Below are 114607 nucleotides of genomic sequence, written 5' to 3'. Positions count from 1 at the left end.
ACGAGACCGACCCGGACCGGCTGCACCAGCTCTACGCGCTGGACAACCTCGCCACCCGGATGGGCCGGATCAACGCCAGCCTGCTGGTGCTGGGCGGGGTCGGCGTCGGGCGGGTCCGCCACCACGACGTGCCGCTGCCCCAGGTGCTGCAGGCCGCGCAGAGCCAGATCGAGCACTACCCCCGCATCCGCATCGGCCTGGTGGACGGCGACGTGGCGGTGGCCGCCGAGTCGGTCGACGAGGTGGTGCACCTGCTCGCCGAGCTGATGGAGAACGCCACCGGCTACTCGCCGCCGGCCACCGAGGCCTGGGTGACCGGCCGCGGCCTCGGCGACCGGGTGATCGTGCAGATCAGCGACGAGGGCGTCGGGCTGCCCCCGCACCGGCGGCAGCAGCTCAACGACCTGCTCGCCCAGCCGCCCGCCATCGACGTCGCCACCGTCCGGGCGATGGGCCTGGTCGTGGTGGGGCAACTCGCCACCCGGCTCGGCGCCGCCGTCCAGCTCCGCTCCGGGCCGCGTCGGGGCACCATCGCCGAGGTGGCGCTCCCGGCCGCGCTGATCAGGCCGCTGCCGCCCGAGGAGTTCCTGCTCACCCCCGACCGGCCGTCCCGGCGGGCGGGCCGCACCACCGTCGCCTCCCCGACCGGGCGGGCCACCGTCGTGCCGGCCGGGGCGCGCCCCGCCCCGCAGCCGTGGGCCGGCGGGCCGGCCGCCGACCGGGCGCTCCCGGTCGCCCCGGTGTTCCAGCCGGCGGCGTCCCGGACGGGCGACGCACCCACCGAGGAGCTGGTCATCTTCCACCAGGTCAACCACTGGTTCCAGGCGGACCGGCCGGACGGCGACGGCGGGTCGTGGGCCGGCCCCGCCGACGACGCCTGGCGCACCGCGGCGCGCTCCGACGAGCCCCGGGTCGCCGGCACCACCACCTCCGGGCTGCCCCGCCGGCAGCCGCAGGAGCAACTGGTGCCCGGCGGCGTACCGGCGCCCCGGCAGGCCACCGAGCACCGTGACCCGGCCCGGGTGGCCAACGCGATGGCCGCCTACGCCCGCGGTGTCGCCGGCCGCCGGACCACCCTCATCACCCACTGACCCGACAAGGGAGCGCACGTGACCGACCACCAGGATCTCGGCTGGCTGTTGGACGCCTTCGCCGAGCGCGCCACCGAGGTCACCCACGCCATCGCCATCTCCAGCGACGGTCTGATGGTGGCCGCCACCCGCGGTCTCCCGCCGGACCGGGCCGACCAGTTGGCGGCCACCGGCAGCGGGCTGGTCAGTCTGCTGCGCGGCGCGGCGGCGTTCTTCGACGCCGGCGCGGTGATCTCCAACGTCACCCAGCTCGAGGGCGGCTTCATGTTCTCCATGGCCTTCAACGACGGCGCCTCACTGCTCGTGCTCGCCGATCCGCGGTGCGACGTCGGCAAGGTCTCCTACGAGATGACCGAGCTGGCGAACCGCATCGGCGACGCGCTCACCCCCGCGGCCCGGGCGGCCCTGAGCCGCAGCCGCTGACCGCCGGCAGCACGCCGGATCCTCACCCCTGAACCAGGAGAGACACCATGTCCCTGACCTCGTCCCGGCACCGCCGTGCCGGCACCGCGGGGCTGCTCGCCCTCGTCCTGCTCGCGGCGTCCGCCTGCGCCGACGACGGCCCGACCGCCGGCTCCGGCGGCACCGTCAAGATCGGTCTGCTCGCCTCGCTCTCCGGCACCTACCAGTCGGTGGGCAAGGACATCCGCGACGGCTTCCAGCTCTACCTGTCCGGCCACGACGGCAAGCTCGGCGGACGCAAGGTCGAGCTGGTCGTCGCGGACGAGGGCAACGGCGCGGCGACCGCCGTGCCCGCCGCCACCAAGCTGCTCAAGCAGGACCGGGTGGTGGCGCTCACCGGCATCGTCGGCGGCGGCTCGGTGGCCGCGGTCTATCCGCTGCTCAACGAGACGAAGGTGCCGTTCGTCGGGTCCAACGGGCGGCCGGAGCTGAAGGACGTGTCCCGGGTCTGGCACACCTCCTACCTCTCCGACGAGCCCGGCGAGGCGATCGCGGCGCACGTGCGCGACGACGTCAAGGGCAAGGTCTACGCGATCGGCCCGGACTACCAGGGCGGCTGGGACGAGCTGCGGGGCTTCACCGAGGCGTTCGCCGCGGCCGGCGGCAAGCTCGCCAACCCGGACGGCAAGACCACGTTCACGCCGTTCCCGGCGACCACCAACTTCACCCCGTACTTCGCCCGGATCAAGGCCTCCGGGGCGAACGCGGTCTACACGTTCTACGCCGGTGGCGCGGCCGTCGACTTCGTCAAGCAGTACGCCCAGTCCGAGATCAAGGACGTGCCGCTGTACGCCGCCGGCTTCCTGACCGAGGGCGGGGTGCTCGACGCGCAGGGCGACGCCGCCCGCGACATCTACTCGGTGCTCAACTACTCGCCCGACCTCGACAACGCCGAGAACCGCGAGTTCGTGGCGGCGTGGAAGGCCGAGCACGACGGCTCGCCGACGACGTACGCGATGGCCTCCTACGACGCGGCGGCGGTGCTGGACCGGGCGATCGCGGCGGCCGGTGACGACGCCACCCCGGAGAAGATCAACGCGGCGATCGGCCAGCTCGGTCAGATCGCCAGCCCGCGCGGCACCTGGCAGTTCTCGCCGACCACGCACGCCCCGGTGCAGAAGTGGTACCTGCGCCAGGTCCGCCAGGACGGGCGGGCGCTGTCCAACACCGTGGTGGGCGACCTCGCCACCGTGGGGGGATGACCGGCGTGCCGGTCGACCCCTACGTCGTGCCGGCCCTGGACGGGGTCGCCTACGGGCTGCTGGTGTTCGTCGCCGCGGCCGGGCTGGTGCTCTGCTTCGGCGTGGCCGGCATCCTCAACCTCGCGCACGGGCTGCTGTTCGCCATCGGCGGCTACACCGCCGCGGCGGTGCTGGACGGCGGCTGGGCCAGCCTGGCGGTGGCGCTGGCGGTCGGCGTGGCCGCCGCCACCGCCGCCGGCGCGCTGGTCGCGGTGCTGCTCGCCCGGGTCGCGACGGCCGGGCACCTCACCCAGGCGCTGCTCACCTTCGGGGTCGCGCTGGCCGGCGGGAGCCTGCTCGTCGCCGCGTTCGGCCCGGACGACCCACCGGTACGGGTGCCGGCCGCGCTGGACGGGTCGGTGGCGGTCGCCGGGCACCGCTACGCGGCGTACCGGCTGGTCTTCATCGTGGTGGCCGCGGCGCTCGCCGTCCTGCTGCACCTGGTGGTGCGGCGGACCCGGGCGGGCATGCTGGTGCGGGCGGCGGTCGACGACGCGGAGATGGTCGCCACGCTCGGCGTGAGCCCGGCCGTGGTCCGGGTCGGCGTGCTGGCCGCGGCCGGGGCGCTGGCCGGCGCCGCGGGCGTACTCGGCGCGCCGATCATCGGCCCCGGGCCGGACACCGCCGACGCGGTGCTGCTGCTCTCCCTGGTCGTGGTGGTCCTCGGCGGTCTCGGCTCGATGACCGGCACGCTGCTCGCCGCGCTGGCCGTGGGCCAGATCCAGACGCTCGGCGTCGCGCTGGCCCCGTCGGCCGCCCCGTTCCTGCTCTTCGCCGCCATGGCGGTCGTGCTCGCGGTCCGGGCCCGCGGCCTGGCCACGGCGCGGACGGCGACATGAGGGGCCGGGCGGTGCGGGTGCTGCGGCCGGCGGTCGGCGCGGCGGTGCTGGCCGGTCTGGTCGCCGCGCCCTGGTCGGTGGACGACTACACCGTGGCGCTGCTGGCCCGCACGCTGGCGTTGGGCCTGGTCGCGGTCGGCGTCGCGCTGCTGACCGGGGTGGCCGGGCTGCCCACGCTCGGCCAGACCGCGCCCTACGCGGCCGGCGCGTACGCCGGGGCGGTGGCCGGTGGCCGGCTCTCCGACGTCGGGCCGGTGCAACTGCTCGTCGCGGCCGTGGCGGGCGCGGCGCTGGCGGTGGTGGCACTGCCGCTGGTGCTGCGCGCCCGCGGGGTGGTGCTCCTGATGATCACGCTGGCGGTGGGTGAGCTGGCGGTGGTGCTGGCCGGCCGGTGGACGTCGGTGACCGGCGGCACCGACGGGCTGGCCGGCATCGCGCCGATCCGCCCGCTGTGGGGGCTGCCGGTGCTGGCCACCGACCGGTCCCGCTACCTCTACACGCTGTTGGTGGTCGCGGTGCTCACCGGCCTGGTGCTGCTGGTCCTGCGGACCCGGGCCGGCCTGCTGCTGCGGGCCGGCCGCGACGACGAGGCGCGGCTGCGGGCCAGCGGGCACCGCGTGCCGGCGCAGGTGGCGGGCGTCCACGTGGCCGCCGGCGCGATCGCCGGCGCGGCCGGCTCCCTGCTGGTCACCGCCCAGCAGTACGTCTCGCCGGCCGACTTCGGCTTCGACACCTCCGCGCTGCTGCTGCTCGGCGTGGTCGTCGGCGGCACCGCCTCGGTCGGCGGCGCGCTGGTCGGCGCCGTGCTCGTCGTGGCCGCCCGGGACTGGCTGTTCGGCGCGCTGCCCGGGCAGGCGCCGCTGGTGCTCGGGGTGGCCTTCGTCGTCGCCGCGTACCTGCTGCCCACCGCCCGGTCCGCCCGGCCGGCGCCCCGGCGGTCCACCCCGACCGCCCGACCCGCCGACGCGCCCCGCCCGGCCGCGATGACCGGAGTACGCCCGTGACGCCGCTGCTCGCCGCCGAGGCGGTCACCGTGCGCTACGGGTCGTTGACCGCGCTCGACGCGGTGGACCTCCACGTCCCGCTCGGCCAGCGGCACGCGCTGATCGGGCCGAACGGCGCGGGCAAGACCACCCTGCTGGACGTGGTGGCCGGCGCCACCCGGCCGGCCGGTGGCCGGATCCGGCTGGCCGGGCGGGACGTCACCCGGCTCGGGCCGGCCGCCCGCGCCCGCCGCGGCGTGGCCCGGATCCACCAGCGGCCCGCCGTCTGGGACTCGCTGACCGTACGGGAGAACGTGCTGGTCGCCGCGCTGCCCCGGGCCGAGCGGGCGGGTCGGTGGCATCCCACCGCCCGACGGCGGGCGGCCGGGCGTACCGCCGAGGCGCTGCTGGACCGGGTGGGCCTCGCCGCCCTCACCGCGACCACGGCCGGGCAGCTCGCCCACGGGCAGCGGCGGCAACTGGAGATCGCCGTGGCGCTGGCCGGCCGGCCGCGGCTGCTGCTGCTGGACGAGCCGGCCGCCGGGCTCTCCGCGGTGGAGGTCGGCTGGCTGGCGGACTTCCTGCGCGGGCTGCCGCGCGCGGTCGCGGTGCTGCTGGTCGAGCACCGGCTGGACCTGGTCTACGCGCTCTGCGACACGGTGACCGTGCTGCGGGACGGCCGGACGCTCGCCACCGGGTCGCCCGCCGAGATCCGCGCGTCCGGCCCGGTCCGGGAGGCGTACGCGGAGGGGGTGGCGTGATGCTGCGCATCGAACGGCTGTGCGCCGGTTACGGCGGCGGCACCGTCCTGCACGAGGTGAGCCTCGACGTGCCGCCCGGCGCGGTGCAGGCGGTGGTGGGCCGCAACGGCGCCGGCAAGAGCACGCTCGTGCACTGCGTGGCCGGCCTGGTCCGGCCGCACACCGGCCGGATCGAGATCAGCGGCGTACCGGTCGCCGGCCGGCAGCCGCACCGCGTCGCCCGCGCCGGGGTGGGACTGGTGCCGCAGGGCCGCCGGGTCTTCTCCCGACTGACCGTGGCCGAGCACCTGGTCCTGGCCGCGGCGCCGTGGCGGGCGGCGACCCCCGGCGGGGAGGGCTGGACCGTCGCCCGGGTGCTGGAACTGCTGCCCCGGCTCGGGGCCCGACTGCGTCATCGCGGCGACCAGCTCTCCGGCGGCGAGCAGCAGATGCTCGCCATCGCCCGGGCGTTGCTCGGCCAGCCCCGCGTGCTGCTGCTCGACGAGCCGTGCGAGGGGCTAGCGCCCGACCTGGCCGCGCGGATCCGCGAGCTGGTCGGCTCCCTGGCCCGCTCCGGGACGACCGTGCTCCTGGTCGAGCAGCAGATCCGGCACGCGGTCGAGATCGCCGACCGGATCGCGGTGCTGGAGTACGGCCGGGTGGTCTACGACCGGCCGGCGGACGAGGCCCGGGCCGACCCGGGCGCGGTGGCGGCGCTGCTCAGCGTCGCCGCGGTCGCGGAGCCGCCGGCTTCCCGGCCCCGACCCGGAGTGCCGACGGCGCCGGGCCCACGAACCGACCGACCGCGACAGGAATGAGGAGCGATGCCGACCGACGCCTCCGAGACCGACTACGCCTTCGACACCGGCGCCGCCGACGCGGTGCCCCAACTGCACGCGCTCGAAGCCTTCCTCGACCCGATCACCACCGGCCGGATCGCCGCGCCGCTGCTCAGCCCGGACGCCCCCCGGTGCTGGGAGGTCGGCGCCGGCGGCGGCTCGGTCGCCCGGGCCATGGCCGCCGCGGTCGGCCCGGCCGGCCGGGTGGTCGCCACCGACCTCGACCTGACGCACCTGCGCCCGGCGGTCAACCTCGACGTCCGCCGGCACGACGTGCGTCGGGAGCCGCCGCCGGGGGACGCGTTCGACCTGATCCACGCCCGGCTGGTGCTGCTGCACCTGCCGGAGCGGCGCCGGGTCCTGCGCACCCTGGCCGGCGCGTTGGCCCCGGGCGGGTGGCTGGTGGTCGAGGAGTTCGACTGCACCGCGCCGCTGCGGGTGCTGACCGCGCCGAGCGACGACGCGGCGAAGCTCTTCGCCCAGGTGACGGACGCGATGCTGGGCATCCTGCAGAGCCACGGCGCGGACCTGGCCTGGGCGCAGGACGTGCACGCCGAGCTGATCGGGGCGGGCCTGGTCGACGTGGACACCGTCAGCCACGCGCAGAGCTGGCCGGGCGGCTCGCTCGGCATCTCACTGTACGGCACCAACTCCCGCCAGTTGGAACCGGAGCTGCTCGACGCCGGGCTGTCGACCGGCCAGTTGGAGGCGTTCCGCCGGCTGCTGCGCGACCCGGGGTTCGCGGCCATGTCCTACCAGTTCGTGTCGACCCGGGGCCGGCGGCGGCGGTGAGGTCGGGGAGTCAGCGCAGCGGTCCGTCCCCGGGGCCGGACGGATCGTCGACGAGGTGCACCGCGGCCTCCTCGGCGCTGGCCGCCCCGCCGTCGATGCCGACGTCCCAGGCGACGGAGTCGGCCTGCTGGTCCTCGCCGAATCCCTGGTCGTCGGCGACCAGCCGGCCGGTGCGGGCCTCCCGTTCGTAACCCCGGCGGATCAGCTCGTCCTCGTCCTCGGCCGGCTCGGCGTACGGGTCGACGTCCGGCTCCTCCTGGGCGAGCAGGTGCGCCAGCGAGTCCCCGGCGCGCTCCTCGGCGGCCGTGGTGCCGAACCGGTTCGCCGCCGTCCAGTGGTCGGCGGCGGCGATCCCGGTGTCGAGCGGGTCACCGACGGAGTCGTCGAGCGTGTCGGAGGCGTCCAGCACGCCGTCGTCCTCGGCCACGTTCCACTCGTCGGTGGTCTGCCCGGTGTCGCTCATCGCGGTTCCCTCCCTGGTGGGTCTTCTGCTCCGCCATCCCAGCCCAGAAACCCCGCCGAGGGAAGAGCCGGGTGACCTGGGTAATGCCGGCGGGCGGTCGGGAGTGCTTGGATGGACGTCATGCCCAACCCCGCGATCCTCACCGTCGACGACGACCCGGCCGTCTCCCGGGCGGTGGCCCGCGACATCCGGCGCCGCTACGGCGACCGTTACCGGGTGGTGCGCGCCGACTCCGCCGAGGCGGCCCTGGAGGCGCTGCGCGAGTTGAAGCTCCGCGGCGAGCAGGTGGCGGTGCTGCTCGCCGACTACCGGATGCCGCAGATGAACGGCATCGAGTTCCTCGAGGCGGCGATGGACCTGTTCCCCGCCGCGCGCCGGGTCCTGCTCACCGCGTACGCCGACACCGACGCGGCGATCAACGCGATCAACGTGGTCGACCTCGACCACTACCTGCTCAAGCCGTGGCACCCGCCGGAGGAGAAGCTCTACCCGGTGCTCGACCAACTGCTGGAGGCGTGGACGGCCGGCGGGGCCACCGCCACGCCCGAGCTGCGGGTGGTCGGCCATCGCTGGTCGGCGCCGTCGTTCAAGGCGCGCGACTTCCTGGCCCGCAACCTGGTGCCGTTCCGCTGGGTGCTCGCCGACGAGGCGGAGGGCGCCGAGCTGTTGCGCGCCGCGGGCGTGACCGCGAACGACGTACCCCTGGTGGTGACCGCGGACGGCAAGTCGCTGGTGCAGCCGTCGCCGGCCGACCTGGCCGCGCAGGTCGGCCTGGCCACCACCCCGGCGGCCGACTTCTACGACCTGGTGGTGGTGGGCGCCGGCCCGGCCGGGCTCGGCGCGGCCGTCTACGGCGCCTCGGAAGGGCTGCGGACGGTGCTGATCGAACGGCGGGCCACCGGCGGGCAGGCCGGGCAGAGCAGCCGGATCGAGAACTACCTCGGTTTCCCGGACGGGGTCTCCGGCGCGCAGTTGACCGACCGGGCCCGGCGGCAGGCGCTGCGGTTCGGCGCGGAGCTGCTCAGCGCCCGCGAGGTGGTGTCGTTGGAGAACGCCGGCGGGGCGCGGGTGCTGCGGTTCAGCGACGGCAGCAGCGTCGCCGCGCACACCGTGGTGCTCGCCACCGGCGTCTCCTACCGGATGCTGCCCGCGCCGGGGCTGGCCGAGCTGACCGGTCGCGGCTGCTTCTACGGCTCGGTGGCGAGCGAGGCGCCGAGCTGCTCCGGGGAGGACGTCTACATCGTCGGCGGGGCCAACTCGGCCGGCCAGGCCGCGGTGCACTTCTCCCGGTACGCCCGCCGCGTGCACCTGCTGATCCGCGGCGACGACCTGGCCCGGTCGATGTCCAGCTACCTGATCGACCAGATCGCCCGGATCGACGCCATCGAGGTCCACCCGTGCACCGAGGTGGTCGGCGGCGCCGGGCAGGACCACCTGGAACGGGTGACGCTGCGCGACATGCGCACCGGGGAGACGCGCGAGGTCGACACCTCGTGGCTGTTCGTGTTCATCGGCGCGGAGCCGCACACCGACTGGCTCGACGGCGCGGTCGCCCGGGACCGCCGGGGCTTCGTGCTGACCGGGCCGGACCTGACCCGGGGCGGTCACCGGCCGGCCGGCTGGGCCCTGCCCCGCGACCCCTACCACCTGGAGTCCAGCATGCCGGGCGTGTTCGCCGCCGGTGACGTGCGGGCCGACTCGGTGAAGCGGGTCGCCTCGGCGGTGGGCGAGGGCGCGATGGCGGTTTCCCTGGTGCACCGATACCTGGAGGCGCAATGACGTCGGATCGGTTGACCCCGGACGAGCTGCGGCAGCTCTTCCTCTTCGAGTCGCTCACCCCGGAGCAGCTCGCCCACCTGGCCGAGCACGGCCGGGTGGAGCACCGTGGCGCCGGCGAGGCGGTCTACGTCGAGGGCGAGCCGGCGAGCTGCTTCTTCGTGCTGCTGGACGGCACCGTGGCGATGCACCAGCGGGTGCAGGGCGACGAGGTGGAGGTCAGCCGCACCGACAAGCGCGGCGTCTACGGCGGCGCCATGCAGGCGTACATCGGTGACCCGGCCGAGCAGCGCTACCGCAACAGCCTGCGCGCGGTCACCGACTGCGCGGTGTTCGCCGTGCCGGCGGCGATCATCGCGGACGCGATGCGTGCCTGGTTCCCGATGGCCACCCACCTGCTGGAGGGGCTGTTCGTCGGGATGCGCAACACCCAGACCATCGTCGGCGAGCGGGAGCGGCTGCTGGCGTTGGGCGCGCTCTCGGCGGGGCTCACCCACGAGCTGAACAACCCGGCGGCGGCGGCCGTGCGGGCGACCGCCGCGCTGCGCGGGCGGGTGGCGAAGATGCGGCACAAGCTCGCCATGATCGCCGACGGCCGGCTCGACGGGCGGCGCCTGCACGACCTCGTCGCGTTGCAGGAGGAGGCGGTGAAGCGGGCCGCCGCCGCGTCGCCGCTGTCGCCGCTGGCGGCCAGCGACGCCGAGGACGAGCTGGGCGACTGGCTGGACGAGCACGGCGTACGGGGGGCCTGGGAGCTGGCGCCGACGCTCGTCGCCGGCGGCATCGACAGCGGCTGGCTCGCCCAGGTCGACGCGGCGGTCGGCGGCGACGACCTGGAGTCGGCGGTGCACTGGATCACCTACACCATCGACACCGAGCTGCTGATGGGGGAGATCGACGACGCGGTCACCCGGGTCTCCGGGCTGGTCGGCGCCGCGAAGCAGTATTCCCAGCTCGACCGGGCGCCCTACCAGACGGTGGACGTGCACGACCTGCTCGACGCCACGCTGGTCATGCTCCACGCGAAGGTCCCGTCCGGCGTGCGCGTGGTCAAGGAGTACGACCGGAGCCTGCCGACCGTCCCGGCGTACGCGGCCGAACTCAACCAGGTGTGGACCAACCTGATCGACAACGCGCTCGGCGCGATGGCCGGTGAGGGCACGCTGACGGTCCGCACCGGGCGCACCGACGACAGCCTGACCGTGGAGATCCGTGACACCGGTGCGGGTATCCCGCCGGAGGTCCGGCCGCGCATCTTCGAGCCGTTCTTCACCACCAAGGCGGTGGGCGAGGGCACCGGTCTCGGCCTGGACATCTCGTACCGGATCGTGGTCAACAAGCACCACGGCGACATCCGGGTACGGTCGGAGCCCGGCGACACCCGGTTCACGGTGCTGCTGCCGCTCACGCCGGCCTGACCGGCGCGCCGGCCCGGCGTCCGGGTCGCGGCGGCCCGGTCAGAACAGGGTGGCCGGGCCGACCGGGGTCGGCTCGGGCAGCGGCGCGAGTTCCGGCAGGCGGGCACGGACCTGGTCGTGGAACCGGCGGGCCAGGTCGGGCGCGTCCGCGTTGTCCGGCGTGTGCACGAACACCGTCGGCGAGCGGCCCTCGCGCAGCCACCCGGTGACCACGTCCAGCCACGGCTGCCAGCCCTCGACCGTCGCGGCCGGATCGTCGCGGCCGAGGTAGCGCACCACCGGCCGGTCGGTCAGCGCCTCGGTGCGCAGCGGCAGGCGTGGCTTGCGCGTCCACGCCTCCCGCTCCCCGTCGCTCGTCGGCGGGGTGCGGAAGAACGCGGTGGTGTCGAACGGGACCCACTCCGCGCGGGCCCGGCCGAGCGTCGCCGCCAACGCGCGGGCCGCGCCGGCGTCGGTGAAGAAGGCGGGGTGGCGGACCTCGACCGCGTACCGGTGGGTGGCGGGCAGGGCGCGCAGGAACCGGTCCAGGTCGGGCACGTCGCCCGGGCCGAACGAGCCGGGCAGTTGCACCCAGAGCGTGTCCGCCCGGGGGCCGAGCGGCTCCATCGCGTGCAGGAACGCCCTCAGCTCCGCCTCGCCGCCGGTGAGCCGCCGCTCGTGCGTGACCGCCTTCGGCAGCTTCGCCAGGAGCCGGAAGTCGGGCTCGGTCTGCTCGGCCCAGGACGCCACCGTCGCCGGGCTCGGCGTCGCGTAGAACGTGGTGTTCCCCTCGACCGCGTCGCACCAGCCGGCGTACGCCCGCAGCCGCTCGTGCGCCGGCAGCGAATGCCCCGGCCAGGCCCGGTGCGTCCACATGGCACACCCGACGCGCAGTCGCATCCGACCCCCTCCCGGCCGCGCCCACCGTATCCGACCCCTCCCTCCCTCCCCACCCGGGCTCCCAGAACCGGCGAGTGATCAAGGAGTTCGTGTCGAAGTCGATCTCCGCGGCGACACGAACTCCTTGATCACGCCCGAGGGGGTGGGGGTGGCGCGACCCGACCGTCGATCTTGGAGTTGTGGCACCGGCCATACCTGGGTGAATCAGACATTCGCTGGCACCACAAGTCCAAGATCGGTGGGAGGTGGGAGGTGGGAGGTGGGAGGGAGGGGAGGTGGGCTCAGAGCGGGGTCAGGGCCTTGGTGATGTTTCGCTCGGCCAGGTCGAGCATCCATCGCCGGTCGGGGAAGTCGCCCTCGGCGATCCGCAGCGGTCCCTCGATCAGCGACAGCACCTGCGCGTACCGGTAGAACTCCAGTCGGTCCGCGTCGAGCGCGAGCGGATGCAGCCTCGGGTAGGCCGCCCCGAAGCGCAGCCGCAGCCAGGCGTGCTCCCACTCGACGTCGAACCGGGTCAGACCCTCGATGTCGATCATCACCGGTTGGCCGTCCGGTGTGACGAGCACGTGGTCCGGGCCGAGTTCGCCGTGCACCAGCGCGTACTCCCGCCGTGGGGTCACCCGGTCGTGCAGGCCGCGCAGGTGGGCGGCGATCCGATCACGAGCGGCGGCCGTTCGGGGGTCGCGGGCGGCCGCCCCGGCGAGGTGGCCTGACGCGCGGGCCAGCACCACGTCCTCGCAGGGTCGGGTCGGTGAGATGTTGCGGGCGATGTCGGTGAGCCGGCCCCAGCGAGGGCCGAACGTGGTGTGCATCCGCCGAAGCGCGTCCCCGAGCCGGGCCAGCGGTTCGGCCGCGCGTTCGGGGTCGCGGGTCAGCAACGCCTCCAGAGTCACCCCGCCGACGTCCTCCACCAGCGCGACGTCGGCGTCGAGGTGGCGGCCGGCGGGGGCACGGGCGATCAGGTGCGGCACGCGGACGTCGGCGGCGGTGAGCGCGGCCTGATTGACGGCGAACAGTTCCGGCCCGGACGCCTCGGTGAACGGGTCGTCCGGGACGGCCTCCGTCTCGGGCCAGTAGTTCTCCCGTGGCGACCAGACATAGAGGATCGCGGTCGACCCGTCGTCGAGCCCGATCCGGTAGACGCCCTTGCGGGTGCCCCCGGTGAGCCGGTCGAGTGTGGCGACCCGGCGGTCCGCGCCGAGCCGGTCGCGTACCAGGTCACGGATGTCGTCCGGCCGCAGGAACGTGCGCGTCACGGCCGTTCCAGCCGGACCGGGTCGCCGCGGATCAGGTCGTCGTGGATCCGGCGGCGGGCGGCCGTGCCGGCGCGGCGGGCCGCCTCGTCGTCCTCGGCGACCCGCCGGCGCAGCAGGTCGACGGCGATCCGGCGGTTGAGGTGCAGGTGCCGTTCGGTGTCCACCACCACCACGTGACCGGACGGGCGGTGGGTCGCCCGTACGGCGGTGCTGGCCTTGTTCCGGTGCTGGCCGCCGGGTCCACCGGTGCGGCACGGCGTGAACGCGACGTCCGCCTCCCGGAACGGCGTGTCCACCACCTCGGCCCGGTGCGGCCGGGCGGTGACGTACCAGTTCTTCCGCCCGTGGCCGGGCCGGTAGGGGCTGGCCGCCTGCCAGCAGAGCGTGCCGGTCCAGCCGGCGGCGAACGTCTCCGCCCCGGCGCCGGTGATCCGCAGCAGCACCGAGCGCCAGGTGCCCGGCCGCTCGCCGGGGACGGTCTCGACCCGGGTGGCGACCAGCCGGTGGCGGGCGGCGTCGGCCTCCAGGCGGGACAGCAGCCGACCCAGTGCCCAGGCGCATTCCTGCGGGCCACGCCCGGCGGAGAGGAACAGGTCGGTCACCGCCGCCCCCGGCGGCGCGCCGGCGCGACGTCAGGCGTCTTGTAGGTGACCAGCGGCACCGTGGTGGTGACCGGGGTGGCGAGGTCGTGTGCCACCAGGTCGCCGATCACCTGCTCGATGCGCTTGTAGGCGGTGGGCGCCTCCTCGAACAGCAGTTGGCGGTCGCCGCACACCACGAGCGACCCGACCGGGGTGCGACGCAGCTCCTCGACGGTGTGCTTGGCCCTGCCACGGCGCAGCGCGTCGGCACGGGACATCTTCCGGCCGGCGCCGTGCGCCACCGAGTGGTTGGCGTCCGCGCCGGCGTGCGCGGCCACCAGGTACGACGGGGTGCCCCGGGTGCCGGCGACCAGCACGTCCCGGCCGTCGCCCGGGGCGGCGCCCTTGCGGTGCAGGTAGTGCCCGTCGCGGACCTCGACCAGGTTGTGGCACTGGTCGACGACCGGTTCGGTGGGCTCGGCGCCCAGCGCGTGGGCGACCCGGGCGGCCAGCAGTCGCCGGTTGAGCGAGCCCCACCGGACGGCGTCGTCGTGGCGGGACAGGTAGGCCGCCGGGTCGGGCGCGGGGCCGGCGCCGTACGCCTCGGTGTGCTCGCGCAGGATCTTCTCGCCCAGCCCGCGCGAGCCGGAGTGCACCACCAGCACCAGGTCGCCGGCGGCCAGCCCGAGCCGGTCGGCGTGCGCCGGCGCGTCGACCGCGCCGACGCGGGCCAGCTCCACGAAGTGGTTGCCGCGCCCGACCGTGCCGAGGCCGTCGAGGTGCCCGGCCGGCACGTCGCCGGTCAGCACCGACCAGGCCGGGTCGTCGGCGTCCCGGTCCGGGTGCAGGGCGCGGTCCAGGTCGGGGAAGCGGGCGGCGAGCCGTTCCGGTACGGCCCGACGTAGCGCGATCGGGAACACCGCGATGCCGCAGCCGATGTCGGAGCCGACGAGGAACGGGTAGAGCACGCTCGACGCCATGGCGGCGCCGATCGGCGCGCCCTTGCCGGGGTGCAGGTCGGGCATCGCGGCGACGTGCGTCATGCCGTCGAGGGCGGCGACCTGGTGGCACTGGTCGAGCGCGGCGGACTCGATCCAACTGCCGGGGGAGGAGAAGACGGAGACGGAGGCAGGCACGAACGCTCGTTTCGTTCGGAAGGGGTGTGGGGAGCGGCGGGGTGCGGTCCGTCAGAACGTCATGACCGACACCCTCCCGGACCCCGCCACGCCCGGCAACCGACTTTCCGTCGACATCGGGTCACCGGCTCCATAGACTCCGGTCGTTCTGGTACCACGAGTCCAGGGAGGACCCACGTGTCGAGCGAAACCCGACCGCACGTCGCCTTACCGCTGCTGGCCCGCCTCGCCGGGGTGACGGTGGCCGCCGCCGCGCTGGTCGCCGGCTCCGCCGTCGCCGCGACCGCGGCACCGGCCGCCGACCCCGCGCCGACCAAGGGGCCGTGCGCGTACACGCCGACGCCGGACGAGCCGGCGGCCCGGCCGGTGCCGCTGCCGCCGGACCCGCGCCGCACGCCGGACCGGGGCACGGTACGGGTCACGCTGCGCACCAACCAGGGGCCGATCGGGCTGACCCTGGATCGGGAGCAGGCGCCGTGCACGGTGCAGAGCTTCCTGCACCTGACCCGGCACCGGTTCTACGACCGGACGCCCTGCCACCGGCTCACCGCGTACCCGACGTTGACGGTGCTGCAGTGCGGTGACCCGTCCGGCACCGGCGAGGGCGGCCCGGGCTACCGCTACCGCGACGAGCTGCCCACCGACCTGCCGCCCGCGCCGACCGACCCGACCGGTGTCCGCCGCCTGTACGCCCGCGGCACGCTGGCCATGGCGAACGCCGGGCCGGACACCAACGGCAGCCAGTTCTTCCTGGTCCAGCGCGACTCGGCGCTGCGTCCCAACTACACCGTCTTCGGGCAGGTGGACGCGGCCGGGCTGGCCACGCTGGACCGGATCGCGGCCGGCGGGATCGCCGCCACGCCGGAGGACCCGGCGCCGGTCGACGGCGCGCCGGCCCAGCCGGTGGAGATCTGCCGGGCCAAGCGGGGTCGCTGATCCGAGCACCCCGGCGGGTCGGCCTGGTCGGCCGTCCCGCCGGGGTGTCGCGGCACGGTCAGGCCGGCAGCCGCCAGACCTGGTTGGCGCCGCCGAAGCAGTCCCAGATCTGGAGCCGGGTGCCGTCGGCGGAGCTGTTGTCGGTGGCGTCCAGGCACCGGTTGGACACCGGGTTGCGCAGCGTGCCGTTGCCCTGGGCCTGCCAGACCTGGGCGCCGGTGCCGTTGCAGTCCCAGAGCTGGATCTTCGTGCCGTTGGCGGTGCCGGCGCTGGTCACGTCGAGGCACTTGCCCAGCGCCCGCAGCGTGCCGTCGCCGGCCACGGTCCAGCTCTGCGCGGCGGTGCCGTTGCAGCCGTAGAGCTGCACCGCGGTGCCGTTGGCGGTGCCGGCGGCGGCCACGTCGACGCACTTGCCGGCGATGCCGGTGATCGGCCCGGTGCGTCCGGACGGCGGCGGGGTGGTGCCACCGGTCGCGGTGTCGTAGATCGCGGTGACCAGCGAGGTCGCGCCGGTGGTGTCCTGGGACAGTTCCCAGTTCATCATCCCGCCCGCGTTCGCCATCGCCCACTGGGTCTTGCGCTTGACCGTCGGGATGCCGTTGTAGCACTGCTGGGCGCCGCCGGCCGTGGTGCAGTCCCGGTTGGCGTTGGCCGGGTCCATGCCGACCAGCGCGGCGTACGTGTAGTAGCCGGGCCGGCTGTAGAACGGCACGCCGAGCACCGCCTTGGCGGCGGGCAGGCCGCGCGCCTTCCACCCGTTGACGGCGGCGATCGACCAGTCGTAGTTGGCGTGCGGGCTGCCGCCGTCGTACGCCATGATGTTCAGCCAGTCGACCGCGCCGAAGACGGCCGTGGGCACCCCGTTGACGTAGTAGCCCTCGGCGACGACGGCGGCGGTGAGCAGCTTGCCCCGGCTGTGCAGGGCGCTGCCGAGCTGCTGCATCAGCAGCGTGTAGTTGCTGGCCGACGCGCCCGGGTCGGGATACTCCCAGTCGATGTCGACGCCGTCCAGGTTGTACTGGTTGACGAAGGCGACCACGTTGTTGACGAACGCGCCGCGGGCGCCGGAGTTGGCGGCGAGCGCCTCGAACGCGGAGTCGTCGCCGTCGTTCCAGCCGCCGATGGCGATGGAGACCTTGACGTTGGCGGCGTGCCCGAGGGACACCAGCGAGGAGAGCTTGCTGGGGTTCTCCACGGCGCGCAGGCTGCCGTCGCCGTTGGGCAGCACGAAGGCGTAGTTGACGTGGGTGAGCTTGCCGTACTGGATGCTGTTGACGCTGCCGCTCCAGGACGGCATGTAGCCGACGCTCCGGAAGCCGTTGGGCAGCACCACCGCCTCGGCGGCGGAGGGGGTGAGGGCGAGCGTGGCGGTGGCGGTGACCAGCGCGAGCGCACCGGCGGCGAGGCGTCGCCGGAGGTGGGGTCTGTGCATCGAGGGCCTTCCCGGGGGACGGGGGCGGACAGGGGGTCTTCCTCGAGGTGGACCAAATATTAAAGACTATTAACTAAGTCGTCAACGATGGACTTCGATGAGTTACGAGGCGTACGCGGACAGCGTCGCGAGCTGTCCGGCGGGCCAGCCGGTGTTGGCGGTGAACCGCACCCGCAGGTACCGGACCCCGGTGGCCGCGAACGTGAGCGTGGCCTGGTTGCCGGTGGCCGGGTCGAACCGGACGTCGACCGGGCCGGTGAGCGTGCCGAACGTCGCGCCGTCGGTGCTGCCCTGCGCCGAGAGCGTCTGCATCCGCGCCTCCCAGCCGGCCGGCAGCGCGAGCACCAGGCGCGCCACCGGCCGGGTGGCCCCCAGGTCGACCTGCCACCACTGCGGGAACGCGCCGTTGGCCGACTCCCAGTAGCTGCCCCGATCGCCGTCGACCGCGTTGCCCGGACCGTACGGCCCGCCCTGCTGGCTGCTCGCCGACGCCGGCCGCCCGGCCGCCAGGTCGCCGGTCGGCGGTTGGCCGCCCCCGACCACCGGCGGGGTGGGCCGCACCGGCGTGAGCGCCAGTTGCCCCTTGAGCATCCGGCCGCCGTCGGCGGTGAGCCGCAGGTAGTAGTCCGACGAGCAGGCCGTGCCGTCCTCGTCCAGCGCCCGGATCCCGGTCCCGGCCGGGGTGGCCGCCCCGGTCTCGCTGGTCTTCGCGATCTGGTTGCCCTCGTTGAACTCGTCGAACATCGACACGTAGAGCCCCTGTGCGCCGAGCCGGACCATGTTGTAGAGGTGCCGCCAGTAGAAGTCACCGTGCCGGCGGTGGCCGGCGGAGAGGTCACCGGGCATCACGCAGGGCTGGTAGTCGATGCCGTGGGCCGCGCAGTCGGCCAGGTCGGGGACATTGACGTTGGTGTGGAACCAGTCCAGCCCGTCGAGCGTCCCGGTGCGCCCCACCATCCACGGCGAGAGCATGTCGAACGCCCGGTAGACCTCGCCGAACCCGGGCCGGGAGTCGTTGATCCCCTGCCGCCAGTAGGTCGGCACCCCGCCGATCACGTAGCAGCCCTGGGCCTTGAGCCACCGCACCACGTCCAGGCAGGCGTCGGGGGCGAACGGGCGGCCGTCGTCGGCGAAGCCGAACCCCCAGACGCAGACCACCGGCCGCCCGTTCTGCCGGGCGTACGCCGGTGAGGCGGTGTGCGCCGACATCCTCGTCGTCCAGTCCTCCTTGAGCTGCGTCCGCATCGACGTCCAGCCGGTCACGTCGTACATGACGTAGAACTTGCGGTCGAAGCGCTCGGCCGCCGAGCGGACCTTGACCGCCATCGCGTCGCGGGTCGGTCCCTCGTCGCCGAACGGGTTGAACCGTTGCAGCGCCGCGGTGTCGCAGCCGTACTCCCGCATCCAGCGGAAGTGGGTGTCCACGGTCTGCTGGTCGTAGGAGGAGAAGAGCGTGGCCGGCCGGCCGTCGCCGAGGTTCGGGTAGGCGGTGGGGTAGCCGCGGGTGTACTCCCGCATGTCCGGCCAGGACACGATCGTGGTGTTGGCCGGGGAGGGCGACTGGAACCGGTCCCGGCTCCAGTGCCACCAGCCGCCGATCGGCGCGCCGTCACCCGGGCAGCTGAACCAGCCCTGGTAGCCGACGGTGACCTTGCCGACCACGTCGCCGGGGGGACTGGCCGCGGCCGCGGGGGTGGGGGAGAGCGCGAGGTCGGGAAGCGCGGCGAGCGCGGACCCGGCCACCAGGGACCGGATCAGGGTACGGCGGGTGGGCGCCATGGAGACCGCTCCTTCGGGGGAGGAGGAAGAAATTGACGGTCATCATGGCAGCACGCGACGTGACATTGCAATACTTAGACAGGTCGATGAAAGAAGCGGCGGGGCGATCCCGACCGGGACCGCCCCGCCGCTCCGAACTCAGGCGACCGAGGCCGGGAACCGCTCCCAGACCCGGTGCGCCGCCATCAGCCGCTGCACCGACTCCAGCGCCTCGGTGCCGGAGCCACCGGCGACCACACCCGGCGAACCGGCCACCCCGGCCTCCCGCAGCACCTCGGCCCCGGCGCCCCACGCGCCGATCGCCTTGGCGTGCCGCCACGCCTCCTCGACCAGCAGCGTCACCCGCGGGTCGACGGTGCGGGACCCGGGCGCGCCGGCCTTGGCGTCCCGCGCCGGCAGCGCGTCCGGCGCGGGCGCCGGCGCACCGGCCAGCAGGACCACGTCGAACTCGACCGACCGGGCGGTGGCGAACGTCCGCTGCACCGGCAGGCCGCCCACCGTGCCGCCGTGCGCGGCGATCAGCAGCGGCACCATGCCGGCGGCGAACACCGCCCGCTGGACCGGCCCCACGTCGTCCAGGTCGCCGTCCGCGTCGACCACGATGCCGACCGTCCGGCCGTCCGCCGGCCACTCCCCGCCGACCTGGGACAGCGCGGGGCTCGGCTGCACCTCGGCCGGCGGCACGGTGGGCTGCGGCACGGGCAGGCCGAGACCGGTGGCGACCTGCTCGCAGAGCACCGGGTCGACGTTGGCCAGGCACTGGAGCTGCCGCTCCTTGATCGCCTGGTGGTAGCACTTGCCCAGCTCGAACGTGTACGCCCGGACGATGTGCTCCTTCTCCACCGGCGACATGCTCGCCCAGAACAGCCGCACCTGGCTGTAGTGGTCGTCGAAGCTGGCCGGCGACGCCCGCACCTTCGGCGCCTCGGCCACCGTCACCGGAACGTCGACGAACGCGTGCTCCCGGTCACCGGCCGGGAACGGGTTGCCGCCGTCGAGCGAGTTCGGCCGGTACGGCGCCACGCCGGCGTGCACCGCGTGCTGGTGGAAGCCGTCGCGCAGCATGTCGTTGACGTCGGCGTGCGGCCGGTTGATCGGGATCTGGGTGAAGTTCGGCCCGCCCAGCCGGGTGAGCTGCGTGTCCACGTAGGAGAAGAGCCGGCCCTGCATCAGCGGGTCGTTGGTGACGTCGATGCCCGGTGGCAGGTGCCCGACGTGGAACGCCACCTGCTCGACCTCGGCGAAGTAGTTGGTCGGCGTCCGGTTGAGGGTGAGCGTGCCGATCGGCTGCACCGGCGCCATCTCCTCCGGCACGATCTTCGTCGGGTCGAGCAGGTCGACCCCGGCGAACGTCTCCTCCGGGGTGTCCGGGAAGACCTGGATGCCCAGCTCCCACTGCGGGAACGCGCCGGCCTCGATGGCGTCGTAGAGGTCGCGCCGGTGGAAGTCCGGATCCATGCCGCTGAGCAACTGGGCCTCCTCCCAGTCCAGCGAGTGCACCCCGAGCTTCGGCTTCCAGTGGAACTTCACCAGCACCGTCGCCCCGGCGTCGTCGACCATCCGGAAGGTGTGCACGCCGAAGCCCTCCATGGTCCGGTAGGACCGCGGGATGCCCCGGTCGGACATGTTCCAGATGGTGTGGTGCTGCGCCTCGGTGTGCAGGGAGACGAAGTCCCAGAACGTGTCGTGCGCGCTCTGCGCCTGCGGGATCTCCCGGTCCGGGTGCGGCTTGCCGGCGTGGATCACGTCCGGGAACTTGATCGCGTCCTGGATGAAGAAGACCGGGATGTTGTTGCCGACCAGGTCGAACGTGCCCTCGTCGGTGTAGAACTTGGTGGCGAAGCCCCGGGTGTCGCGGACCGTGTCCGCCGAGCCGCGCGAACCCAGCACGGTGGAGAAGCGGACGAAGACCGGGGTCTCGCGCCCCTTCTTCAGGAAACCGGCCCGGGTGACCTGCTCCGCCGCGCCGTTCGCGACGAAGACGCCGTGCGCGCCGGCGCCCCGGGCGTGCACCACCCGCTCCGGGATGCGCTCGTGGTCGAAGTGGGTGATCTTCTCGCGGAGGTGGTGGTCCTGAAGCAGCACCGGGCCGCGCGGGCCGGCCTTGAGCGAGTGGTCGGTGTCGCGCAGCCGGGCGCCGTTGGCGGTGGTGAGGTACGCCCCCTGCTGCCCCTTGGCGATCTTCGGGACGCCGGTCTCCGCGCCGGTGGGCGTACGCGTGTCCGGCGCGCCCTGCTCGTCCTTGGGCGGCAGCGGACCGTGCGGTGCGGTGGGCTCGTCGAGCGACGGCGGCGCGCTGCCCGGCGCGCCTGGCACGTCGGGGGTCAGCGCCTCGCCGACCTTCTCCACGGCGGCCTCGACGACGTCCTTGACGACCCGGGCGGGCTTGCTGGATTCCATCAGGACCTGTCCTCCGTTGCGGTGAAATGACCAGGCCCTCAGCCCCTACCCTGGGTCGGGGCGGGCAAACAAGGACGAATCGCTGGGCACCGCGACGGCGGTCGCCACCAGACCGTCGGCCACCAGCCAGCGGCCGTGGAACGCGCGCAACGGCGGCCGGCCGTCGATCCGGGCGCCGTCGACCAGCAGCCGGGCGGTGAACCGGCCGGCCGGGTCGAGCGTCACCTCCGCCTCCTCGAAGCCGAGCCACCGGCCGGTCAACGGGTACCACGCCTTGTAGACGGACTCCTTGGCGCTGAACAGCAGCCGGTCCCAGTGCACGCCCGCGTGGTCGCCGCGCAGCGCGGCCAGCCGCCGCGGTTCGCCGGCCGTGGTGACGACGCCGAGCACCTCCTCGGGCAGCGGCTCGTGCGGCTCGGCGTCGACACCCAGCGACGCCAGCGCGGTGGCCGGGGCCACCGCCGCCGCCCGGTAGCCGTCGCAGTGGGTGATGCTGCCGACCACGCCGGCCGGCCAGAGCGGCTCCCGCCGGGGGCCGGGACGGATCGGCGCCGGCGCGTACCCGAGCCGGGCCAGCGCCTCGCGGGCGCAGCGCCGCGCGGTGACGAACTCGCGGCGGCGGCCCGGCGCCGCGCGCGCGACCAGGTCCTCCTCCCCGGGGTACGGCGACTCGCCGGGCCGGTCGGCGAACGCCTCCACGACCACCGCCGCCGCCGGCAGCAGCGCCTCGATCACCCGGCGTCGCCGAGGATCCGGCGCATCGGCCGGGGCTCGCCGCCCCGGCGGCCCCACTCGCGCGGGTAGCCCAGCGACACCTCCTCGAACCGCACCCCGTCGTAGTGGGTGGTGCGCGGGATGTGCAGGTGGCCGTAGACCGCGACGGCCGCCCGGTGCCGCACGTGCCAGTCGGCGGTGCGGTCGGTGCCGCACCACTGGGCGAACTCCGGATACCAGAGCACCTCGGTGGGCTGGCGGACCAGCGGCCAGTGGTTGACCAGCACGGTCGGGAGCGCCGGGTCGGTGGCGTCCAGCCGCCGCGCGGTCGCGGCCAGCCGCGCCCGGCACCACGACTCCCGATCCGGGTACGGGTCGGGATGCAGCAGCATCTCGTCGGTGCACACCACCCCGGACGCGTACGCCGCGCGCAGCGACTCCTCCTTCGTGGTGGTGCCGGGCGCGCGGAAGGAGTAGTCGTAGAGCAGGAACAGCGGCGCCACGGTGACCGGGCCGCCCGCCCCGTGCCACACCGGGTAGTCGTCCTCCGGGGTGTCCACGCCCAGCTCGCGGCACATCGCGACCAGCGCCTCGTAGCGTGCCACCCCGCGCAGCGTCACCGGGTCGGTGGGGTGTGTCCACAACTCGTGGTTGCCGGGCACCCAGACCACCCGGGCGAAGCGGTCGCGCAGCAGCCGCAGCGTGCGTTCGATGTCGGCGAACAGTTCGCCGACGTCACCGGCCACGATCAGCCAGTCGTCCGCGCTCTCCGGCCGCAGGCCGTCCACCACCGCACGGTTCTGCGCGTACGACACGTGGAGGTCACTGACCGCGTACAACGCACCCGTCACCCGGCCGATCTTGCCAGCGGCGACCCCGGAAGGCCAGGCGCGGGGTTGAGCGGTGTCCGGGGTCCGACGCAGAATGGGCGGCATCGGTGTCGCGACCCCGGCGGCGGTGCAGGGCCGCACGGGCTGAAACGTCGACTCTTTTCCCGGAAGGGACGACGGCATGCACCCGATGTTGCGTCGGCTCGACGACCTCGCCACCCACCTCGCCGTCCGCCCGGACACCGTGGCGCTGCTCGGGCTCGGCTCGGCCGGCGTCGACCACGACCGGCTCGACGAGCACTCCGACCTGGATTTCTTCCTCGTCGTCGCGGACGGCGCGGTGGCCCGCTACGTCGCGGAGACCGACTGGCTCGCCGCGCCCTGCCCGGTCGCCTACAGCTTCGCCAACGAGCGCAACGGGCGGAAGGCGCGCTACGCCGACGGGATCTTCGTCGAGTACGCCGTCTTCACCGTGGCCGAGTTGTCCCGGCTGCCGTTCACCGGCGCCCGGGTGGTCTGGCAGCGCCCGGACGCCCCGCCCGGTCTGGCGGACGCCGGCGCGCCGGCCCCGCCTCCCACCCCGTACGACACGGTCGAGTTCCACCTCAACGAGGCGCTCACCAACCTCTACGTCGGCCTGCACCGCGAGCTGCGCGGCGAGCGGCTCACCGCGGCCCGGTTCATCCAGACGTACGCGGTGGACCGGGCGCTCGCCCTGGTCCGGCTCACCGAGCCGGGCGGGCACCGGCGGGACCCGTTCGACCCGAGCCGCCGGGTCGAGCAGGCGTACCCGCCGGAGGTGCTGCCCCTGGCCGAGATGGTCCCCGGCTACCTGCACAACCGGGCCGCCGCCCGGGCGATGCTCGACTGGCTCCAGGCCCGCTTCCCGGTCGACCCGGTCATCGGCGGCGCGGTGCGGGAGCTGCTGGCCCGGTGACGTGCGGGGTCAGCCGATCCGGTCGGCGACCCGGTCGACGGCGCGCAGCAGCTCCCGGGCGATGCCCGGCTCGGTCGCCGAGTGGCCGGCGTCCGGCACGATCCGCAGCTCCGCCTCCGGCCACCGGCGGGCCAGGTCGTACGCGGACGCCGGCGGGCAGCACAGGTCGTAGCGGCCGTTGACGATCACGGCGGGCAGGTGGCGGATCCGGTCCACCCCGTCGAGCAACTGGCCCTCGGTGAGGAAGCCGCCGTGCACCGCGTAGTGCGACAGGATCCGGGCGATCGGCAGCGCCCGCCCGTCGTCGGTGAAGTGGTCGAGCGTTTCGGGGTCGGGGCGCAGCGACGAGTTCACCGCCTCCCACCGGCCCCAGGCCCGCGCGCAGGCCCGGGCCTCGTCGTCGTCCGGGCCGTGCAGCCGGCGGTGGTAGGCGGCCAGCACGTCGTCACGCTCGGCCGGCGGGATCGGGGCGACGAACCGGTCCCACTCCTCGGGTTGCAGGTGGCGCAGGCCGCCCTGGTAGAACCAGTCCCGCTCGGCGCGGCGCAGCAGCAGCACGCCGCGCAGCACCAGCCCGGTGACCCGGTCCGGGTGGGCCTGGGCGTACGCCAGGCCGAGGGTGACGCCCCACGACCCGCCGAACACCAGCCACGACTCGACGCCCAGGCGCCGTCGGATCGTCTCCAGGTCGGCGACCAGGTGCCCGGTGGTGTTGGCGCGCACCTCGCCGAACGGGGTGCTGCGGCCGGCGCCGCGCTGGTCGAACAGCACCGCGCGGAATCGGCCGGGGTCGAAGAACCGCCGCGCCGCCGGCACCAGGCCGCCGCCCGGCCCGCCGTGCAGGAAGACCAGGGGTACGCCGTCCGGCCGCCCCACCTCCTCCACGTGCAGGACGTGGCCGTCACCGACCGGGATCCGGTGGGTGGCGTACGGCTCGACGGGCGGGTGGAGGGGGACGTCGGTCATGCCCGCCGATTGTGCCCGCCGAACGGGCGTCGCGTGGCCCGCTCAGCAGGCGACGTTGCCGCCGAGGTTGTCGAGCAGGGCGTCGGCGACCCAGCCGGAGACCCCGGTCGTGGTGTCCCGCAGGTAGGTCCAGGTGTAGGTGGTGTGCCCGTTCGCGCTGACCCGGTCGCCGCTGGCGAAGCAGTGGAAGTCGACGTTGTGGGAGAGCTGGCCGTAGCCCAGCGAGCCGCAGGTGGTGTGCGGGCCGCTGCGGATGTTGACGTTGGTGGCGTTGAAGAGCTGGCCGAACTTGTTGTCGATGTTGGAGTGGGAGTGGGAGCAGCTCGCGCTGGCCGGAGCGGCCCCGCCCACCACCGCGACACCCGCCGCGGCCACGGCCAGCAGGAACGCCGCGCCGATCGAGGAAGCTCTGCGCATGCCCATCAACCCCCGGGAGCCGTGCCTGCAAATTGATCCACATATTTGCATATGGCAAAGGCGACTGACAAGGGTGGCCGGGTCAGTGGTCGGTCCGCAGCCGCAGGTGCCGCCGGACCGCGTCGCGACTCAGGCTCATGCACGCGATCCGGCTGTCGAGGCGGGCGAGTTCGGCGGTGAAGAGCGCGACCAGCTCACCGTCGTCGACATCCGCCCCGTTCCCGGCCGCCGGGGTCGACTGCTCGTCGCGGATCCGGTCGCTCCACCGGGAGCCTGCGCCGGCTGCCCGACGTGCCACGTCCACCTGTCAGGATTCGCCATCCATCCCTCCGGCCCAGAGGGATCTTGGTATAGGAGTGCCCCTCCGGGGGCCATCCCGTACCAAGATCTCCGGCGCTGCTCAGGCCGGGGTGCGGACGGTGGTGTCCGGGCCGGTGTTCTCCGCCTCGGGCACCGGGCGAGGCGCCGGCGTGCGCACCGCGAACGCGTCGAAGCTCGGCCCGTCCAGCCGCTCGATGAACGGCTCCGCGCTGGGCCGCTCCGCCTCGGACCGTTCGGCCCCGGCCTGCTCCGTGTCGGACCGTTCGGTCTCGGACGGCTCGTGCTCGGGCCGGCCGTTCTCGGACCGCCCGCCGACCAGCGGCTCGGCTGCCGCCGGCCCGAGCAGACGCGCCGCCACCTGCGGGTACTCGGCGGTCTCGCCGCCACCCGCGGCGGCCGCCATCACCGCCGCCGCGGCCAGGTCGGCCACCCGCTTCGCCTCCCGCTGCACCCGGGCCCGGGTCTCCTTGGCGTGCTGCTCGGCCAGCTCCGCCGCGCGCCGGGCCTCGTCCAGCCGCTTGGTCTCCGCGGTCAGGTCCCGGCGTACGACGACCAGCCGCTCCTCCAGCTCGGCACCGTCCCGCTCGATCGTGGCGATCTCCCCGCGGGTCTGCTCCAACTGCTGATCGACGGTCTCCAGCTCGGCCTTGAGCTGGGTCAACGTCTCCTGACGCTGCTGGATGTCGCGCTGCACGGTGGCGAGCTGCTCCTGGTGCGTCGCGTTCTCCAGGTCGGCCCGCTCGCGCACCTCGGTGGCGTACTGCTGGGCCTCGGCGACCAGCGCGGCGATGTCCCGCTCGGCGGCCACCGCCCGGTCGGCCAGCTCCTGCTCGGCCGCGGCCCGCCGCTCGTCCAGCTCCCGGGCCATGGTGGCCTGCCACTGGGCCAGCTCCTGCTGGGCCTTGCTGCGGTTGGCCTGCACCTCCTGCTGGATCTGGGTGCGTGCGGCCTTCACCAGCGCCTCGGACGCGGACCGGGCCTGCTCGACCTGCTGCGTGCTCTGCTCGGTGATCCGCTTCGCCTCCTGCTGGGCCCGGTCGTGCACGGCCTGGCCCTCGGCGCGCAGCTTCTCCGCCAGCTCCCGCACGGCGGTCAGCTCCGCCTGCGCGGTGGCCCGCCGCTCCTCGTCCGCCCGCTCCTGCTCGGCCCGGCGGGTGGACAGCTCCTCCTCCAGCTCGCGCCGGTCCCGCGCGGCCTGCTCCTGCGCCGCGACCAGCACCTTCTCCGCCTGGGCCGAGAAGTCGTCGGCGCGCTTGGCGGCCATCTCGGTGATCTGGCCGGCCTGCTTCTCGGCCAGGTCGAGGATCTGGTCGACCATCGGGCCGAGGTCGCGGAAGGACGCCCGGTCCACCGCCGTCGGACGGTCGCGCAGCTCGACCGCCTCGGCCTGCGCCCGCTGCATCTGCGCGGTCAATTCGCGGACCTGCGCGTACGCCCGGTCGCGCGCGACGCTCAGCGAGCCGACCTCGCCGTCCATCTGCTCGACGTAGCGGTCCACCTGACGTTTGTCGTAGCCGCGCAGCGCCTGGTCGAACCGCGGGCGCGCGGACACGTCGTCGTGGGGTGCGAACGGTTCCTCAGCGTTGGACATGCGCCATCCTCCGTCGGTTCGCCAGCGCCACGCCACAGGGCACGATGACGCGCAACGGTACCGTGTCCGCGCGCGCCGTCGAGCCCGCCCCGCCCCCGGCCCGCCGGTCGGTCGGACGGTCAGACCGGGAAGTGCGCATTCCCCGCCGTCAGTCGGATGGTGAAACCGTCGGCGTCCCGGTGGTGGGTCACGTGGTCGCAACTCTGGTGGCTGATCCACAGCCCCAGGCCGCCCTCGGTCCCGTCGCCCGCCGGCAGCAGCCCGGCGTACGGGTCCTTGGGGCCGGGACCGCGGTCGTGCACGGTCACCACCATCCGGTCCGGCGCGCGCCACAGTCGCAGGCGCACCGGCGGCGTCCCGTGCCGCAGCGCGTTGCACACCACCTCGCTGACGGCCATCACCAGGTCGTCGACGTCGTCCGGCGGGAGCAGGCCGGAGTCGGCGGCGCGGACCGCCTCCCGGGCCCGGGCCGGTGTCGGGTCCACCAGCTCGACCACCGGCGCGGTGTGCTGCAGCGGGTCCGGCAGGGCCGGCCGGCAGTCGGCCAGATAGCTGTCCGGCTCGGCGTAGACCCCGGTCGGCTCGTGGACGTCGCCCGGCCGGGTGAGGCGGGGGTGGGTCCGGGTCACGTCGGCCAGCACGTGTGGCGGTGCGATCCGGCGGTCGTAGGCGCAGATGCCCCAGAGCGGGAAGTCGTCGTAGACGTGGTTGATCGCCGACTCGTAGCGGGCCCAGGCGTCCCAGGTCGCGCCGAGCAGCAGCGGCGGCAGCTCCCCGGCCATCCGGATCTGCGTCGTGCCGCCCACCATGAACGACCCGAGGCACTCCCGGTAGGCGCGGATCGCCGCCGCGGGCCGGGCGTAGACGTCGCCGCCGGGCAGGAAGGTGACGTCGGCGCCGGTGGGCAGCGCCCGGCGGAGGAGTTCGGCGTTGTGGTCACCGAAACTCACCGCCGCGCGCTCACCGGCCTCGATCCCGCCGAGCAGGAACGGCAGCACCACGGCCAGCAGTTCGTCGTCGTCGTAGTAGAGCAGCGCCTCGTGGAAGTAGCCCTTGTGGCCGGCGGCCGCACCGGTCCTCATCGGACCACCTCCGCGCGCACCTCGGCCAGGTCCAGCAGCTCGACCAGCCGGGCGGTGGCCGGGCGGCGGGTGCGCAGCACCGCGACCGCGTCGTGGCGGCGGGCGTGCTCGCCGAGACGCAGCAGGGCGCGGTGGTCGACGAAGCGCAGGTCGGTCGCGTCGAGGACGAGCCGCCCGGCCACCGGCCGCGGGTCGGCCCGCTCCAGCGCGGTGGCGAACAGGTGCTCGTCGGTCGGGTCCACCTCGCCGGTGAGCGCCAGCACCGCGTCGTCGTCACCGGCGTGCAGCCGGAACAGCACGTCGGCGTTGGTCCGCGGGTGCAGGCAGGCCAGCTCGGCGATCGCCGCGTCGCCGAGCGCCCGACGGTCGTAGGCGCAGACCGCCGACATCGGCCGGTGCCGGATCCAGTGGTCGACGCGGTGCTCGTAGCGGGCGAACGCGTCGCGCTGGGCCCGGGTGCGGACCAGGTCGGTCGCCTCGGCCAGCACCCGCAGCCCGGTGTGGCCGGCGGCCAGCGCCTCGTCGGTGGCCCGCACGTACGCCCGGACCTGCGTCTCCGGGTCGACGACCTCGTCCCGCCGGTAGGCCTCGTCGACCCGGAACAGCCGCACCGCGCCGGCCCGCCGCGCGGCGACGAAGCCGGGCACCGACGCCAGCCGGCGGGCCACCGCGTCCGGCTCCTCCGAGCCGACCAGCCAGACCTGCTCGCCCGCGGCGAGGCCGGCGCCGACCTCCGCGACCGCCCGGGCGTGCAGCACGGCCGGGTCGTCGTAGACCAGGCAGACGTGGGCGTGGCCCCGGTCCGTCCCGTTCCCGCCGGTCACCGGCTCCGCCTCATCAGGCCATTCTAGGCTCAGGGAAGCTGGAGGCCGCGCCAGGCCGTCGCCTCGAGCGGCGGGTCGCCCAACTCGAACTCCGCCCAGTTGTTCCAGTACGCGATCGCGTCCACGTCGTTCTGCTGACGCAGCCACGTCACGTGGTCCCGGATCGTCTGGGCCCGGCCCGCGCCGGTGGGGTCGGTGGTGATCCGGCTCAGCCCGTACTCCGGCACCAGCAGCCGGATCCCCGGATAGGCGGCACGCACCTTGCCGAGGGCCACCCCGAACATCCGGGAGGCGGGCCAGTACGCCGCGGTGTCCCGCGAGTAGCAGTCCACCCCGTAGTGCGTCATGCCCGGATAGCCCCAGTCCGTCGGGTTGCCGCCGCCCTCGTCCAACCAGTAGCGGGTGACGATCGGGCCGTGCCCGAGCACCCACCGCCGGTTGCGGTGCGCGGCCACGATCTGGGTCACCCGGCTGGCGGTCGCCCGGTACGTCGCCGGGGGCACGTCACCCATCGGCTCGTGGTACCAGGTCAGGTAGATCGGCCGGCTCACGCCGTCGAGCCAGCCGGTCAACTGCTCGACGTCGTCCTTCCAGGAGACGTGCATGACGGCCGACGGCGCGTCGACGAACTTGCCCGCGTTCAGCGCGGGCAGCTCCGGCAGCGCGTCGGCGTCGGGGCCGTCGGTGCCGAAGTCGCGCATGTAGCGGATGCCCGGGTAGTCGGCGACGACCCGTTGGGTCCGCGCGCCCTTCTCGGCGCTCATGCCCACCAGCAGCGGCACCGTCAGCGTGGTGCTGCCCGTGCCGGTGCGCCCGGCGCCGTCGCGCGCGGTCGCGGTCAGCGTCACCGTGCCCCGGCCGGCCAGCACGGTGACGGTGAAGCGGGTCGGGTCGGACCCGCCGGCCGTGACGGTGACGCCGGGCGAGGCGCTGGCGAGCTGGATCGTCAGCGGGACGCTCAGGTCCACCCGGACCGGGCCGTCCCAGGCCGTCCCGGTGGGGTCGCTGACCCGGCCGGAGAAGGTCAGCAGCCGGGAGTCGGGGTGGTAGGCGTCGACCCGCACGGTGGTCGACTGCCCGGGGTGCAGGACGGGGGCGTCGGCGGTGACGGAACGGATGACGGGTGCGGCCATGGCGTACTCCTTCGGACGTGTTCGGTGCGCTCCGGCCGCACGTCCTCGGGTGGCCAGAATGGCTCTGACCTGCGCTTTTACCAGCTTGCCCTGGTTCGGCGCGGATCGCCACGGGCCACCGCAGATGGTGCGAAACCCGGCGGACGGGTTTGCCGGGCACGCTGGGCGGTACTGCCCGGGGGACGACACGAGACGGTGGGGGAGTGAGGCGCACGTGGACGTGAACGATCTGCTGACCGAGGCGTACGGGCGGTTGCCGGACCTCGTCGCCGGGGCGCTCGACGGGCTCGACCCGGAGCAGTTGCGCCAGGCGCCGGCCGACGGGGCGAACCCGGTGGGCTGGCTGGTCTGGCACCTGACCCGGATCCAGGACCACCACGTCGCCGACCTGCTCGGCGCCGAGCAGCTCTGGGTCACCGGCGACTGGGCGCAGCGGTGCGGCCTGCGCCCCGACCCGGACGACACCGGCTACGGCCACGGCCCCGAGCAGATCGCCGCCGTGCGACCGTCCGACGGCGGCGTGCTGCTCGACTACCACCGGGCGGTGGTCGAGCGGAGCCTGGCGTACCTGCGCGGACTCGGTCCGGCCGACCTGGACCGGGTCGTCGACGACAGTTGGGACCCGCCGGTCACCCTCGGCGTACGGCTGGTCAGCGTGCTCGACGACGACCTGCAGCACGCCGGGCAGGCCGCGTACGTGCGGGGGCTCATCCGGCGGGACTGACCGCCGCCCGGGCCCGCCCCAGCGCGGCCCGCCCGAGCAGGTGGCAGGCCTGCGCCTCGGGGGAGGTGCCCGGGCCGGCGAAGTCCGGCGCCCCGCTGACGCCGGTGACCCGACCGAGCCGGTCCACCCGCCGGCCGGCCGCCGCCAGCAACTCCGCCCCGGTGTCCAGCCAGGCCGCCGGCAGCCAACCGTCGGCCACCCCGGTCAGCGCCGCGTACCCGAGCAGTTGGGCGGTGTTGGCCTCGGTGAACGTGCCCGGGTCGTCGAGCACGTCGGGAAAGAGGCCGTCCGCGGTGCGGTGGCGCAGGCAGGCGGTCAGCACCTCCTCGGCGTGCCCGGCCAGCTCGGCGCGTACCCCCGCCGGCCAGCCCGGCGCCAGGCGCAGCGCCCGGGCGATGCCGGCGACCACCCAGCCGTTGCCGGTGCCCCACGGCTGCGGTCGGTCCAGCTCGCCCCGGTCGCTGTCCCAGCGGGCCGCGTAGAGGCCGGTGCCCGGGTCGTGCAGCCGGCGCCGGTGCCCGGCCACCTGGGCGGCGGCCAGCTCGGTCCGACCGGCCAGCGCGAGCAGCGGCACCACCATGTAGACCGTGTCGGCCCACACCTGGCGGCTGTCGAGCAGGTGGAACAGGGTGCCGTCGGCGTCCCGGGGTGCCCGGCGGGTCAGCCAGTCGAGCTGCGCGGCCAACGCCGCCGCGTACCTCGGCTCCCCGGTCGTGGTCGCCGCGTGCCGGACCACCTCGCCGCAGGCGGCGCCGTTGACCGCGCCGACCGAGCCGGCGAACTCACCGAGCCGGCCGTCCGGGCGCTGCCGGGTCACCGCGGCGTCCGCGACCAGCAACGCCGCCTCCGGCCGGCCCAGGTCGAGCAGCGCCTGCCCGGTGAGGCCCTGCTCCCAGGACTCCCGTTGCATGGCCAGCAGCGCCGACAGCACCCGCTCGGTGGTGGCGTCCCCGATGGTCGACATGCCCGTCGGAGTACCCGGTCCGCCGGCCCGTCTCACCCGGTCCGGGTGAGTTGGACTCACCCGGCCGGCGGGAACGCTGCGGCACGGGCGACGCCGTGCACACCGGTCCGCCACCGTGACGGGACGAGGGAGGCACCGATGAGCACATCGGCCGCGGAGCACCTGGCCCGGGCGGCGGCCGGCCGGCACCCGGAGCTGCCCGAGACCACGTCCGGGACGGTCCGGCTGGACATGCGGGAGGGCGGCCGGACCGAACACTGGTACCTGACCATCGACCGTCAGGACGTCCGGGTGGAGCGCTCGGCCGAGGAGGCCGACCTGGTGGTGCGCGCCGACCGCGAGGTGTTCGACCGGATCGCCGCCGGACGCCTGCACCTGGCCGCGGCGCTGCTGCGCAACGACCTGGCCGGGCAGGGCAACCTGCGGCTGCTGATGACGCTGCGCCGGCTCTTCCCCGGCCCGCCGGACGCGCGGCACCCCCGCGACGTGGCCGACGTCCCCTACCGGCCGGTGCCCCGGTGAAGCAGGAACTGGTCTCGGTCCTGGCCGGCAACGCCTTCGCCATGGGCGACGCGCAGGGCGACATGGAAGCCCACCCGTGCGCGCCGATCGGCCTGTTCTCCTTCGACACCCGGTTCCTGTCCCGCTGGGTGCTCACCGTCGACGGCGAGCGGTTGCAGGCGCTCTCCCGCGACGACCTCACCTACTTCGAGACCCGCTTCGTGCTGGTGCCCGGCGCCGCCAGCCACTACGTCGACGCCGACGTCTCGGTGATCCGGCACCGCTGCCTCGACGAGGGATTCCACGAGCAGCTCACGGTGCTGAACCACGCCGCCGAGCCCGCCGATTTCACGGTGCGGATGGAGATCGGCAGCGACTTCGCCGACACCGCCGAGATCCGCCACCCCGGTCCGCGCCGGCCGACGGCCACCACCGACCCGCAGCACCACGAGCTGCGGATCCGTCACCGGCGCGGGCGGTTCACCCGGGAGACGTGCGTCTCCAGCACCGCCCCGGTCGACGTCGACCAGCGGGGGATGACGTTCCGGATCCGGGTCGAGCCGAACGGCGCCTGGCGCACCGACCTGCACGTCAGCATGGTCATCCAGGGCGCCGGGGAACGGGACCTGCGGTCCGACATCGACTCCCACCGGGAGCAGGTCCGGCGGTCCATGCGCGACGACCTGGCCCGCTGGCTCGACCAGGCGCCGGAACTGGTCGCCGACCGCAAACCGCTGGCCGCCGCGTACCGGCAGGCCCTGACCGACCTGGCGGCGTTGCGCTACACCCCGCTGGCGTACGCCGAGCGGGTGCCGGTCGGCGGCCTGCCCTGGGCGATGACGCTGTACGGCCGCGACGCGCTGGTCACCTGCCTGGCGACGCTGCCGTTCACGCCGGAGCTGACCCCGGCGACGCTGCGGATGCTGGCGCTGGCCCAGGGCGGGCAGCTCGACGACTACCACGACGAGGAGCCCGGCAAGATCCTCGGCGAGCTGCGGTACGGCGAGGCGGCGGCGTTCGGCGACGAGCCCACCGCGCTCTACTACGGCGCGGCCGACACCACCCCGCTCTTCGTCGTCCTGCTCGACGAGTACGAGCGCTGGACCGGCGACGCCGACCTGGTCCGGCAGTTGCGCCACCCGGCCCGGATGGCGCTGGACTGGCTGACCGAGTACGGCGACCCGTACGGCGACGGCTACCTGCGCTACCAGCCGCGCAACACGACCAACGGGGTGGCCAACCAGACCTGGCGCAACTCGCCGGAGGCGATCGTCGACCGGCACGGCGTCCAGCCGCCCTACCCGCGGGCCACCTGCGAACTCCAGGGCTACGCCTACGACGCGCGGATCCGGGGCGCCCGGCTGGCCCGCGAGTTCTGGGACGACCCGGAGTACGCCGAGCGGCTGGAGGCCGACGCGGCCTGCCTGCGGGAACGGTTCAACCGGGACTTCTGGCTGCCGCAGCGGGGCTACTACGCGCTGGCGATCACCCCGGACGGGCAGCCGGTCGACGCGCTCACCTCCGGCCTCGGGCACCTGCTGTGGAGCGGGATCGTCGAGCCCGACCGGGCCGACTCGCTGGCCGCGCACCTCTGCGGGCCGGACCTCTTCTCCGGCTGGGGCGTGCGCACCTACGCGGAGGGCCAGCGGCCGTACAACCCGGTCGGCGCGCACCTCGGCGCGGTGTGGCCGTCGGACAACGCGCTGGTCGCCGCCGGCCTGCGCCGCTACGGCTACGACGCCGAGGCCGCGCAGGTCGCCGCCGGGGTGCTCGCCGCGGCGGAGACGCTCGGCGGGTCGGTCCCGGAGGTGATCGCCGGCTACCCGCGCCGACTCACCAAGTACCCGGTGCAGCTACCGGCCGCCGGCCGCCCGCAGTCGTGGGCCTCCGGCGGCCTGCTGATGCTGCTCGCGACCATGCTGGGGCTGCGCCCGTGCGCGGACAACCTGCTGGTGGACCCCGCGATCCCCGCCGGCTACGGCCGGATCGAGCTGCTCGACGTGCCCGGCCGGTGGGGCCGCACCGACGCGTACGGCCGGGAACGGGACGCCGGCCGGCGCCTGCGTGCCGCCTGAGCGCCGGTCAAGAGGGTGCCCCCGCCTTGTCGCAGGCGTCGACCGGGGGCACTTCCTTTCGTGGGGGGCGGCGGGAGAGCAGACGGTCGACGCCCACGAGGAGCAGGCCGAGCAGCCAGAACACGGTGGCGAACCCGAGCGCGCTGATCCCGACGCCGTCGTAGCCGAGCTGCCCGGCGTCGAGGAACGGATACGGGTAGCGGTGCACGACCAGCCCGCGTACCAGCGCGAACCCGAGGTAGCCCAGCGGGAACGCCAACCACCAGGCGGCGTACCGGGGGCGCAGCCGGCCGCGCCTGTCGAACAGCGCCCAGTCGGCGACCGCGAGCAGCGGCACCACCGTGTGCAGGAGCTGGTTGCCCCACCACTCGCCCGGCTCCCGGTGCGGCTGGGTCATCGCGAACGGGCTGGCGGGGTTGGCCAGCACCAGGTGGTAGACCGTGCCGGTGATGGTGATGTAGAGGGTCACCGCGCCCTTCAGCACGCTGGGCGGCTCCGGCCGGTCGCGGGCCGCGCACCAGGCGGCGTAGCCGGCGAGGACGCCGACCGCCACGTTGCTCTGGATGGTGAAGTAGGGCAGCAGGCCGGTCACCGTGGCCGGGCCGAGCGCGGTGAGCACGACGCCGGCCACCACGCCGAGCACCACGGCCAGGCGGAGGAGGATCGCCGCGCGGCGACGCCTGGGGGTCATCGGCGCAAGTTACCAGCCGGTCGTCAGCCGGCGCGCCGGCCGGTCGGCTCGTTCGACCCGGGCACGGAGTGGCCCGGCGGTCTCGCGGAGCCGGACTGCCGGCCGGCCGGTGACCGGGCGGTGCCGGCGGTGGGGGCGGCCGGCGTGCGGGCGGCGCTGGACTCGGGGGCGGCGGTGCCGGACGGCGGTCCGCCGGTGCCCGGGTCGGGCACGCTCCGGGTCGGCGGCCCGGTGGGCGGGCCACCGCTCGGGCGGCCGGTCGGACCCACCGGCGAGCCGGAGGCGTCGAGCAGCGCGGTGCAGTAGCCGGGCACCCGGGCCGGGCCGCCGGCGGCCGCCACCAGGCCGGCGAAGGCCGGCGCGTCGAGGGCGCGCCCCCGCTCGCCCTCGGTGACGGCCCGGTAGGCGACGCAGAGCCCGGCCGGCGTCGACAGGTCGGGCGCCCCGGCGGTCGGGCCGGTGCCCGGGTGGGTGGGGCGGGCGGTGCGCGGCGGGCCGCTGGTCGGCGGCGCGCCGGCGGTGGTGCGGTCGGCCGACGGTGTCTCGTCCCAGGTGGTGCCGGGCAGGGTTCCGGTCGCGGCGGCCAGCGCGACACCGCCGGTGAGCGTCGCGATCAGGGCGGCGCCGGCGAGCTTGACGCTGAGCAGGGTGGCGAGACGTCGAGCGGGGCGGCCGTCCACGCCGACGTCGGCGGTCGGCCGGCGAACGGATCCGCCCGCCGCCTGCCCGACGCCCACGTGAGCCGCCGCCCGGGCCGCCCGGAACTCGGTGACCGCGGCCGCCTCGCCGGCCAGCTCGCCGGGCCGGGGCCCGGCCCGGACGGCGTCCAGGCACTCGACGAGCGCCCGGGGGCCGGCGGACCCGCCGCCGCGCGAACCGTCGAGCAGTCGCTCGACGGTTTCCTCGTCCAGGCGGGATGCGTCCATCTCGTGACCCTCAGCGCCGCGACCTGCCCGAGCGTCACACGTCGAGCCCCGCGCGGCGGGTGAGCCCGGTCACCAGAAGGCCGATTCCGGCACCGCCGGGCCGGTCAGCCCATGGTCTTCGCGCCGTCGATCGACTCGCGGATGATGTCGGCGTGCCCGGAGTGCTGGGAGATCTCGGCGATCAGGTGCAGCAGCACCCGGCGCACGGTCCAGGAGGCGCCGGGGGTGAACCACGGCTCGTCCGGCAGCGGGTGCGCGGCGTCCAGGTCGAGCGTGGCGACCAGCGCGTCCGTCTCGGCGGCCACCCGGTCGAACTCAGCCAGCAGCCCGGCCAGGGTGTCGCCCTCGACCATCCGGAACTGGCCGGCCCAGTCGACCGGCTCGCTGCGCATCGCCTCGGCGCCGCCCGTGGCGAAGCGCATCCAGCTCCGTTCGGTGCTCGCCACGTGCTTGACGATCCCGCCGAGGCACAGCTCGCTGGCCGTGCTGCGGCGCGCCGCCTGCTCGTCGTCGAGCCCCGCCACGGTCTGGCGCAGGAAGCCGCGGTGCCGGCGCAACGACTCGAGCAGGTCGGCCCGCTCGCCGGTGAGAACCTGGTCGGTGACGTCCATGTCGCTCGTTCCTTCCGATCGGAGATGCGAGGTCACCGTACGACGTCGCACCGACACGTCCACCGCTCCACACCGGAGCCTCCGGTTGCCGGTCGGTCCGGTTCGCGGTGAACTGAACGACATGGGTGTCATCAAGGTGGGCACGTCCTCGTGGGCCGACGCGATGCTGGTCCGCTCCGGCTGGTACCCGCGCGCCGCCAACACCCCGGCCGGGCGGCTGGGCTGGTACGCCGAGCACTTTCCACTGGTCGAGGTGGACACCTCGTACTACGCCGTGCCGGCGGTGGAGACCACGACGACCTGGGCGGACGCCACCCCGCCCGGCTTCACCTTCGACGTCAAGGCGTTCCGGCTGTTCACCGGCCACCACACGCCGGTCGACGCGTTGCCGAAGGACCTGCGTCCGGCCGGCGCGCCGAGCCGGATCCGCTGGCGCGACCTGCCCGCCGGGGCGTACGACGAGTTGTGGGCCCGGTTCCACGCGGCGCTGGCACCGCTCGCGGCGGCCGACCGGCTCGGCGCCGTGCTGCTGCAGTTCCCGCCCTGGCTGGCCCGCGGCGACGCGGCCCGGCGGCGGATCCTGGCCGCCGCGCAGCGGTGCCGGCCCCACCCGGTCACCGTCGAGCTGCGGCACTCCTCCTGGTTCGAGGACGACGCCGTGGTCGACACGGTGACGTTCCTGCGCGAGAACGGGCTCGGCTACGGCTGCGTGGACATGCCGCAGGGACACGTCTCCTCGGTGCCGCCGATCCTGGTCGCCACCACCGACCTGGCCGTGGTCCGGTTCCACGGCCACAGCGAGGCGTGGGAGAGCGGCGACAAGCGGGAGCGGTTCCGGTACGCCTACGGCGAGCGGGAGCTGCGGCACTGGTCGGTGCTGCTGCGCGAGCTGGCCGACGGGTGCGCCGAGCTGCACGTGCTGATGAACAACTGCTGCGGCGACCAGGCCCAGCGCGACGCCGCCCGCCTCGCCGACCTGCTCGGCGTGGTGCCCGCCGCCGCGCGGGCCTGAGGTTTCCCCGCCCACCTCGCGGGTACGGCCGGAACGACGGCGAGGGGGACACGTGGACGAGCGGCGGGACGAGAAGACCCCGGCGGACCGGGATCCGCGGGAGGCCGAGGAGGCGCACGGCGGCAGCATGGCGCCGGGCGCGGTGGACGACACCGGGCACCCGGTGGCCGATTCTCCGGTGCCGGCGAACGAGCAGGCCGCGCCGGGCCGCCCGGGTGAGGACGGCACCGGTTCCTAGGGCGAGCGCGAGGCAGGCGCTCGCGTGCACCGCGCGGCCGGTGACCCACCCCGATGTGGGTCACCGGCCGCGCGGTGGTCTCAGCGGCCGGAAGCGACCAGGTGCCGTCCGGCCGCGCCCACGGCGGCCATCTTGCCGAGGTTCTTCGGCGCGGACATCAGCCCGCCGGCCCGGTCCAGCATCCCGCGCAGCACCTGGGTCGGCTTCTGCTGCTCGCTCATGTACGCGGTCATCACGACCAGGGCGCCGGTCATCGCCGGCACCGCCCACTGCAGCAACTTCATCTGCCGTTGGCTGGCGGCGACGTTCGCCGGGGTGTGGTGGTTGGGCTCGGTGGTGCCCTCGACCGGCGGCCCGCCCGCCTTCTCCAGCCGCATGCCGACCAGCCGGCTGTAGCCGGTCACCGCCAGCGCGCCGACGGTCAGCGCGGTCTTCACCGCGCTCGCCTTGCCCACGCCGGACTGCCGGGCCATCCGCGGGCTCTCGGTGACCAGCTCGCCGACCGCGCCGGCCAGGTGGGCGCCGATCGCCGCCGCGTTCACCGGGGTCCACCGGGCCCACCCGGCCGAGGCCACCGGCAGCCGTTGGGTCGTGTCGTCGATTCGTGCCGCCGCGCCGTTGACGCCGAGCGCCCCCATCAGTGAGCCGCCGAACCAGGCCGCCAGGCCCAGGTCGTGCATCGAGCGCAACGCGGTATGCCGTTCGGACATCTGATCCCCCTCCGCCGTGTTCGGGCGGTGCGGCATACCCGTCCTCGGCGCGGTCACGCCCCCGAGTCGCGCGCGGGCAGCGAGCCGGCGAACGCGGCCACCCGGGCGGCCAGCGGCACGGCGGCGCGTACCCAGGTGAAGTGGTCGAGGCCGGCACCCGCCTCGGCGACCGTGTAGCGGTGCCGGGTCACCGGCGCGGCGGCCAGCTTGTCGCAGAGGTGGTCCAGCGTCTCGTGCGGCGTGTACTGGTCGTCGTCGACGCTGACCGCGAGCACCGGCGTCCGGATCCGCCGCACCGCCGCCTCCGCGTCCACCCCGTCGAGCGCCGGGAAACGCCCGGTGCGGGCGGTGTGCGCCCAGTCCCGGATCACCCCGCGCGCCTGCCGGCCGCCGAACCCCCAGCCCGGCCAGACGCCGAGCAGCCGGGCCGCCGCGGCGATGCCCTGGGTGTACGGCAGCACGCCCCAGCCGCGCCGCCCCGGATACCGCCGCCACCAGGGCAGGCCCACCGCCACCAGGGCCAGCCCGTCCACCCGGCCGGCGTCGTGCAGCGCCTGGTGCAGCACCGCGACCTGGCCGCCGAGGGAGTGCCCGAGCAGCACCCGGACGCGCCCGTCCAGGCGGGGTTTGAGCGCGTCCAGCACCGCGCCGACGTCGGTGGCCAGCTCGGCGTAGCCGTACCGGCAGGTGCGGGACGGGGCGGGGGTGCTCTCCCCGGTGCCGCGCAGGTCCGCCACGATCACGGCGAGCCCGGCGTCGCGCAGCGCGGCGGCGAACGGCCGGTAGTAGCGGGCGCGTACGCCCATGGCCGGCCAGATCAGCACCACCGGCGCGCCGGGCGGTCCGTCCGGTTCCGGGTGGATCTGCACGCCGATCCGTGCGCCGTCGACGTCCACGTACTCCTGGGTGTACTCACCGCTCACCGGACCAGCGTAGCTACCGGCGAGTAGCAAGGGCGGGCCGGACCCACGACGACGGCGGCCGTCCCCACCACCGCGGGCGCCGGCGGTGAAAACGACCCGTGTCGCGATCGGCGTCGACTGGTTAGGGTCTGGGCGTGAGGCTCAACCGGTCGACCGACATGGCGCTGCGGATCGCCATGCTGACCGCCGCGTCCCCGGTCCGCGCCACGGTGGACGAGCTGGCCACCCGGCTCGCGCTGCCCCGCAGCCACGTCGCCAAGGTGGTGCAACGGCTGCAGCGGCTCGGGGTGCTGGTGACCATCCGGGGCCGGTCCGGCGGGGTGGCCTTCGCCGAGCACGCCGGCGAGCTGACCGTCGGGCAGGTGGTCCGCGCGTTCGAGGGCGACGACGAGGTGGTCAACTGCACCGAACCGGCCTGCCCGCTGGTTACCGGCTGCCGGCTGCGCGGCGAGCTGCGCCGCGCCCAGGCCGCCTTCCTCGCCGTGCTCGACGGGGTACGCCTCGGCGACCTGGTCGACGGGCCGGCCGGCCCGCTCCTGCTCAGCCTCGGCGCGCTCCCCACGGCCCACTGATGGGCGTCTCCCACCCGATCTTCGCCCGCGTGTTCGCCCGGGCCAGCGTCGCCATGGACGACGCCGGCGTCGCCGCGCACCGCCGCCGGCTGGTGGCCGGGCTGCGCGGCCTGGTGGTCGAGGTCGGCGCCGGCAACGGGCGCAACCTGGCGCACTACCCGCCGGCCGTCGACCACGTGCTCGCCGTGGAGCCGGAGCCCCGGCTGCGGGCCCTCGCCGAGGCCGCCGGCTCCGCCGCCCGGGTGCCGGTGACCGTGGCCGCCGGCCTGGCCGAGGCGCTGCCGGTCGCCGACGGCGCCGCCGACGCGGTGGTCCTCTCGCTGGTGCTCTGCTCGGTGCCGGACCAGGGGGTCGCGCTCGGCGAGGCGCGCCGGATCCTCCGACCCGGCGGCGAGCTGCGCTTCTACGAGCACGTGGTGGCGCAGACGCCGGGCCTGCGCCGGGCCCAGCGCATCGCCGACGCGACGCTCTGGCCGCTGTTCTGCGCCGGCTGCCACACCGCCCGCGACACGCTGGCCGCGATCCGGTCGGCCGGCTTCACGATCACCGACGTCGACCGGTTCCGCTTCCCCCCGTCCGGTGTCCCGGCTCCGGCCTCGCCGCACGTGCTCGGCGTCGCGACCCGACCCTGACCGGTCCCGGCGCGGGCCGGCGCCCCGGCGCGGGGACGCCGACCCTGCCGTCAGCCGACCGAGATCGTGCCGTCCGGGGCCCGTACGCAGGCGACGGTGCGGGCGGCGGCCACCGCCGCGCCGGTCAGGCACCGGCCGAGCACCTGGTGGCCGGCCGCGCTCGGGTGCCACGACTCCTGGCAGGTCTGGAAGTAGGTGCCGCAGGCGTTCGCGATCCGCTGGATGTCCAGCTTGTCGTAGCCGGAGAGGCTGGTGACGAAGACGCCGCTCGGGCCGTCCATCAGCCGGATCGGCGTGGCCAGCGCGTTGGCCGGGCTGCCCGCCGACTCGCACAGCCGCGCCCCGTCGAACGCCCGCTGCACGTTCAGGTAGACCAGGTCGTCGTTCGGGAACTCGCCGGCCAGGGTGCCCCGCACGGAGCCGACCAGGGAACCGAGCCCCTGGGAGAAGCGCTGCCCCGGCGCCAGGCTGGCCCGGTGGATCGGGCAGCCGGCCGCGTACCGCTCGGCGCCCAGGGCGCGGAACTTGTCGCGGGTGTCGTCCCGGCTGTCCTCACTCCAGTAGCTCTGCTCCAGCTCGTACGGCAGCGGGTTGGTGTAGTCCTGGAACACCACCCGGTGCTGGCCGTCCGCGTCGACCTCGTCGAGCGTGGTGAGCAACTGCCGCAGCGCCGCCGTGGTCTCCGCGGTGGCGGCCGAGAACTGCGCGGCGGTGCCCAGGTCGGCGTCGGTGCACGGCTTCTGCTCCACCGGCCCGCCCAGGTAGGCCCAGAACTCCCACCACCCGGTCCAGGCGTCGGCGATGAACCGGTTGGCGCACTTCTCCGCCACGCTGCCGAACGTGAACGAGCTGTTGTTCGAGCCGAGCCCCACCAGCACCAGGTCGATGTCGTGGGTGCGGGCCACCGATCGGAGCTGGTCGAGCTGGGCGGCGACCTGCCGTCCCTTGGCCCGGGTGGCCGAGGCGTTGGCGATGTCGTACGGCTGCCCGCCCGAGCAGGCCAGGTTGAACCGCGCGGCGATGCCCGGCAGCTCGGCCCGGAACAGCGAGGCGTTCGGCGAGCGGTGGCAGAAGTAGGCGTTGGCGTTCGCCGCCGACCAGCCGGGGAAGCCCTGCGCGACGCCGTTGACGTCGACCACCGGGGCGTACCCGCCGGCGCCTTCGCCGCTGATGAAGCTGTCACCCAACGCCACCGCGGCGGTGGGCAGCGCCGCGGCGGCGGGGCCGGCCGGGGCCACGGCGGCCGGCAGCGCCACCGTGGCGAGCGCCAGCGCCGCCGCGAACACGGAACGACGGAACACGGACATGCCCCACCTCACCCTCACCCATCGAAACATGAAAGATTCTTCAGGGGAGCGATCAGATCACGGGCGTGTGACGGGCGTCAATGGCCGGACACCGGCTCAGCCCCGCCGGAACTCCGCGCGCCAGCGCAGCCCACCGTCCGGGGCGGTGATCTCCTCGATCCGCGCCGCGGTCAGCCCGCCCACGCCGAACGACTCGACCTCGGCCCGGGTCAGCGGCCACGGCGGCCCGTCCACCGCCTCGTCCGGACGCCGGCCCGCCGCGATCACCAGCAGCAGCCCGCCCGGCGCCACCAGCCGCCCCACCGCCGCCGTCGCGGCCGCGCGCAGGTCGACCGGCAACGCCTGCACGTTCATGCTCTCCAGCACCAGGTCGAAGCCGTCCGACCACGCGGCCGGCGGATCGAACAGGTCCGCCACCTCGTAGCGGACCGCCGAACCCGCGTGCCGCCGCCGCGCCTCCCGCACCGCGCTCGGGGCGACGTCGAACGCGACCGTGTCGAAGCCCAGCCCGGCCAGGTGCTCCGCGTCCCGGCCGAAACCGCACCCGACCACCACCGCGCGGCGACCGGAGCCGTCCGGCCGGACCCGCGCGGTCCACTCCGCGACCAGCGAGTGCGGCGCCGCCAGATCCCAGGGCACCTCCGCCGTGCCGCGCCCGGCCTCCGCGTAGAGCCGCTCGAACCGGCCGATCGAGTCACCGCCGGCCGCCGGCCGGGAAGACGCCGAGCCGGTCACGTCGTTGTCACCCACGGATGCCTCCTCGCCCCGGGCGCCGCCGCGGCGGCGACGGCACGAACCCGGCCCGCAGGGTAACCGGACAACGCACCGCACCCGGTGACACGGACCTGTCGGAGCGCCGGGCTAGGCTCGCTGCGGCGCGCCGCGCCCGGCGATCGCCGTGGGGCACCACACGGTGAACGGCACCACACCGCCGAGACCTGGGAGTACGACCAGTTGACCGCACAGCCTGAGACGCTCTACGGGGCCGACGACCTGACCCACCTGGAGGGCCTCGACGCCGTCCGCAAGCGCCCCGGCATGTACATCGGCTCGACCGACAGCCGTGGCGTGGGTCACCTCGTCAACGAGATCCTCGACAACTCCACCGACGAGGGTGTCGCGGGTCACGCCACCGCCGTCGACGTGATCCTGCACGCCGACGGTTCGGTGCGGGTCGACGACGACGGCCGCGGCATCCCCACGGACGTGCACGCCAAGTCCGGCATCTCCGGCGTCGAGCTGGTCCTCACCCGCCTGCACGCCGGCGGCAAGTTCGGCGGCTCCGGCTACAAGACCTCCGGCGGCCTGCACGGCGTGGGCGCCTCGGCGGTCAACGCGCTGTCCCGCCGCTTCGACGTCACCGTCCGCCGCGGCGGCAAGGTCCACGCCATGTCGTTCCGCCACGGCGTACCCGGGATCTTCGACGGCGACGGCCCCGACGCGCCGTTCACCCCCGGCCCCGGCCTGCAGATCGCCGGCGCGATCAAGCGCGGCCAGCGCACCGGCACCTCGATCCGCTGGTGGCACGACCCCCGTTACTTCGAGACCGGCGCCGCGCTCGACACCGAGGCGGTCCGGCTCAAGCTGCGCAACACCGCCTTCCTCGTCCCCGGCGTGGCCTACCGGCTGCGCGACGAGACCGGCGAGGAGGTGGTCGAGGAGCGGTTCCACTTCCCCGACGGCCTGACCGACATGGTGGAGTTCCTCGCCCCGGCCGGCGACCGGCCGGTCTCCGGCACGCTGCTGGTCACCGGCGAGGGCACCTACCGCGAGAACGCCGCCGACGCCAACGGCGTGATGCAGTCCAACGTGCAGCGCCGCGCCGAGGTCGAGATCGCGTTCCGCTGGGGCACCGGCTACGACCGCACCGTCGAGTGCTTCACCAACACCATCCGCAACGCCCACGGCGGCACCCACCGCAAGGGCTTCGAGCGGGCCCTGGCCCGCACCCTCGCCGAGGCCGCCCGCAGCACCCGCGGCCTGCTCAAGCCCAAGGAGGACGCGCCCACCCTGGACGACGTCCTGGAGGGCATGACCGCGGTGGTGCACGTGCGCATCCCGGAGCCGCAGTTCACCTCGCAGACCAAGGACGAGCTGTCCACCGCCGGCATCACGAAGGTGCTGCAGGGGCTGGTCGAGGCGCACCTGAAGAGCTGGCTGGACGACCGCCGCACCAAGGCCGAGGCCCGCACGGTGCTGCAGAAGATCGTCGACGCGGCCCGGGTCCGGCTGACCCAGAAGCAGCAGAAGGACGCCGCCCGCCGCAAGACCGCGCTGGAGGGCGCGGCCATGCCGGCCAAGCTGGTCGACTGCCGCGCGTCAGGCATCGACAGAAGCGAACTGTTCATCGTGGAGGGGGACAGCGCCCTCGGGACGGGGCGCCTCGCCCGATCCTCCGAATACCAGGCGCTTCTTCCGATCCGCGGCAAGATCCTCAACGTGCAGAAGGCCAGCCTCCAGCAGGTGCTGGACAACGCCGAGTGCGCGGCGATCGTGCAGGTTCTCGGCGCCGGCTCCGGGCGCACGTTCGACCTGTCCACCCTGCGCTACGGCCGGGTGCTCATCATGGCCGACGCGGACGTCGACGGCGCGCACATCCGGACGCTGCTGATCACGCTCTTCGCCCGCTACATGCGGCCGCTGATCGAGGCCGGCCGGCTCTACGCAGCGATGCCGCCCCTGCACAAGATCACCACGAAGGGTCGCAACCCGCAGACCACCTACACTTACACCCAGGCCGAGATGGAGGCGACGGTCCGCAAGCTGGAGAAGGCCGGCAAGCAGATCGTCACCCCGATCCCGCGCTTCAAGGGCCTCGGTGAGATGGACGCCGACGAGCTGTGGGAGACCACCATGAACCCGGCCACCCGGGCGGTCCGGCGGATCACGCTCGACGACGTCGAGGCCGCCGAGCGCATCCTCGAACTGCTCATGGGCGAGAAGGTCGAGCCCCGCCGCAACTGGCTGATCGACTCCGCCGACCGCGTCGACCGCGACGCCATCGACGCCTGACCACCGCGTTCGTTTCGGAAGGAAGCTGCACCATGGCACGCCGCAAGGACGACCGCGCCAAGGCGGACCTCTCCGCCTTCGACCAGGCCGGCGCCCGGGTCTTCGACAACCCGCTGGTCACCGAGGTTTCCGACTCCTATTTGGAATACGCGTTCTCGGTCATCCACTCCCGCGCCCTGCCGGACGCCCGGGACGGCCTCAAGCCGGTGCACCGGCGCATCCTCTGGTCGATGCACGAGCAGGGCCACCGCCCCGACCGGGGACACGTCAAGTCAGCCCGGATCGTCGGCGACGTGATGGGTAAATACCACCCGCACGGCGACACGGCCATCTACGACGCGATGGTGCGGCTGGCGCAGGACTTCTCGCTCAACGCCCCGCTGATCGACGGGCACGGCAACTTCGGGTCGCCGGACGACGGCCCGGCCGCGGCGCGCTACACCGAGGCCCGGATGTCGCGGGAGGCGATGCTGCTCGTCGGCGAGCTGGGTGAGGACACCGTCGACGTCGAGCCCAACTACGACGGCTCGCTGGTCCAGCCCACCGTGCTGCCGGCCGCCTTCCCCAACCTGCTGGTCAACGGCGCGTCCGGGATCGCGGTCGGGATGGCGACCAACATGATCCCGCACAACCTCGCCGAGGTCGTGCAGGCCGCCCGCTGGCTGATCAACCACCCGGACGCCACGCTGGACCGGCTGATGGAGTTCGTCCCCGGCCCCGACCTGCCCACCGGCGGGTTGCTGCTCGGCCTGGACGAGGTGCGCCGGGCGTACGAGACCGGGCGTGGTGTGGTGCGGATGCGGGGCCGGGTGCAGATCGGCCCGCTGGAGGGCAGCCGCGGCCGGCAGGCCATCACGGTCACCGAGCTGCCCTACGGCGTCGGCGCCGAGAAGGTCATCGCGGCGATCACGAACGAGGTCAACAAGACCAAGCGGCTGACCGGCATCGCCGACGTCAAGGACCTCACCGACCGGGAGAACGGCACCCGCCTGGTCGTCGAGTGCAAGGTCGGCGTCAACCCGCAGGCGTTGCTGGCCGACCTCTACCGGCTCACCCCGCTGGAGCAGTCGTTCGGGGTGAACAACTTGGTGCTGGTGGACGGCCAGCCGCGCACGCTCGGGCTCAAGGAGCTGCTCGAGGTGTTCCTGTCGCACCGCTACGAGGTGGTGACCCGGCGCAGCGCCTACCGCAAGCGCAAGCGGGAGGAGCGCCTGCACCTGGTGGACGGCCTGCTGATCGCCCTGCTCGACATCGACCGGGTGGTCAAGCTGATCCGGGCCAGCGAGGACGCCCAGGCGGCCAAGGACGGCCTGATGCAGAAGTTCCGGCTCTCCGAGATCCAGGCGACCTACATCCTGGACACGCCGCTGCGCCGGTTGACGAAGTACGACCGGCTGGAGCTGGAGGCCGAGCAGGACAAGCTGCGCGGCGAGATCGCCGAGCTGTCGACGATCCTGGACGACCCGAAGGTGCTGCGGAAGCTGGTCTCCGACGAGCTGGCCTCGGTGGTGAAGCAGTTCCCCGCCGAGCGGCGCACCACGCTCGTCGACGGCGACCTGAAGGAGGTGCTGGCGGCGTCGGTGCCGGCCGGCCCGCTGGAGGTGGCCGACGACCCGTGTCAGGTGATCCTCTCCGCGACCGGGTTGGTGGCGCGGACCGCGGCCGAGTCGGAGGAGGCGGCCGAGGCGCGGCGACGCAGCGGCCGGGTCAAGCACGACGCGGTACGCGCGGTGGTGCACTCCACCGCGCGGGGGCGGGTGCTGCTGGTGACCAGCGCCGGCCGGGCGTTCAAGATCGACGTGTTGCCGTTGCCGGTGTTGCCGGAGCAGTCCGGCACGGTGTCGCTGCGCGGCGGCATGTCGGCCGCCGAGCTGGCGCCGTTGGCGCCGGGGGAGACGGTCGTCGGGCTGGCGCCGCTGGGCGCGTCCGCCGCCGGCTCGCCCGGTCTGGCGCTGGGCACGCGGCAGGGCGTGGTCAAGGTGTGCGCGCCGGACTGGCCGGTCCGGTCGGACGAGTTCGAGGTGATCTCGCTGCGCGAGGGCGACGAGGTGGTCGGTGCGTCCTGGCTGACCGACGGCGCCGAGACGCTGGCGTTCGTCTCCTCGGAGGCATCGCTGCTGCGCTTCGCGGCGTCGCTGGTGCGGCCGCAGGGCGTCAAGGGCGGCGGGATGGCCGGCATCAGCCTGCCCGCCGGGGCGCGGGCGGTGTTCTTCGGCGCGGTCCGCACCGACGACGCGCAACACGGTGAGCCGATGGTGGTCACCTCGACCGGTGCCACGGTCAAGGTGACGCCGTTCAAGGCGTACCCGGCGAAGGGGCGGGCGACCGGCGGGGTGCGCGCCCAGCGGCTCCTCAAGGGTGAGACGGACCTGTCCGTGGCCTGGATCGGCCCGCGCCCGGTGGGTGCGACGGCGACCGGCGACCCGGTGGAGCTGCCCCCGGCGGACCCGCGCCGCGACGGCTCCGGCTTCGCCGTCATGCTCGGCCCCACCGTCGTAGGCCACCACATCGACCGCGACTGACCCCACCCCACCCCACCCCGCCCCGCCCCCGCCCCGCCCCGCCCCGCCCCGCGTCGATCTTGCAGTTTCGGCCCGGATATTTCGGGCTAAGCCGGGCAAAACCCGGGCCGCAAGTGCAAGATCCACGCGGCGGGGTGGGGTGGGTGGGGTCAGAGGTCGGGGTCGGGGAGAGCTCGGGGGCGGGGGTGGTGCCGCGTAGGTGGGCTGTCAGGCGCATGCCGTGGTGGATCGCCAGCGCGGCGGCGGTGCCCAGGGCGATGCCGTTGAAGGACAGGTCGCCGGCGGTCAGCGTGTAGTTGGCGGCGCCGACGATGACCGCGACCGCGGCGGTGAACAGGTTGACCGGGTCGTGGAAGTCGACCCGGTTCTCGATCCAGATCCGGGCGCCCAGCACGGCGATCAGGCCGTACAGCGCGGTGGTGGCGCCGCCGAGCACGCCGGCCGGCACGGTGAGGATCAGCGCGCCGAACTTCGGGCAGAGCCCGAGCAGGATCGCCGCGCCGCCGGCCACCCAGTACGCGGCCGTGGAGTAGACCCGGGTCGCCGCCATGACGCCGATGTTCTCCGCGTAGGTGGTGGTGCCGGAGCCGCCGCCGGAGCCGGCCAGCACGGTGGCGAGGCCGTCGCCGAGGAACGCCCGGCCCATGTGCCGGTCGAGGTTCTCACCGGTCATCGCGGCCACCGCCTTGACGTGCCCGGCGTTCTCCGCGATCAGCACCAGGATCACCGGGATGACCAGCACCACGGCCCGCAGGCTGAAGCTGGGCGTGTGGAACTCCGGCAGCCCGACCCAGGCCGCCTGCCGCAACCCGGTGACCGCCTGCTGGTCGAGCTGGCCGGTCACCGCGGCGAGCAGCCAGCCGACCACCACGCCGAGCAGGATCGACAGCCGGGCCAGGAAGCCGCGGAACGCCACGGTGGTGACCAGGATCGCCAGCAGGGTGACCACGGCGATCAGCGGCTGGGCCTTGACGCCGGTGCCCGCGCCGCCGCCGTCCCAGGCGACCGGCGCGAGGTTGAGCCCGATCAGCGCGACGATCGCGCCGGTCACCACCGGGGGCATCAGGGCGTCGATCCAGCGCGCGCCGGCCACGTGCACCACCACGCCGACCAGTGCCAGCGCCACGCCGGCGACCACGATCCCGCCGAGCGCCGCGCCGATGCCGCCGTCGGTCTTGGCGGCGATCACCGGGGCGATGAACGCGAACGACGACCCGAGGTACGACGGCAGCCGGTTGCCGGTGACCAGCAGGAACAGCAGCGTGCCCAGGCCGGAGAAGAAGAGCGTGGTGGCCGGCGGGAAGCCGGTGATGAGCGGGACGGTGAAGGTGGCGCCGAACATGGCGACCACGTGCTGCACGCCGACCCCGACCGTGCGCGGCCAGGAGAGCCGTTCGCCGGGGTGGACCACGTCGCCGGGGCGTACCGAGCGGCCGTCGCCGTGCACGGCCCACCGGGGGAACTGGGTCATCGCCTCACCCTTCACATCTGTGGTGACGGGGTGTGATCGACCCTGGGAGTTGTTTCTAGCACGGGGCGGGGTCAGGCCACCCCGGCAGGGCGGAACTGGACGCTGACCCGGGGGCCGATCGGTCGGGCGGTCTTCGGCACCGCGTGCTCCCAGGTGCGCTGGCAGGAGCCGCCCATCACCACCAGGTCGCCGTGGCCGAGCGGGAAGCGCAGGCTGGCGCCGCCTCCGCCGCGCGGGCGCAGCAGCAGCGGGCGGGGGGAGCCGAACGAGACGATCGCGACCATGGTGTCGGTGTGCGCGGAGCGGCCCTGGGTGTCGCCGTGCCAGGCGACGCTGTCCCGGCCGTCGCGGTAGAGGCACAGGCCGGCGGTGACGAACGGTTCGCCCAGCTCGGGCGCGTAGTGCCGGGTGAGCGCGTCGCGGGCGGCGGTGAGCACCGGGTGCGGCAGCGGCCGGCCGCCAGCGTACCAGCAGAGCAGGCGGGGCACGTCGACCTCGGTGTCGTACATGGTGCGGCGCTCGGCCCGCCACGGCACCTCGTGGCGCAGCGTGTCGAGCACCGCGTCGGAGCCCCGCACCCAGCCGGGCAGGTGGTCGACCCAGGCGCCCCGGCTCAGCTCGTGCCGGCGCACGGCGAGCGGGCCCAGGGTCGGGCCCTGCTCGGCCAGGTCGAGCATCGAGGGCTGGTACGCGTTGCCGGACACGCCTGTGATCGTACAGGCGTACGACCGCTCAGCGGCGCAGCAGCCGGCGGACCGGGTCCGGGACGGCCTGCTTGATACGTTCGCGCAGCCCCTGCGCGCGCAGGGCGCGGACGGTGGCGGCGAGCTCGCGGTTCTCGTCGCGGAGCCGCTGGATGCGGACCAGCAGCTCGTCCGGCCCGGTGGCGGCGGCCGGGCGGACGGCCGGCGGGAACACGGTCTCCGCGACCTGCCGGTCGAACGCGGCGGCGCTGTCGCCGTCGGCGAACGAGGTGCCGAGGTCGTGCTTGGCCAGGAACGCGGTGATGGCGTCGAAGCGGGCCCGGTGGCCCCCGGTCAGCGCGGTGTAGTCGGCCTCCGCGTAGAGGTCGGCGGCGTCGACGTCGGCCGGCACGTCCCGCATGATCCGGTGCGGGATGTCGAAGTAGCGGGCCAGTTCCAGGGTCCGCGAGTCGTGCGCGAAGAGGTAGCCGGGGGTGCCGGAGACCAGTGCCGTGATGGTGCCGTGGATCCGGGTGCCGAAGTTGAAGTCGAAGCCGGACAGGTGCGACATCCAGGTCCACGGGTCGACGAACATCCGCACCTTGTCCTCGACGAAGAGCGGGTGCGAGGCGTGCAGCGGCATCTCGCTGCTCTTGCCCCGGTGCTCGGGCGCGTCGCCGTAGAGCAGGGTGCCGAGGGTCCGCAGGTCCTGCGGGACGTAGCACAGGTTCGGGTAGCGCTCACGGTGCCGGCGGACGACCGGGGCCATCGAGGAGACGTACGGGGAGATGGTCAGCGCGATCCGGTCGTCGGTGGTCAGCTCCGGCCGGTTCTTCGCCAGCCGGAAGTCCGCGCCGTGCAGGAACATCGACGGGCAGCCGATCTGCTCCACCGCGGAGAAGCCGAGGGTACGCAGGTAGCTCTCGGTGATCTCGCCGCGCACCCCGATGCTGTGCGAGCGGTCGAGCACCGCCCGGCAGAACGCGCTCACCGGCTCGTCGATCTGGCGCAGGTACTCCCGGTCGCCGTCGACGTTCGTCTGCACGCCGACGCCGAGGACCACCACCGGGATCTTCAGCCGCTCGATCAGCCGGGTCATCGGTTCGAGGCGGTTGATGAAGCTGCGGCGGAACGCGTTGGCCAGTGGGACGACGAAGACGTCGTACCGTTCGTTGATCTCGTCGGCGTCGCGCGGGTCGGCGAGCTTGCGGGTCGAGGTGACCTCCGCCGTGGAGGTGGCGAGCAGCTTGTTCGCGGCGTGGCTGAAGACCAGGTTGCCGGTGTTGTCGCTGATCCAGTTGCCGGCGAAGGTCTCCTCGGGCGTCAGGACGTCGAACGGGCCCTTGCGGGCGCGGAGGAGGATCCGCTGGTGCATCCGGTCGCTCACCTTCCGATTCGGCCCGGCGGGCGCCGGGGGCCCGCGCGTGCGGGAACGGAAATCCTATCCGCCGCCGGCCGGGGGCCCTCGCGACGCCGCCGGACCGGAGCGGGTCGGCCACCACCCGGTAGGGTGCCCGGGATGACCAGTGCCCCGACCACCGTGCGCGCGCCGCGGCTGCCGTCGCTGACCGGGCTGAGGTGGGTCGCGGCCCTGCTGGTCTTCGGCTTCCATGCGGGCACCATGCGGATCATCGCCGAGCCCGGGTGGAAGGCGGTGATGGACAAGACCTTCAGCCTCGGCCTCTCCGGCGTCGAGTTCTTCTTCATCCTCAGTGGATTCGTGCTGGTCTGGTCGTACCGCGACGGCGAGCGCGGGTGGACGTTCCTGCGCCGCCGGTTCGCCAAGATCTACCCGAACCACGTGGTGACGTTCCTGGCGGCGCTGGCCGTGGCGGCCTGGTTCGCCGACCCGGTCCTGCCCTGGGCGGCGATCGGCAACCTCTTCCTGGTCCAGGCGTGGATCCCGCTCAACGGCTACTTCTACAGCGTCAACAACGTGAGCTGGTCGCTCTCCTGCGAACTGGCCTTCTACCTGTGCCTGCCGCTGGTGGTGCCGTGGCTGCGCCGGGCGCGTACCGGGATGCTCCGGGCCGTGCTGGTCGCCGCGCCGCTGCTCATCCTGGCGCTCTGGCCCGGTCAGCACCTGGTGCCCGAGGACCAGCGGTGGTGGTTCACCCAGATCTTCCCGGTCACCCGGTCCTTCGAGTTCTGGATGGGCGCGGCCGCCGCCGAACTGATGCGCCGCCACCGCTGGCGGGGTCCCGACCTCACCGTGGCGAGCCTGCTGTTCGTCGCCACCTGGGTGGTCGCCGCGCTGTGGATCCCGGCCGAGTTCTGGGCGGCGCTGCTCGCCGTGGCGTACCTGCTGGTCATCGCCGCCGCGGCGGACGCCGACGTGCGGGGCCGGCGGACTCCGTGGCGGTCCCGCCCGATGGTCTGGCTCGGCGAGGTCTCGTTCGCGTTCTACCTGGTCCACGTGCTGGTCATGGTGACCGTCCTGCGGCTCACCGGCGACTGGGGCACCGGGTTGACCGGTTGGCGGGGCCCGGTCGCCGTGCTCGGCTTCCTGCTGCTCACGCTGGCGCTCGCCGCCGCCCTGCACCGCTGGGTGGAGGTGCCGATGATGCGCCGCCTCGGCCCGTCGCGCCGGGTCCGCCGTGCGCCGGCCCCCGCCGCGCCGGGCGTGCCGGCGCCGCGACCGGCCGCCGACGACGCCGTCCGCTCGATCGAGTACGCCGGGCGGCGCCGGCCGGACTGAGCCGCGCGGCCCGCCCAGCGACGTCACGACACGCCGGACGGCGATGCGGCGCGGCGGCATCGGCGGTAATTTGTACCCGTGCTTCCGATCGCGCTCACCTGTCCCGTGTGGTGGGTGGCGCGCTGGGTCGCACGGATGCTGGCCAGCCTGGCCGTGGTGGTCGCCTTCTCGATCGGCGCCGCCGCGCTGCCGGCCGGCGTCTCCGCGGCGGCACCGGCGTCGACCGGCACCGCCGCCGGCCTGACGGCCCACGCCACCGCCGGATGGCAGCGCGGCACCGACGCCCAGCGGCACGACGACGCCACCGCCGGATGGCAGCGCGGCACCGACGCCCAGCGGCACGACGACGCCAACGCCGAACGGCAGCGTGGCCTCGCCGCCGCGCGGCAGGGCGCCCCCACCGGTGTGACCGAGCCACAGCCGGAGAGCGCCGCCGTGCCGCCCTCCCGCCGGCTCCCGCTGCCCGGCGGTCAGCCGCCGGCGCCGGCCGGCCCGCGGGCCCCGCCCGCCCGCTGACCCGCCGCGGGTCCGGCCCGCGCCCCTCCACCCGAACCTCACCCCGCACCCGCCCTCGGCGTTTCGGCGGCGCCCGTACCCGCCCGGCCCGTGCGGATCTTCCCGCTTTCGTCTCCCGTGAGGTGCCGACCATGTCGCAGACCGTTCTCCTCAACTTCCTCACCGCGGTTCCCGAGGCCGCCGCCATCTGGTCGGCGCTGATCGTGCTCGCGCTCGCCCTGCTCGCCGTGCTGGTCGCCCGCCCGGAGCGGGACGGCGCGACCGAGGTCGAAGCCGACCCGGTCGACGCGGACACCCTCCACCGCGCCGACCTCGCCCGATACGCCGACGAGGTGGCCGTGGCCGCCGCCGGAGCCGCCCAGACCGCACATCGCCGCCGCGAGCGGTGGCTGGCCGCGCAGACCGAGGCGGACCGGGCCTGGGCGGCGTACGACGAGGCGGACACCGCCGCCCGCCGCCTGGCCGCCGCCGGCGCGCTGCCCGCCCCGCACACGCCACACACCCCGACCGAGTACGCGGCACGGGAACGCTGGCTGCACCACGCCGCCATGTCGGCGCACTGGCGGGGCGACCTGACCGCCCGCCAACTCGCCGACGTGCTGGCCCACCGCAACGGGTGGGACCCGCGCCGCCACCCGGCCGAGCAGGAGATCGTGCTGGCCCGCACGGTCCGTGACGGGCGTCGGGCCGGCTGGGAGACTGCCGCCGAGCGGGAGCGCCTGGCGTGGCGGGACGCCGAACTGGCCGCCGAGTCGGCCCGCACGCTCGCCGCCGAGGCGTACGCGGCAGCCGTCGCGCTGCGGCCCGTGCCGGCGTCCCGGGCCCCGGCCGCGACCCGCGTCCCGGCGACGGCGGCCGTGCGGAGCGCCCGCTGGCGTCCGGCCCGGGTGGGCTGAGCCGACGACCTCGGCCGAATCGTTACCGAGTGTGGTGAGCCCGGTCACGGGCGCCGTCCGACCGGCGACGGCCGGACCCGATGACCGGTGCTGCGCCTGCTGCCCGTTTCTCCGCCGGCCGGATGTCCCCCTTTTGGGCGGACAGCTACCGGCGTAGCCGCTCGTCCCATTGAGGGGCATCGGTGACCGGCTGCACCGAATCCGTAGTCGCCCCGCACGTTTCCGCAGGTGGCGGCGCTTGGCAGGGCGTTTACCCGCCGGTAGTGTCGGCGCGTCCGGTGCGGTTGACGGTCGCAGATGGCGACGCCGTGCCGACCCGCCTAATCGTGCACACACGAACCGGGGACCCACAGCAACACCGGGGTGAATCCGCGCGCCACGGCCGCGGTAGGGCGTACTTCCCGCCCGAATCCGTCAGCTAACCCGGTCGGCGGCCACGGAAGGAGTTCCGCCTCGTGCCCTCCACCCCCCGATCGTCCCCCGCCTCCACGGCCACCGGGTACCGGCGCTCGCCTGACCGGCGACACGTCCCCCGACCCCTGATCGCCCGGCAGCCCGGGCGTCGCTTCCGCGGCCCTGCCGCCCGCCAGCGCGTGTGAGTTCCTCCGCGCGCCGGGCCGGCGCGTGCCGCTCACCCCCGTGGAGGAACCACCGTGAAGCACCACCTGAAGCGTCAACTGCGGCGTCTCGCCACCGAGCGCCCGTACCAGATCATCGCCGGCTCGGCAGCGGCCCTCGTGCTCGCGAGCGGCACCGGCGCCGCCCTCGCCGCCACCGACGACGCCCCGGTCCGCCAGGAGAACACCGCCTCGGTGGCCGACCTCGGCGCCCGGCTCGGCGACACCGCCAGCCGCAGCGAGGCCCGGATCGCCGTCCCGGCCCCGAGCACGTCGCCCAGCGCCACGCCCAGCGCGTCGCCCCGGCCCAGCGCCTCGGCCTCGGCGAAGGCTGCCGACCCGGACACCACCCGCACGGCCAAGCCGAAGCCGCCGTCGAGCCGGACGCTCGACTACGACTACCAGGCGCAGACCACCTACTACTACTGCGGTCCGGCCGCCGTGCGCAACGCGCTCAGCGCCAACGGCATCGAGCGCAGCCAGGACACCCTGGCCGTCGCCCTCGGCACCACCGAGATGGGCACCAACTCCGCCGAGGACACCACCCGCGTCCTCAACCAGCAGGTCAAGGGCAACCCGTACCGGACCCGCATGATCCCGGGCTCGGCCACCCGAGCGCAGATCGACCAGCTCCAGGCCGACGTCGTACGGGCCGTCAGCAACGGCCGGGCCGTCGTCTCGAACATCGTCGGCGACGCCACCGACACCAACGGCGGCTGGCACTCGTTCCCGGGCGGCCACTACATCGCCGTGGTCGGCTACAAGAACGACGGCCGGACCGTGCGGATCGCCGACTCGGCCGACCCGTCGCTGCCGTCGTACTGGGTCAGCACGATCGACCTGGCGAACTGGATGGCCACGCGCGGTTACTCCGCCTGACCTCTTTCTTCGGTACGCGTGAAGGCCGGCACCCGTTTCGGGGTGCCGGCCTTCTTCGCGCTTACTTGGTCCAGTGCTGGGCGACGAGGTCGGTGGCCTGCTTCTCCCACTGCGCGTAGGCGTCCGGGTAGGCGGAGACCTGCACGGTCTGCGCGGCGTCGGTCAGGGGCATGTCCTGCCAGCCGTCGACCTGCTTCAGCCCCTTCAGGAAGGCCAGGGTGGAGTGCTCGGGGTCGGTGATCTCCTCCGGCGTACCCCAACCACTGGAGGGGCGCTGCTGGAACAGGCCCAGCGAGTCATGGTCGTTGCGGTCGCCGAGGTGGCCGAGGTTCTCCAGCTTCGACTCCTGCAGGCTGGTCGCGATCGAGATGACCGCGGCCCGCTCGGGCAGGCCGGCCTTCTTCGTCGCGGCGATGATCGCCTTGGCGTTGGCGGTCTGCTCGTCGTTGAGGGTGATGGTGGACTGCTCGCCCTGCACGGTGGCCGTCACCGGCTTGGCGGCGGCGTGCGCGGGGGTGTCGGCGTGGGCGGCGATCGGGCCGGCGAACACGCCACCGGTGAAGGCCAGACCAGCGATACCGAGGATGCTCTTGCGCAGGATCGTGTTCATGGTGGGCTCCATTCGGGGGTCAACACACCCTCGCGGGGGACGGGGGTGCGGGCACCGTCAGGCGCTCGAAAAGGTCAGGGGGTTTCCGGCGTGGGCGCGGAGCGCGGGGCTCGTCGCGGGGGCCGGGAGTGTGTGTAACGACCGGCCGGCCACCACCATTCCCGGGGACCGTCACCATCGTGGGGCGAAGGCTGCGGGTCAGTCGGCTGGCCCGATAGATGCGGGCCGGCTGACCCCCGGGGATCCAGGGCTGGCGGCGCGGGGACGCTCACCTGGCTCGGGTCGTTCGCCCGGTTGCCCGGCTCGGGGCATTCACCCGGTCGCTCGACTCGGGGCGTTACCCGGTCGCTTGGCTCGGGGTCGTTCACCCGGTCGCCTGGCTCGGTCGTTCACCCGGTTACAACGCCCCGCACCCCGCCCCGATTCCGCCGCCAGAGTGCCACCCACCACCCCGAACCGGACACCCCACCCACCCGACACACCCAGTCAGATCCCACCGCAGTGCCACCCGCCACCCGCCCCACCCGACGCGCAACCGGAACACCATGCCTTATCCGGCCAGCCCAGACACCCGTGACGTTCCACCCAACAGCCCCACCGAGAGCGTCACTGGAGCACCATGGGTGCCTCAAACTCCCGTAGACACCCATGACGTTCCACTCACCGTCCCATCGGAGCGCGACTGGAACGCCACGGGTGTCTCAGGCCCGCACGGACAGCCTTGGCGTTCCACCCGCCGGCCCAGCGGAGCACCACTGGAACACCGTGGAGGTCTCACGCCCTCGCAGACGGCCACGGTGTTCCACCCACCCGCCCACCGAAGGCCACCGGCACACCATGGGCACCCATCGCGTTCCACCCGCTTCGCCATGCGCACATCGAAGCCCCGCAGGCTCCCACAACACCCGCCAACCGACCCACCGAAACGCCTCGGGCGCCTGACCGCCCCCGCACCCACTCACCACATCCCCTCCCGCCGAGCGGCTCGTCACGAGCCCGCCGACAACCAGCGGCGATCTTGCAGTTTCGGCCCGGTCATAACCGGATGAATCCGGCGTCAGAGGGGCCGAAAGTGCAAGATCGACGGGGAGGGGGAGCGGGGCGGGTCTCGCGCGGCGTGTTCGTGCGGTGGCAGACTGCGGCGTATGGGCGATACGACGGTGACCCGTCACCTGGTGCTCCTGCACGGGATGGGCGCCACCGGCGAGGTGTGGCTGCCGTGGGCGCCGCTGCTGGAACGCCGCTGGCTCGCTCCCGACCTGGCCGGGCACGGCTGGTCACCGCCGCTGCCCGAATACTCCTTCGCGGCGCTGGCGCAGCGGGCCGCGGAGGGCCTCGGGTCGGTCCGGTTGGGGCCGAACGATCGGCTGGTGCTGCTCGGGCACTCGCTCGGTGGCGTGGTGGCGCTGGCGCTGGCCGCCCGGCAACGGCACCTACCCGTCGACGCCGTGGTCGGGCTCGGCATCAAGGTGGCCTGGTCGGCGGCCGAGCTGGCGAAGGCGGACGAGTTGGCCGCCCGGCCGGTGACCTGGTTCGCCACCCGGGACGAGGCGGCCCGTCGCTATCTGCGGGTCTCCGGGCTCGCCGGGCTGTTCGCCCCGGACCATCCGGTGGTCGACGCCGGCCTGCGCCGGGAGAACAGCCCCGGCCGACGGGGTGGCGACCAGCGTGGGGACGGCCGTCGGCCAGCGGCCACGACCGGCGACCAGCGTGGGGACGGCCGCCGACCACCGGCCACGACCGGCGGGCAGCGTGGGGACGGCCGCCGGCCGTCGGCTCCGATCGGTGACCGGTGGGGTGACGGTCGTTGGCCGCTCGCCACGGAGGTGACCACGACGGGAGACCAGCGGGGGGACGGTCGGTGGCGGCTGGCCATGGATCCGGCCGCCTTCGCGGTGGGGGAGCCGAGGCTGCCCGCCCTGCTGTCCGCCGTCGACGTGCCGGTGCTGCTGGCCCGTGGCGAGCTGGACCCGATGGTGAGCGACGCGCAGCTCAAGGAGTTGGGCGTGCCGGTGGCCACCCTGCCCGGGCTGGGTCACAACGCGCACGTCGAGGACCCGGCCGCGGTGCTCGCGCTGCTCGACGCGTACCTGTGAAGGGTCAGACGACCGCGCGCGGCGTCGGCACGGCGAGGTCCGGTTCCAGCTCCCGCCGGGCCGCGGCGAGGAACGCCTCGGCGTAGCTGTCGGCGGGGAAGTCACCCAGGTAGCGGCTGCGCGCCGCCCACCGTTCGGCGACCTTCGGGTCGGTGTCGAGCAGCGCGGTGAGCACCTCGTCCACGTTGGACATGTCCCGGCGCAGCACGTAGCCGCTGGCCGCGAGCGGGAACCGCGCGACGAAGTGCGGGCCGTCCGCGCCGGTGTCGGTGACCGCGTACGGCTTGCCGGAGTAGAGCCAGTCGGAGATGACGCCGGAGACGTCGGAGACCAGCGCGTCGGCGCGGTTGACGCACTCGGTCAGCGTCAGCTCCCGGGCCGCCGCCGCGCCCCACAGGTGCGGCCGGCCGGTCTTCGCCCGGTCGGCGGCGAGCAGTTCGGTGAGCCGGGCGAGTTGCCGGGCCGACGCCGGGTTGCGGTCGGTGTAGGGGTGGGCGCGCAGGATCACCGCCGCTCCCCGGTCGATCAGTCGGCGGATCAGCGTCTCGGCCACCGGCAGCGAGCAGTAGTTGGCGTCGGCGTGGTGCCCGGTCCAGGTCGGCGTGTAGAGCACGGTCGGGTGGGCCGACGCGGGCGCCGGCTCCCGGCGTACCTCGATGGCCTCGACCTGGGGGCGACCGACCACGACGAACTTCTCGGCGGGGATCTCCACGCCGGCGCGCGCGTAGCGGTCGATCGCCGCCGGTCCGGCCACGAAGATCTTGTCGAAGATGGCGGACACCGGGTTGGCGCTGGGCGCCTTGTCGCTGTCGCCGTGGTGCAACTGCACGTGGGTGAGCTGGTGGAACCGGATCACGTGGGCGTTCTTCGCGCCGTGGTTGACGTAGAAGGCGGCGCGCAGGCTGGGCACCAGGGCCTCGTCGAGCGCCTTCAGCGTCGGGCAGAGGACCACCGGCGCGCGGGTCGCGGCGGCCACCGTGGACAGGAACTCCGGCTCGCGCAGCACCACCAGGAACGGCCGGCCGATCCGCTCCAGGTAGGGCAGCCACATCGTGACCTGGTACTCCGAGCCGGGCGGGGCGGAGAAGTGCAGCACGAACTCGGGCTGGTGCCGGCGCAACGCCCGGCCGATCGGACCGCCACCGGCCGGCGGGCGGAACCGGCGCCGGGCCAGGTCGAGCGCGACCGCGGCGCAGCCGGCGCCGACGAGCAGCGTGGCGGCCAGCGGCAACCAGGCCGGCAGGGTGAGCGCGGCGGCGAGCGCCACCAGGGCGAGCAGCACCAGCACGGCGTCACCGAGCCGGGCGGCGACCGGCGGGGCCCAGGACCGGACCGGCAGGTTGGCCGCCCGGATCTCCAGCGCGCCGGCCTGGCGCAGCGGGCCCACCAGCAGCACCAGACCGAGCAGGACCAGGGCGGTGGCGGCCAGCGCCGGGTCGAAGCCGTCGTCGGCCCGGCGGGCGTAGCCGACCAGGATCCCGGCGGCCACCAGCACCGTCTCGACGAGACCGTCGGCGCTGGGCCGGACCCGGCGTTCCCAGGCGGTGGCGGCCAGCGCGGCGACCGCCAGGGCGAGGCCGGCGGCGGTGGCGCCGGTCAGCGCCACGACGAGGAAGGCCAGCACCGCCAGCCCGCTCGCCAGCACCCGGGCGATCAGCTTCCGGACCAGGTCACCACGCATCTGGCTCGTCCCGTCGATCAGGCGTGCACGTCGGCGGACAGCGATTCCGCGGCGTCCGCGCCGGGCTGGGCGGGCACCGCGGCCACCGGCTCCCCGGGCGCCCGGCGGACGTCGACCACCTGGCCGGTCAGCTCGGAGATGAGCACGTCCAGGGAGGCCTGGGCGACCGCCTCGGAGGCGAGCAGCGTGTGCTCCGGCTCCTCGCCGAACGCCTTGGTGCGCATCGGGGTGGCGGTGCGCTCCGGGTTGACGCAGTTGACCCGTACGCCGAACTCCGCCCACTCGTCGGCGAGCGCCTGGGTCAGGTTGACCAGCGCGGCCTTGGTGGCCGAGTAGAGCGCGTAGCGCGCCCGGCCCCGGGTGTAGGAGCTGGACGTGTAGAGCAGCAACTGGCCCTTGGTCTGCTGCAGGTAGGGCAGCGACTGCCGGGCGATGGTGACCGGGCCGACGAAGTTGACGTGCAGGAGCCGGTCCATCGTCTCGTCGTCCATCTCGGCGAGCGCGCCCTTCTCCAGGATCCCGGCGGTGACCACCACGTGGTCGATCCGGCCGGTCGCCTCGAACGCGGTCTTCAGCGCGGCGGCCACGTCCTCGGCGCGCTCGACGTGCGTGCCGGTGGTGGAGCGGCTGAACGGGAAGACCTGGGCGCCGTAGCGGCGGGCCAGCTCGGTGAGGTCGTGACCGATGCCGTAGCTGCCGCCGAACACCACGATGGTCCGCCCGGTCAGTTCCTCGGCGTAGCCGCGGTGGGTCAGCCGGGGCGCCTGGGCGGCGGCGAGCTGGAACAGCTTGTCGGCCAGGTGCACGTCGACCGGGTGGGTGACCTTGATGTTCTCGTCCGAGCCGTCGATCACCTTGATCGGCGTGCCGGGCAGGTAGCGCAGCACCACGCCGCAGTCGTCGGTGGCGGCGAAGTCGCTGTCGCCCTCGGCCCGCCGGTACGCCTCCCGGATGGTGCCGGAGCGGAACGCCTGCGGGGTCTGGCCGCGGCGCAGGCGGGACCGGACCGGGATGTCGGTGATGCAGTCGTCCGCGTCGACCTGGACGATCGTGTCGGCCGACGGGATGGCCACGTCGACCGCGGAGTAGCTCCAGAGCGCGTTCACGCACTCGCGCACGATCCGGGCGCTGACCAGCGGGCGGACCGCGTCGTGGAAGAGGATGTTGACGTCGCCCTCGCCGACCGCGTCGAGCGCGATGCGGGTGGTGTCGTTGCGGGTGTCGCCGCCCTCGATCACCTTGGTGACCTTGCGGAAGCCGGCGCCGGCGACGATCCGCTCGGCGTCGGGCACGTGGCCGGTGGCCATCAGCACGATGATCTCGTCGATCTCCGGCGCGGCCTCGAAGACGGCGAGCGTGTGCTCGATGATCGGCTTGCCGGCGATCTTCAGCAGTTGCTTCGGGATGCCCAGGCCCAGTCGGGTCCCGGTGCCTCCGGCGAGGATCACGGCCACCGTACGCGTGGGCCGCCAGGGTGCCGGGTTCGCCGGCGCGGCGTCCGGTGCGGTGGTGTGGTCCTGCGTCATTGCCGTACCTCACTCTGGGTGAAGGGGATGGGTCCGGAAACCTTAACGCGTACGGCGGAGCGCACCGCCCGGACGGATCCCGGGTCGGTGCGCTCCGGCCGGCTACTTCTGGTTCTCGTAGGCGTCGCAGACCTCCTGGGTGGGGCCGTCCATCCGCAGGACGCCGCTCTCCAGCCAGATGGTCCGCTCGCAGGTGTCCCGGATCGAGCCGATCGAGTGGCTGACCAGGAAGACGGTGCCGGCGCTGTCGCGCAGCTCCCGGACCCGCTCCTCGCTGCGGACCCGGAACTTCCGGTCGCCGGTGGCCAGCGCCTCGTCGATGAGCAGCACGTCGTGCTTCTTCGCCGACGAGATGGCGAAGCGCAGCCGGGCGCCCATGCCGGAGGAGTAGGTGCGCATCGGCAGCGAGGCGAAGTCGCCGCGCTCGTTGATCCCGGAGAACTCGATGATCTCCGGGGCGATGCGCTTGACCTCCTCCGGCGCCATGCCCATGGCCAGGCAGCCGAGCACCACGTTCCGCTCGCCGGAGAGGTCGTTGAGCAGCGCGGCGTTCACGCCGAGCAGGGACGGCTGCCCCTGGGTGTAGACCGCGCCCCGGGCCGGCGGGAGCAGGCCGGCGATGGCCCGCAGCAGGGTCGACTTGCCGGAGCCGTTGCTGCCGATCAGGCCGATGGCCTCACCCTCGTACGCGGTGAAGCTCACCCCCTTGACGGCGTGCACCTCGCGGATGTTCGGCGCCTTGGTGCGGGAGACGATCCGCTTGAGCGCGGAGACCGGGGTGGTGCCGCCGGCGGCGCCCTTGTGGATCCGGTAGATCACGTGCACGTCGTCCACCACCACGGTGGGGACGCGGCCCGAGTCGATCACCGGGCCGGCGTTCACCGGCAGGGTCTGCTCAGCCACGGCCGTACTCCTTCTCTCCGCGCCAGAAGTAGACGAACCCGCCGACGCCCATGACGATCGCCCAGAACACGCCGAGCGCCCAGAGCTTCATCGGGGAGCTGACCATGTTGGGCTGGTGCGAGTCGAGCAGCGCGTAGCGGGCCAGCTCGATGAAGACCAGCGGCGGGTTCCACTCCAGGATGCTCGCCGCCCAGGACGGCAGGTGCTCGCGCAGCAGGGCCACCGGGTAGAGCACGCCGGAGGCGTACAGCCAGGTGCGCATCACGAACGGCATGATCTGCTTGAGGTCGGCGACCTTGGAGCCGAGCCGGGCCATGACCATGCTCAACCCGACGTTGAAGATCGTCTGGAGCAGCAGCATCGGCGGCAGCAGCAGCCAGCGGAAGGTGACCGGCTCGCCGGTGAACAGCACGATGGCGGCCAGCACCACCATCGACATGAGCAACTGCTGGAGCTGCACCAGGGTGACCGTGATCGGCAGCGCGGCGCGCGGGAACTGCAGCGCCCGGATCAGGCCCAGGTTGCCGGTGATCGCGCTGGTGCCGTTCGTGGCCGCGGTCTGGGTGAAGATGAAGATGAACACACCGGTGCAGAGGTACGCAATGAAGTTGTTCACGTTCCGGTGCTGGGCCAGGATCAGGCCGAAGATCAGGAAGTAGACCGCCGCGTTGGTGAGCGGGGTCAGCACCTGCCAGAGCTGGCCGAGCTGGGTGTTGCTCAGCGACGAGGCGACCTTCGCCCGCGAGTACGCGGTCATGAAGTGCCGGTACGCCCAGAGCCGGCGGGCGTACTCGCCCAGTGGCGGTCGTTCGCCGGCGACCCGCAGCCCGTACCGCCCGGCCAGTTGGGCCCGGGTCAGTCCGGATTCGGGGTCGGCCACCGCGGTGTTGGCCATGGTGAGGCGCTCCGATCTTTCGTGCCGATGGGGAGCAGTGCGGTGAAGACATCCAGCGTGGCCGGGCGGGAGGAGCCGCCTCGCTGCTGCATGGAAGGTAGTCCACCGAACGTCGGGACGCAACCGTACCGTCGTTGCGCTACATTGTCCCATGTGACGACCGAGAAGAGGCGTGCCCCGGCCGGCGCGGCGGTGCTGCGCGGCGAGATCACCAGCGCCATCCGCACCGCCGTGATGCAGGAGTTGGCCCAGGTCGGCTACGGTCGCCTCTCGATCGAGGCGGTGGCCCGGCGGGCCGGTGTGAGCAAGACCGCGATCTACCGGCGCTGGCGATCCAAGCTCGACCTGGTGCTGGACATGGTCTCCGCGGTGGCCGGGCGGAACATCCCGCTGCTGGACACCGGCAGCCTGCTGGGCGACCTGGAGATCCTGCTGCACGTGATGGCGCGTGCGCTGCGTCACCGGCTGGCCGCGCAGATCATCCCGGACCTGCTGGCCGAGGCGGCGCGCAACCCGCAGATCGCCGAGAAGCTCCAGACCGCGCTGGACGACTACCAGCAGGCCGTCGGCCGGATCCTGATCGGCCGGGCGGTGGAGCGGGGCGAGTTGTCCCCGCACACCGACCGGCGGGCCGCGGTCGACCTGATCGTCGGTCCGGTCTACTGGCGGATGGCGATCTCGCGGGCCCCGCTGGAGCCGACCGAGGTGCCCCGCATGGCCGCCGCGATCGTCGCGGCGCTGCGGGTAGCATGCTTGGAGCCTGCCCGCGACGAGGTGGAAGTATGACTCACTCGTCGATCATGAACAGCGCGAAACATCCGGTCGGACACTGAGCGCGAACGCAGCGTTTTCCGTCCAGACCGCTACCATCCCCCCGAACGTCCCCCACAGTCACGCGTCGACAGGAGGAAGCCCCATGGTCGGGCCGCATCCAGAGTTCATTCCCCCAGCACGACCGATCATCGGCGAGGCCGAGATCGAGGCGGCTGTCCGGGTGCTGCGGAGCGGCCGGGTCGTGCAGGGCCCGGAGGTCGCGGCGTTCGAGGAGGAGTTCGGTGACCTGGTCGCCGGGCGGCACTGCGTCGCCGTCAACTCCGGCACCTCGGCGCTCCAGCTCACCCTGATGGCGCTCGGGTTCGGCCCGGGCGACGAGGTCATCGTCCCCTCGTTCTCGTTCGCCGCCAGCGGCAACGCGGTCCGGCTGGTCGGCGCCGAGCCGGTCTTCGTGGACATCGAGCCGGGCAGCTTCTGCGTCGACCCGGAGGCGGTCGCCGCCGCGATCACGCCGAAGACCGTCGGCATCATGCCAGTGCACCTCTACGGCCACCCCGCCGCGATGGACCGGATCATGGAGATCGCGCAGCAGCACGGCCTGGCCGTCGTCGAGGACGCCGCCCAGGCGCACGGCGCCGAGCTGAACGGCACCCCGGTCGGCGCCTTCGGCACCGCCGGCTGCTTCAGCTTCTACCCGACCAAGAACATGCACTCCCTCGAGGGCGGCATGATCACCACCGCCGACGCCGAGCTCGCCCGCACCCTGCGGCTGCTGCGCAACCAGGGCATGGAGCAGCGGTACGCCAACGAGATCGTCGGCGCCAACATGCGGATGACCGACGTGGCCGCCGCGATCGGCCGGGTGCAGCTCACCCAGCTCGGCGACTGGACCGAGCAGCGCCGGGCCAACGCCAAGTTCCTCGACTCCGCCATCACCGGCATGGTCACCCCGCCGGTCGCCGACGGCGCGAAGCACGTCTACCACCAGTACACGGTGCGGGTGACCGGCGACCGGGACGCCGCCCAGGCCCGCCTCACCGAGCTGGGCATCGGCAACGCGGTCTACTACCCGACCCCGATCCACCGGCTCAAGCCCTACCTGAACGCCGACGGCCAGCCCGGCCCGTGGGAGCTGCCGGAGACCGAGCGTGCCGCCGCCGAGGTGGTCTCGCTGCCGGTGCACCCGTCGCTGAGCCAGGCCGAGCTGGAGCGGATCGCCGAGGGCGCGAACCTGGCCGGGGGTGCCAAATGACTCAGTCGGATGTGCGGGCCCCGCAGCCGCGGACGAAGGAGAGTTCAGTGAGCGCGGGACGCAAGCTGCGGGCGGGCCTGATCGGCCTCGGCGCGATGGGGCGCAACCACGCGCGGGTGCTGTCGAACCTGGACGGTGTCGAGCTGGTCGGCGTCGTCGACCCGGCCGGCGACGTCACCGGCTCGCTGCGCGCGCCGGTCGTCAATGAGGTGAGCGACCTCATCGCCCTCGGCGTCGACTACGCGGTGGTCGCCTGCCCGACCGCGCTGCACGAGCCGGTCGGCCTGGAGCTGGCCGCCAACGGCGTCTGCGCGCTGATCGAGAAGCCGCTGGCCCAGTCCGTCGAGGCCGCCACGAAGCTGGTCGAGGCGTTCGAGAGCGCCGGCCTGGTGGCCGGCGTCGGTCACATCGAGCGCTACAACCCGGCCTTGCAGAGCCTGCGGACCCGGCTTGAGGGCGGCGAACTGGGCGAGGTCTTCCAGGTCGTCACCCGTCGGCAGGGGCCGTTCCCGCGCCGCATCGCCGACGTCGGCGTGGTGATGGACCTGGCCACCCACGACATCGACCTGACCGCCTGGGTGACCGGGCAGGAATACACCTCGGTCTCCGCCCGCACGGTCTCCCGCAGCGGCCGGCTGCACGAGGACATGGTCGCCGTGGTCGGCACGCTCGCCGACGGCACCATGGTCAACCACCTGGTCAACTGGCTGAGCCCGCTCAAGGAGCGGTCCACCGTGGTCACCGGCGACAAGGGCTGCTTCGTCGCCGACACGCTCACCGCGGACCTCACCTTCTACGCCAACGCCGCCATCGACACCGAGTGGGAGGCGCTGCGCGCGTTCCGCGGGGTCGCCGAGGGCGACATGGTCCGGTACGCCATCCCGAAGCGGGAGCCGCTGCTGGTCGAGCACGAGCGCTTCCGCGACGCGGTGGAGGGCAAGCAGAGCGACATCGTCACCCTGCGGCAGGGCCTGCGTACCGTGCAGGTCGCGGCGGCGCTGCTGGAGTCCGCCGCCGACGGCAAGGTCGTGTCGGTCGTGCCGGGCGGCAGCGGCGCGGAGCCGGCACTGCGATGAGCCCGGCGCCGGTGCGGCGGACGGTCTCGGCGGTGGGGCGGCGGATTCCCCGGCGGTGGCGCATCGCGCTCCGCCGGGCCGCCGCCGGCGCCCCGCCCTTCCAGACCCCTTCGGTACGCGAGCTCTGCGAGCTGCCCACCGGCACGCCGCTCCTGGTGCACGCCGGCGGGATCGTGGCCGACCGGGCGCTGGACGGGGTGGTCCGCACCCTGGCCCGGCTGCACGACGTCCACCTGGCGCTGGTCTGCGCCGAGGCGGAGTGGACGGCGGCGGCGGACCTGGTCGGCCGGGCCGGCAAGGCCCGCCGCCGGATCCACCTGGTGCCGCGCCCGCGCGCGGTGACCGCCGCGTTCCTCCGCTCGGCGGACGTGGCCGTGTTCGGTTTCGCGCCGGACGCCGGCCTGGCGCTGCTCGACACCTACCTCGCCGCCGGGCTGCGGGTCGTCGCGGCGGACAGCCGGGTGGTCCGCGAGCACCTGGCCCGGCACGGGACCGGCGACCTCTTCGCCCCCGGGTCGCTGCCCTCCTTCGCGAAGGCGGTGGATCGGGCCCGGAGCGGCGACGGGACACCCGCACCTGGCGAGCCGGCGGTCGCGCCGGTCGAGGCCGGCACCCCGGGTGCCTGGCGGGCGCTCGGCGTCGGTCCGGTCCGGTTGGGAATGGGCACCGCCAACTTCGCCGGGCAGCTCTCCGCGCTCGCGGTGGCGATCACCGCCGCGCGGTCGGACGTCGGCGTCGAGCTGGTGATGGCGAAGCCGCCGGAGACCTACCGCTACCCGGCCGACCGCTACCTCAACTATCCGGGCGAGCACCGGCTGGACGTGCAGGTGGAGCAGGCCGGCCGGGTGCTCGGCTGGTACACGCACCTGATCGTGGACGCGTTCCGCCCGGTGCTCGGCCGGGCCAACGGCGACGACATCGCCGCGGACCTGCCCGCGCTGCGCCGGGCCCGCCTCAAGGTCGCGCTGCTGGCGCACGGCAGCGAGATCCGCCATCCGGGCGCCCACCTGGAACGGCACGCCGAGTCGGCGTTCCGGGACGCGCCGGAGGAGCTGCGCGAGCGGCTCACCACGGTGGCCGAGCGCAACCGGCGCACCGCCGAGGAGAGCGGCCTGCCGTTCTTCGTGACCACCCCCGACCTGCTGGACGACGTGCCGTTCGCCACCTGGGCGCCGCTGATCGTCGACGTGGACGGCTGGGCCTGCGACCGCCCGGTGCTGGAACGCGCCCGGCCGGTGGTGCTGCACGCGCCGTCGAAGCGGTGGACCAAGGGCACCGACCGGCTCCTGCCCCCGTTGCAGGCGCTGCACGACCGGCGGATCATCGAGCTGCGCCTGGTGGAGGGGCTGCCGCACCACGAGATGCGGCGCCTGGTGCAGGACTGCGACATCGTGGTCGACCAGCTCGTGATGGGCAGCTACGGCACCTTCTCCTGCGAGGGGATGGCCGCCGGCAAGGTCGTGGTGGCCTACCTCAGCGAGGGCCCGCACCGGGCCGCCGGCGTCCGGCCGCCGATCGCCAACGCCACACCCGACACCCTGGTCAAGACGATCGAGTCGCTGCTCGACGACCGGCCCGCCGCAGCCGCCCTCGCCGCGGAAGGCGCGCGTTACGTCCGCGAGCACCACGACGGGCGACGGACCGCCGCGGCCTTCGACACCTTCCTCCGGTAACCCCGCCCCACCCCTGTCGACGAGGAGAAGCACCCGATGCAAGCAGGCGCGAACAGCGATGCCCGACCGACCCGGGGACGGGTGGTGATGCTGGTCGACAACGGGGTCCACGGTGACTCCCGGGTGCAGAAGGCCGCCCGGTCCGCGGCGGACGCCGGCTGGGAGGTCTTCCTGCTGGGCATCCGCAACGCCCGCTCCGAGGTGGACACGTGGCGGATCGGCGGGGCGGAGGTGCGACTGCTGCGCGTGCCCAAGCCGCTGCACCGGCTGCCCCGGGAGTACCGCCGGTCGCTGCGCCGGCCGCTGGCGTACGCGTCGACCACCCGGGCCGCCTACCGGGTCCAGGAGATCAAGGCGTGGCAGGCCGACCTCTACGAGCGTCGGGTCCGCGCCCAGGCGGGGGACGGCGGGCTTCCCGCCACCGTGGCACGGGCGGTCCAGCTACCGTCGCGGGCCGCCGCCACGGCGCTGGCCCGGTGGGTGCGGTTCCGCAACGGGGAGACCCACCGGCTGCGCAAGGCCCAGCTCGACCCGGAGGCGCCGCTCAGCCGGCTGCCCATCCGGTTCTGGCAGGGCGTGCTGGGCAACCGCTCCTGGCGTCGGCTGGACCCCGGCCTGTGGGACTTCGAGCTGGCGTTCCGGACCGCGCTCGACGAGCTGAAGCCGGACATCATCCACGCCAACGACTTCCGGATGCTCGGCATCGGGGCGCGGGCGACGCTGCGGGCCCGGGCCGCCGGCCGGCACACCAAGCTGGTCTGGGACGCGCACGAGTTCGTCGGCGGCATCACCGGCCGGGCCGACAACCCGCGCTGGCTGCCGGCCCAGATCGCCTACACCGCCGAGTACGCCGCCTACCCGGACGCGGTGGTCACGGTCTCCGACACGCTCGCCGACCTGCTCCAGGAGACCCACGCCCTGCCCGAGCGGCCGGCCGTGGTGCTCAACGCGCCGATGGCGCCGCCGGCCGAGGCCGCCGGCGAGGTGCCGGACCTGCGGGCGCTGTGCGGCGTGGACGACCGGACCCCGGTGCTCGTCTACTCCGGCGCGGTGAACCCGAGCCGGGGCTGCCAGATCATGGTGGAGTCGCTGCCGGAACTGCCCGACGTGCACGTCGCGTTCGTGACGATGAACCCGAACGGCGACAACACGTTCTCCGAGCGGCTGCGGGAGCGGGCCGTCGAGCTGGGCGTCGCGGACCGCGTGCACCTGCTGCCGTACGTGGCGCACTGGCAGGTGGTGCCGTTCCTGTCCGGCGCGGACGCCGGGGTCATCCCGATCCACCACAAGCCCAACCACGAGCTGGCGCTGATCACGAAGTTCCTGGAATATTCGCACGCCCGCCTGCCCATCGTGGTCAGCGACGTGAAGACCATGGCGCAGACCGCGCGGGCCACCGGTCAGGGCGAGGTGTTCACCGCCGAGGACCTCGCCGACTACGCCCGGGCCGTGCGCGCCGTCCTCGCCGACCCGGAGCGCTACCGGGCCGCCTACGACAAGCCGGGCCTGCTGGAGGCCTGGACGTGGGAGGCCCAGGCCCGGATCCTCGACGAGGTCTACACCTCGCTGCGGGGCGGCGGGGCGCGCCCGCCCGTGGCCCGGCGACCCGAGGACGAGCAGGAGCTCGCGGGCACCTCGCGCTGACCCGCCCGAACGAGTTCGGCCGGCTCCCCCGAAAGGGGAGCCGGCCGATTCCGTTCTCGACGGTCAGTCCGTGCCGGCCGGCGGCTCCAGCAGCAGCCGGTCGAAGTCCTTCTGCGTGACCGACCAGTCCCAGGTGCTCAGCACGTGCGACGAGGCCGCCCGGCCCGCCTCGCGCCAGACCTCCTCCGACGCGGTGAGCGCCAGGATCCGCTCGGCGGCCTCCTCCGGGGTGCCCACCACCCAGTCGCTCGGGAAGAGGGTCCGGGCGCTGTGCGGGCGACCGGCGAAGAACGGCCAGTCGCGGACCACCGGCACGGCGCCGCTGGCCGCGCCCTCGACGAGCGCGCAGTGGAAGCTCTCCCGCAGCGAGGTGCTGAGGATGACGCCGACGTCGGTGAGCGCGCCGGGCACGTCGTCGGTGCGTCCGGCCCGGATCACCGCGCCGGCCGCCTCCAGCTCGGCCAGCTCGGCGTCCAGCTCCCGCACGTACGCGGCGATCGCCGGGCTCAGCTCCGGGTTGAGCGGGTCGCCGATCAGCTTGAGGCGGTAGCGGTCGTCCCGCCGGCGCAGCTCCCGCAACACGTCCAGGGCCCAGCGCGGGTCCTTGGCCAGCGAACTCAACCCGACCAGCCCGAGGGTGAACCGGCTGTCCGCGGAGACCTTCGGCGCCACGTACCGGTGCAGGTCCATGGCGTTGAAGATCATGTGCGTCCGGGGCCCCTGCGGGGCGCGCAGCCGCGGCACCGCCGCCTGCGCCAGGTCGCGGAGGTGCTCGGAGACGAAGACCACGTCGTCCACCCGGGACCAGTCGGTCACGTGCGGCCACCAGCTGAACGCCTCGAAGCTGTGCAGGCGGACGACCACCCGGGTGGTGCCCGGGTCGATCATCGTCAGCATCGCCGCGCCCAGGTTGCACCAGTCCACGAAGACCGTGTCGGCCCACTCGAGGTGCGGGCCCCACGCCTCCCGGACCTCCCCGGCCCGCTTGGAGGCGCCGGCGAGCATGTGGAGGGTCACGTTGGTGCGGCCGTTGCTGAGCACCGGGAGGATCGACTCCTCCATCAGGTTCAGCCGGCGGACCTCGACCCCGGGCATCGCCTCGTAGCGTTCGAGGATCGGCCCGAGGAAGTTGTCGTTCAACCCGGTGAAGAAGAGCATCCGGTGTGGCCGGTCGGCCGGCGGGAACGTCGCCGGGTGCTCCCGGCCGCGCGGCGTGGCCATCGCCCGGCCGGCCTCGCTGTTGTGCAGCGGGGCGAGGAACTTCTCCGGGTCCGCGGCCAGCGGCGAGCTGGTGCCGTCGAACTGCACGATCCGGTGGAACAGCAGGTTGAAGGCGCGCAGCACGTGCGGCGCGGCCTTGCCCGGGTTGCGCTTCTTGAGGAAGCCGTCGGCGAGCTTGAGCTGACCCCGCACCACGGTCATCAGGTGCTCGGGCACCCGGCCCTGGCTCAGTTCCGCGTCGACGATCGGGCCGAGGAGGGCACCTCTGGTCGTCGGGCTCTTCAGCCGGCCCTGCGCGGCCAGCGCCACCCGCTTCGCGCTCGCGCCGTGGCCGGACTTGAGCATCGTGCCGGTGACCCGCCGGGCGATCTTGCCCCGGTGCCGTTCCGGCAGGCCGGGCGCGGTGACGGCCCCCTGCCAGAACCAGCGCACCGGGCCGAGCTTCATGGCCCGCTTGCCGGTGCTCAGCTCGAACATCCGCTTGGCCAGGTCGACGGTCTGGTTGCGGGTGGCGCTCGCCAGCACCGCCGGGGCGTGGCCGACGGTGTTCAGCCGGGGACGGCGGTAGCGCGCCGGGTCGGCCGACCGCTTCTCCACCGCGCGCAGCGCCGGGGCGATGCCGTAGACCGCGTCCGCGCGCCGGTGCCGCTGGGCCAACTGCCAGACCGTGTGCAACGCCTGCGCGTCCAGCGCGACCAGGACGTCGGCGCGCCGGGCGTGCCGGCGGACCCACGGGTCGCGCTGGGCGCGCAGCCAGGGCCGCCGGGCCGGGTTGGCCCGCTTGACCATCCGGCCGAAGCGCGGGCCCAGCTCCTTGGCGGTGGGCAGCAGGTGCAGCTCGGCCAGCTCGGTGGCCGCCGGGACCCGTTCCGCCGGGTCGAACGTGGTGGCCACCCGCACGGTGACGCCCAGGGCGCGGAACTGCGCCAACGCGTCGGTGAGGACCGCCACCCGCCCGGGGACGGTGCCCATCACCATCAGGACCTCGATCATGACCTACCCTCCCGGGCCAGGACGCGCGCGCCGGTGGTGGACGCCGGCCGGGCGCCGGTCGGCCCGCCGTCGCCGAGGACCAGATCGGTGACCTCGCGGACGGCGGGAATGAGCTGCTCCTCGCGGGCGTACTGCCGGGCCTCGGCGCGGGCCTTCGCCCGCTCGTCCGGCCCGGCGGCGCGGGCCATCGCGGCGGCCCGCCGGAACGCGCCGGCCAGCTCGGCCGGGTCCAACCCGACCGCGCCGGTCCAGAGCGGGTACGTCGACAGCACGGTGGAGGCGTCGTGGTCCGCCTCGTGGGCGGAGACCACCGGCATCCCGGTGGCCATGTACTCGTAGACCTTGCCGGAGGTCATGAACCGGCCGCCGGTCACCATCAGCACCACGGCGTCCCAGCGGGAGTAGAGGTCCACCACCTCGGCCTTGGGCACCGAGCCACCGACCACCACACCGTCGTCGGCGGCGGCCCGGAGCAGCTCGGCGTGCGCGTTGTCACCGCGCGCCCAGGCGGCGCCGATGTGGCCGCGGACCTCGAAGCGGGCGCCGGCCAGCGCCGGATCCTCCGCGCGGGCCGTGCGCCAGCCCTCCAGCACGGCGCTCAGCAGCGGCACCGGCAGGTTGAGCGCGCCGAGGTAGCCGAAGGTCAGCGGCCGGTCGGCGGGGGCGGGGAGGGCGTCGGCCGGGATGCTGGCCGCGTCGTAGCCGTTGCGCACGACCCGCATCTTGTGCGCCAGCTCCGGGTAGCGCTCGCGGTACCAGCGGGAGATCGGCTCGTTGACGTTCCAGATGGCGATCGCGTCGGTGAGCAGCTTGATCTCCCACTGCCCGGAGACCGACTCCCGGGGGAACGCCTCGCCGTTGTTGATCACGTCGACCGACCAGCCGTCGCGGAAGTCCACCACGTACGGGACCCGGTGGGTCTCCCACAGCTTCCAGGTGGCGGAGAGGTTCACGTACGGGGCGCAGGTGGTGACCAGCAGGTCGACCGGCCGCTCCCGGTGGATCTGGAGCAGCGCCTTCTCCAGCGCCGGGCGCCAGCCGCCGAAGACCGGCTCCGGGAAGATCTTCAGGTTCTGCTTGCGCAGCTCGGCCAGGTAGTCCAGGTGAGCCAGCGCGCGCTGCTCGGTGAACGCGCGGATGTCGGTCTCCAGGTCGTCCCGGAACAGCGGCAGCTTCACCACCCGGACGTGCGGGTCGAGGCCCTGGGACAACGTGTGGTCCAGCCCGTACTCGCGCTCCCAGGCCTCGTCCGCGATGGTGACCGCGGTCACGTCCCAGCCCGCCGCGGCGAACTGGTTGGCGGTCTCGCGCATCCGGTAGGCGCAGCTCTTGGCGGCCGGCGGGAAGCCGATGGCGAGGTAGGTCATGTGCGGTCGGGACCCGGACCGTCGCGGCCGGGGGAGCTTCAACGAGTCCCAGAGAGTTCGCCCGTTGTTCATCGATTCCGATCCTGGGAGGGTGGGGGGAGAGCGGAACGGCCCTCGGACAGCCTGCGGACACTACAATAACGCCGTCCCGCGCGGCGGACGTGCCACCGAGCGACGGGGGTCACCGCTTTCGTAGACTGCTGGGCCATGACCTCGCCCGTGCCCGACACCCGCGATCACGAGCCCGTCCCCGACGGGGACGCCGAGGCGGTGGGCGCCGACACGCCCGCCCCGGCGCCGACGGCCGAGGGCCGTCCGGGTCGCCGGCGGTCACGCCGGATCGACGCGGCGGTCGCGCTGGTGTTCCTGGCCGGCGCGTTCTGGGTCACCGCCCGGGGCTGGCTGGACCACGACGGGCGACTGCTCGGCAGCCGCCCCAACGACCAGGGCTTCAACGAGTGGATGCTGGCGTACGCGGCGCACGCGGTCAGCCACCTGGAGAACCCGTTCTTCACCACCCTGCAGAACGCCCCCTCCGGGGTGAACCTGATGACCAACGTCGGGCTGCAGCTCCCCGGGCTGGTGCTCGCCCCGGTCACCCTGCTCTTCGGCGCGTCCTTCTCCTACCTGCTGTTCATCACGCTGAACCTGGCCGGCACCGGATACGCCTGGTACCACGTCCTGTCCCGGCACCTGGTCGACTCCCGGGCGGCCGCGTTCGTCGGCGGCCTGTTCTGCGCCTTCGCCCCGGCGCTGGTGTCGCACAGCAACGGCCACCCGCACATCACCGCGCAGTGGCTGGTGCCGTTCATCGTCTGGCGGGTGGTCGCGCTGTCCCGGGGCGGGCACGTGGTCCGCGACGGCCTGGTGCTGGGTGGGCTGGTGGTGGCCCAGTTCTTCGTGAGCCTGGAGATCCTCTTCCTCACCGCGCTGGGCTGCCTGATGCTGGTCCTGGCCTACCTCGCGGTCCGGCCCCGTGACGCGGTGCGCCGGGTGCGGCCGATGCTGCCGGGGCTGGCGATCACCGCGGTGCTGGTGGGGGCCGCGGCGGCGTACCCGCTGTGGATGCAGTTCGCCGGCCCGCAGCACCGGGTGGGCCACCCGGGCACGCCGGACATCTACGCCCTCAAGCTCGGTTCGTACGTCAGGTTCGCCACCCAGTCGGTGGCCGGCGGCCCGACCAGCGCGGTGGGCTGGGCGCCGAACACCACCGAGCAGGCCAGCTTCTACGGCTGGTCGCTGCTGGTGGTCGCGGCCGGCGCGCTGTGGTGGCTGCGGCGGGACGTCACGGCCCGGGTGCTCGGCGTCGTCGGCCTGGTCTCGGCGCTGTTCTCGATCGGCACCACCTGGACGTCCGGCACCCGCCGCACCGACATCCCGGCGCCGTTCGCGCTGGTGCAGGACCTGCCCGTGTTCGACTCCGTGGTGGTGGCCCGGTTCGCGCTGATCACCACCGTGGCGCTCGGCGTGCTGCTGGCGGTCGCCGGGGACCGGCTCGCCGCCCGGCGGGACGAACCGTCCGGTCGGCTGGCCGCCCGCGTCGGCGCCGTCGCGGTGGCCGCGGCGCTGCTGCCGGTCCTGCCGATGCCGCTGGAGGCGAAGGGGCGCGCGCCGGTGCCGGAGTTCGTCACCGGCGGGGCCTGGCGCGACCACGTGGCGCCCGGCCGCACCCTGGTGCCGGTGCCGGTCAACGGCATGACGTCGCTCTACTGGAGTTCGGCCGCGGTGGCCGGCTTCGCGGTGCCCGAGGGCTACTTCCTCGGGCCGGTCTCCGCCACCGACGCCACCGGGCGCTGGGGCGTGGACCCGCAGCCCACCGCCACGCTGCTCACCGCCGTGTCCCGGGGCGAACGGGACACCGCGGTCGGTCCGGCCGACATCGCCCAGGCCCGCGCCGACGTGCGGTACTGGAAGGCCGACGCGGTGGCGCTGCCGGACCGGGGCGCCCGCCGCCACGACGACCTGAAGGTGGTGCTCGACGCGCTGTACGGCCCCGGCCGGCGGGTCGACGACGTGTGGCTCTGGGACGTCCGCCCGTTCACCCGCTGACCGCCCCGACCGGCGCGCCGGTCAGGGCGACTTCGTCCAGATCAGCAGCAGGTAGCCGCCGAAGTAGGCGGAGAAGATCACCAGCGTCACCAGCACCGTGGCGGCCCGGGCCCGACCGGCCCGGGCCAGGCCCACGGCCGCCGGCAGCAGCAGCGGGAACGCCGGCAGCAGGAACCGCGCCTTGGAGTGGTAGTAGCCGGCCGCGCCGAGCGTCGTCACCAGCAGCAGGCCGCTGTAGAGCAGCAGTTGCCAGGGCTGCCGGTCGAGCACGCTCAGCACGAAGAACATCAGCGACACCAGCGCCACCACGGTGACCACCAGCAGCGGCAGCGCGGCCACCTGCACCAGCGCCTGCTGCCCCCGGTCGACCGTGTAGACGCCGAAGTCGAACGTGGTGCCCCAGCCGGCCGACTGGATGTGGAACCAGCCGTCCGGCCGTCCGGTCCGCCAGCCCACCCAGGCCAGGTACGCCAACCATCCGGCCGGCGCGAGCAGCAGCGCCGCGTACGGCCGCCAGCCGTCCCGCCGCCGGAGCACCGCGAGCAGCGCGGCCAGCCCGACCACCGGGATCAGCGACGAGGCGGTCGGCCGGGTCAGGCCGGCGAACAGGCAGAGCACCCCGGCGGCCAGCCAGCGGTGGCGCAGCAGCGCGTACAGCGTCCAGGCGGCGAGCGCGGTGAACAGGCTCTCGCTGTAGCCCATCGACTCCACCACGCCGTGCGGCACGGCCGCCCAGAGCGCGGCGAGCAGCACACCGGTGCGCCGGTCGTGCAGGTGCGCGCCGATCGCGAACAGCCCCCACGCGGCGGCCAGCCCGGCCACCCACGCCACCAGCAGCGCCGACTCGCGCGGGCTGAGCGGGGTGAGCCGCTCCAGGCCGGCGGTCAGCCCCGGGTAGAGCGGGAAGAACGCCATGTTGCTCTGCGTCTTCTCGTACGCGTCGTACCCGTGCCGGGCGATGGCGAGGTACCAGGTGCCGTCGGCCCGGGTGAGCTGCTCGACCGGGTCGGCGCCCACGTTGCCGGCCCAGATCCACACGGTCAGCAGCCCGACCAGACGGATCACGGCGTAAAGCGCCAGCGCGGGCAGTGCGTGCCGGGCGGCGTGGCGCAGCCGCCCGGCGGGCGTGTGCCGCGGCTCGTCGGGCGCGTCGGGCGCCTCCGACACCGGCCGGCTCGGTTCCTCGGTCGTCACCGCATCCATTGTCCGATCCATCCCCGCTGACCTGGAGCGATCCAGCGGCACGCGGGTCGCGGCCCGGCGGCGCGACGCCGGCCGGCGACGACCCGGGACGTCCACCGGTCGTTGAACAGCATGGAGGGTAGCAATCGGCGCGGCAGGTCATGGATCGCCGACGGCGGCGGGCGTTCGGGCCCGAACCGTTGTCGTAGACTCGCTCGGGTCCGCGGGCGCGGTGCTGGCGACGACGAAACGGGCAGGGATGGGATCTGACGGCACGACCGCAGCGGCGGACACCCGGGGACGGGTGGTCATGCTGGTGGACAACGGGGTCATCGGGGACTCCCGGGTGCAGAAGGCGGCGCGGTCCGCCGCCGACGCCGGTTGGGACGTCGTCCTGCTCGGGCGCGCGCCGGTGGGCCAGCCGCAGAGCTGGCGGCTCGGTGCCGCCGAGGTGCGCCTGATCCCCATGTCGGAGCCGCTGTCCCGCCGCCGGCACGAGTTCCGCCGCGCCTGGCTGCGGCGCCCGCTGGCGTACCCGCCGAGCGGCATCGCCGCGCACCGCACCCAGACGGTCCGGGCCTGGCGCGCCGACCTGGCCGTCCGCCGGGCGGCGCTGACCACCGCGGCCCGCGAGTCCGGCGCCGGCCGGCCCGGCGGCCTGCCCTGGGTCGCGCTGCGCACCGAGGAGAAGCTGGCCGGCCTGACCCGCAGATGGGTCGGGTTCCGCAACCGCCAGCTCACCCGGGCCCGCAAGGGTCGCAAGCTGGACGGCCCCTGGGACCGCGCCTACACCGCGTTCTGGCGGACGCTGCGCGGTGACGGCGCGTGGCGCCGGCTGGAGCCCGGCCTGTGGGACTACGAGCTGGCCTACGGCCCGGTCGTCGACGAGCTGGCGCCGGACCTGATCCACGCGAACGACTTCCGGATGCTCGGCGTCGGCGCCCGCGCGAAGGTCCGGGCCGCCGCGGCGGGCCGGCGGGTCGCGCTGGTGTGGGACGCCCACGAATACCTGCCCGGCGTGCAGCCGTGGCGGGACAACGCCCGCTGGCTGCCCGGCAACGTGGCGCACGAGCGGGAGTACGTGCCGTACGCCGACGCCACCACCACCGTCTCCGGCGGCCTGGCCGACCTGCTGCGCGACGAGCACGGGTTGGCCGAGCGCCCGGCCGTCGTGCTCAACGCCCCCGCGGTCGACGAGCTGCCCGGCGACCCGACCGAGCCGGTGCCGGACATCCGCGCCCGCTGCGGGCTCGGGCCGGACACCCCGCTGCTGGTCTACAGCGGCGTGGCCGCCGCCAAGCGGGGGCTGGGCGTGCTGGTCGAGGCGCTGCCCCGGCTGCCCGGCGCGCACGTCGCCCTGGTGGTCAACAAGCCCGCCTCGGCATACGTGCGGGGCCTGGTCGACCGCGCCGGCGAGCTGGGCGTGGCGGACCGGTTGCACGTGCTGCCGTACGTGCCGCACCACCAGGTGGTCCGGTTCCTCGCCGGCGCGCAGGTCGGCGTCATCCCGATCCAGCACTGGCCGAACCACGAGATCGCGCTGATCACCAAGTTCTTCGAGTACTCACACGCCCGCCTGCCGCTCGTCGTCTCCGACGTGCGCACCATGGCCGAGACCGTCCGGGAGACCGGCCAGGGCGAGGTGTTCCGCGCCGAGGACGTGGCCGACTTCGTCCGGGCGGTCGGCGCGGTGCTCGCCGATCCGGCGCGCTACCGCGCCGCGTACGACCGGCCGGGCCTGCTGGCCGGCTGGACCTGGGAGGCGCAGGCGCGGGTGCTCGACGACGTCTACACCCGGCTGCTGCCCGACGCGCCGCCCCGACCGGCCACGCCGGTGGTGGCGGCGCCGGCTTCGGTGGAGGTGGGCGCGTGAGCGGGCCGGACGTGACCGTGGTGGTCGCCGTCTACAACACCATGCCCTACCTGACCGCCTGCCTGGACTCGCTGGTCGGGCAGACCATCGGCCGGGACCGGCTGGAGGTCGTCGCGGTCGACGACGGCTCCACCGACGGCAGCGGCGCGGAGCTGGACCGGTACGCCGAGCGCTACCCGGGCACGGTCCGGGTTCTGCGCCAGGCCAACTCCGGCGGTCCGGCCGCGCCGAGCAACCTGGCGTTGGACCACGCCCGGGGCCGCTACGTGTTCTTCATCGGCTCCGACGACCACCTCGGGCCGGAGGCGCTGGAACGGCTGGTCGACGCCGCCGACCGGTGGGACTCGGACGTGGTGCTCGGCCGGATGGTCGGCACCAACAAGCGCTACGTGCACCAGGCCGTCTACGCCACCACCCAGGAGCGGCTGGACCTGTTCGACAGCGCGCTGCCGTGGTCGCTGTCGAACACCAAGCTGTTCCGGCGGGACCTCGTCGAGCGGTACGGCCTGCGGTTCCGCACCGACATGCCGATGGGCAGCGACCAGCCGTTCACGCTGGAGGCGTGCGTGCGGGCGAAGAAGGTCTCGGTCCTCGGCGACTACGACTACTACTTCGCGGTCAAGCGGGACAACGCGCAGAACATCACCTACGCCAGCCGGTTCGAGGAGCGACTGCGCTGCGCCGAGGAGCTGGTCGGGTTCGTCGCCGGCCTGATCGAGCCGGGGCGCCGGCGGGACGCGGTGCTGGTCCGCCACTTCACCTGGGAGGTGGCGAAGCTGCTCCGCACGGAGTTCCTCGCCCTCTCGCCGGACGTGCAGCGGCACGTCCACGACCGGGTCCGCAAGCTCGCCGAGGCCTACCTGACCGAGGGCGTGCTGGCCCGGATGCCGTCCGAGGAGCGGCTGCGGCTGGCGGTGGCCCGCGACGGCGGGCTCGACGCGGTGCGGGAGCTGATCGAGCAGCAGGCGGACCGGACGCTGCCCGAGGTCACGATCGCCGACGGCCGCTGGTACGCGCACCGCGTCGGCTTCCGGGATCCCGCCTTCGGCTACCCGGACGACTGGTACGACGTCACCGACCGGGCCGCCACCCTGCTGGCCAAGCTGACCGCGACCGGGTTGGCCTGGGGGCGGGACGGCGCCGGCGCCCGCGCCCTGGTGATCACCGCGCAGAGCCGCCGGGCCGAGCTGGCCGAGCTGAGCGCCGAGGCGCTGCGGGTCAGCGTGGGCGACCTCACGGGTGTCACGTCGGTGACGCCGGACGGCACCGGTACCGTCGTAAGGGCGGACTTCGCGGTGGACCGGCTGCTGGCGGTCGTCGCGGCGACCGGTGAGCGGCGGACCGTGCGGGCCGAGGTGTCGACCCTGGGCGGGGCCGGCACCGCGCCACTGCGCACCGACCGTCCCGTCGCCGCACCCCGGCGGCTGGCCCGGCGCGGCGTCCGCCTGCACCTCGTCACGCCCACCACGAACCACAAGGGCCACGTGATCGTGGCGATCACGCCGGTGACCCCCGGTCGGTTCCTTGCCCGCCTGCGCCGAATCTGGCCTTCTGGAGGAAAGTAGTTCATGAACATCTGCGTCGTCGCGCTCGGTAAGATCGGTCTGCCGCTCGCCGTGCAGTTCGCCTCGAAGGGGCACCGGGTGTTCGGTGCCGACGTCTCCGAGCGGGTCGTCCAGTTGGTCAACGAGGGTGTCGTGCCCTTCCCGGGCGAGGCCGACCTGGACGTCAAGATGAAGGAGGCGGTGTCCGCCGGGCTGCTGACGGCCACCACCGACACCGCCGCCGCGGTCGCCGAGTCGGAGGCGGTCGTGGTGGTCGTGCCGCTGTTCGTGGACGCCGAGGGCGTGCCGGACTTCGGCTGGATGGACGACGCCACCCGGGCGATCGCCCGTGGCCTGAAGCCGGGCACCCTGGTCAGCTACGAGACCACGCTGCCGGTCGGCACCACCCGCGGTCGCTGGGCGCCGATGCTTCAGGAGGGCTCCGGCCTGACCGCCGGCACCGACTTCCACCTGGTGTTCAGCCCGGAGCGGGTGCTCACCGGCCGGGTCTTCGCCGACCTGCGCCGCTACCCGAAGCTGGTCGGCGGCATCGACGAGGCCTCCGCGCTGAGCGGCGTGCGGTTCTACGAGGCGGTGCTCGACTTCGACGAGCGGGCCGACCTGGACCGCAGCAACGGCGTGTGGGACCTCGGCTCGGCCGAGGCGTCCGAGCTGGCCAAGCTCGCCGAGACGACCTACCGGGACGTGAACATCGGCCTGGCGAACCAGTTCGCCCGCTTCGCCGACACGGTCGGCGTCGACGTCACCAAGGTGATCGAGGCGTGCAACACCCAGCCGTACAGCCACATCCACTCGCCGGGCATCGCGGTCGGCGGGCACTGCATCCCGATCTACCCGCGGATGTACCTGTGGAACGACCCGGCCGCCACCGTGGTCCGCTCGGCGCGTGAGGCCAACGCCGCGATGCCGGAGTACGCGGTCGACCTGCTCGCCGCCGCGTACGGCGACCTGACCGGGGTGGGCGTGCTGGTGCTGGGTGCCGCCTACCGGGGCGGGGTGAAGGAGACCGCCTTCTCGGGTGTCTTCCCGACCGTGGAGGCGCTGCGCCGGCGGGGTGCCACGCCCTACGTCTCCGACCCGATGTACACCGACGAGGAACTGGTCGCGCACGGCCTGCCCGCCCACGCCGGCGAGCCGATCGGCGCCGCGGTGATCCAGGCCGACCACGCCGAGTACCGCACCCTCACGCCGGCCGACCTGCCGGGCGTGACCGTGCTGGTCGACGGCCGGCGGGTCACCGACCCGGCCCGCTGGACCGGCGTCCGCCGGGTGGTCATCGGCGGCTGATCCCGCTGCACGGTGGGCCCCGGCCGTCTCGGCCGGGGCCCACCGCGTTGTGCGGGCCGAGAGCCGTCCTCAATTTGTTCACCCACCGGACACTCCGGTAATACTTGCGTGACTTGACCCGTTTAGGGTCGCAAGCCGTCCGGATCGGGCCTCTCCGACACCGGCGGGCAGACAGGGAGCGTGTCGTTGTTCAGCAGAGTACGCAGCCAGCAGGGTCTCGCCGTGGTCGGCGTGACGTTCCTCGGGTACGGCGTCATGATCCTCGCCGGGGCCCTCGGGCTGGTGATCCCGTACGCGATCGCCGCGGCGGTCGTCCTGAGCGGTGAGCTGGCGCTGGCCACCCGGTACGCCGACACGGCGCAGCTCGTCGCCAAGGCCGGTGTCGGGCTGCCGTTCCGGCGGCTGGTCCGGGACCTGTCGGTGGCGCTGCTGGTGATCGCCGCGGTCCGCCCCGGCCTGGTGGGCACGGTCGCGGTGCTGCTGCTGCCGGCCGCGCTCTGGGTGGTGGCGGTCGGCACCACCGCGGTCACCAAGTCGGTCGAGGGCCGGGTCGACCCGCCGGCGTACACCCGCAACATCGACCTCGGCGCGCTGCGCCGGGTGCCGACGCCGCCGACCTGGGCGCGGCGGCTGGCCGGGCTGCGACTGCCGCTGCTCAACGTGCTGCTGGTGCCGGCGGCCGTGGTGGCCGCCGCGGTGGACCGGGTCGCCCCGGTGGTGGTCACCGGCCTGGTGACCCTGGTCGCCGGCCTGGTCACCGCCGCGGTGCTGGCGCTGGCCGCGCTGCGCGGCCGGGGGGCCACCCCGGGCGTGCTGCCCGCCGTGCACGACTGGCTGGCCCGGGAGAAGCCGGAGGTGGCCCTCTACTTCGCCGGCCCGGCCAAGGACGTCTACCAGGCCAACATGTGGCTCGCGCCGATGGAGGCGACCGGCCGGCGGGCGGTGGTGCTGCTGCGGGCCGCGGACGCGTTTCACCAGCTCGCCGACACCCGGCTGCCGGTGATCTGCGTGCCGGCCGGCGTCGACTTCATGAACCTCGACCTCGGTTCGCTCCGGGTCGCCCTCTACGCGGCGAACGTCGGCGCCAACATCCACCTGCTGCGCGAGCCAGGCGTGAAGCACGTCTTCGTCGGGCACGGCGACAGCGACAAGGCGGCCAGCGTCAACCCGTACAGCAAGGTGTACGACGAGGTGTGGGTGGCCGGTCCGGCCGGTCGGGAGCGGTACGCGCGGGCCGACGTCGGCGTGCTGGACCGCGACATCGTCGAGGTGGGCCGCCCGCAGCTCGCCGGCGTGCACACGTTCGGCTCGGGCGCCCCCGACCACCTGTTCACCGTGCTCTACGCCCCCACCTGGGAGGGGTGGCTGGACGACGACCCCTACCACACCTCGCTGGTGCTGATGGGGGAGCGGATCGTGTCCGGGCTGCTGGCCGCCGGGAACCTGCGGGTGGTCTACAAGCCGCACCCGCTGACCGGCACCCGGTCGCCGAAGGCGAAGGCGGTGCACGAGCGCGTCGTGGCCCGGATCCGCGCCGCCGGCGGAGAGACCGATCCGTCGTCGCTCGACGGCGCCGCGCACCTGGTGGTCACCGGGCGCACGCCGTCGCTGTTCGACTGCTTCAACGTCACCGACCTGCTGGTCAGCGACGTGTCCAGTGTGGTCTCCGACTTCGTGCAGAGCGAGCGGCCGTACGTGGTGGCCAACCCGGCCGGGCTGCCCGAGGACGAGTTCCGGCGGCAGTTCCCGACCGCCCGGGCGGCGTACCTGCTCTCCGCGGACGGCGGCGAGCTGGCCAAGATCCTGGCGGTGACCCGGGGCGGCGACGACCCGATGGCTGAGGCGCGAAGGGAGCTGAAGGAATACCTGCTCGGCCCGGCCGGGTCCAACCCGATGGACCGGTTCCGCGACGAGATCGGCCGGCTCTGCGGCTGACCCGCACACCGACCCGACGGGGCGACGACCGGACCGGTCGTCGCCCCGTCGCGTGCTCAGCCCTGGTGCGGCGGGTTGTCCACGTCCCGCGAGACGACCTCGCCCTTGGCGTCCACCCAGCCCTTCGGCCGGGCCGGGTTGCCGGCCACCAACTGGTACGGCTTGACGTCCTTGGTCACCACCGAACCGGCGGCGATCATCGCGTACTCGCCGACCTCGATGCCGCACACCAGCGTGGCGTTGGCGCCGATCGAGGCGCCCCGGCGCACCAGCGTCGGGGTGATCGTCCAGTCCGGGTTCTGCGCGCGCGGCCGGAAGTCGTTGGTGAACACGGCGCACGGGCCGACGAAGACCTCGTCCTCGATGGTCACGCCCTGGTAGACCGAGACGTTGTTCTGGATCTTCACGCGGTCGCCGACGGTGACGCCCGCGTCGACGTAGACGTTGCGGCCGATCACGCAGCCGGCGCCGACCTGGGCGCTCGACCGGACGTGCGCGAGGTGCCAGACCTTGGTGCCGTCGCCGACCCGGGCGCCGTCCTCCACGTCGGCCGTCGGGTGGACGAAGACGGAAGCGGACCGGTCGTTGCTGTCAGTCATCTCAACTCGCATCGTGGCGGGGCGCGTCGCGCCGTCGGGCTGGGCTCGACGCAGCATAACGAGCACTTCAGGCGAGCAGTTCGGCCACCGCGTCGGCGGCCGGCCGATCCGCCGGCAGCGGATGCTCGGCGACAACCGCGTCGACCGGCAACGCCGCGTACAGGTGCGGGAAGAGCGCCCCGCCCCGGGACGCCTCCCAGCGCAGCGCGTCGCCGAGGCGCGCCTCGTCCACGGCGAGCAGGGTCAACCCGGTGACCCCGGCGAAGTGTCGGCGCGCGGTCTCCACCACCTGGCCGGCGGCGGAGAGGTGGAGGAAGCCGTCCTGCCGGTCCAGCGCGGTGCCGGCGAACCGTCCGTCCGCCCGCGCCCGCGCCCACTCGTCGTCGGCGAGAATCTTGTAGATCACCATCGCAGCCTAGAGTGGCCTCGCGTGCGGGCGGCGGGTCTGCCACCATTCCAGGGCAACACGGCGAGCGGACGGAGGCACGGGTGCGGATCCTCCTGGTCGAGGACGACCGTCGGGTCGCCGCGGCGCTGTCGTCCGCGCTGACCCGTCGCGGCTACCAGGTGGAACACGCCGCCACGGTCGCCGCCGCGCTCTCCGCCGCCCCCTGCGACCTGGTGCTGCTCGACCTGACCCTGCCCGACGGCGACGGCACCGACCTGTGCCGGGAGCTGCGCCGGCGCAGCAGCCAACTGGGCATCATCGCGGTGACCGCCCGGGGGGAGGAACGCGACCGGGTGCTGGGCCTGCGGCTGGGCGCCGACGACTACGTGGTCAAGCCGTTCTCGATGGTGGAGTTGCAGGCCCGGATCGAGGCGGTGCTGCGCCGGGCGTCGCACACCGTCCCGGAACGCCACCTCATCGAGGCGGGCCCGGTCCGCATCGACGTGGGCGGCCGGACGGTCAGCGTGGCCGGGCGGGCGGTCACCCTGACCCGCAAGGAGTTCGACATCCTGCTCTCGCTGGCCCGCCAGCCCGGGGTGGCGGTGCCGCGGGACCGGATCCTGCTCGACGTCTGGGGCACCGTCTGGGCCGACCGGCACACCGTCGAGGTGCACGTCGGGTCGCTGCGCGGCAAGCTGGGCGACCCGACGCTGGTGGAGACCGTGCGCGGGGTCGGCTACCGGCTCCGCGCCGCGTGAGGAGGCCCCGGTGCGCCGCCGGCTGGTGATCAGCTACCTGCTGCTGATGGTGCTGGTGCTGGTCGCGCTGGAGACCCCGCTGGCGGTCACGCTCGCCTCGCGGGAGACCGACCGGGTCCGCGCCGACCGGCTCGCCGACGCCACCCGCTTCGCCTCGCTGGCCGGTCCGGCGCTGCGCGGCGGCAGCCCCGGCCCGCTGGGCGGCGAACTGGCCGCCTACGACGACCTCTACCGGATCGGCGCGGCCGTGGTGGACCGCGACCGCCGTACGGTGGCCGCCTCGGCCCGGTGGGACCCGGGCGGGGGCACCGGCACGGCGGTCGACACCGCGCTGTCCGGGCAGCAGTTCAGCGGCCCGGAGTCGGTCTGGCCCTGGGAGGACGGGCCGCTGGTGACGGCGGTGCCGATCAACGACGGCGGCGAGGTGCTCGGCGCGGTGGTCACCACCACGCCGACCGGCCCGGTGCGCCGCACCGTCACCGTGTGGTGGCTGCTGCTGGCCGGCCTGGGCCTGCTCACGGTGCTGGCCTGCGTCTCCACCGCGTTCGGGCTGGCCGGCTGGGTGCTGCGCCCGGTCACCGAGCTGGACACGGCGACCCACGAGATCGCCGAGGGACGCCGCACCGCCCGGGTCCGGCCCCGGCTCGGCCCGCCCGAGCTGCGCCGGCTGGCGACCAGCTTCAACGACATGGTCGACGCGGTCTCCGACGTGATGGACCGGCAGCGGGCCTTCGTCGCGCACGCCAGCCACCAGCTACGCAACCCGCTGACCGCGCTGCGGCTGCGGGTGGAGGAGCTGGGGCCCAGCCTCACCGACCCGGACGGCCGGGCCGAGCACCGGCTGGCGCTGGAGGAGACCGACCGGCTGGCCACCGTGCTCGACGCGCTGCTCACCCTGGCCCGGGCCGAGCGGGAGGAGAACCAGCGGGTCACCGTGGACGCCGCCGCCGCGGCCGAGTCCCGGGTCGCGGCCTGGCTACCGCTGGCCCGGCACCGGTCGGTGACGCTCCGGCTCGACGCCGACGAGGCGCCGGCGCACGCGCGGACCGTGCCGACCGCCATCGACCAGGCGCTCGACGCGCTGATCGACAACGCGGTCAAGTTCAGCGGCGCCGGGGGAGAGGTGACGGTGACCGTACGCCGCGTCGACGGTGGGACGGAGCTGACCGTGCGCGACACCGGCCCCGGCATGACGGCCAGCCAGATCGACCAGGCCACCGAGCGGTTCTGGCGGGCCCCGGACGTGCAGAACGTGGACGGCGCGGGGCTGGGGCTGACCATCGCCGCGGTGCTCGTCGACGCGTCCGACGGCCGGCTCACCATGCGCCAGGGCGAGCCGCGCGGGTTGGTCGCCGAGTTGTGGTTCCCGGCGCCGCCGGCCGAGCCGGCCGATCCCGACGACCGCGCCGCCGCCCCGGAGCGCCACGGCGAGCCGGTCGGCGGCTGACCGGCGTCAGGGTTTGGTGTCGCGGTACCACTGCGCCGCGCCCGGGTGCAGCGGCAACGGCGTGGTCACGATCGCCGACCGGGGACTCATCCGGCCGGCCGCCGGATGGGCCGCGGCCAACTCCTCGCGCCGGTCCATCAACAGCCGGGTCACGTCGCGTACCAGCGCGGTGGGCAGGCGCGCGTTGACGATCAGATAGTTCGGGTTGGCCACCGTGCTGACCGGGTCCGCCCGGTAGACCGACCGGGGGATGTCGCGGGTCACGTACACCTGGCCGTACGCGCGCCGCAACGGCTCGGTCCAGTCGCCCAGGTCGACCATCCGCAGCGAGGTCCGCTCAGCCAGGTCGGCGACGCCGCGCACCGGCAGCCCGCCGGAGAAGAAGAACGCGTCGATCCGGCCCTCGCGCAGCGCGGCCACCGAGTCGTCCAGGCCCAGGTGCTCCTGGCGGACCCGGTCGCCGCCGAGCTGCGCCACGGAGAGCAGCCGGGTGGCGGTGACCTCGGTGCCGGACCCGTCGGCGCCCACCGAGACCCGCCGGCCGCGCAGGTCGGCGAGCGTGCGCACCGGACCGCCGGCGGTGGTGACCAGGTGCAGCAGGTCGTCGTAGACGCGGGCCACGGCGAGCACCGCCGGGTGCTCCGGCTCGCGGGGCGGCAGCACGTCGGCCTGGGTGAACCCCAGCTCCGCGTCCCCGGCGCCGACCAGCCGGACGTTCTGCGCGGAGGCCGCGGTGACCAGCACCTCGGCCCGCACCCCGGGCAGCTCCCGGTTGAGCAGGGCGGCCAGCGACTGGCCGAAGGCGTGGTAGACGGCGGTCGGGCTGCCGGTGGCGATGCGGATCCGCACCGGCTCGGCGGGCTCGTCCCGGCAGCCGGCGACGCCGGGGACGAGCAGCAGCAGCAACGCCAGCGGGACCGCGGTCCGGCGCCGGCGGCGTGCAGACCAGTGTCGGCTCACGGGCTGCACTCTGCGCCGTGCACCCGGCACCGCGCAAGCCCGCCCGCCCCGGCGGCGGTCAGCCCAGCGTGGCGCTCTCGGTGATCCGGGCCCGGTGCTCGCCGTTGGGCACGGAAACCAGGAAACAGCCCGACCCGGGCCGCAGCACCGCCGGCACCTCCAGCAGCGCCGCGCCGCGCACCAGCACCGCCGCCAGGTCCCGGTCGGCCAGCCTGATGCCGAGGCAGTGCCGGCGTACGTGCCGGCCGCCGGCGAGCAGCGCCGCCCGCCAGGCCGAGGCCGCCAGCCGGGGACGCCAGAGCCGACGCGCCGTCGACGCGCCGGGTGCCGGCCCGCCGAGCAACTCCCGGCGACCCTGCCGCCAGCCGGCCGCCAGCAGGTTCGCGTACGCCGGACGGTGCTCCCGGGGCACCGACAGCCGGTGCAGCTCGTAGCGGCGACGCAGGCCACCGGTGGTCAGCGCGTGCTCCACCGGCACGTCGAGCCGGCGCAGCAGTTGCCGCATCCGGTGCGCCGCGTCCTCCCGGTTGAACTCGGCGACCCCGCCCCGGTCCGGGTCGACGTCGAGCCGGCGGACGCCGGCGGCCGGGGCCGGCATGCAGCGCACCAGGCAGGCCACCTCGAACGCGTCGGCCAGGGTCAGCCAGTCCAGCGGTGGGGCCGGCGACGACGGGCGGGGCCGGTCGAGCAGCGTGGTGGGCTCGGAGAGCATCGGCACAGCTCCTAGGTCGGCGTGGTGGTGCCTCCACCGTGGCCTGCCACGCCGGGCCGGGGAACCGCTGCGCCCGAGCCTTGAGCAAAACTTGCGCTCAGAGGTCGGTGACGACCAGGTCGACCTGCCGGGGCCGACCGGCCGAGAGGGGCGCCTCCTCGACCGTGTACGTCAGCTCGCGCAGCGCCGACACCAGCGCGCCGGCAGTGCGGGGGCGGGCGCCGGCGAGGAGCAGGTCACGCACCAGCCGACCCTTGGTCGCCTTGTTGAAGTGGCTCACCACCGACCGCACCGGCGCCCCGTCGACCGTCCGCTCGTGCAGCACCCGCACGGTCACCGTGCGCTCGGCGAGCACGCCGCGCGGCGCCCAGGTGGCCGCGTACGCGCCGGAGCGCAGGTCCAGCACGGGCCCGCTGCCCGCCGCCGCGGTCACCGCCGGTCCCAGCGCCGCACGCCAGTACGCCGACAGCGCCCCGACGCCCGGCAGCCGCGCCCCGATCGGGCAGCGGTACGGCGGAACCCGGTCGGTGAGCCGGACCGCACCCCACAGCCCGGAGCTGATCAGCACCGACCGCCGGGCGGCCCGCTCCGCCGCCGGGGGAAGCGTGGCCAGGTCGAGCGCCTCGTAGAGCACCCCGGTGTAGAGCCGTCCGGCCGGCGCGGTGGCCGCCGCCCGCAGCCGCGCGTTGCGCCGCAGCTCGCCGCGCTGCCCCTCGCTCAGGCCCAGCGCCTCGCGGGCCGCCGCCTCGTCCGGGCCGGCGCAGAGGTCGACGAGCGCGCCCAGCACCGCCTCCCGGGCCGGGGTCAACTCCGACAGCGACAGCTTCGACAGGTCCAGCCGGCGGCCGGTGCCGGCCTCGGCCTTGCCCTCGGACGGGGGAAGCAGGATGAGCACCGGCACAGCGTACGGGCCGAGGTCAGCGCCACGGCCGCACGGCGTGGTCCGGGTGGTACACGCGACTCCCGCCGATCTCGGCGACCACCGCCGCGTCGGCCCGGTCGCCCAGCAACCGCCGCAGCGCGCGTTCCGCGGGCGAGCCGACCGCCACCACGTACCCGGGACGGGCCGCCTGCGCCACCCGCCGCCAGTACGCCGGATAGCGGTTCTGCCCCGGTGTCAGGTTGCCGTCCAGCACCCCGCAGGCCACCGCCTCCCCGGTGTTGAAGATCAGCCGGTTGCAGGTCCAGTAGTCCCCGTACACCTCGCGCAGGTCGGCCCGCAGCACCGCGTCGGCGAGCCGGCGGGCGGTGCGCTCCTCGGCGCGTACCCCCGGCATGCCAGCCAGGAACGCGGCGGTGCCGGCCAGCGCGGCGGCGGTCAACCCGGCCAGCACCGCGGACGCGGCGACACCCCGCAGCCGCGCCGCGCGGGACGCGGTGGTCCGCGTCGCGTGGACGGCGGCCAGCCACAGCGGCCACAGCACCGCCGGCAGCGAGATCTGCAACACCGACAGGTAGCGGGCGTTGCCCAGCGGGTCGGTCGCGGCGAGCGGGCTGCGCACGTACGCCAGCAGCGTCCCCGCCGCGCCGGCGACCAGGGCGAGGATCGCCACGGCCCGGACCCGCGCGGCCGGGTCCACGGCCCGGCGGTACGCGACCACGCCGAGCCCGGCGGCGAGCACCAGCAGCACCGGGTAGAGCGCGCCGAACCACCGCGCCCAGCCGGCGCAGCCGTCCATCGGGCACAGCCCGGAGGCCAGCGGCACCCCCTCCAGCAGCCCGCCGTGCAGCCGGGCGGCCACCGACGGGTCCACCCCGTCCTTCGTGCTGATCTCCCGGAACACCGACAGCGAGTCCTGCCCGGGCGGCGCGACGATGTTGTCCTTCACCACCGGCGCGATGCCGGCCAGGAAACCGGCCACCAGCAGCACGCCCGGCCAGCCGACCAGATCGCGCGGGGCGGCCAGGACCAGCGCCACCACGGCCACCAGCAGGTAGGGCGCGATCAGCCAGTCCGACCAGAGCGCCAGGCCGGCGAGCAGCCCGAACGCGCCGGTGGCGACCCAGCGGTGCCGGACCCGCCGCTCGCCGAGCGCGACCGCGATCAGCAGCAGCGCCAGCACCGCGGGCTTGACCTCGGGTCGACCGCCGACCACGGTGAGCTGGTCGCGGACCACCCGCTCCGACCCCAGCGCCAGCAGGCCCACCACGACCACGGCCAGCCATCCGGAGAAGAGCCGGCGGGTCAACCGGTACGCCAGCCACAGGAAGATCGCGTACAGCACGAGCAGCGGCAGCCGCAGCAGCGGCCAACTCGCCCCACCCCAGCCCACCAGCGGCGCGGCCAGGTAGGACTCCAGCACGCCCATGTAGCGCTGCCCGTAGAGGAAGACCGGCCGCTCGTGACCGCCGGCGATGTGCAGGGCGGCCAGGCCGAACGTCGCCTCGTCGCTGTTCGAGGCCGGCACCGTGAGCAGCGTCAGCACCAGCCGGTAACCGACCCCGGCCGCGCCGAGCAGCAGCGCCGCCACCGCCGGGCGGTCCGGGTTGCGCCACGCTGTCGCCACGACCCACGCCCCCGTCGTCGCCTGCGAACGCAGTGTGACACGACGGTCACCGGGCTCCGGGCCGGATCGGTCCAGATCACTCGCGTGGCCGGGCTCCGCCGGTTGTGGCAGGGTTGCGGTGTGCCACCCACACCACCGGACCAGCTCGCCGTGCCGCAACTGCACCGGGCCGCGCGCATCGAGGACGCGCTGCACGGCCTGGTGGAACGCCGGCTGCGGCGCACCGGGTGGCAGCCCAACATCATCGCGTACGCCGGCTACGGCGCGCCCGGCTGGGCGCGGGTGCTCTGCCGGGTGCTGCTCGGCCGCCCCGACACCCGGCGCGGCCGGCTGGAGAAGGTGCGGGGCTGGCGCAGTTTCGCCACCCTGCCGGCCAAGCACGCCCGGGTCACCATCGAGGTCAACGGCGAGCGCCAGGAGGTGACCGCGGACCGCAGCGGCTTCGTGGACACCGTCGTCGAGGGCGACTTCACCCCCGGCTGGGGCTGCGTACGCCTGTCCGTGGCCGACGCCGAGCCGGTCGAGGCGCTGGTCCGCATCCTCGACCCGACCGTGCGCTTCGGTGTCCTCTCCGACATCGACGACACGGTCATGGTGACCGCGCTGCCCCGGCCCATGCTCGCCGCGTGGAACACGTTCGTCCTGGACGAGCACGCCCGCACCGCCGTCCCCGGCATGGCGGTGCTCTACGAGCGCCTGGCCACCGCCCACCCGGGCGCGCCGGTCTTCTACCTCTCCACCGGCGCCTGGAACGTCGCGCCGACGCTGACCCGGTTCCTGTCCCGGCACCTCTACCCGGCCGGGCCGCTGCTGCTGACCGACTGGGGCCCGACCGCCGACCGCTGGTTCCGCAGCGGGCGCGAACACAAGCGGGCCACGCTGGCCCGGCTGGCCCGGGAGTTCCCCGAGGTGCGCTGGCTGCTCATCGGCGACGACGGGCAGCACGACCAGGAGATCTACCGGGAGTTCGCCGCCGCCCACCCGGACAACGTGGCCGGCGTGGCGATCCGGCGGCTGTCACCGACCCAGTCGGTGCTCGCCGGCAGCCTGCCCGCCCCGGCGGGCCGCTCCTCGTCCGGCCCCGTCGGCCAGAAGTGGTTGAGCGCTCCCGACGGCGCCGGCCTGTGGAAGCTCCTCCGCGAAGCCGACCTGGTCTGACCCGGCCCGCCTGTCCCACTTCCCGGCACCGCGCAAGATCTCGGTACCAGAGCGGCCGCCCCTGTCCCAAGATCCCGACTCGGCGGCGTTGATCATGAGGTTGACGGCCTTGTGGATCTCCTTTGGTGCCGTCAACTTCATGATCGACGCTGGCTGCTGAGGGGTGTCACCGACCCGGTCGGTGCTCGCCGGCGGGTCGATCCTCGTCGGCCCTGTCGGTCAGCGGTGGCTGGGTGGGCCGGCCTGCGGAAGCCGCATCGCGAAGTCGACCAGGTCCATCCCGTCGCCCCACCCGCTTCCTCGCCGTCCCACTTCCCGGCACCTCGTCCCGTGACGTGGGACCGTGCGAGATCTTGGTATCGGAGCGCCCCCGGAGGGGCGGTCTCGTACCAAGATCTCGACTCGGCGGGGTTGATCATGAGGTTGACGGCCTTGTGGATCTCCTGCGGTGCCGTCAACCTCATGATCGACGCTGGTGGTCGGTGGTGGGTGGTCGGTGGTCGGTGGTGGGTGGTCGGTGGTGGGTGGTGGGTGTCGTGTCGGGGTCAGGGGTGGCGGGGGTGCAGCCGGGGACCCGGGGGTCGGCCACCTGGTACACCTGAGCCTGGCCGGACCGGTTCGCGTCCTGGGCGGGCTCGGTGCCCTGGCCCGTCGTCGCGCCGTCGTCGGTACCCGGTCGTCCGCCCGGCGCGATGTCGTCTCGTCCACCCGTTCGGCCTGCCGGGCCGCCCTGGTTCCGGCCCGCGTCCTGACTTGGGCCCGCGCCCTGGTCTTGGCCCGCGCCAAGATCGCGAGCTGCCTGGCGGGCGGCGCGGATCTGCTGGATGAGGGCGCGTAGCTGCTGGATCCGAGCCCTGATCTGCCGAATGCGCTGTGCCACCCGGTTCCCGGCGTCGCCGGCCTGCTCGCCGGCACCCGTTTCGCCCTGCTGGTCGCCCGTGCCGGCTTGGTCGCCCGTGTCGGCTTGGTCGTCCGTGCCGGCCCGGTCGCCCGTGCCGGCTTGGTCGTCCGTGCCGGCCCGGTCGTCCGCGCCAGCCTGTTCGTCCGCGCCAGCCTGTTCGTCCGCGCCAGGTTGATCGTTCGCGCCGGCCGGCGGAGCGTTCCGCTGACCGGCGTCGCCCGGTTGGACATCCTGGCCGGGCTCGGCCTGCTGGTCGCCCTGCCCGGCGGCCTGCTGCTTCGCCTGCCGGGCGGCGCGGGCGGCCTGCACGATCCCGGCGATCTGCCCGATCAGGCCGCCGACGGCGTTGATGATGCCCACGGCTCGTCCGGCACCACCCGCAGCCCCGGCCGCTCCTGCGCCGGCCGCTCCTGCGCCGGCCGCTCCTGCGCCGGCCGCTCCTGCGCCGGCCGTTCCTGCGTCCGCCGCTCCTGCGCCCGGGGCGCTGGCCTGGGCCCGTTGGGCGCCCTGGGCGATGCCCCGGATGCCGCCGACGATGCTGCTCAGCCGCTGGACGCGGGTCTCGGTCAACCGTGGGTCGACCAACTGGCCGGAGCGCTCACCTGCCATCTGCTCGGTGACCGCCCACGCCCGGTCCAGTTCGACCGCCATCGCCTGGTCCCACGGCACGCCCGGACAGGCGGCGCCGGCCACCTCGACCGTACCGTCGCAGCCGGCCGCGGACCGGTGCTGCCGGATCTGGTCGACGACCGCGGTCCGGTCGGCGATCCGGTCGGCCGATCCGGCGCCCGGGTTGCGGCGCTGGTCCGCGAGCGCGGTCAGGTTGGCCCGCAACGCGTTGTCCAGGCCGGCGCAGTTCTCCGCCGCCTGGCCGGTGCCGGTGGCCACCGCGAATGCCGCCCCGGCGGTGACGACCAGCGCCACCCCGCCGGCGATCTTCCGGTTCCGGGAGTGGGCCACCGCCCCGCGCCTACCGGTTGTGCTCCTGCTTCTCGCCATCGAAGCTCCTCCGCCTCGTCGTCACACGGCCACCCGGCATCCGCCCAGGAGTACGGCGAGCAGCCCACCGCGAGTTCACGGGGACGGCCGGTGTCGCCGGAGAGTGAGCGAGGACGGCGAGCGACGTCACGTGGAGTGACGGGTGCGAGAAGAAGAGGGCCGGTGGGAGCGTTATACCTCTGAGTCATGCCTATGCCTCAGAGGTATACCGACCAAGAGTGATGTGCCTTTGACGGCGGCTACGGAGGGTGTCAGCCCTGGCGGAGCCAGAGCACGCCCAGCGGCGGCACCCGCAGCGCCACCGACGCCGGCATGCCGTGCCACGGGGTGTTCTCCGCGTGCACCTCGCCGAGGTTGCCCACCCCCGACCCGCCGTAGTGGTGGGCGTCGGTGTTCAGCGCCTCGGTCCACGTGCCGCCGGCCGGCAGGCCGATCCGGTAGTCCTCCAGCGGCCCCGCGGAGAAGTTCGCCACGCAGACGAGCGTCCGACCGTCGGGGGCGATCCGGATGAACGACACCGTGTTGTTGGCGACGTCGTCGCCGGCGATCCAGCGGAAGCCGGCCGGGTCGGTGTCCTGCGCCCAGAGCGCCGGGGTGGCCCGGTAGGCGCGGTTCAGGTCGGCGACCAGGCGTTGCACGCCGGCGCGGGCCGGGTCGTGGGTCAGGTACCAGTCGAGGCCGCGTTCCTCGCTCCACTCCCGGTCGTCGGCCAGCTCGCAGCCCATGAAGAGCAACTGCTTGCCGGGATGCGCCCACATGTACGCCAGCAGCGCCCGCACGGTCGCCAGCCGCTGCCAGGTGTCGCCGGGCATCTTGCCGGCGAGGGAGCCCTTGCCGTGCACGACCTCGTCGTGGCTGATCGGCAGCACGTAGTTCTCGCTCCACGCGTACGCCAGGGAGAACGTGAGCTGGTGGTGGTGGTGCTGGCGGTAGATCGGGTCCTTCGAGGTGTAGAGCAGGGTGTCGTGCATCCAGCCCATGTTCCACTTGAACCCGAAGCCGAGCCCGCCGTCGGAGGTCGGCCGGGTGACGCCCGGCCAGGCGGTGGACTCCTCGGCGATCATGAGCACGCCCGGGTGGTGCCGGTAGACGGTGGCGTTGACCTCCTGGAGCAGCGCGATGGCCTCCAGGTTCTCCCGGCCGCCGTGCACGTTCGGGGCCCACTGCCCGTCGTCGCGGGAGTAGTCGAGGTAGAGCATCGAGGCCACCGCGTCGACCCGCAGCCCGTCGACGTGGAACTCGTCGAGCCAGTAGAGCGCGTTGGCGACCAGGAAGTTGCGCACCTCGTTGCGGCCGAAGTCGAAGACGTACGTGCCCCAGTCGGGGTGCTCGCCGCGACGCGGGTCGGGGTGCTCGTAGAGCGGGGTGCCGTCGAAGCGGGCGAGCGCCCACTCGTCCTTGGGGAAGTGCGCCGGCACCCAGTCGAGGATCACCCCGATGCCGGCGGCGTGCAGCCGGTCGACCAGGTGACGGAAGTCGTCCGGGTCGCCGAAGCGCGCGGTGGGCGCGTAGTAGCCGGTGACCTGGTAACCCCACGAGCCGCCGAACGGGTGCTCCATCACCGGCAGGAGCTCCACGTGGGTGAAGCCCATCTCGGTGACGTACGCGGTCAACTGCTCGGCCAGCTCGCGGTAGCCGAGGCCGGGTCGCCACGAACCCAGGTGCACCTCGTAGACGCTCATCGGCTCCTCGTGCGGCCGCCGCGCCGCCCGCCGCTCCAGCCAGCCCGCGTCGCCCCACTCGTACCGGGAATCGTGCACCACCGACGCGGTGGCCGGCGGCACCTCGGTGCGGATGGCCATCGGGTCGGCCTTGTCCCGCCACCGGCCGTCGGCGCCCAGGATGCGGTACTTGTAGCGGCTGCCGGCCGGCACGCCGGGCAGGAAGATCTCCCACACCCCGCTGGAGCCGAGCGAGCGCATCGGCCAGCCGTCGTCCGGCCCCCAGCCGGTCGCGTCGCCGACCACCCGCACGCCGCGGGCGTTGGGCGCCCACACGGTGAACGCCACGCCCTCGTCGAAGACCCGGGCGCCCAGCGCCGCCCAGAGCCGCTCGTGCCGCCCCTCGCCGATCAGGTGCAGGTCCAGCTCGCCGAGCGTGGGCGGATAACGGTACGGGTCGTCGAGCGTGGCGCCGTCCACCTCGACCCGGTAGTCGGACACCTCGCCGGGGAGCACCGCCTCGAACACGCCGGCGTCGTGCACCCGCTTCATCGGGTGCCGGTCGCCGTCGACCAGCAGCGTCACCTCGCCGGCGCCCCGGCGCAGCGTCCGGATCGTGGTGCTCCCGTCGGCTGGGTGCGCGCCGAGCACGGCGTGCGGGTCGTACGCCTCACCGGCGATCAACTGGTCCATCGTGCGTCGTCCTTCTCGGCCGGTGCGGTCGGTGCGGTGCCGCCGGACAACTCGGCGGGTACGTCCTCGACGGTCAGGTCGGGCGCGGCCGGGCGGGCCGGCTCGTCGGCGGTCGGCGGCGCCGGGCGGCGCACCGTGAGCACGTGCGCCGGTTGCAGGTACGGGTCGAGGCGCACCGCGTTGCGCTGCCCCCAGGCGTACTCCGCGCCGGTCAGCTCGTCGCGCACGGTGAACCGCTCGTGCCAGTCGAAGCCGAGCGCCGGCATGTCCAGCGTGGTGTTGCCCCACTGCACCGTGCGGGAGTCGAACGAGCAGACCACGATCACCGTGTTGCCGGTCTCCGGGTCGTGCTTCGACCAGCACAGCAGCGCCGGGTTGTCGATGTCGTGGAAGCGCAGGTTGCGGAGCTGGTGCAGGGCCGGGTTGTCGCGGCGGACCCGGTTGAGCGTGGTGATGAACGGTGCCAGCGAGCGCCCGCGCGCCAGCGCGCCGTCGAAGTCCCGGGGCCGCAGCTCGTACTTTTCGTTGTCCAGGTATTCCTCGGCGCCGGGGCGGGCGACGTGCTCGAACAGCTCGAAGCCCGCGTACATGCCCCAGGAGGGGGAGAGCAGCGCCGCCAGCACCGCCCGGATCTTGAACATCGGCGGCCCGCCGTGCTGCAACGACGAGTGCAGGATGTCCGGCGTGTTGGGCCAGAAGTTCGGCCGCATCCAGTCGGCGGAGGCGACCAGCTCCTCGCAGTACTCCCGCATCTCGGCGGCCGTCGTGCGCCAGGTGAAATAGGTGTACGACTGGGTGAAGCCGACCTTGCCGAGCCCGTGCATGATCGCCGGCCGGGTGAACGCCTCGGCGAGGAACAGCACGTCCGGGTCGACGCGCTTCACCTCGGCGATGAGCCAGTGCCAGAAGTCGAACGGCTTGGTGTGCGGATTGTCGACCCGGAAGATCTTCACGCCCTCGCCGACCCAGTGCCGGACCACCCGCAGCACCTCGGCGCGGATGCCCTCCGGGTCGTTGTCGAAGTTCAGCGGATAGATGTCCTGGTACTTCTTCGGCGGGTTCTCCGCGTACGCGATGCTGCCGTCGGCGCGGGTGGTGAACCACTCCGGATGCTCGGCCACCCACGGGTGGTCCGGCGCGCACTGCAACGCCAGGTCCATCGCCACCTCCAGGCCCTGCTCGGCGGCCGCCGCGACGAAGTCACGGAAGTCCGCAGGCGTACCCAGGTCGGGGTGGATGGCGTCGTGGCCGCCCTCGTCCGCGCCGATCGCCCACGGCGAGCCGACGTCGTCCGGCCCGGCGGTGAGCGCGTTGTTGCGCCCCTTGCGGTTGACCCGGCCGATCGGGTGGATCGGCGGCAGGTAGAGCACGTCGAAGCCCATCGCGGCGACACCCGGCAGGCGGTCGAGCGCGGTGACGAAGGTGCCGGAGCGGGCCGGCGCGTCGACGGTCGCCGGGACCGCGCCCTCGGAGCGGGGGAAGAATTCGTACCAGGCGGAGAAGAGTGCCCGCGGACGGTCCACCCACAGCGTGCGCTCGTCGCCGGTGGTCACCAGCTCGCGCACCGGGTACGCCCAGAGCAGCGGCGCCAGGTCGAGCGCCGCGCTGACCCGCCGGGGAAGGTCGATCTCCTCGTCGCCCAGCGCGCGCGCGGCCTCGCGTACCCGATCGCGGTCGGCCTTCGGCACCAGCCCGAGCGCGGCGGTCAGCACCCGCGCGCCCTCGGCCAGGTCGTTGGCCAGCTCGGTCGGACCCTGGCCGGCGGCGAGCTTCTTGGTCACCGCGTTCTGCCAGGTGAGGTAGGGATCCTGGAACGCCTCGACGGTGAACCGCCACTCGCCGACCGCGTCCGGGGTGATGGTGGCGTGCCAGCGGTCCTGCCCCGGCTCGCCGGGACGCATCCGGGTGAACGGCCGCGCCGCGCCGTCCGGGCCGAGCCACACCACGTTGCAGCCGAGCGCGTCGTGGCCCTCGCGGTAGGCCCGGGCCGACACCGGTACGACCTCGCCGACCACCGCCTTGGCCGGGTAGCGACCGCAGGCGACGACGGGGGAGACGTCTTCGATCGGGAACCGTCCAGTCACCCGCCCAACCTACTGCGCGAGATCCTCTCGCGCTCGGCGGCAACCGCCGAAGCACCGGATCGCGCGGTCGGTTGCCGTTGCCGTCGGTGGGTGGAACGTCCAGCCCGCCCGCTGCGCGACGAACACGAACTCCCGTCCGGGGCGGTCGGGCGCCTGGCGCACGTCGCGCACCCGGTAGCCGGAGGCGACCAGGCTCGACTCGATCTCGTCGCGGTCGCGGAACCGCAGCGTCGAGTCCGAGCTGAGCTCCGTCCCGTCGGCGACGAACCGGTAGGTGAGGCGGAAGGAGACCAGCGGCAGGTCGACGTCGGTGACGACGAGGCGCTGTTCCACCGGCCCGACGCCGGGCACGTCCCGGGTCTCCGGGCCGGTCTCCGCCGCCCACTCCTCCCAGGCGCGCCGTTCGGGTCTCCGGGTCTCGAAGACGAGGTGCCCGCCCGGGCGGAGCGCGGCGTGGACGCCCTGGAGCATCCGCGTCCAGTCGGCGTCGGTCAGGAAGACCTGCGCCACGTTCCCGGTCATGGTGGCCAGGTCGACGTCGAGCGCCGGCAGCGTCGTGGCGTCGCCGTGGAGCCAGCGGACCTGGCCGGCCTCGTCCTTGGCCCGGGCGACGTCGAGGGACGCCTCGGCCGGGTCGACGCCGATGACCGTGTGACCGTGCCGGGCGAGCAGGACCGCCAGCGACCCGGTCCCGCAGCCGACGTCGAGCACCGTGCGTGCGCCCAGCTCGTCCGCGACCGCCAGGTAGGCGGCCAGGTCGTCGCGGTCGCCGTCGAACGCGTCGTAGACCGACGCGAGGCGCGGATGGGCGAAGATCGCATCAGGCATCCGGCGAAGCTACCCACCACCGCGAACCGGTCGACACCTGTTAACCGGGGGCCCCGCCTCTACCAAAAGCGTTAAGCGGGGGCCCCGCCTTTCACGGAGTCGTAGACGGCGAGGGTCTGGTCGGCGATCGCGGACCAGGAGAAGTGCTCCACCGCTCGCCGGCGGCCCGCCGCGCCGAACGCGGCGATCCGTGCCGGGTCGGCCAGCAGCTCGTTCATCCGGGCGGCCAGGTCGGCCACGAAACGCTCCGGGTCCAGCGGCGTGCCGGAGCCGTCGCCGGCCTGCTCGATCGGCACCAGCAGCCCGGTCTCGCCGTCGGCCACCACCTCGGGGATGCCGCCGGTGGCGGTGGCCACCACGGCGGTCTCGCAGGCCATCGCCTCCAGGTTGACGATGCCCATCGGCTCGTAGACGGACGGGCAGACGAAGATCGTGGCGTGCGTGAGCACCTGGATCACCTCGTGCTTGGGCAGCATCGCCGCCACCCACACCACGCCGGAGCGCGTCGCCCGCAGCTCGGCGGCCAGCTCCTCGACCTCCGCGCCGATCTCCGGGGTGTCCGGCGCGCCGGCCAGCAGCACCAACTGGGTGTCGGCGGGCAGCTCCCGAGCCGCCCGCAGCAGGTAGGGCAGGCCCTTCTGCCGGGTGATCCGCCCGACGTAGACCACGCTGGGGCGGGCCGGGTCGATGCCGAGCCGGTCGAGCACGTCGGTGCCCCGGTCCGGGGCGTACTGCGCGGTGTCGATGCCGTTGTAGACCACCCGAACCCGGTCCGGGTTGACCTGCGGGTAGGCGGTGAGCACGTCGCGGCGCATGCCCGCGCTCACCGCGATGATCGCGTCGGCGGCCTCGAACGCGGTCCGCTCGCACCAGGAGGAGAGCGCGTAGCCGCCGCCGAGCTGCTCGGCCTTCCACGGGCGCAGCGGCTCCAGGCTGTGCGCGCTGACCACGTGCGGCACCCCGTGCAGCAGCTTCGCGGTGTGCCCGGCGAGGTTCGCGTACCAGGTGTGGCTGTGCACCACGTCGGTGCCGGCGGTGCCGGCGGCCATCTCCAGGTCGACGCCCATCACCCGTAGCGCGGCGTTCGCGCCGGCCAGCCCGGCCGGCTCGGGGTACGCCGTCACGCCCGGGGAGTCGCGCGGCGCGCCGAAGCAGTGCACCCGCACCTCGGCGAGCCGGCGCAGCTCCCGGGCCAGGTATTCCACGTGCACCCCGGCGCCGCCGTAGACCTCCGGCGGGTATTCACGGGTGAGCAGGTCGACGCGCAACGGTGCCATGCCCGCACCCTAGTGCAGAGTGCCGGATCGCACCGGGTGCGCAAGTGTGGGCGTCCGAGTGGTGAAGTCGCGTCGGGGTGGATAGCGTCTGACCATGGCTGCCAAGGTGCTCGCGATCGTCCTGGCCGGCGGGGAGGGCAAGCGCCTCATGCCCCTGACCACCGACCGGGCGAAGCCGGCCGTCCCCTTCGGCGGGATGTACCGCATGGTCGACTTCGTCCTCTCCAACCTGGCGAACGCCGGCTTTCTCAAGATCGTCGTGCTGACCCAGTACAAGTCGCACTCGCTGGACCGTCACATCACCAAGACCTGGCGGATGTCGACGCTGCTCGGCAACTACGTCACGCCGGTGCCGGCGCAGCAGCGCCGCGGCCCGTGGTGGTTCGCCGGCTCGGCCGACGCGATCTACCAGAGCTTCAACCTGATCAACGACGAGCAGCCGGACCACGTGATCGTCTTCGGCGCGGACCACATCTACCGGATGGATCCCCGGCAGATGGTGGAGGACCACATCGCCTCCGGCGCCGGGGTGACCGTGGCCGGCATCCGCCAGCCGCTGTCGATGGCCGACCAGTTCGGCGTGATCGAGGTCGGCGAGGACGGCAAGCGGATCCGGGCGTTCCGGGAGAAGCCCACCGACGCGGTGGGGCTGCCCGACTCGCCGGGCGAGATCTACGCGTCGATGGGCAACTACGTGTTCAGCACCCGGGCGCTCTGTGAGGCGGTCGAGCGCGACGCGGAGGACAAGACCAGCAAGCACGACATGGGCGGCAGCATCATCCCGATGCTTGTCGAGCGCGGCGAGGCCAACGTCTACGACTTCAAGGACAACGACGTGCCGGGCAGCACCGACCGCGACCGCGGCTACTGGCGCGACGTGGGGACGCTCGACTCGTTCTACGACGCGCACATGGATCTGATCAACGTGCACCCGGTGTTCAACCTCTACAACTTCGACTGGCCGATCTACACCGACCAGCCGCCGTACCCGCCGGCCAAGTTCGTCCACCAGTGGGGCGAACGGGTGGGGCGGGCGGTCGGCTCGATGGTCTCGCCCGGGGCGGTGATCTCCGGCTCGCTGGTGGAGAACTCGATCGTCTCGCCGAAGGTCAAGGTGCACTCCTGGGCGCACGTCGACGGGGCGGTGCTGATGGAAGGCGTCGAGATCGGCCGGCACGCGGTCGTCCGGCGGGCGATCCTGGACAAGAACGTCTACGTTCCGGAGGGCGCCGAGATCGGCGTCGACCTGGAGAAGGACCGCCAGCGCTACACCGTGTCCGACAACGGCATCGTCGTCATCGGCAAGGGTCAGCGCGTCGAGCCCTGACCGGCCCCACCCATCTGACGAGGAGGATCCCGCAGTGGCCCACCCCCGTGCCGGGCAGCCCGCCGAGCCCGCCGACCTGGTCGACGTGCCCCGGCTGGTCACCGCCTACTACGCCGAGCACCCGGACCCGAGCGACCCGGCGCAGCAGGTCTCCTTCGGCACCTCCGGGCACCGCGGGTCGAGCCTGCGCAACGCGTTCAACTCCGACCACATCGTCGCGGTGACCCAGGCGCTCTGCGACTACCGGCGGGAGCAGGGCCTGGACGGGCCGCTGTTCCTGGCCCGGGACAGCCACGCGCTGTCCGCGCCGGCCGAGGCCGACGCGCTGGAGGTGCTCGCCGCCAACGGCGTCACCGTGCTGCGCGACAGCCGCGACGGCTACACCCCGACCCCGGCGGCCTCGCACGCCATCCTCACCCACAACCGGGGCCGCACGTCCGGCCTCGCCGACGGCGTCGTGATCACCCCGTCGCACAACCCGCCGTCCGACGGCGGGTTCAAGTACAACCCCACCAACGGCGGGCCCGCCGACACCGACGTCACGAAGTGGATCCAGGACCGCGCGAACGCCATCCTCGCCGCCGGGCTCAAGGAGGTGAAGCGCATCCCGTACGCGCGGGCGCGCGCCGCGGACACCACCGGGGAGTACGACTTCCTCGCCCACTACGTCGACGACCTGCCCGCCGCACTGGACATCGACGCGATCCGGGACGCCGGGGTGCGCATCGGCGCCGACCCGATGGGCGGGGCGAGCGTGGCGTACTGGGGGGAGATCGCCGAGCGGCACCGCCTCGACCTCACGGTGATCAACCCGGAGGTGGACCCGACCTGGCGGTTCATGACCCTCGACGGCGACGGCAAGATCCGGATGGACTGCTCCTCGCCGAACGCGATGGCCTCGCTGATCGCCGCCCGCGACAGGTTCCAGGTCTCCACCGGCAACGACGCCGACGCCGACCGGCACGGCATCGTCACGCCGGACGGCGGGCTGATGAACCCCAACCACTACCTGGCGGTGGCGATCGGCCACCTGTTCCGTACCCGGGACCGGTGGAGCCCGGCCGCGGCGGTGGGCAAGACGCTCGTCTCCTCCTCGATGATCGACCGCGTCGCGGCCGACCTGGGCCGGACCCTGCTGGAGGTGCCGGTCGGGTTCAAGTGGTTCGTGCCCGGCCTGCTCGACGGCTCGGTCGGCTTCGGCGGTGAGGAGAGCGCCGGCGCGTCCTTCCTGCGCCGCGACGGCAGCACCTGGACCACCGACAAGGACGGCATCCTGCTCTGCCTGCTCGCCGCCGAGATCATCGCCACCACCGGGCGGACGCCGAGCGAGCACTGGGCCGAGCTGGCCGAGAAGTTCGGCGCGCCGGCCTACGCGCGGATCGACGCCCCGGCCGGGCGGGAGGAGAAGGCGGTCCTGGCGAAGCTCTCGCCGGAGCAGGTCAGCGCGACCGAGCTGGCCGGCGAGCCGATCACCGCGGTGCTGACCAGCGCGCCGGGCAACGGCGCCGCGATCGGCGGGCTGAAGGTGACCACCGAGTCGGGCTGGTTCGCCGCCCGGCCGTCCGGCACCGAGGACGTCTACAAGATCTATGCCGAGTCGTTCCAGGGTCCGGAGCACCTGGCCCGGATCCAGGACGAGGCCAAGTCGCTGGTCGACGGCGTGCTCGGCGGCTGAGGCGTCACCGGGGCGGGGGCAGCTCGCGGCGGTTGAGCTGCTCCCGCAATCCGTCCGGCAGCAGCTCGCGGAGCTGGTCGGGCAGCAGCGGCAGGTCCAGCAGGCTCAGCTTGAGCTGGTTGCGTTCCTGGTAGCGGCGGGGGTCGAGCCGGACCACCTGGCCGGCGTCGCGGACGTAGCGCACGTGCACCGAGCCGCCGGTCGCCGCCTGGCGGATCAACAGCCCGTCCATCTCCACCGCCACCGGCGCCGAGTCGGGCCGCAGCTCCAGGTGCACGCTCTCGTGCGGGGAGAGCAGCACCGAGCGGGAGATCCCGGCCATCGGGGCCGACGGCGTCACCACCAGCGCCTCCGTCGCCGGCGAGATCAGCGGCCCGCCGGCGGCGTAGCTGTACGCGGTGGAGCCGGTCGGCGTGCTCACCACCAGCGCGTCGCACCGGTAGTAGCCGTACTGCTGGCCGTCCACGGCCAGGGTGGCGGTGACGAAGCCGGCCCCGGGTTGCCGGACCAGCGCGATGTCGTTGAACGCCACCACGTCGTCGCCGCACACGTCGCAGGCCAGGCAGGCGTGCGACTCGACGGTGAAGTCGTGCGCGACCAGCCGTTCCAGCGCCCGGGGCAGGTCCGGCGGCTGCACCTCGACCAGGAAGCCCACCCGACCCAGGTGCACGCCGAGCACCGGCTTCGGGTCGCGCACCGCCATCCGCAGCGCGCCGAGCATGGTGCCGTCCCCGCCGATGCTGATCAGCGCGTCGCAGCGGGCGGCCAACTCGCCGCCCGGCACCGCCTCCACCGACGCCGGCACCCGGTGCCGGTCCTCCGCGCGTACCGCGAGGGTCTTGCCGTGCCGGCCGGCCCAGTCCGTGATGATCCCGACGACCTCGGCCACGTCCCGGGTGGGGTGCAGCACCAGCCCGAACACGTAGCCCGCCACGGGTACAGCTCACCACAGCGACGCGCGGGCCGCTGGACTTACCGGAAGGCGCGGAGCCGGGAAAGTGCCCCCGAACAGGTGATTTCCGTACCCAAGCGCGGATCCGGCTCGTTGAACGCGAGGTGGAGCGGGGGACGAGTGGAGAGCCGATGCATGTCGTGATCATGGCCGGCGGCGCGGGGGTTCGGCTGCGGCCCTACACCTCCACGTTGCCGAAGCCGCTCGTGCCGATCGGGGAGAGCTACGCGATCCTCGAGATCGTGCTGCGTCAACTCGCCGACCGTGGCTTCACCCACGTGACGTTGGCGATCAACCACCTCGGCGCGTTGATCCGGGCGTTCGTCGGCGACGGCTCCCGCTTCGGTCTGAACGTCGACTACGTCGAGGAGGACAAGCCGCTGTCGACCATCGGGCCGCTCTTCGGGATCCGGCATCGCCTGCCCGAGCACTTCCTGGTGATGAACGGCGACGTGCTCACCGATCTCGACTACGCCGACCTGCTGGCGACTCACGCGCGCTCGGGCGCGCCGCTGACGGTCGCCACCTACCGGCGCACCGTCAAGATCGACTTCGGGGTGTTGGAGCTGGCCGGCGACAAGATCACCTCATTCGCCGAGAAGCCGGTCCTGCACTACCGGGTGAGCATGGGTGTCTACGGGCTCTCCCGGGACACCATCGCCCGCTACCCGGTGGGGCAACCCTTCGGGTTCGACCAACTGGTGCTCGACCTGTTGGGTCGGGGGGAGCCGCCGGCCGGCTACGAGTTCGACGGCTACTGGCTCGACATCGGGCGGCCCGAGGACTACGACGAGGCCAACCGGTGCTTCGCCGATGTCCGGGACATGCTGCTGCCCGTCGGCGCACCGGCACGGGCATGACCGGAGTGGGGCTCCTCGGCCGTCACGGCCCCGTCGGGCACCGTCATCGGCCGCCGTCGGGACCGGTCTTCGTCAGCACAAGCGGTTCTGCCCGGAAGGAACGTGCGAGATGGTGATGATCGGCGGCCGTGTCCCGACGGCCGCGGGCGGACCGATCGGGCTGGAGCGGACGCCGCCGCAGGCCACCGCGGCCTCGGCCGTGGTGCGGGCCGTCGCCGTGGTGGCTCTTCTCAACTTCGACCTGTTTCCGCGCCTGGTCGGCCGGGGACTCCTGATCACCGCGGTGGTCCTGGCGGTTCCGTTGCTCCTGCACGACATCCTCAGCGGGCAGTCGCGGGCGAGGATGGTGGTGTGCGCGGTGTTGACGACCTTCGGGATCCTTGCCCTGCCGCCGATCCTCGAGCCACCCCAGACGGAGTACGGCCAGCAGAAGTTCTTCCTCCTGGTGACTCTGACGATGTTCGCCGCTCTGGCGGTCGCGGTGCTGCGAGGGCGACGGGACGTCGAGGCTTTCGCCGCGGTGTTCGTCGTGTCCGGTCTGGTGCTTGCGGTCGCCGCTCTGGTCGGTGACCCGGAGAACGGCCGGGCGACCGGGTTCGGCGCCAACCCGATCTGGGTCGCGAGGGCGATCGGTGGCGCGATCGTGGCGCTCATCTGGCTGTCTCTCAAGAAGCGGCTGTCCGTCTGGTGGACCGCGGGCGCGGCGGCGCTGCTCCTCCTCGGCCTGTTCGCGACCGGCTCCCGGGGGCCGTTGCTGGCGGCGGTGGTGGCCCTCTTCGTGCTCGTGCTCGCCGGGCTCCGGCTGAAGATCCGCCGGACCCGCCGCGAATGGGTCGGCCTGGGGCTGATGGGTGCTCTGGTGGTGACGGTGATCGCCCTGCCGTCACTGCTGCCCCCGAGGGTGTACGCGTTCGTGGTCGACCCGAGCGAGGAGTTGCACGGCAGTGCGCGGGCCGCGATGCGCGACGTCACCCTGCCGATGATCGCCGAGCACCCCGGCGGCGTAGGCGTCGGCAACTGGAGCTACTACGCCGACATGCCGATGCACAACTACCCGCACAACCTGTGGCTCGAGCTGCCGGCGGAGTCGGGCTGGTGGGTGGCGGGCGCCTTCGCGCTGGCCGTCGTGGTGGTGGCCGTCGGGCTCTGGCGCTCGAGCCGGCGTGACCCCGCCGCCGGGTTCGCGCTCGCTCTGGTGACGTTCTACGCGGTTGCCGTCTCGACGTCCGGCGACATCAACGGCGACCGTCCACTGTTCGCCGCGCTGGCCCTCGGAGTGCTCGTACTCGCCGGCGCGACCCGCGCGACCTCCCGACGTCCCGGCGTCCCCTCGACCCGGCACCCGGCGGTCGGTGGTGCCGACGCCTCGTGGCGCCTCGTGCCGCTCGCGGGGGAGGCCGGGGCGCGTCGGCAGACCGGACCGTCGAAGGTCGTCGGGTGAGGTGGCGGGCATCCGCATGGCCGACGCTGTCGGCGGGCCGGCGAGGGGTCATCAGCGTTGCCGCCGGATCCGCGGGTGGGCAGGTTCTCGCCCTGGCGGCTGCGCCCCTGCTGGCCAGGCTCTACCGCCCCGCTGACTTCGGCCATCTCACCGTCGTCGCCGCGTTGGCGGTCACCGTCGGCACGGTGGCGGCGCTCCGGTTCGAGATGGCGATCCCGTTGGCCGAACAGGAGAGCGTCGCCCGCGCGCTGGTGGGCCTCGGCCTCGTCGCGGTGTGCGCGACCGCCGGCCTGGGCTCGGTCCTGGTGCTGCTGGCCGGCGACGAGGTGGCCCGGTGGTTCGGTCAGCCGGAGCTGGCGCCCTGGCTGTGGGTGGTCCCACCCTCCGCCGCGGCGATGGGTGTGGTCCTCGTGCTCAACCAACTCGCCGTCCGACACCGTCGGTACGGGGCGATCGGACGGCGCAACCTGTTCCAGTCCGCCGGTGTCGTGGTCACGCAGATCGTGGCCGGTGTCGCGGGTCTGCGTACCGGCGGACTGACACTGGGGTTCGGGTTCGGTCAGGTGGTGGCCGCCGTCGTCCTTCTCCGGGACGCGAGCGGGCAGGGCGTGGCGGTGAAGGCGGACCACGGACCTCGGCGGCTGCTGGCGGTGGCTCGACGGTATCGGCGGTTTCCGCTCCTCATGGCTCCGTCCGGTCTGCTCAACATCCTCGGCACCCAGCTCCCGGTCCTGCTCATCGCGTTCTGGTACGGGAGCGCCGTCGCCGGTTGGTTGGGGTTGACCCAGCGGGTGATCGCGATGCCAGCCGCCCTGGTGGCCTCTGCCGTCGCCCAGGTCTATCTGGCGGAGATCGCCCGGACCGCCCGCGAGGCACCCGCCGGGAGCCGGCGAGTCTTCGTGAGCGCGAGCCGGAAGCTGGCGTTGATCGCGGCCGTCAGCGCGCTTGCCGTCGTGGTCGGCGCGCCGGGGGTGTTCTCCCTGATATTCGGGCCGCAGTGGCACAGCAGCGGCAGCTTCGCGCAGGGCATGGCCGTCTTCATGGCCGCTCAGTTCATCGCGTCCCCGCTCTCGCAGACCCTGGTCGTGTTCGAGCGGCAGGGGCTGCAACTCGCCTGGGACGTCGGCCGACTTGTCGCGGTCGCCGGAGCGGTCTCGCTGGTGGCGCTGCTCGGTGGTTCTCCGCTGGTCGCGATCTGGGCGTTCGGCATCGCCGGCGCCCTGACCTACGGCGTCGGCTGGCTGATGTCGCTTCGGGTGGTGACGGTGGCCAGCCGGGCCGGACGTGAGTCGCGTTCCCGGCCGCAGCTCGTGCCACAGAGTTGAGGCGCCTCGGCGCGGCAGCTTGATCTTCTGCCACGTCTTCGCATGGAAAGACTCGTTGATCCTTTGCCGGGCCAGAAAGGAGTGTGCGGATCGTGACCGAGACACCGGGAGATTCCGGTACGACGCGGCGTCTGCTGATCGTGTCCTACCACTTTCCACCCGCGGAGACGGTCGGTGCCCGAAGGCCCGCGGCCCTGGCCGCGTTCGCTCACCATCACGGCTGGGACGTGCGGGTGCTGACCGCCATCGGTGCGGACCAGGGTGGCGAACGGACCCCGCTGCCCGAGGCGCAGGTGATCCGCGCCCTGCCCTCGCCCCGGATTCCCCGGCCCACCTCCACGGCGGGCGCGCCGACGGACGGCGGTTCCGCCGGACGGACGCCGCCACTGAGCCGGCTGCGGGCCGGCGTGAGACACGCGCTCGTGCGCGCCGGCCTGGAGGTCCTCGTTCCCGACGCGCAGGTCAACTGGATCCGTCCGGCCATCCGCGCCTTCCGTGCGGCGGTGGGCGAGTGGCGTCCCGATGTCGTCCTGGTGTCGGGCCCGCCGTTCTCCGGCTTCCTGGTCGCGGCGTCGATCGCTCGGCGGTTGCGCGTGCCCTGGGTCGCCGACTACCGGGATCTCTGGTCCGTCGGGAACGAGTACTGGGTGCGGTCCGCGCCGCGCCGGGCGATCGACGAGAGCCTGGAGCGACGCGTGCTGCGGTCGGTGACGACCTGTGTGACCGTGTCGGAGCCGCTGGCGGAGACGGTTCGCCGGACGTTCGGGGTGGACACCCGAGTGGTGATGAACGGCATCGACCGCAGGCCCGTGCCGGCGGAGTCCGCCCACGCGGTGCCGCTCGGTGACGGTCAGGGCCGTGCCACGTTGACGCTGGCGCACACCGGATACGTCTACCCGGGACGCCGCGACCCCGGTCCGTTGCTCGACGCGATCGCCCTGCTCGGGCCGGATGCCGCCCGGGTGCACGTGGTCTTCGCCGGGGTGGATCACGGGATCGTCCGCGCCGCCGTCGAGCGCGCCGGGGTCGCCGACTCGGTGACCCTCCTCGGGCAGGTGTCGCAGGAGAAGTCCTGGCGCGTCCAGGCGGACGCCGACGCGCTCGTCCTGCTCATGTGGAACGACCCCCGTGACGCCGGGACGGTCACCGGCAAGATCTTCGACTACCTCCAGGCCCGGCGTCCGATCCTGCTTCTCGGGTACGAGGGCGGGGTGGCGGCGAAGCTGCTGCGGGACCGGGGCGCCGGGGTCGTGCGCAACGAACCGGCGATGATCGCGGCCCAACTGCGGGAGTGGCTCGACGTCAAGGAGCGGACGGGCCGGTTGCCGGTCGTGCCGGCCACCGCGACCGAAGGTCTGTTCCGCGAGGACCAGCTCGGCCCCTACCTGGAGATCCTGCGGGAGGCCGCGGACGGGAAGGCCCGTCGCCGCCTGCCGATCTGATCCGCCCCTACCTCCAAGAAGCGCTCCCCGCACCGGCTCGGTGCGGGGAGCGTTTCTCTTGCCGGTCGGCGTGCTGGGGTCCGGGCGACCGCGACCGCGACCGGTGCCGGGTCGGGGCCGGACGGGTCAGCTCCGGGGCACGCTCGGAAGGATGTGCGCCGTCGGACCGGCGGATCGGCTGCCGACCGCGAGCCAGGCCCGCCGTTCCGCGTCCAGGTCGACCGTCCGGGCCCGCGCGGTGGCCGAGGCGCCGGTGCCGACGAGCACCGCCCGGGCGGTGCGCAGGAGGATCCGCAGGTCCAGCCCGAGCGACCGCTCCCGGACGTACCGGACGTCAAGCGCGAGCCGCTCGTCCCAGGTCAGGCCGTTGCGCCCGCTGATCTGCACCAGACCGGTGAGGCCCGGGCGGACCAGGAACCGCTGCCGTTCGCGCTCGGTGTACCAGGGGTCGTACTGAGGCACCAGGGGGCGCGGGCCGACCAGGCTCAGGTCGCCGCGCAGCACGTTCCACAACTGCGGCAGTTCGTCGATGCTGAGGCGTCGCAGCAGCCGGCCCGTCGGTGGACAGCGGACCGCGTCGGGCAGCAGCTCGCCGTCCGCGTCCCGGTCGTCGGTCATCGTGCGCAGCTTGTAGATCCGGAACGATCGGCCGTGCCGTCCGGTGCGTTCCTGCACGAAGAAGACCGGTGCACCGATCCGCAGCAGCACCGCCAGCGTGGCGGCCGCCAGGAGCGGCGTGGTCAGCAGGAGCGCCAGGACAGCGATGGTCAGGTCGACGGCGCGCTTGGCCACCTCGTCGCCCCGCGGACCGAGCAGGCGGGTACGACCCGTGGTGCTCATCGGGTGACCTCCGTACGTGCGGGCTCGCCGACCTGACCGCGCCGGGCGGCGGTGGCTCGCTCCAGGATGGTGACCACCTCACGGGCGGCCGGACGATGGTCGAAGTGCCGGACGGCGAGTTCCCGGGCCCGGATGCCCCGGGACGCCAACGTGCCGGCGCGGAATTCCGCGTACGCGGCGCCCAGGGCGGCGGCCAGTGCGGACGGATCGTCGCGCGGCACCACCCAGCCCGAGTCCCGGGTGACGGTCTCCGGCAGTCCGCCGGCGTCGCTGACGACACTCGGCACCGCCATCGCGCTCGCCTCCACGGAGGCGCCGTGCCCCTCCGACAGGGACGGACTGACGCTGAGGTCGGCCGCCTGGTAGTGGAGGCGGACGTCGTCGACGGAGTCGAACCAGGTGACGGTGGGGTCACCGGCGACGCCGTACCGCTCGATCAGGTCCCGACGCAGGCGCTGCGCCTCGGCGCCGAGGCCGCCACCGACGAGCATCAGGTGGGCCTGGGGCGCGGTGGTCCGGAAGTGGCGCCAGGCCTCCAGCAGGACGTCGTGTCCCTTGATCGGCCGGCCGCGAGCCACCAGCCGCTTCGCCGGATAGACGTAGGCGACCATGAGGACGAGCAGCACGTCCTCGGCGACGCCGAGGTCGGCTCGCGCCTTGGCGCGTTGCTCACGTCGCGCCCGCTGGACCGCGCGGGCGTCCACCACCGGGTCGTGGTGCTCGTCGGGCACGGGGCTGAGGCGTGCGGTGTCGATGCCGCAGGTGACCACGGGGCGGCGGGGTGTCGGGACGCCGAGGGCCGCGTAGCACCGTGACGTGTAGGCGGTGCCGCAGACGATGACGTCGTCCAGCCGCCAGAGCAGCCGCTCGAACCGGCGGATCAGCGGTGACTCCAGGAACAGCGGGCCGACCACGGTGTGTGCCCGGGTCAGCGGCAGGCCCAGACCGGCGAGTCGACCCGCCAGGGCGGCCGCGTACAGGTGATAGTTCAGGACGTCCGGTCGCAGCCGGCGGAGCAGTCGGCGCAGTTGCCACAGGCCGCGCAGGGTGGCGGGGTCGGGGCGGAACCGGAACGAGAACGGTGAGTCGACGGTCCGGATGCCGTGCTCGGCGAGGCGCCGGGTGAGCTTGCCGTCGCCCGGCGGGAGCACGACCACGACCTCGTGGCCCCGCGCCGCCATGGCGCGGGCCGGCTGGACGATCCAGATCCCGCCCTCGTTCGTTTTGACCAGTATGACGATCCGCAGGGCGGGCGCGTCCTGCCTCGGGGAGGGCGGATCGGCGTCAGGTCTGCTCACGTCACGGGCCTCCAGCCAGTCGACGAAACGGCCGATATCCGTTGTATCAGCATGTGTGCTTGCTATCCGGCATTTCCGGACTTTAATGGCCGGTCGACCCAGGGGGGACGAGACCGGACGGACCCGGGTCGGGATGCGCGCGGCTATTTCGGCCCAGAACGCGCAACCGGAACATCCCGTCGGCGTTGAGCTGGCGTACCGACTGTCGTCCGGCCACTCGACCGGACCACCGTGAGCCGACCCGAGGGAGACGCCCGTGGGCGAGTCGAACCGCGCCCCGACACTCCGCCCGCCGATGCCACGCACGCCGCGGACGCCGGCATGAGCACGGTCCTGCTGTTCGGAGCGAACGGATTCCTGGGCCGGCACGTGCGGGACGCGTTGGCGCCGCACGCGTCCCTGGTCTGCCCGGGCCGTGCCGACTGCGATCTGTCGACGGCCGACGTCGCGCAGCTCACCGACCTGGTCCGGGGCGTCCGTCCGACCGCGGTGGTCAACTGCACCGGCCGTCTCGACGGCAGCGCGGAGCAACTGCTCCAGGCGCACACCCTGGTCACGGCCCGGCTCGTCGACGCGGTGGCCCAGGCCGCCCCCGGCGCCCGGCTGGTGCGACTCGGCTCCGCCGGTGAGTACGGGCAGGTGCCGGTCGGCCGGTCGGTGTCCGAGTCCGACCCGGCCCGACCGCTCGGCGCGTACGGCCTCAGCCATCTCACCGCCACCCGGCTCATGGAGCTGGCAGCCGGCCGGCTCGACGCCGTGGTGCTGCGGGTGTTCAACCCGATCGGTCCCGGCCTGCCGGCCACGGGTGTGCTCGGTCGGGTGGCACGTCTGCTCGCGGACGCGAGGCGGTCCGGAGCCCACCGGATCGAGCTGGGCCCGCTGCACGCGTACCGGGACTTCGTGGACGTGCGGGACGTCGCTCTCGCGGTCCGGGCCGCCGTGCTCGCCCCGCCGCTGCCCCGGGTCGTCTACAACATCGGCAGCGGCACCGCCGTGTCGGTCCGGGAGGTGGTGAACGCCCTCGCCGCCGAGGCGGGCTTCGCCGGGACGGTGGCGGAGACGTCACCCGCTCCCGGCGCCGAGCGTTCGGCCGGCGTGCCCTGGATCCGGGCCGACGTCACCGCAGCCCGGCGGCACCTGGGCTGGTCGCCGCTGCTGGACCTCGCCGAGACCCTTCGTGCCGTGTGGACCGAGGCGTCGGACGAACCTTCTCTCACCTCCTCGAAAGGATGACCGTGTACCACAGAATCGGAATCGTCGGGCTCGGCTACGTCGGTGTGACGCTCGCCGCCGCGCTGGCGGACAAGGGATACCGGGTGCACGGGGTGGACGCCCAGCCCCGGGTCCGCCAGGCGTTGCGCGCGGGGCGTCCGCATCTGTACGAGCCCGGCGTCGAGGAGGTGTTCGCCCGGCACGTGGGCCGAACCCTGCTGGTGGACGAGCACCTCCCGGCCGACGTGGACGCCGTCGTGCTCTGCGTCTCCACCCCGGTCGACGAAGAGACCCACGAGCCCCGGTTGGAGAACCTGGCGCAGGCGGCGGCGTCCGTCGCACGGACCTGCCGGCCCGGCACCCTGGTCGTGGTGCGGAGCACCGTGCCGGTGGGCACCACCAGGCGGGTCGTGCTGCCCGTGTTGACCGAGGCGTGGGGCGCCGACGTCCGGCTGGTCATGGCGCCGGAGCGGACCATCCAGGGCCAGGCGTTGCGGGAACTGGTCGAGCTGCCCCAGGTGGTCGGTGCGCTGGACGACGCCAGCGCCGAGGCGGGACAGGCGTTCCTCGGCGGGCTCGTCCGCCAGCTCGTGCCGGTGTCCAGCCTCGAGGCCGCGGAGTTGGTGAAGCTCGCCAACAACTGCCACACGGACCTGATCTACTCGTTCGGCAACGAACTGGCGCTGATCGCCGGACGACACGGCCTCGATCCGCTGGAGGTGATCGCCGCCGCCAACGTCGACTACCCCCGCCCCGACCTGGCCCGGCCGGGTTACGTCGGCGGCGGGTGCCTGTCCAAGGACCCGTATCTGATGATCGCGAGCGCGCAGGCGGAGCCGCCGTTCCTGGTCGGCCCCGCGCGCCGGCTCAACGAGCACCTGCCGGCGCACGTCGCCGGCGAGGTCGTCGAGCTGGTCCGGCAGGCCCACGGCTCCACCCGGAACGCCACCCTCGCCGTGCTGGGCTGGGCCTACAAGGGCTGGCCGCCCACCGACGACATGCGAGGCGCCCCGGTCGTCGCGATGCTCGAAACCTTCCGAGCGGCCGGAATGACCGTCCTCGGCCACGATCCGATGGTCGCGGCCGAGGTGATCCGCGATCTGGGCGCCGAGCCGATCAGCCTGGACAAGGCGTTCGCGGACGCGGACGCGGTGCTGGTCCTGACCGACCACCCGGACTACCGCGCCCTTCCGGTGGGGTCGCTGCTCGCCGGCACGCCGGTGCGGCTGGTCTTCGACTCGTGGCGGATCCTTGACGAGGCGGCCGTCCGGGCGAGCGGCGTCCGCTATGCCGGGATCGGCTACCGGGCGCCCACGTCGCCCGCCCGACGGGAGCGGGAGGTGTCCGCCTGATGCGCGCACTGATTCTGGGTGGCGCCGGCTTCATCGGTCTGCACCTGGCGGAACGCCTGGTCGGGGACGGCCACCGCGTGGTCCTGGTCGACGACTTCTCCCGTGGCCGCGCCGACGAGCGGTTGTCCGCGATCGGCCGGGACCCGGCGGTCGAGGTCCGCTCGGCGGACTTGACCACCGAGTCGGCCTGGAAGACGCTGCCCCGCGACGTGGACCAGGTCTACCTGCTCGCTGCGGTGGTCGGCGTCCGCAACGTCGAGGCGGATCCCACCCGGGTGCTTCGGGTCAACACCCTGACCGCGCTGCACCTGGTCGACTGGGTGCGCCCCGGACACCAGATCTTCTTCAGTTCCACCAGCGAGGTGTACGCGGGCGGGGTGGACGCCGGCGTGGTCCCGGTTCCCACCGCCGAGGACGTGCCGCTGATGATCGCCGACGTGAAGTCGCCCCGGTTGGCCTACGCGGTCAGCAAGCTCACCGGCGAGGCGTTGGTGCTGCACGGTGTCCACGCCCGCGGCGCCACCGCCGTGGTCGGTCGGTTCCACAACGTGTACGGACCGCGGATGGGGAGCGACCACGTCATCCCCGAGATGACCCTGCGGGCGCTCTCCGGCGAGGATCCCTTCCGGGTCTGGGGCGCCGACCAGCACCGCGCGTTCTGCCACGTCGACGACGCCGTCGAGGCGGTCGTCCGGCTGATGGAGACCCCGGCGGCGCACGGGGAGATCGTGCATCTCGGCAACGACCGGGAGGAGACCAACATCGCCGACCTGGCCCGGCTGGTCCTCTCCATGGCCGGCAGCACGGCGTCGGTCCGGGTGCTGCCCGCGCCCGCCCGTTCGGTGCACCGGCGCCGGCCGGACCTGGGCAAGCTGCGTCGACTCACCGGTTACGAACCCGCGGTACCGCTCGTCGAAGGCGTCCGACGGACCTTCGAGTGGTACCGGGAGCAGTCGGCGGCGGCCGGCGCCGGTTCGCCCCACGCGGTCGCTCCGGCGAGCCGCTGACCGGCGCGACCCGACCGGGTCCGCGACGACGAGACGGGTGGTCCCCGTGGGTCCTCCGGGACCCGGCGGGGACCACCCGTCCGTGCGTGACCCTGCCGTCGACTCAGCGCCGGTCGCTCAGCAGCGACCGCGGGCGCGTCCAGTCGGCGACCGACCGGTAGAACTCGGTCCGTCGCGCGCCGAGGCGGTCCGCGCTGAACTCCCGCGCGACGGCCAGGTTCCGACGGGAGTGCGCGGCCAGCCGGTCCGGGTCGGTCACCGTGC

General features: G+C 74.0%; 99 protein-coding genes and 1 riboswitch (2 of these 100 only partly in view). Of the genes, 48 read left to right on the top strand and 51 right to left on the bottom strand.

Annotated features, from left to right (window positions below):
- The 8 genes in view from H1D33_RS14735 to H1D33_RS14700 are tightly spaced (at most 47 nt apart) and all read left to right on the top strand, a layout consistent with a single transcriptional unit that may run on beyond the window.
- On the top strand, nucleotides 1–1091 hold the end of the coding sequence (locus H1D33_RS14735) for a nitrate- and nitrite sensing domain-containing protein (protein WP_181567523.1). Its footprint begins 1303 nt before the window's first position; 1091 of the gene's 2394 nt are visible here — the last part of the coding sequence; the start codon falls outside the window, past its left edge; its stop codon occupies nucleotides 1089–1091.
- 18 nt (nucleotides 1092–1109) lie between these two features.
- Entirely contained in the window at nucleotides 1110–1514 is a 405-nt protein-coding gene (locus H1D33_RS14730) for a roadblock/LC7 domain-containing protein (protein ID WP_181567524.1), read from the top strand.
- Nucleotides 1515–1561: 47 nt separating this feature from the next.
- A complete protein-coding gene (locus H1D33_RS14725; RefSeq protein WP_181567525.1) occupies nucleotides 1562–2755 on the top strand; it encodes an ABC transporter substrate-binding protein in 1194 nt (397 codons plus the stop codon).
- On the top strand, nucleotides 2752–3633 hold the full coding sequence (locus tag H1D33_RS14720; RefSeq protein ID WP_181567526.1) for a branched-chain amino acid ABC transporter permease: 882 nt from the start codon (nucleotides 2752–2754) through the stop codon (nucleotides 3631–3633). The genes H1D33_RS14725 and H1D33_RS14720 overlap by 4 nt, the downstream gene beginning before the upstream one ends.
- Entirely contained in the window at nucleotides 3630–4637 is a 1008-nt protein-coding gene (locus H1D33_RS14715) for a branched-chain amino acid ABC transporter permease (RefSeq protein WP_181567527.1), read from the top strand. The genes H1D33_RS14720 and H1D33_RS14715 overlap by 4 nt, the downstream gene beginning before the upstream one ends.
- The gene (locus H1D33_RS14710; protein ID WP_181567528.1) at nucleotides 4634–5377 is read left to right on the top strand and encodes an ABC transporter ATP-binding protein; all 744 of its coding nucleotides are present in this window, start codon (nucleotides 4634–4636) and stop codon (nucleotides 5375–5377) included. Before H1D33_RS14715 ends, H1D33_RS14710 begins: the two co-directional genes overlap by 4 nt.
- Nucleotides 5377–6174, top strand: a complete 798-nt coding sequence (locus H1D33_RS14705; protein WP_181572739.1) for an ABC transporter ATP-binding protein — start codon at nucleotides 5377–5379, stop codon at nucleotides 6172–6174. The genes H1D33_RS14710 and H1D33_RS14705 overlap by 1 nt, the downstream gene beginning before the upstream one ends.
- 6 nt (nucleotides 6175–6180) lie before the next feature.
- The gene (locus H1D33_RS14700; protein WP_181567529.1) at nucleotides 6181–6987 is read left to right on the top strand and encodes a class I SAM-dependent methyltransferase; all 807 of its coding nucleotides are present in this window, start codon (nucleotides 6181–6183) and stop codon (nucleotides 6985–6987) included.
- 10 nt (nucleotides 6988–6997) lie between these two features.
- On the opposite strand, the gene H1D33_RS14695 is transcribed toward H1D33_RS14700, so the two are convergent.
- Nucleotides 6998–7450, bottom strand: a complete 453-nt coding sequence (locus H1D33_RS14695) for a DUF5709 domain-containing protein (protein WP_181567530.1) — start codon at nucleotides 7448–7450, stop codon at nucleotides 6998–7000.
- A 111-nt stretch (nucleotides 7451–7561) separates the two neighbouring features.
- Here H1D33_RS14695 and H1D33_RS14690 point away from each other — a divergent pair, with 111 nt between their 5' ends.
- Both H1D33_RS14690 and H1D33_RS14685 read left to right on the top strand, forming a co-directional pair.
- The gene (locus H1D33_RS14690; protein WP_246411358.1) at nucleotides 7562–9229 is read left to right on the top strand and encodes an NAD(P)/FAD-dependent oxidoreductase; all 1668 of its coding nucleotides are present in this window, start codon (nucleotides 7562–7564) and stop codon (nucleotides 9227–9229) included.
- The gene (locus H1D33_RS14685) at nucleotides 9226–10644 is read left to right on the top strand and encodes an ATP-binding protein (protein WP_181567531.1); all 1419 of its coding nucleotides are present in this window, start codon (nucleotides 9226–9228) and stop codon (nucleotides 10642–10644) included. The genes H1D33_RS14690 and H1D33_RS14685 overlap by 4 nt, the downstream gene beginning before the upstream one ends.
- 39 nt (nucleotides 10645–10683) lie before the next feature.
- Here H1D33_RS14685 and H1D33_RS14680 read toward each other — a convergent pair whose 3' ends face one another.
- The 4 genes from H1D33_RS14680 to H1D33_RS14665 form a co-directional block, all read right to left on the bottom strand.
- Entirely contained in the window at nucleotides 10684–11499 is an 816-nt protein-coding gene (locus H1D33_RS14680; RefSeq protein WP_220138785.1) for a DUF72 domain-containing protein, read from the bottom strand.
- Between the two features lie 305 nt (nucleotides 11500–11804).
- Nucleotides 11805–12779, bottom strand: a complete 975-nt coding sequence (locus H1D33_RS14675) for a phosphotransferase family protein (protein ID WP_181567533.1) — start codon at nucleotides 12777–12779, stop codon at nucleotides 11805–11807.
- The gene (prfH, locus tag H1D33_RS14670; protein ID WP_181567534.1) at nucleotides 12776–13381 is read right to left on the bottom strand and encodes a peptide chain release factor H; all 606 of its coding nucleotides are present in this window, start codon (nucleotides 13379–13381) and stop codon (nucleotides 12776–12778) included. The genes H1D33_RS14675 and prfH overlap by 4 nt, the downstream gene beginning before the upstream one ends.
- Nucleotides 13378–14496, bottom strand: coding sequence for an RNA ligase RtcB family protein (locus H1D33_RS14665; protein ID WP_181567535.1), 1119 nt, complete (start codon nucleotides 14494–14496; stop codon nucleotides 13378–13380). Before H1D33_RS14665 ends, prfH begins: the two co-directional genes overlap by 4 nt.
- A gap of 177 nt (nucleotides 14497–14673) precedes the next feature.
- Here H1D33_RS14665 and H1D33_RS14660 point away from each other — a divergent pair, with 177 nt between their 5' ends.
- Entirely contained in the window at nucleotides 14674–15432 is a 759-nt protein-coding gene (locus H1D33_RS14660; RefSeq protein ID WP_181567536.1) for a peptidylprolyl isomerase, read from the top strand.
- Nucleotides 15433–15490: 58 nt separating this feature from the next.
- Here the strand turns inward: H1D33_RS14660 and H1D33_RS14655 are convergent, their stop codons facing one another.
- From H1D33_RS14655 to H1D33_RS14635, 5 genes are all read right to left on the bottom strand, one after another.
- Nucleotides 15491–16864, bottom strand: a complete 1374-nt coding sequence (locus H1D33_RS14655; RefSeq protein ID WP_181567537.1) for a glycosyl hydrolase family 18 protein — start codon at nucleotides 16862–16864, stop codon at nucleotides 15491–15493.
- 102 nt (nucleotides 16865–16966) lie between these two features.
- Entirely contained in the window at nucleotides 16967–18643 is a 1677-nt protein-coding gene (locus tag H1D33_RS14650; RefSeq protein ID WP_181567538.1) for a glycoside hydrolase family 99 protein, read from the bottom strand.
- A 138-nt stretch (nucleotides 18644–18781) separates the two neighbouring features.
- On the bottom strand, nucleotides 18782–21043 hold the full coding sequence (locus H1D33_RS14645) for a catalase (protein ID WP_181567539.1): 2262 nt from the start codon (nucleotides 21041–21043) through the stop codon (nucleotides 18782–18784).
- 45 nt (nucleotides 21044–21088) lie between these two features.
- Nucleotides 21089–21778 carry a 4'-phosphopantetheinyl transferase family protein gene (locus tag H1D33_RS14640; RefSeq protein WP_181567540.1) on the bottom strand — a complete coding sequence of 230 codons (690 nt, stop codon included), beginning with the start codon at nucleotides 21776–21778 and terminating at the stop codon, nucleotides 21089–21091.
- Nucleotides 21775–22608 (bottom strand): metallophosphoesterase family protein, encoded by an 834-nt coding sequence (locus tag H1D33_RS14635; protein ID WP_181567541.1) that lies wholly within the window; start codon nucleotides 22606–22608, stop codon nucleotides 21775–21777. The genes H1D33_RS14640 and H1D33_RS14635 overlap by 4 nt, the downstream gene beginning before the upstream one ends.
- A 160-nt stretch (nucleotides 22609–22768) precedes the next feature.
- On the opposite strand from H1D33_RS14635, the gene H1D33_RS14630 reads away from it, so the two are divergent.
- Nucleotides 22769–23524 carry a hypothetical protein gene (locus tag H1D33_RS14630; RefSeq protein WP_181567542.1) on the top strand — a complete coding sequence of 252 codons (756 nt, stop codon included), beginning with the start codon at nucleotides 22769–22771 and terminating at the stop codon, nucleotides 23522–23524.
- A 9-nt stretch (nucleotides 23525–23533) separates the two neighbouring features.
- Here H1D33_RS14630 and pip read toward each other — a convergent pair whose 3' ends face one another.
- The 7 genes from pip to H1D33_RS14595 form a co-directional block, all read right to left on the bottom strand.
- Nucleotides 23534–24490, bottom strand: a complete 957-nt coding sequence (pip, locus tag H1D33_RS14625; protein WP_181567543.1) for a prolyl aminopeptidase — start codon at nucleotides 24488–24490, stop codon at nucleotides 23534–23536.
- A gap of 42 nt (nucleotides 24491–24532) precedes the next feature.
- Entirely contained in the window at nucleotides 24533–24907 is a 375-nt protein-coding gene (locus H1D33_RS14620; RefSeq protein ID WP_181567544.1) for a hypothetical protein, read from the bottom strand.
- A gap of 82 nt (nucleotides 24908–24989) precedes the next feature.
- Nucleotides 24990–25205, bottom strand: coding sequence for a hypothetical protein (locus tag H1D33_RS14615; RefSeq protein ID WP_181567545.1), 216 nt, complete (start codon nucleotides 25203–25205; stop codon nucleotides 24990–24992).
- Nucleotides 25206–25307: 102 nt separating this feature from the next.
- Entirely contained in the window at nucleotides 25308–26819 is a 1512-nt protein-coding gene (locus H1D33_RS14610) for a hypothetical protein (RefSeq protein ID WP_181567546.1), read from the bottom strand.
- Nucleotides 26820–26938: 119 nt separating this feature from the next.
- Nucleotides 26939–27901: a sensor histidine kinase gene (locus H1D33_RS14605; RefSeq protein WP_181567547.1), complete on the bottom strand. Its 963-nt coding sequence runs from the start codon at nucleotides 27899–27901 to the stop codon at nucleotides 26939–26941.
- Complete coding sequence (locus H1D33_RS14600) at nucleotides 27898–28725, bottom strand: MEDS domain-containing protein (protein WP_181567548.1); 828 nt, start codon at nucleotides 28723–28725, stop codon at nucleotides 27898–27900. Before H1D33_RS14600 ends, H1D33_RS14605 begins: the two co-directional genes overlap by 4 nt.
- Before the next feature lie 29 nt (nucleotides 28726–28754).
- The gene (locus H1D33_RS14595; RefSeq protein ID WP_181567549.1) at nucleotides 28755–29858 is read right to left on the bottom strand and encodes a hypothetical protein; all 1104 of its coding nucleotides are present in this window, start codon (nucleotides 29856–29858) and stop codon (nucleotides 28755–28757) included.
- Nucleotides 29859–30072: 214 nt separating this feature from the next.
- Here H1D33_RS14595 and H1D33_RS14590 point away from each other — a divergent pair, with 214 nt between their 5' ends.
- Nucleotides 30073–30582 (top strand): mycothiol transferase, encoded by a 510-nt coding sequence (locus tag H1D33_RS14590; protein WP_181567550.1) that lies wholly within the window; start codon nucleotides 30073–30075, stop codon nucleotides 30580–30582.
- Here the strand turns inward: H1D33_RS14590 and H1D33_RS14585 are convergent.
- Nucleotides 30566–31546: a glycoside hydrolase family 88 protein gene (locus tag H1D33_RS14585; RefSeq protein WP_181567551.1), complete on the bottom strand. Its 981-nt coding sequence runs from the start codon at nucleotides 31544–31546 to the stop codon at nucleotides 30566–30568. The two genes, H1D33_RS14590 and H1D33_RS14585, sit on opposite strands and share 17 nt — an antisense overlap.
- A gap of 138 nt (nucleotides 31547–31684) precedes the next feature.
- On the opposite strand from H1D33_RS14585, the gene H1D33_RS14580 reads away from it, so the two are divergent.
- Nucleotides 31685–32068 carry an SCP2 sterol-binding domain-containing protein gene (locus tag H1D33_RS14580; RefSeq protein WP_181567552.1) on the top strand — a complete coding sequence of 128 codons (384 nt, stop codon included), beginning with the start codon at nucleotides 31685–31687 and terminating at the stop codon, nucleotides 32066–32068.
- Nucleotides 32065–34122: an amylo-alpha-1,6-glucosidase gene (locus H1D33_RS14575; RefSeq protein WP_181567553.1), complete on the top strand. Its 2058-nt coding sequence runs from the start codon at nucleotides 32065–32067 to the stop codon at nucleotides 34120–34122. Before H1D33_RS14580 ends, H1D33_RS14575 begins: the two co-directional genes overlap by 4 nt.
- Before the next feature lie 7 nt (nucleotides 34123–34129).
- Here H1D33_RS14575 and H1D33_RS14570 read toward each other — a convergent pair whose 3' ends face one another.
- The 3 genes from H1D33_RS14570 to H1D33_RS14560 form a co-directional block, all read right to left on the bottom strand.
- The gene (locus H1D33_RS14570) at nucleotides 34130–34813 is read right to left on the bottom strand and encodes a Pr6Pr family membrane protein (protein ID WP_246411360.1); all 684 of its coding nucleotides are present in this window, start codon (nucleotides 34811–34813) and stop codon (nucleotides 34130–34132) included.
- A 23-nt stretch (nucleotides 34814–34836) separates the two neighbouring features.
- A complete protein-coding gene (locus H1D33_RS14565) occupies nucleotides 34837–35739 on the bottom strand; it encodes a hypothetical protein (protein ID WP_181567554.1) in 903 nt (300 codons plus the stop codon).
- Nucleotides 35740–35843: 104 nt separating this feature from the next.
- Complete coding sequence (locus H1D33_RS14560; protein WP_181567555.1) at nucleotides 35844–36350, bottom strand: DinB family protein; 507 nt, start codon at nucleotides 36348–36350, stop codon at nucleotides 35844–35846.
- Between the two features lie 121 nt (nucleotides 36351–36471).
- On the opposite strand from H1D33_RS14560, the gene H1D33_RS14555 reads away from it, so the two are divergent.
- Both H1D33_RS14555 and H1D33_RS14550 read left to right on the top strand, forming a co-directional pair.
- Nucleotides 36472–37362 (top strand): DUF72 domain-containing protein, encoded by an 891-nt coding sequence (locus H1D33_RS14555; protein ID WP_181567556.1) that lies wholly within the window; start codon nucleotides 36472–36474, stop codon nucleotides 37360–37362.
- Between the two features lie 52 nt (nucleotides 37363–37414).
- Nucleotides 37415–37600 carry a GTPase activator gene (locus H1D33_RS14550; protein ID WP_181567557.1) on the top strand — a complete coding sequence of 62 codons (186 nt, stop codon included), beginning with the start codon at nucleotides 37415–37417 and terminating at the stop codon, nucleotides 37598–37600.
- A gap of 80 nt (nucleotides 37601–37680) precedes the next feature.
- Here the strand turns inward: H1D33_RS14550 and H1D33_RS14545 are convergent, their stop codons facing one another.
- Entirely contained in the window at nucleotides 37681–38310 is a 630-nt protein-coding gene (locus H1D33_RS14545; RefSeq protein ID WP_181567558.1) for a hypothetical protein, read from the bottom strand.
- 53 nt (nucleotides 38311–38363) lie between these two features.
- Nucleotides 38364–39233, bottom strand: a complete 870-nt coding sequence (locus tag H1D33_RS14540) for an alpha/beta hydrolase family protein (protein ID WP_181567559.1) — start codon at nucleotides 39231–39233, stop codon at nucleotides 38364–38366.
- Nucleotides 39234–39367: 134 nt separating this feature from the next.
- On the opposite strand from H1D33_RS14540, the gene H1D33_RS14535 reads away from it, so the two are divergent.
- Nucleotides 39368–39805: an RrF2 family transcriptional regulator gene (locus H1D33_RS14535; RefSeq protein ID WP_181567560.1), complete on the top strand. Its 438-nt coding sequence runs from the start codon at nucleotides 39368–39370 to the stop codon at nucleotides 39803–39805.
- The gene (locus H1D33_RS14530) at nucleotides 39805–40437 is read left to right on the top strand and encodes a class I SAM-dependent methyltransferase (protein ID WP_181567561.1); all 633 of its coding nucleotides are present in this window, start codon (nucleotides 39805–39807) and stop codon (nucleotides 40435–40437) included. Before H1D33_RS14535 ends, H1D33_RS14530 begins: the two co-directional genes overlap by 1 nt.
- Nucleotides 40438–40487: 50 nt before the next feature.
- Here the strand turns inward: H1D33_RS14530 and H1D33_RS14525 are convergent, their stop codons facing one another.
- Both H1D33_RS14525 and H1D33_RS14520 read right to left on the bottom strand, forming a co-directional pair.
- Nucleotides 40488–41744, bottom strand: coding sequence for an SGNH/GDSL hydrolase family protein (locus H1D33_RS14525; protein WP_181567562.1), 1257 nt, complete (start codon nucleotides 41742–41744; stop codon nucleotides 40488–40490).
- Nucleotides 41745–41840: 96 nt separating this feature from the next.
- Nucleotides 41841–42494, bottom strand: coding sequence for a class I SAM-dependent methyltransferase (locus H1D33_RS14520; protein WP_246411363.1), 654 nt, complete (start codon nucleotides 42492–42494; stop codon nucleotides 41841–41843).
- A 204-nt stretch (nucleotides 42495–42698) separates the two neighbouring features.
- Between H1D33_RS14520 and H1D33_RS14515 the strand changes: the two genes are divergently transcribed.
- The gene (locus H1D33_RS14515) at nucleotides 42699–44756 is read left to right on the top strand and encodes a DNA gyrase/topoisomerase IV subunit B (protein WP_181567563.1); all 2058 of its coding nucleotides are present in this window, start codon (nucleotides 42699–42701) and stop codon (nucleotides 44754–44756) included.
- 32 nt (nucleotides 44757–44788) lie between these two features.
- Complete coding sequence (locus H1D33_RS14510; protein ID WP_181567564.1) at nucleotides 44789–47278, top strand: DNA gyrase/topoisomerase IV subunit A; 2490 nt, start codon at nucleotides 44789–44791, stop codon at nucleotides 47276–47278.
- Here the strand turns inward: H1D33_RS14510 and H1D33_RS14505 are convergent.
- From H1D33_RS14505 to H1D33_RS14495, 3 genes are all read right to left on the bottom strand, one after another.
- Nucleotides 47232–48749, bottom strand: a complete 1518-nt coding sequence (locus H1D33_RS14505; protein ID WP_307755188.1) for a uracil-xanthine permease family protein — start codon at nucleotides 48747–48749, stop codon at nucleotides 47232–47234. The two genes, H1D33_RS14510 and H1D33_RS14505, sit on opposite strands and share 47 nt — an antisense overlap.
- Nucleotides 48750–48820: 71 nt before the next feature.
- Nucleotides 48821–49426, bottom strand: a complete 606-nt coding sequence (locus H1D33_RS14500) for an alpha-ketoglutarate-dependent dioxygenase AlkB (RefSeq protein WP_181572742.1) — start codon at nucleotides 49424–49426, stop codon at nucleotides 48821–48823.
- 55 nt (nucleotides 49427–49481) lie between these two features.
- Nucleotides 49482–50807, bottom strand: a complete 1326-nt coding sequence (locus tag H1D33_RS14495) for a polysaccharide pyruvyl transferase family protein (RefSeq protein WP_181572743.1) — start codon at nucleotides 50805–50807, stop codon at nucleotides 49482–49484.
- Between the two features lie 144 nt (nucleotides 50808–50951).
- Between H1D33_RS14495 and H1D33_RS14490 the strand changes: the two genes are divergently transcribed.
- The 4 genes from H1D33_RS14490 (at nucleotide 50952) to H1D33_RS14475 (ending at nucleotide 55038) form a co-directional block, all read left to right on the top strand.
- Nucleotides 50952–52130 (top strand): acyltransferase family protein, encoded by a 1179-nt coding sequence (locus H1D33_RS14490; protein WP_181567566.1) that lies wholly within the window; start codon nucleotides 50952–50954, stop codon nucleotides 52128–52130.
- A 78-nt stretch (nucleotides 52131–52208) separates the two neighbouring features.
- Nucleotides 52209–52646: a hypothetical protein gene (locus H1D33_RS14485; protein WP_181567567.1), complete on the top strand. Its 438-nt coding sequence runs from the start codon at nucleotides 52209–52211 to the stop codon at nucleotides 52644–52646.
- A 131-nt stretch (nucleotides 52647–52777) separates the two neighbouring features.
- On the top strand, nucleotides 52778–53542 hold the full coding sequence (locus H1D33_RS14480) for a hypothetical protein (RefSeq protein ID WP_181567568.1): 765 nt from the start codon (nucleotides 52778–52780) through the stop codon (nucleotides 53540–53542).
- A 307-nt stretch (nucleotides 53543–53849) separates the two neighbouring features.
- Nucleotides 53850–53990: riboswitch (cyclic di-AMP (ydaO/yuaA leader) on the top strand.
- Between the two features lie 205 nt (nucleotides 53991–54195).
- A complete protein-coding gene (locus tag H1D33_RS14475) occupies nucleotides 54196–55038 on the top strand; it encodes a C39 family peptidase (protein ID WP_181567569.1) in 843 nt (280 codons plus the stop codon).
- A gap of 61 nt (nucleotides 55039–55099) precedes the next feature.
- On the opposite strand, the gene H1D33_RS14470 is transcribed toward H1D33_RS14475, so the two are convergent.
- Nucleotides 55100–55648: a hypothetical protein gene (locus H1D33_RS14470; RefSeq protein WP_181567570.1), complete on the bottom strand. Its 549-nt coding sequence runs from the start codon at nucleotides 55646–55648 to the stop codon at nucleotides 55100–55102.
- Between the two features lie 1145 nt (nucleotides 55649–56793).
- On the opposite strand from H1D33_RS14470, the gene H1D33_RS14465 reads away from it, so the two are divergent.
- Complete coding sequence (locus tag H1D33_RS14465) at nucleotides 56794–57744, top strand: alpha/beta hydrolase (RefSeq protein ID WP_181567571.1); 951 nt, start codon at nucleotides 56794–56796, stop codon at nucleotides 57742–57744.
- A gap of 4 nt (nucleotides 57745–57748) precedes the next feature.
- Here H1D33_RS14465 and H1D33_RS14460 read toward each other — a convergent pair whose 3' ends face one another.
- From H1D33_RS14460 to H1D33_RS14445, 4 genes are all read right to left on the bottom strand, one after another.
- Nucleotides 57749–59425: a CDP-glycerol glycerophosphotransferase family protein gene (locus H1D33_RS14460; protein ID WP_181567572.1), complete on the bottom strand. Its 1677-nt coding sequence runs from the start codon at nucleotides 59423–59425 to the stop codon at nucleotides 57749–57751.
- A gap of 17 nt (nucleotides 59426–59442) precedes the next feature.
- The gene (locus H1D33_RS14455) at nucleotides 59443–60951 is read right to left on the bottom strand and encodes a bifunctional cytidylyltransferase/SDR family oxidoreductase (protein WP_181567573.1); all 1509 of its coding nucleotides are present in this window, start codon (nucleotides 60949–60951) and stop codon (nucleotides 59443–59445) included.
- A gap of 102 nt (nucleotides 60952–61053) precedes the next feature.
- A complete protein-coding gene (locus tag H1D33_RS14450; protein ID WP_181567574.1) occupies nucleotides 61054–61854 on the bottom strand; it encodes an ABC transporter ATP-binding protein in 801 nt (266 codons plus the stop codon).
- Nucleotides 61847–62749: an ABC transporter permease gene (locus H1D33_RS14445; RefSeq protein ID WP_181567575.1), complete on the bottom strand. Its 903-nt coding sequence runs from the start codon at nucleotides 62747–62749 to the stop codon at nucleotides 61847–61849. Before H1D33_RS14445 ends, H1D33_RS14450 begins: the two co-directional genes overlap by 8 nt.
- A gap of 153 nt (nucleotides 62750–62902) precedes the next feature.
- Here H1D33_RS14445 and H1D33_RS14440 point away from each other — a divergent pair, with 153 nt between their 5' ends.
- The 5 genes from H1D33_RS14440 (at nucleotide 62903) to H1D33_RS14420 (ending at nucleotide 69168) form a co-directional block, all read left to right on the top strand.
- The gene (locus H1D33_RS14440) at nucleotides 62903–63535 is read left to right on the top strand and encodes a TetR/AcrR family transcriptional regulator (protein WP_181567576.1); all 633 of its coding nucleotides are present in this window, start codon (nucleotides 62903–62905) and stop codon (nucleotides 63533–63535) included.
- Between the two features lie 130 nt (nucleotides 63536–63665).
- Nucleotides 63666–64775, top strand: a complete 1110-nt coding sequence (locus H1D33_RS14435; RefSeq protein WP_181567577.1) for a DegT/DnrJ/EryC1/StrS family aminotransferase — start codon at nucleotides 63666–63668, stop codon at nucleotides 64773–64775.
- Between the two features lie 47 nt (nucleotides 64776–64822).
- A complete protein-coding gene (locus H1D33_RS14430) occupies nucleotides 64823–65851 on the top strand; it encodes a Gfo/Idh/MocA family protein (protein WP_181567578.1) in 1029 nt (342 codons plus the stop codon).
- A complete protein-coding gene (locus H1D33_RS14425) occupies nucleotides 65848–67524 on the top strand; it encodes a glycosyl transferase family 1 (RefSeq protein WP_181567579.1) in 1677 nt (558 codons plus the stop codon). Before H1D33_RS14430 ends, H1D33_RS14425 begins: the two co-directional genes overlap by 4 nt.
- Nucleotides 67525–67560: 36 nt before the next feature.
- Complete coding sequence (locus H1D33_RS14420; protein WP_181567580.1) at nucleotides 67561–69168, top strand: glycosyltransferase family 4 protein; 1608 nt, start codon at nucleotides 67561–67563, stop codon at nucleotides 69166–69168.
- A 63-nt stretch (nucleotides 69169–69231) separates the two neighbouring features.
- Here the strand turns inward: H1D33_RS14420 and H1D33_RS14415 are convergent, their stop codons facing one another.
- Both H1D33_RS14415 and H1D33_RS14410 read right to left on the bottom strand, forming a co-directional pair.
- Nucleotides 69232–71382 (bottom strand): glycosyltransferase, encoded by a 2151-nt coding sequence (locus H1D33_RS14415; RefSeq protein WP_246411367.1) that lies wholly within the window; start codon nucleotides 71380–71382, stop codon nucleotides 69232–69234.
- Entirely contained in the window at nucleotides 71379–72749 is a 1371-nt protein-coding gene (locus tag H1D33_RS14410; protein ID WP_246411369.1) for a glycosyltransferase family protein, read from the bottom strand. Before H1D33_RS14410 ends, H1D33_RS14415 begins: the two co-directional genes overlap by 4 nt.
- Before the next feature lie 207 nt (nucleotides 72750–72956).
- Between H1D33_RS14410 and H1D33_RS14405 the strand changes: the two genes are divergently transcribed.
- Nucleotides 72957–74798, top strand: a complete 1842-nt coding sequence (locus H1D33_RS14405) for a DUF6311 domain-containing protein (RefSeq protein ID WP_181567582.1) — start codon at nucleotides 72957–72959, stop codon at nucleotides 74796–74798.
- A gap of 21 nt (nucleotides 74799–74819) precedes the next feature.
- Here H1D33_RS14405 and H1D33_RS14400 read toward each other — a convergent pair whose 3' ends face one another.
- Nucleotides 74820–76001: a glycosyltransferase family protein gene (locus H1D33_RS14400; RefSeq protein ID WP_181567583.1), complete on the bottom strand. Its 1182-nt coding sequence runs from the start codon at nucleotides 75999–76001 to the stop codon at nucleotides 74820–74822.
- A 238-nt stretch (nucleotides 76002–76239) separates the two neighbouring features.
- Between H1D33_RS14400 and H1D33_RS14395 the strand changes: the two genes are divergently transcribed.
- From H1D33_RS14395 to H1D33_RS14380, 4 genes are all read left to right on the top strand, one after another.
- Nucleotides 76240–77853, top strand: coding sequence for a glycosyltransferase family 4 protein (locus tag H1D33_RS14395; protein ID WP_414685416.1), 1614 nt, complete (start codon nucleotides 76240–76242; stop codon nucleotides 77851–77853).
- Nucleotides 77850–79418: a glycosyltransferase family 2 protein gene (locus H1D33_RS14390; RefSeq protein WP_181567584.1), complete on the top strand. Its 1569-nt coding sequence runs from the start codon at nucleotides 77850–77852 to the stop codon at nucleotides 79416–79418. Before H1D33_RS14395 ends, H1D33_RS14390 begins: the two co-directional genes overlap by 4 nt.
- Nucleotides 79419–79421: 3 nt before the next feature.
- Nucleotides 79422–80705 carry a nucleotide sugar dehydrogenase gene (locus H1D33_RS14385; protein WP_181567585.1) on the top strand — a complete coding sequence of 428 codons (1284 nt, stop codon included), beginning with the start codon at nucleotides 79422–79424 and terminating at the stop codon, nucleotides 80703–80705.
- 186 nt (nucleotides 80706–80891) lie between these two features.
- Nucleotides 80892–82640: a CDP-glycerol glycerophosphotransferase family protein gene (locus H1D33_RS14380; RefSeq protein WP_181567586.1), complete on the top strand. Its 1749-nt coding sequence runs from the start codon at nucleotides 80892–80894 to the stop codon at nucleotides 82638–82640.
- 56 nt (nucleotides 82641–82696) lie between these two features.
- Here the strand turns inward: H1D33_RS14380 and H1D33_RS14375 are convergent, their stop codons facing one another.
- Both H1D33_RS14375 and H1D33_RS14370 read right to left on the bottom strand, forming a co-directional pair.
- Nucleotides 82697–83239, bottom strand: a complete 543-nt coding sequence (locus H1D33_RS14375) for an acyltransferase (protein ID WP_181567587.1) — start codon at nucleotides 83237–83239, stop codon at nucleotides 82697–82699.
- Between the two features lie 67 nt (nucleotides 83240–83306).
- A complete protein-coding gene (locus tag H1D33_RS14370; RefSeq protein WP_181567588.1) occupies nucleotides 83307–83645 on the bottom strand; it encodes a DUF952 domain-containing protein in 339 nt (112 codons plus the stop codon).
- 83 nt (nucleotides 83646–83728) lie between these two features.
- Between H1D33_RS14370 and H1D33_RS14365 the strand changes: the two genes are divergently transcribed.
- Both H1D33_RS14365 and H1D33_RS14360 read left to right on the top strand, forming a co-directional pair.
- On the top strand, nucleotides 83729–84385 hold the full coding sequence (locus tag H1D33_RS14365; protein WP_181567589.1) for a response regulator transcription factor: 657 nt from the start codon (nucleotides 83729–83731) through the stop codon (nucleotides 84383–84385).
- Between the two features lie 10 nt (nucleotides 84386–84395).
- Nucleotides 84396–85832, top strand: coding sequence for a sensor histidine kinase (locus H1D33_RS14360; protein WP_181567590.1), 1437 nt, complete (start codon nucleotides 84396–84398; stop codon nucleotides 85830–85832).
- 6 nt (nucleotides 85833–85838) lie between these two features.
- Here H1D33_RS14360 and H1D33_RS14355 read toward each other — a convergent pair whose 3' ends face one another.
- The 4 genes from H1D33_RS14355 to H1D33_RS14340 form a co-directional block, all read right to left on the bottom strand.
- Nucleotides 85839–86792, bottom strand: a complete 954-nt coding sequence (locus H1D33_RS14355) for a TAXI family TRAP transporter solute-binding subunit (RefSeq protein ID WP_181567591.1) — start codon at nucleotides 86790–86792, stop codon at nucleotides 85839–85841.
- Between the two features lie 58 nt (nucleotides 86793–86850).
- On the bottom strand, nucleotides 86851–87504 hold the full coding sequence (locus H1D33_RS14350; protein WP_181567592.1) for a hypothetical protein: 654 nt from the start codon (nucleotides 87502–87504) through the stop codon (nucleotides 86851–86853).
- Nucleotides 87505–87601: 97 nt separating this feature from the next.
- Nucleotides 87602–88405 (bottom strand): peroxide stress protein YaaA, encoded by an 804-nt coding sequence (gene yaaA / locus H1D33_RS14345; RefSeq protein WP_220138662.1) that lies wholly within the window; start codon nucleotides 88403–88405, stop codon nucleotides 87602–87604.
- Between the two features lie 16 nt (nucleotides 88406–88421).
- Entirely contained in the window at nucleotides 88422–90011 is a 1590-nt protein-coding gene (locus tag H1D33_RS14340; RefSeq protein WP_181567594.1) for a hypothetical protein, read from the bottom strand.
- Nucleotides 90012–90131: 120 nt separating this feature from the next.
- Here H1D33_RS14340 and H1D33_RS14335 point away from each other — a divergent pair, with 120 nt between their 5' ends.
- The gene (locus tag H1D33_RS14335; protein ID WP_414685525.1) at nucleotides 90132–91169 is read left to right on the top strand and encodes an App1 family protein; all 1038 of its coding nucleotides are present in this window, start codon (nucleotides 90132–90134) and stop codon (nucleotides 91167–91169) included.
- 460 nt (nucleotides 91170–91629) lie between these two features.
- On the opposite strand, the gene H1D33_RS14330 is transcribed toward H1D33_RS14335, so the two are convergent.
- The 5 genes from H1D33_RS14330 to glgA all read right to left on the bottom strand — a co-directional run bounded on the left by H1D33_RS14330 (nucleotide 91630) and on the right by glgA (nucleotide 99612).
- Nucleotides 91630–93030: a hypothetical protein gene (locus H1D33_RS14330; RefSeq protein WP_307755417.1), complete on the bottom strand. Its 1401-nt coding sequence runs from the start codon at nucleotides 93028–93030 to the stop codon at nucleotides 91630–91632.
- A gap of 290 nt (nucleotides 93031–93320) precedes the next feature.
- A complete protein-coding gene (glgB, locus tag H1D33_RS14325) occupies nucleotides 93321–95423 on the bottom strand; it encodes a 1,4-alpha-glucan branching protein GlgB (protein ID WP_181567596.1) in 2103 nt (700 codons plus the stop codon).
- Entirely contained in the window at nucleotides 95411–97507 is a 2097-nt protein-coding gene (locus H1D33_RS14320) for an alpha-1,4-glucan--maltose-1-phosphate maltosyltransferase (protein WP_181567597.1), read from the bottom strand. The genes glgB and H1D33_RS14320 overlap by 13 nt, the downstream gene beginning before the upstream one ends.
- A 9-nt stretch (nucleotides 97508–97516) precedes the next feature.
- Complete coding sequence (locus tag H1D33_RS14315) at nucleotides 97517–98335, bottom strand: class I SAM-dependent methyltransferase (protein ID WP_181567598.1); 819 nt, start codon at nucleotides 98333–98335, stop codon at nucleotides 97517–97519.
- A 71-nt stretch (nucleotides 98336–98406) separates the two neighbouring features.
- Nucleotides 98407–99612 (bottom strand): glycogen synthase, encoded by a 1206-nt coding sequence (gene glgA / locus H1D33_RS14310; RefSeq protein ID WP_246411371.1) that lies wholly within the window; start codon nucleotides 99610–99612, stop codon nucleotides 98407–98409.
- A 94-nt stretch (nucleotides 99613–99706) separates the two neighbouring features.
- Here glgA and glgC point away from each other — a divergent pair, with 94 nt between their 5' ends.
- On the top strand, nucleotides 99707–100939 hold the full coding sequence (glgC, locus tag H1D33_RS14305) for a glucose-1-phosphate adenylyltransferase (protein ID WP_181567599.1): 1233 nt from the start codon (nucleotides 99707–99709) through the stop codon (nucleotides 100937–100939).
- Nucleotides 100940–100973: 34 nt separating this feature from the next.
- Nucleotides 100974–102614 carry a phosphoglucomutase (alpha-D-glucose-1,6-bisphosphate-dependent) gene (pgm, locus tag H1D33_RS14300; protein ID WP_181567600.1) on the top strand — a complete coding sequence of 547 codons (1641 nt, stop codon included), beginning with the start codon at nucleotides 100974–100976 and terminating at the stop codon, nucleotides 102612–102614.
- Between the two features lie 4 nt (nucleotides 102615–102618).
- Here pgm and H1D33_RS14295 read toward each other — a convergent pair whose 3' ends face one another.
- Nucleotides 102619–103548 carry an NAD(+)/NADH kinase gene (locus H1D33_RS14295; RefSeq protein WP_181567601.1) on the bottom strand — a complete coding sequence of 310 codons (930 nt, stop codon included), beginning with the start codon at nucleotides 103546–103548 and terminating at the stop codon, nucleotides 102619–102621.
- 149 nt (nucleotides 103549–103697) lie between these two features.
- Here H1D33_RS14295 and H1D33_RS14290 point away from each other — a divergent pair, with 149 nt between their 5' ends.
- From H1D33_RS14290 to H1D33_RS14275, 4 genes are all read left to right on the top strand, one after another.
- Entirely contained in the window at nucleotides 103698–104426 is a 729-nt protein-coding gene (locus tag H1D33_RS14290) for a sugar phosphate nucleotidyltransferase (protein WP_181567602.1), read from the top strand.
- Nucleotides 104427–104535: 109 nt separating this feature from the next.
- On the top strand, nucleotides 104536–105867 hold the full coding sequence (locus H1D33_RS14285) for an O-antigen ligase family protein (protein ID WP_181567603.1): 1332 nt from the start codon (nucleotides 104536–104538) through the stop codon (nucleotides 105865–105867).
- Nucleotides 105795–107192 (top strand): lipopolysaccharide biosynthesis protein, encoded by a 1398-nt coding sequence (locus H1D33_RS14280; RefSeq protein WP_307755416.1) that lies wholly within the window; start codon nucleotides 105795–105797, stop codon nucleotides 107190–107192. The genes H1D33_RS14285 and H1D33_RS14280 overlap by 73 nt, the downstream gene beginning before the upstream one ends.
- A gap of 92 nt (nucleotides 107193–107284) precedes the next feature.
- Entirely contained in the window at nucleotides 107285–108634 is a 1350-nt protein-coding gene (locus tag H1D33_RS14275; RefSeq protein WP_181567605.1) for a glycosyltransferase, read from the top strand.
- Between the two features lie 126 nt (nucleotides 108635–108760).
- On the opposite strand, the gene H1D33_RS14270 is transcribed toward H1D33_RS14275, so the two are convergent.
- Together H1D33_RS14270 and H1D33_RS14265 are read right to left on the bottom strand one after the other, a co-directional pair.
- Complete coding sequence (locus tag H1D33_RS14270) at nucleotides 108761–109474, bottom strand: sugar transferase (RefSeq protein ID WP_181567606.1); 714 nt, start codon at nucleotides 109472–109474, stop codon at nucleotides 108761–108763.
- Nucleotides 109471–110772: a glycosyltransferase gene (locus tag H1D33_RS14265; RefSeq protein ID WP_246411373.1), complete on the bottom strand. Its 1302-nt coding sequence runs from the start codon at nucleotides 110770–110772 to the stop codon at nucleotides 109471–109473. Before H1D33_RS14265 ends, H1D33_RS14270 begins: the two co-directional genes overlap by 4 nt.
- Nucleotides 110773–111093: 321 nt before the next feature.
- Between H1D33_RS14265 and H1D33_RS14260 the strand changes: the two genes are divergently transcribed.
- The 3 genes from H1D33_RS14260 to H1D33_RS14250 are packed head-to-tail and all read left to right on the top strand — an operon-like array spanning nucleotide 111094 to nucleotide 114343.
- Complete coding sequence (locus H1D33_RS14260; RefSeq protein ID WP_181567607.1) at nucleotides 111094–112005, top strand: NAD-dependent epimerase/dehydratase family protein; 912 nt, start codon at nucleotides 111094–111096, stop codon at nucleotides 112003–112005.
- A gap of 2 nt (nucleotides 112006–112007) precedes the next feature.
- Entirely contained in the window at nucleotides 112008–113336 is a 1329-nt protein-coding gene (locus H1D33_RS14255; RefSeq protein ID WP_414685524.1) for a nucleotide sugar dehydrogenase, read from the top strand.
- On the top strand, nucleotides 113336–114343 hold the full coding sequence (locus tag H1D33_RS14250) for an NAD-dependent epimerase/dehydratase family protein (RefSeq protein ID WP_181567609.1): 1008 nt from the start codon (nucleotides 113336–113338) through the stop codon (nucleotides 114341–114343). The genes H1D33_RS14255 and H1D33_RS14250 overlap by 1 nt, the downstream gene beginning before the upstream one ends.
- 103 nt (nucleotides 114344–114446) lie before the next feature.
- Here the strand turns inward: H1D33_RS14250 and H1D33_RS14245 are convergent, their stop codons facing one another.
- A protein-coding gene (locus H1D33_RS14245; RefSeq protein ID WP_181567610.1) for a glycosyltransferase family 4 protein crosses the window boundary here: on the bottom strand, nucleotides 114447–114607 show its final stretch. Its footprint extends 1042 nt past the window's final position; the window shows 161 of its 1203 coding nt (coding positions 1043–1203); its start codon lies off the right edge, out of view; the stop codon is at nucleotides 114447–114449.

The organism is Micromonospora ferruginea (assembly GCF_013694245.2).
GTDB classification, from domain to species: Bacteria; Actinomycetota; Actinomycetes; order Mycobacteriales; family Micromonosporaceae; genus Micromonospora; species Micromonospora robiginosa.
The sequence above is the reverse complement of the archived record's forward strand: the minus strand, read 5'-3'. Positions and strand labels throughout refer to the sequence as shown.

What these genes read in the sequence shown, in the direction of transcription:
- H1D33_RS14700 (WP_181567529.1), top strand. Translation starts at nt 6,181, where the DNA reads ATGCCGACCGACGCCTCCGAGACCGACTACGCCTTCGACACCGGCGCC.
- H1D33_RS14415 (WP_246411367.1), bottom strand. Translation starts at nt 71,382, where the DNA reads ATGATCGAGGTCCTGATGGTGATGGGCACCGTCCCCGGGCGGGTGGCG.
- glgC (WP_181567599.1), top strand. Translation starts at nt 99,707, where the DNA reads ATGGCTGCCAAGGTGCTCGCGATCGTCCTGGCCGGCGGGGAGGGCAAG.
- H1D33_RS14650 (WP_181567538.1), bottom strand. Translation starts at nt 18,643, where the DNA reads ATGGCGCCCACCCGCCGTACCCTGATCCGGTCCCTGGTGGCCGGGTCC.
- H1D33_RS14555 (WP_181567556.1), top strand. Translation starts at nt 36,472, where the DNA reads ATGGGTGTCATCAAGGTGGGCACGTCCTCGTGGGCCGACGCGATGCTG.
- H1D33_RS14715 (WP_181567527.1), top strand. Translation starts at nt 3,630, where the DNA reads ATGAGGGGCCGGGCGGTGCGGGTGCTGCGGCCGGCGGTCGGCGCGGCG.
- H1D33_RS14460 (WP_181567572.1), bottom strand. Translation starts at nt 59,425, where the DNA reads ATGCGTGGTGACCTGGTCCGGAAGCTGATCGCCCGGGTGCTGGCGAGC.
- H1D33_RS14680 (WP_220138785.1), bottom strand. Translation starts at nt 11,499, where the DNA reads ATGTGGACGCACCGGGCCTGGCCGGGGCATTCGCTGCCGGCGCACGAG.
- H1D33_RS14610 (WP_181567546.1), bottom strand. Translation starts at nt 26,819, where the DNA reads ATGTCCAACGCTGAGGAACCGTTCGCACCCCACGACGACGTGTCCGCG.
- H1D33_RS14435 (WP_181567577.1), top strand. Translation starts at nt 63,666, where the DNA reads ATGGTCGGGCCGCATCCAGAGTTCATTCCCCCAGCACGACCGATCATC.
- H1D33_RS14290 (WP_181567602.1), top strand. Translation starts at nt 103,698, where the DNA reads ATGCATGTCGTGATCATGGCCGGCGGCGCGGGGGTTCGGCTGCGGCCC.
- H1D33_RS14560 (WP_181567555.1), bottom strand. Translation starts at nt 36,350, where the DNA reads ATGGACGTCACCGACCAGGTTCTCACCGGCGAGCGGGCCGACCTGCTC.
- H1D33_RS14420 (WP_181567580.1), top strand. Translation starts at nt 67,561, where the DNA reads ATGCAAGCAGGCGCGAACAGCGATGCCCGACCGACCCGGGGACGGGTG.
- H1D33_RS14350 (WP_181567592.1), bottom strand. Translation starts at nt 87,504, where the DNA reads ATGCTCTCCGAGCCCACCACGCTGCTCGACCGGCCCCGCCCGTCGTCG.
- H1D33_RS14410 (WP_246411369.1), bottom strand. Translation starts at nt 72,749, where the DNA reads ATGACCTACCTCGCCATCGGCTTCCCGCCGGCCGCCAAGAGCTGCGCC.
- H1D33_RS14595 (WP_181567549.1), bottom strand. Translation starts at nt 29,858, where the DNA reads ATGGCCGCACCCGTCATCCGTTCCGTCACCGCCGACGCCCCCGTCCTG.
- H1D33_RS14480 (WP_181567568.1), top strand. Translation starts at nt 52,778, where the DNA reads ATGTCGCAGACCGTTCTCCTCAACTTCCTCACCGCGGTTCCCGAGGCC.
- H1D33_RS14285 (WP_181567603.1), top strand. Translation starts at nt 104,536, where the DNA reads ATGGTGATGATCGGCGGCCGTGTCCCGACGGCCGCGGGCGGACCGATC.
- H1D33_RS14510 (WP_181567564.1), top strand. Translation starts at nt 44,789, where the DNA reads ATGGCACGCCGCAAGGACGACCGCGCCAAGGCGGACCTCTCCGCCTTC.
- H1D33_RS14375 (WP_181567587.1), bottom strand. Translation starts at nt 83,239, where the DNA reads ATGACTGACAGCAACGACCGGTCCGCTTCCGTCTTCGTCCACCCGACG.
- H1D33_RS14505 (WP_307755188.1), bottom strand. Translation starts at nt 48,749, where the DNA reads ATGACCCAGTTCCCCCGGTGGGCCGTGCACGGCGACGGCCGCTCGGTA.
- H1D33_RS14565 (WP_181567554.1), bottom strand. Translation starts at nt 35,739, where the DNA reads ATGGACGCATCCCGCCTGGACGAGGAAACCGTCGAGCGACTGCTCGAC.
- H1D33_RS14570 (WP_246411360.1), bottom strand. Translation starts at nt 34,813, where the DNA reads ATGACCCCCAGGCGTCGCCGCGCGGCGATCCTCCTCCGCCTGGCCGTG.
- H1D33_RS14470 (WP_181567570.1), bottom strand. Translation starts at nt 55,648, where the DNA reads ATGAACACGATCCTGCGCAAGAGCATCCTCGGTATCGCTGGTCTGGCC.
- H1D33_RS14425 (WP_181567579.1), top strand. Translation starts at nt 65,848, where the DNA reads ATGAGCCCGGCGCCGGTGCGGCGGACGGTCTCGGCGGTGGGGCGGCGG.
- H1D33_RS14685 (WP_181567531.1), top strand. Translation starts at nt 9,226, where the DNA reads ATGACGTCGGATCGGTTGACCCCGGACGAGCTGCGGCAGCTCTTCCTC.
- H1D33_RS14260 (WP_181567607.1), top strand. Translation starts at nt 111,094, where the DNA reads ATGAGCACGGTCCTGCTGTTCGGAGCGAACGGATTCCTGGGCCGGCAC.
- H1D33_RS14270 (WP_181567606.1), bottom strand. Translation starts at nt 109,474, where the DNA reads ATGAGCACCACGGGTCGTACCCGCCTGCTCGGTCCGCGGGGCGACGAG.
- H1D33_RS14690 (WP_246411358.1), top strand. Translation starts at nt 7,562, where the DNA reads ATGGACGTCATGCCCAACCCCGCGATCCTCACCGTCGACGACGACCCG.
- H1D33_RS14705 (WP_181572739.1), top strand. Translation starts at nt 5,377, where the DNA reads ATGCTGCGCATCGAACGGCTGTGCGCCGGTTACGGCGGCGGCACCGTC.
- H1D33_RS14500 (WP_181572742.1), bottom strand. Translation starts at nt 49,426, where the DNA reads ATGCTCGACCTGGCCGAGCAGGGCCCGACCCTGGGCCCGCTCGCCGTG.
- H1D33_RS14465 (WP_181567571.1), top strand. Translation starts at nt 56,794, where the DNA reads ATGGGCGATACGACGGTGACCCGTCACCTGGTGCTCCTGCACGGGATG.
- glgB (WP_181567596.1), bottom strand. Translation starts at nt 95,423, where the DNA reads ATGGACCAGTTGATCGCCGGTGAGGCGTACGACCCGCACGCCGTGCTC.
- H1D33_RS14530 (WP_181567561.1), top strand. Translation starts at nt 39,805, where the DNA reads ATGGGCGTCTCCCACCCGATCTTCGCCCGCGTGTTCGCCCGGGCCAGC.
- H1D33_RS14400 (WP_181567583.1), bottom strand. Translation starts at nt 76,001, where the DNA reads ATGGATGCGGTGACGACCGAGGAACCGAGCCGGCCGGTGTCGGAGGCG.
- H1D33_RS14620 (WP_181567544.1), bottom strand. Translation starts at nt 24,907, where the DNA reads ATGCGCAGAGCTTCCTCGATCGGCGCGGCGTTCCTGCTGGCCGTGGCC.
- H1D33_RS14585 (WP_181567551.1), bottom strand. Translation starts at nt 31,546, where the DNA reads ATGTCGACCATCGGGGACGCCACCACCGAGCGGGTGCTGTCGGCGCTG.
- H1D33_RS14545 (WP_181567558.1), bottom strand. Translation starts at nt 38,310, where the DNA reads ATGTCCGAACGGCATACCGCGTTGCGCTCGATGCACGACCTGGGCCTG.
- H1D33_RS14405 (WP_181567582.1), top strand. Translation starts at nt 72,957, where the DNA reads ATGACCTCGCCCGTGCCCGACACCCGCGATCACGAGCCCGTCCCCGAC.
- H1D33_RS14580 (WP_181567552.1), top strand. Translation starts at nt 31,685, where the DNA reads ATGAGCACATCGGCCGCGGAGCACCTGGCCCGGGCGGCGGCCGGCCGG.
- H1D33_RS14395 (WP_414685416.1), top strand. Translation starts at nt 76,240, where the DNA reads ATGGGATCTGACGGCACGACCGCAGCGGCGGACACCCGGGGACGGGTG.
- H1D33_RS14495 (WP_181572743.1), bottom strand. Translation starts at nt 50,807, where the DNA reads ATGCACCAGCGGATCCTCCTCCGCGCCCGCAAGGGCCCGTTCGACGTC.
- H1D33_RS14315 (WP_181567598.1), bottom strand. Translation starts at nt 98,335, where the DNA reads ATGCCTGATGCGATCTTCGCCCATCCGCGCCTCGCGTCGGTCTACGAC.
- H1D33_RS14630 (WP_181567542.1), top strand. Translation starts at nt 22,769, where the DNA reads ATGCACCCGATGTTGCGTCGGCTCGACGACCTCGCCACCCACCTCGCC.
- H1D33_RS14720 (WP_181567526.1), top strand. Translation starts at nt 2,752, where the DNA reads ATGACCGGCGTGCCGGTCGACCCCTACGTCGTGCCGGCCCTGGACGGG.
- H1D33_RS14490 (WP_181567566.1), top strand. Translation starts at nt 50,952, where the DNA reads ATGACCAGTGCCCCGACCACCGTGCGCGCGCCGCGGCTGCCGTCGCTG.
- H1D33_RS14250 (WP_181567609.1), top strand. Translation starts at nt 113,336, where the DNA reads ATGCGCGCACTGATTCTGGGTGGCGCCGGCTTCATCGGTCTGCACCTG.
- H1D33_RS14605 (WP_181567547.1), bottom strand. Translation starts at nt 27,901, where the DNA reads ATGAGGACCGGTGCGGCCGCCGGCCACAAGGGCTACTTCCACGAGGCG.
- H1D33_RS14525 (WP_181567562.1), bottom strand. Translation starts at nt 41,744, where the DNA reads ATGTCCGTGTTCCGTCGTTCCGTGTTCGCGGCGGCGCTGGCGCTCGCC.
- H1D33_RS14445 (WP_181567575.1), bottom strand. Translation starts at nt 62,749, where the DNA reads ATGGCCAACACCGCGGTGGCCGACCCCGAATCCGGACTGACCCGGGCC.
- H1D33_RS14645 (WP_181567539.1), bottom strand. Translation starts at nt 21,043, where the DNA reads ATGGAATCCAGCAAGCCCGCCCGGGTCGTCAAGGACGTCGTCGAGGCC.
- pip (WP_181567543.1), bottom strand. Translation starts at nt 24,490, where the DNA reads ATGACCGACGTCCCCCTCCACCCGCCCGTCGAGCCGTACGCCACCCAC.
- H1D33_RS14695 (WP_181567530.1), bottom strand. Translation starts at nt 7,450, where the DNA reads ATGAGCGACACCGGGCAGACCACCGACGAGTGGAACGTGGCCGAGGAC.
- glgA (WP_246411371.1), bottom strand. Translation starts at nt 99,612, where the DNA reads ATGGCACCGTTGCGCGTCGACCTGCTCACCCGTGAATACCCGCCGGAG.
- H1D33_RS14385 (WP_181567585.1), top strand. Translation starts at nt 79,422, where the DNA reads ATGAACATCTGCGTCGTCGCGCTCGGTAAGATCGGTCTGCCGCTCGCC.
- H1D33_RS14725 (WP_181567525.1), top strand. Translation starts at nt 1,562, where the DNA reads ATGTCCCTGACCTCGTCCCGGCACCGCCGTGCCGGCACCGCGGGGCTG.
- H1D33_RS14455 (WP_181567573.1), bottom strand. Translation starts at nt 60,951, where the DNA reads ATGACGCAGGACCACACCACCGCACCGGACGCCGCGCCGGCGAACCCG.
- H1D33_RS14655 (WP_181567537.1), bottom strand. Translation starts at nt 16,864, where the DNA reads ATGCACAGACCCCACCTCCGGCGACGCCTCGCCGCCGGTGCGCTCGCG.